Annotated in this window: 58 protein-coding genes, 1 tRNA gene and 1 pseudogene (1 of these 60 only partly in view); 36 read left to right on the forward strand and 24 right to left on the reverse strand. The window is 60.5% G+C overall.

What is annotated here, in order from left to right:
* Positions 1 to 150 carry the start of an exodeoxyribonuclease I gene (gene sbcB, locus BHC62_RS05635; protein ID WP_029295468.1) on the reverse strand. Its footprint begins 1,278 nt before the window's first position, so only the first 150 of its 1,428 coding nucleotides appear in the window; its start codon is at positions 148 to 150; its stop codon lies beyond the left edge, outside the window.
* A gap of 210 nt (positions 151 to 360) precedes the next feature.
* Here sbcB and BHC62_RS05640 point away from each other — a divergent pair, with 210 nt between their 5' ends.
* From BHC62_RS05640 to BHC62_RS05665, 6 genes are read left to right on the forward strand one after another with little or no spacing between them, the layout of a single operon-like run.
* Positions 361 to 1,053 (forward strand): RDD family protein, encoded by a 693-nt coding sequence (locus tag BHC62_RS05640; RefSeq protein ID WP_032866952.1) that lies wholly within the window; start codon positions 361 to 363, stop codon positions 1,051 to 1,053.
* Positions 1,050 to 2,030, forward strand: coding sequence for a stage II sporulation protein M (locus BHC62_RS05645; RefSeq protein WP_029295464.1), 981 nt, complete (start codon positions 1,050 to 1,052; stop codon positions 2,028 to 2,030). The genes BHC62_RS05640 and BHC62_RS05645 overlap by 4 nt, the downstream gene beginning before the upstream one ends.
* Positions 2,017 to 3,546, forward strand: coding sequence for a DUF4129 domain-containing protein (locus BHC62_RS05650; RefSeq protein WP_070994440.1), 1,530 nt, complete (start codon positions 2,017 to 2,019; stop codon positions 3,544 to 3,546). The genes BHC62_RS05645 and BHC62_RS05650 overlap by 14 nt, the downstream gene beginning before the upstream one ends.
* Positions 3,543 to 4,700 (forward strand): DUF4350 domain-containing protein, encoded by a 1,158-nt coding sequence (locus tag BHC62_RS05655; RefSeq protein WP_070994441.1) that lies wholly within the window; start codon positions 3,543 to 3,545, stop codon positions 4,698 to 4,700. Before BHC62_RS05650 ends, BHC62_RS05655 begins: the two co-directional genes overlap by 4 nt.
* Positions 4,697 to 5,689 carry a MoxR family ATPase gene (locus BHC62_RS05660; protein ID WP_070994442.1) on the forward strand — a complete coding sequence of 331 codons (993 nt, stop codon included), beginning with the start codon at positions 4,697 to 4,699 and terminating at the stop codon, positions 5,687 to 5,689. Before BHC62_RS05655 ends, BHC62_RS05660 begins: the two co-directional genes overlap by 4 nt.
* A 7-nt stretch (positions 5,690 to 5,696) precedes the next feature.
* Entirely contained in the window at positions 5,697 to 7,028 is a 1,332-nt protein-coding gene (locus BHC62_RS05665; protein ID WP_070994443.1) for a DUF58 domain-containing protein, read from the forward strand.
* Positions 7,029 to 7,089: 61 nt separating this feature from the next.
* Here the strand turns inward: BHC62_RS05665 and BHC62_RS05670 are convergent, their stop codons facing one another.
* Positions 7,090 to 7,449: a PilZ domain-containing protein gene (locus tag BHC62_RS05670; RefSeq protein WP_070994444.1), complete on the reverse strand. Its 360-nt coding sequence runs from the start codon at positions 7,447 to 7,449 to the stop codon at positions 7,090 to 7,092.
* Positions 7,450 to 7,675: 226 nt separating this feature from the next.
* Positions 7,676 to 8,050 carry a hypothetical protein gene (locus BHC62_RS05675; RefSeq protein WP_029295455.1) on the reverse strand — a complete coding sequence of 125 codons (375 nt, stop codon included), beginning with the start codon at positions 8,048 to 8,050 and terminating at the stop codon, positions 7,676 to 7,678.
* A gap of 176 nt (positions 8,051 to 8,226) precedes the next feature.
* On the opposite strand from BHC62_RS05675, the gene pyk reads away from it, so the two are divergent.
* On the forward strand, positions 8,227 to 9,678 hold the full coding sequence (gene pyk / locus BHC62_RS05680; RefSeq protein WP_029295454.1) for a pyruvate kinase: 1,452 nt from the start codon (positions 8,227 to 8,229) through the stop codon (positions 9,676 to 9,678).
* A gap of 95 nt (positions 9,679 to 9,773) precedes the next feature.
* On the opposite strand, the gene BHC62_RS05685 is transcribed toward pyk, so the two are convergent.
* Together BHC62_RS05685 and BHC62_RS05690 are read right to left on the reverse strand one after the other, a co-directional pair.
* On the reverse strand, positions 9,774 to 10,523 hold the full coding sequence (locus BHC62_RS05685; protein WP_029295453.1) for an enoyl-CoA hydratase: 750 nt from the start codon (positions 10,521 to 10,523) through the stop codon (positions 9,774 to 9,776).
* Between the two features lie 22 nt (positions 10,524 to 10,545).
* Positions 10,546 to 11,478 (reverse strand): iron-sulfur-binding ferredoxin reductase, encoded by a 933-nt coding sequence (locus BHC62_RS05690; RefSeq protein WP_029295450.1) that lies wholly within the window; start codon positions 11,476 to 11,478, stop codon positions 10,546 to 10,548.
* A gap of 300 nt (positions 11,479 to 11,778) precedes the next feature.
* Here BHC62_RS05690 and BHC62_RS05695 point away from each other — a divergent pair, with 300 nt between their 5' ends.
* Positions 11,779 to 13,302 (forward strand): fumarate hydratase, encoded by a 1,524-nt coding sequence (locus BHC62_RS05695; protein WP_070994445.1) that lies wholly within the window; start codon positions 11,779 to 11,781, stop codon positions 13,300 to 13,302.
* Positions 13,303 to 13,385: 83 nt separating this feature from the next.
* Here BHC62_RS05695 and BHC62_RS05700 read toward each other — a convergent pair whose 3' ends face one another.
* Positions 13,386 to 19,820 (reverse strand): hypothetical protein, encoded by a 6,435-nt coding sequence (locus BHC62_RS05700; RefSeq protein WP_070994446.1) that lies wholly within the window; start codon positions 19,818 to 19,820, stop codon positions 13,386 to 13,388.
* Between the two features lie 272 nt (positions 19,821 to 20,092).
* Between BHC62_RS05700 and BHC62_RS05705 the strand changes: the two genes are divergently transcribed.
* The 8 genes from BHC62_RS05705 (at position 20,093) to BHC62_RS05740 (ending at position 41,419) form a co-directional block, all read left to right on the forward strand.
* Positions 20,093 to 23,569 carry a Tc toxin subunit A gene (locus BHC62_RS05705; RefSeq protein ID WP_256324278.1) on the forward strand — a complete coding sequence of 1,159 codons (3,477 nt, stop codon included), beginning with the start codon at positions 20,093 to 20,095 and terminating at the stop codon, positions 23,567 to 23,569.
* Positions 23,570 to 23,578: 9 nt separating this feature from the next.
* Positions 23,579 to 28,441 (forward strand): neuraminidase-like domain-containing protein, encoded by a 4,863-nt coding sequence (locus tag BHC62_RS05710; RefSeq protein WP_070994448.1) that lies wholly within the window; start codon positions 23,579 to 23,581, stop codon positions 28,439 to 28,441.
* Positions 28,438 to 33,042, forward strand: a complete 4,605-nt coding sequence (locus tag BHC62_RS05715; RefSeq protein WP_070994449.1) for a SpvB/TcaC N-terminal domain-containing protein — start codon at positions 28,438 to 28,440, stop codon at positions 33,040 to 33,042. Before BHC62_RS05710 ends, BHC62_RS05715 begins: the two co-directional genes overlap by 4 nt.
* A gap of 495 nt (positions 33,043 to 33,537) precedes the next feature.
* Positions 33,538 to 35,832 (forward strand): RHS repeat-associated core domain-containing protein, encoded by a 2,295-nt coding sequence (locus BHC62_RS05720; RefSeq protein WP_176770966.1) that lies wholly within the window; start codon positions 33,538 to 33,540, stop codon positions 35,830 to 35,832.
* 82 nt (positions 35,833 to 35,914) lie between these two features.
* The gene (locus BHC62_RS05725; protein ID WP_070994451.1) at positions 35,915 to 37,681 is read left to right on the forward strand and encodes an ATP-binding protein; all 1,767 of its coding nucleotides are present in this window, start codon (positions 35,915 to 35,917) and stop codon (positions 37,679 to 37,681) included.
* Positions 37,675 to 39,009, forward strand: a complete 1,335-nt coding sequence (locus tag BHC62_RS05730) for a sigma-54 dependent transcriptional regulator (protein WP_070994452.1) — start codon at positions 37,675 to 37,677, stop codon at positions 39,007 to 39,009. Before BHC62_RS05725 ends, BHC62_RS05730 begins: the two co-directional genes overlap by 7 nt.
* Positions 39,010 to 39,283: 274 nt before the next feature.
* Positions 39,284 to 40,603, forward strand: a complete 1,320-nt coding sequence (locus BHC62_RS05735; RefSeq protein ID WP_029295432.1) for an MFS transporter — start codon at positions 39,284 to 39,286, stop codon at positions 40,601 to 40,603.
* A 183-nt stretch (positions 40,604 to 40,786) separates the two neighbouring features.
* Positions 40,787 to 41,419, forward strand: a complete 633-nt coding sequence (locus BHC62_RS05740; RefSeq protein WP_070994453.1) for a flavin reductase family protein — start codon at positions 40,787 to 40,789, stop codon at positions 41,417 to 41,419.
* A 143-nt stretch (positions 41,420 to 41,562) separates the two neighbouring features.
* Here BHC62_RS05740 and BHC62_RS05745 read toward each other — a convergent pair whose 3' ends face one another.
* Both BHC62_RS05745 and BHC62_RS05750 read right to left on the reverse strand, forming a co-directional pair.
* Positions 41,563 to 41,844, reverse strand: coding sequence for a hypothetical protein (locus BHC62_RS05745; protein ID WP_032866945.1), 282 nt, complete (start codon positions 41,842 to 41,844; stop codon positions 41,563 to 41,565).
* A gap of 8 nt (positions 41,845 to 41,852) precedes the next feature.
* On the reverse strand, positions 41,853 to 42,194 hold the full coding sequence (locus BHC62_RS05750) for an antibiotic biosynthesis monooxygenase family protein (protein ID WP_029295426.1): 342 nt from the start codon (positions 42,192 to 42,194) through the stop codon (positions 41,853 to 41,855).
* 327 nt (positions 42,195 to 42,521) lie between these two features.
* Here BHC62_RS05750 and BHC62_RS05755 point away from each other — a divergent pair, with 327 nt between their 5' ends.
* Positions 42,522 to 43,451, forward strand: coding sequence for an AraC family transcriptional regulator (locus tag BHC62_RS05755; RefSeq protein WP_029295424.1), 930 nt, complete (start codon positions 42,522 to 42,524; stop codon positions 43,449 to 43,451).
* 32 nt (positions 43,452 to 43,483) lie between these two features.
* Here the strand turns inward: BHC62_RS05755 and BHC62_RS05760 are convergent, their stop codons facing one another.
* From BHC62_RS05760 to edd, 4 genes are all read right to left on the reverse strand, one after another.
* Positions 43,484 to 44,911: an ATP-binding protein gene (locus tag BHC62_RS05760; RefSeq protein ID WP_166647890.1), complete on the reverse strand. Its 1,428-nt coding sequence runs from the start codon at positions 44,909 to 44,911 to the stop codon at positions 43,484 to 43,486.
* 16 nt (positions 44,912 to 44,927) lie between these two features.
* The gene (locus tag BHC62_RS05765; RefSeq protein ID WP_029295420.1) at positions 44,928 to 45,659 is read right to left on the reverse strand and encodes a response regulator; all 732 of its coding nucleotides are present in this window, start codon (positions 45,657 to 45,659) and stop codon (positions 44,928 to 44,930) included.
* Between the two features lie 119 nt (positions 45,660 to 45,778).
* Positions 45,779 to 46,735 (reverse strand): glucokinase, encoded by a 957-nt coding sequence (locus tag BHC62_RS05770; RefSeq protein ID WP_029295418.1) that lies wholly within the window; start codon positions 46,733 to 46,735, stop codon positions 45,779 to 45,781.
* The gene (edd, locus tag BHC62_RS05775) at positions 46,732 to 48,558 is read right to left on the reverse strand and encodes a phosphogluconate dehydratase (RefSeq protein WP_029295417.1); all 1,827 of its coding nucleotides are present in this window, start codon (positions 48,556 to 48,558) and stop codon (positions 46,732 to 46,734) included. Before edd ends, BHC62_RS05770 begins: the two co-directional genes overlap by 4 nt.
* Positions 48,559 to 48,779: 221 nt before the next feature.
* On the opposite strand from edd, the gene gap reads away from it, so the two are divergent.
* The 8 genes and pseudogenes from gap (at position 48,780) to BHC62_RS29275 (ending at position 57,853) form a co-directional block, all read left to right on the forward strand.
* Positions 48,780 to 49,781: a type I glyceraldehyde-3-phosphate dehydrogenase gene (gene gap / locus BHC62_RS05780; protein ID WP_029295415.1), complete on the forward strand. Its 1,002-nt coding sequence runs from the start codon at positions 48,780 to 48,782 to the stop codon at positions 49,779 to 49,781.
* A gap of 217 nt (positions 49,782 to 49,998) precedes the next feature.
* Complete coding sequence (locus BHC62_RS05785) at positions 49,999 to 50,517, forward strand: RNA polymerase sigma factor (RefSeq protein WP_029295413.1); 519 nt, start codon at positions 49,999 to 50,001, stop codon at positions 50,515 to 50,517.
* A gap of 82 nt (positions 50,518 to 50,599) precedes the next feature.
* Positions 50,600 to 51,568, forward strand: coding sequence for a FecR domain-containing protein (locus BHC62_RS05790; protein WP_070994454.1), 969 nt, complete (start codon positions 50,600 to 50,602; stop codon positions 51,566 to 51,568).
* A 115-nt stretch (positions 51,569 to 51,683) separates the two neighbouring features.
* Positions 51,684 to 54,251 carry a TonB-dependent receptor gene (locus BHC62_RS05795; RefSeq protein ID WP_070994455.1) on the forward strand — a complete coding sequence of 856 codons (2,568 nt, stop codon included), beginning with the start codon at positions 51,684 to 51,686 and terminating at the stop codon, positions 54,249 to 54,251.
* 127 nt (positions 54,252 to 54,378) lie between these two features.
* Entirely contained in the window at positions 54,379 to 54,987 is a 609-nt protein-coding gene (locus tag BHC62_RS05800; RefSeq protein WP_070994456.1) for a biliverdin-producing heme oxygenase, read from the forward strand.
* A gap of 198 nt (positions 54,988 to 55,185) precedes the next feature.
* Positions 55,186 to 55,590 (forward strand): YbaN family protein, encoded by a 405-nt coding sequence (locus BHC62_RS05805; protein WP_070994457.1) that lies wholly within the window; start codon positions 55,186 to 55,188, stop codon positions 55,588 to 55,590.
* A gap of 397 nt (positions 55,591 to 55,987) precedes the next feature.
* Positions 55,988 to 56,995: pseudogene (locus BHC62_RS29270) on the forward strand (HAMP domain-containing protein); the annotation flags it as partial.
* Between the two features lie 102 nt (positions 56,996 to 57,097).
* Positions 57,098 to 57,853 (forward strand): methyl-accepting chemotaxis protein, encoded by a 756-nt coding sequence (locus tag BHC62_RS29275; RefSeq protein WP_371128906.1) that lies wholly within the window; start codon positions 57,098 to 57,100, stop codon positions 57,851 to 57,853.
* 126 nt (positions 57,854 to 57,979) lie between these two features.
* On the opposite strand, the gene BHC62_RS05815 is transcribed toward BHC62_RS29275, so the two are convergent.
* On the reverse strand, positions 57,980 to 58,543 hold the full coding sequence (locus tag BHC62_RS05815) for a nitroreductase family protein (RefSeq protein WP_070994458.1): 564 nt from the start codon (positions 58,541 to 58,543) through the stop codon (positions 57,980 to 57,982).
* Positions 58,544 to 58,691: 148 nt separating this feature from the next.
* Here BHC62_RS05815 and BHC62_RS05820 point away from each other — a divergent pair, with 148 nt between their 5' ends.
* The 5 genes from BHC62_RS05820 (at position 58,692) to BHC62_RS05840 (ending at position 66,653) form a co-directional block, all read left to right on the forward strand.
* A complete protein-coding gene (locus BHC62_RS05820) occupies positions 58,692 to 60,122 on the forward strand; it encodes a di-heme oxidoredictase family protein (protein WP_070994459.1) in 1,431 nt (476 codons plus the stop codon).
* Between the two features lie 31 nt (positions 60,123 to 60,153).
* Positions 60,154 to 61,218, forward strand: a complete 1,065-nt coding sequence (locus BHC62_RS05825; RefSeq protein WP_029295394.1) for an imelysin family protein — start codon at positions 60,154 to 60,156, stop codon at positions 61,216 to 61,218.
* 2 nt (positions 61,219 to 61,220) lie between these two features.
* Positions 61,221 to 62,318, forward strand: a complete 1,098-nt coding sequence (locus BHC62_RS05830) for a DUF1513 domain-containing protein (RefSeq protein ID WP_070994460.1) — start codon at positions 61,221 to 61,223, stop codon at positions 62,316 to 62,318.
* Positions 62,319 to 62,453: 135 nt separating this feature from the next.
* Positions 62,454 to 63,617, forward strand: coding sequence for an efflux RND transporter periplasmic adaptor subunit (locus tag BHC62_RS05835; protein WP_070994461.1), 1,164 nt, complete (start codon positions 62,454 to 62,456; stop codon positions 63,615 to 63,617).
* A gap of 3 nt (positions 63,618 to 63,620) precedes the next feature.
* The gene (locus BHC62_RS05840) at positions 63,621 to 66,653 is read left to right on the forward strand and encodes a multidrug efflux RND transporter permease subunit (protein ID WP_029295388.1); all 3,033 of its coding nucleotides are present in this window, start codon (positions 63,621 to 63,623) and stop codon (positions 66,651 to 66,653) included.
* 121 nt (positions 66,654 to 66,774) lie between these two features.
* Here BHC62_RS05840 and BHC62_RS28860 read toward each other — a convergent pair whose 3' ends face one another.
* The 9 genes from BHC62_RS28860 to BHC62_RS05885 form a co-directional block, all read right to left on the reverse strand.
* Positions 66,775 to 67,002 carry a hypothetical protein gene (locus tag BHC62_RS28860; RefSeq protein ID WP_029295386.1) on the reverse strand — a complete coding sequence of 76 codons (228 nt, stop codon included), beginning with the start codon at positions 67,000 to 67,002 and terminating at the stop codon, positions 66,775 to 66,777.
* Positions 67,002 to 67,718, reverse strand: coding sequence for a lipopolysaccharide kinase InaA family protein (locus BHC62_RS05850; RefSeq protein WP_070994462.1), 717 nt, complete (start codon positions 67,716 to 67,718; stop codon positions 67,002 to 67,004). The genes BHC62_RS28860 and BHC62_RS05850 overlap by 1 nt, the downstream gene beginning before the upstream one ends.
* A 4-nt stretch (positions 67,719 to 67,722) precedes the next feature.
* On the reverse strand, positions 67,723 to 68,403 hold the full coding sequence (locus BHC62_RS05855; protein WP_070994463.1) for a class I SAM-dependent methyltransferase: 681 nt from the start codon (positions 68,401 to 68,403) through the stop codon (positions 67,723 to 67,725).
* A 179-nt stretch (positions 68,404 to 68,582) separates the two neighbouring features.
* Positions 68,583 to 69,863, reverse strand: a complete 1,281-nt coding sequence (locus tag BHC62_RS05860; RefSeq protein WP_029295380.1) for a HAMP domain-containing sensor histidine kinase — start codon at positions 69,861 to 69,863, stop codon at positions 68,583 to 68,585.
* On the reverse strand, positions 69,853 to 70,536 hold the full coding sequence (gene colR, locus BHC62_RS05865) for a two-component system response regulator ColR (protein ID WP_029295378.1): 684 nt from the start codon (positions 70,534 to 70,536) through the stop codon (positions 69,853 to 69,855). Before colR ends, BHC62_RS05860 begins: the two co-directional genes overlap by 11 nt.
* A gap of 266 nt (positions 70,537 to 70,802) precedes the next feature.
* Positions 70,803 to 72,452 carry a chaperonin GroEL gene (gene groL / locus BHC62_RS05870; protein ID WP_070994464.1) on the reverse strand — a complete coding sequence of 550 codons (1,650 nt, stop codon included), beginning with the start codon at positions 72,450 to 72,452 and terminating at the stop codon, positions 70,803 to 70,805.
* Positions 72,453 to 72,501: 49 nt separating this feature from the next.
* Positions 72,502 to 72,798 (reverse strand): co-chaperone GroES, encoded by a 297-nt coding sequence (gene groES, locus BHC62_RS05875; RefSeq protein ID WP_003175874.1) that lies wholly within the window; start codon positions 72,796 to 72,798, stop codon positions 72,502 to 72,504.
* A 229-nt stretch (positions 72,799 to 73,027) separates the two neighbouring features.
* On the reverse strand, positions 73,028 to 73,504 hold the full coding sequence (locus BHC62_RS05880) for an FxsA family protein (protein WP_029295363.1): 477 nt from the start codon (positions 73,502 to 73,504) through the stop codon (positions 73,028 to 73,030).
* Between the two features lie 66 nt (positions 73,505 to 73,570).
* Positions 73,571 to 74,302 (reverse strand): HugZ family protein, encoded by a 732-nt coding sequence (locus BHC62_RS05885; RefSeq protein WP_070994465.1) that lies wholly within the window; start codon positions 74,300 to 74,302, stop codon positions 73,571 to 73,573.
* Between the two features lie 75 nt (positions 74,303 to 74,377).
* Here BHC62_RS05885 and BHC62_RS05890 point away from each other — a divergent pair, with 75 nt between their 5' ends.
* Complete coding sequence (locus tag BHC62_RS05890) at positions 74,378 to 75,136, forward strand: SDR family oxidoreductase (RefSeq protein WP_029295359.1); 759 nt, start codon at positions 74,378 to 74,380, stop codon at positions 75,134 to 75,136.
* 106 nt (positions 75,137 to 75,242) lie between these two features.
* Here BHC62_RS05890 and BHC62_RS05895 read toward each other — a convergent pair whose 3' ends face one another.
* Positions 75,243 to 76,250, reverse strand: a complete 1,008-nt coding sequence (locus tag BHC62_RS05895) for a DUF481 domain-containing protein (RefSeq protein ID WP_029295357.1) — start codon at positions 76,248 to 76,250, stop codon at positions 75,243 to 75,245.
* Between the two features lie 165 nt (positions 76,251 to 76,415).
* Here BHC62_RS05895 and BHC62_RS05900 point away from each other — a divergent pair, with 165 nt between their 5' ends.
* The 4 genes from BHC62_RS05900 to BHC62_RS05915 all read left to right on the forward strand — a co-directional run bounded on the left by BHC62_RS05900 (position 76,416) and on the right by BHC62_RS05915 (position 81,255).
* Positions 76,416 to 76,769 carry an MGMT family protein gene (locus tag BHC62_RS05900; RefSeq protein WP_029295355.1) on the forward strand — a complete coding sequence of 118 codons (354 nt, stop codon included), beginning with the start codon at positions 76,416 to 76,418 and terminating at the stop codon, positions 76,767 to 76,769.
* A 43-nt stretch (positions 76,770 to 76,812) separates the two neighbouring features.
* The gene (locus tag BHC62_RS05905; RefSeq protein WP_029295353.1) at positions 76,813 to 78,345 is read left to right on the forward strand and encodes an AmpG family muropeptide MFS transporter; all 1,533 of its coding nucleotides are present in this window, start codon (positions 76,813 to 76,815) and stop codon (positions 78,343 to 78,345) included.
* A gap of 220 nt (positions 78,346 to 78,565) precedes the next feature.
* Complete coding sequence (locus BHC62_RS05910; protein WP_070994466.1) at positions 78,566 to 80,281, forward strand: proline--tRNA ligase; 1,716 nt, start codon at positions 78,566 to 78,568, stop codon at positions 80,279 to 80,281.
* Positions 80,282 to 80,301: 20 nt separating this feature from the next.
* The gene (locus BHC62_RS05915) at positions 80,302 to 81,255 is read left to right on the forward strand and encodes a hypothetical protein (protein ID WP_029295348.1); all 954 of its coding nucleotides are present in this window, start codon (positions 80,302 to 80,304) and stop codon (positions 81,253 to 81,255) included.
* A 28-nt stretch (positions 81,256 to 81,283) separates the two neighbouring features.
* On the opposite strand, the gene dinB is transcribed toward BHC62_RS05915, so the two are convergent.
* The gene (gene dinB / locus BHC62_RS05920; RefSeq protein ID WP_070994467.1) at positions 81,284 to 82,342 is read right to left on the reverse strand and encodes a DNA polymerase IV; all 1,059 of its coding nucleotides are present in this window, start codon (positions 82,340 to 82,342) and stop codon (positions 81,284 to 81,286) included.
* 291 nt (positions 82,343 to 82,633) lie between these two features.
* On the opposite strand from dinB, the gene BHC62_RS05925 reads away from it, so the two are divergent.
* Positions 82,634 to 82,710 (forward strand) — tRNA-Met (locus BHC62_RS05925).
* The last annotated feature ends 16 nt before the right edge of the window (positions 82,711 to 82,726 follow it).

Below are 82,726 nucleotides of genomic sequence, written 5' to 3' on the forward strand. Positions count from 1 at the left end.
GATATCGTCGCTGGGCTGGCAATAGAGGTTGACCGGCGGCCCTATCTCATTGAGGTCAAGGTCGGTGCGAATCCCGGCGACCTGCAGCGGGCGGTCGCTGCGTGGGTTGATGCCAGTGGTTTCATAGTCGTACCAGAAGATCGAGGTCACGGGCTATTCCTGTGCTGAAGACCGACAAAGTCTAGGCGCTGGACGCCGCCCGGGGCCAGCGCAACGTGCACTGGATAAACATTCAGTGAAACCTTGGCGCATTTTCAGGTGTTACTTCCATCGACGACACTGCTAGCATCGGCCTCTCAATTTGCCGGCCGCCCCAGAAGGTCGCCCATGCCCAGCCACACCGCACTGCCAGGGAACGCAATGCCCACCGCCCCATTGGACACTCGCTACCAGATCGAGACCCCGGAAGGTATAGACCTGCCCTTGCGCCCCGCCGGGCTGATGCCCAGGGCACTGGCATTCGGTTTCGACCTGGGACTGCGCGGCCTGATCCTCGGCATCCTGTTCATCGCCCTGGCGTTTCTCGGCAACCTGGGCATCGGCCTCGGCTCGATCCTGCTGTTTTTCGTCAGTTGGTGGTACATGGTGCTCTTCGAAGTGCTCAACCAAGGCTGTTCACCGGGCAAGCAGGTCATGGGGCTGCGCGTGGTGCAGGATGACGGCACGCCCATTGGCTGGTCCGCGTCCTTGATCCGCAACCTGCTGCGTTTTGTCGATATGTTGCCGTTCGGCTACTTCCTCGGTGCCATAAGTTGCCTGCAACATCCCCACTTCAAGCGCCTGGGTGATATCGCAGCCGGTACCCTGGTTGTTTACCGCGAACAGCCCCTGGCTCGCCCCCAGTTGCCCCAGGCCCCGGCCTTGCGCCTGCCCTTTGCCCTTGAGTTGAACGAGCAGCGCGCAATCCTGGGTTTTGCCGAACGCCAGGGCGAACTGTCCGCCGAGCGGACCCATGAGCTGGCGGCGATTCTGGCCACGCCCTTGCAGGTTTCCCCGGCACGCGCCGTGGAACAGCTCAATGGCGTGGCCCGCGGCCTGCTGGGGCCGACATGAAACAAAGCCTGTTCGAAACCCGTCACCAGCCGCACTGGCAAGCCTTTGCCGCGCAACTGGCACTGCTTGAACAAGGCAAGGCCAAGGCCCACGACCTGACGCGCTTCCCCCATGATTACCGACGCCTGTGCCAACACTTGGCGCTGGCGCAGGAGCGCGGCTACAGCAGCTACCTGGTAGACCCGCTGCAACAACTGGCTCTGCGCGGCCATCAACAGCTGTACCGCCATCGCAGCCAGCTCGGCGCCAAGACCTTGAGCTTCCTGCTGGCCGACTTTCCCCGGACGGTGCGCGAGCAATGGCGCTTCGTGCTGGTGGCCAGCCTGTTGTTCTTTGGCAGCCTGGTCGGCATTGGCCTGCTGGTCTATCTGTTCCCCGACTTGATCTACACCATCGTCAGTACCGAGCAAGTGACCGAGATGCAAGGCATGTACGACCCCGACGCCAGTCGCCTGGGGCGCGCGGCCGAGCGGGCATCGAGTGAGGACTGGATGATGTTCGGCTACTACGTCATGCACAACATCGGCATTGCATTCCAGACCTTCGCCGGCGGCTTGCTGTTCGGCCTGGGCAGCGTGTTTTTCCTGTTTTTCAATGGCCTGATGATCGGGGCCGTTGCCGGGCACCTGACACAAATCGGCTACGGGCAGACCTTCTGGTCCTTTGTCATCGGCCATGGTGCCTTCGAACTGACAGCCATTGCCCTGGCCGGCGCGGCAGGCCTGCAGCTGGGCTGGGCGTTGATCGCTCCGGGAGCGTTGCCCCGGGGTGAGTCATTGCGGCTGGCAGCCCGCAAGAGCGTGCAAATGATCTGCGGCGTGATGGTATTGCTGCTTATCGCAGCTTTTATAGAAGCCTATTGGTCCTCCACCACCGCCGTGCAGCCCTGGGGCAAATACCTGGTGGGCGCTTCACTCTGGGCGCTGGTGATCGCCTATCTGGTGTTCGCCGGCAGGAGTCGTCATGCGCCTGAGTGACGCCAGCGTGGTGATTCGTCCTCGCTCCTCGTGGGAAGCCATGGACCTGGGGGTATTACTGGCCCGTAAGCACCGCGTGCTGTTGATGAGCAGTTGGGCCCTGGTGAGCCTGCCAATATTTATCCTGATCAGCGTAGTGCTGTGGGATTACCCGTCTGTAGCCGTGCTGGTGTTCTGGTGGTTGAAACCGGCCTTTGAGCGCTTGCCGCTGTACATCCTGTCCAAGGCGCTGTTTGGCCAGACGCCCACGCTCAAACAGGCGCTGCGCCAATGGCCGCACCTGCTCAAGGGGCAACTGCTGGCCAGCCTGACCTGGAGGCGCTTTAGCCTCAGTCGCAGCTTTACCATGCCCGTGGTGCAACTCGAAGGCCTCGCAGGCCTGGCCCGCCAACAACGGTTGGGGATCCTGCAACAGCGCAACGCTGGCGCGGCGCGCTGGCTGACACTGATCGGCATTCACCTGGAAACGGCGCTATGGGTGGGCTTGATGGCGCTGTTCTACCTGTTCCTGCCACAACAGGTAGAACTGGACTGGGACTGGCAACAGTTGGCGCTGGCCAGCAGCCAGGATTGGCTATGGCTGGAGCACCTGAGCAATGCCTTCTACGCCCTGATCCTGGTGTTCTGGGAGCCCATCTACGTGGCGTGTGGATTCAGCCTCTACCTCAACCGGCGTACCGTGCTCGAAGCCTGGGACCTGGAGTTGGTGTTCCGCCGCCTGCGCCAGCGCCTGGAAGCAGCAGTGGCCGTCCTGCTGCTGGCGGTCGGCCTGCTCGTGATCGCGCCAACGCCCCAGGCCATGGCCAATCCACCGGTCGACTCGAAACCATTGAGCACGCCGCAAGCCAGCCAATCGATCAAGCACCTGCTGGAACAACCCCCGTTCAAGAATCCGGAAACCGTTACCCGCTACCGTTTCGGCGAGGACCAGGGCGCCAACAAAACCAAGCCCGGCGCCGATGCCAAGTTGCCTGCCTGGCTTGAATCCTTTCTGAACAACCTCAACAGCGACACATTCAAGTCCCTGGCCCTGGTGATGGAGGTACTGCTCTGGGGCCTGCTGATCGCCGGGATTACCCTGCTCGCCTGGCGTTATCGCGACTGGCTGCAGGCCTTTGTCAGCCGTCGCCGCGCCCCGCGGCCCAAGGCGGAGCAGCCCGAGCCGTCCCAGCTGTTCGGCTTGGACATGGGCGTGGCAACCCTGCCTGCAGACATTGCCGGTGCCGCCGAACAACTGTGGGCCACCAAGCCCCGCGAGGCCCTTGGCCTGCTGTATCGCGGCCTGCTCAGCCGGCTGCTGCATGACTTCAACCTGCCACTGAAAAACGCCGACACCGAAGGCCAGGTCCTGGAACGTGTGCGCCACTTGCAGCAGCCGCAATTGCTGGCATTCAGCGACGACCTGACCCGGCACTGGCAAAACCTCGCCTACGGCCATCGCGTGCCGCCTGCCCCGGCCCAGCAACAGCTCTGCGCAGATTGGCGCAGCTTGTTCGACAGCGAGGCCGCGCAATGAACCGGCCGCTGATCTGGTTCGGGCTGATCCTGGCTTGCCTGCTGACAGCCGGGGGCTTCTACGCCTGGCACAAGGCGATTCCCTACAACGAAGTGGTCGACCGCGGGCCGTCACCCGAAGCCCAGGCCAACCCCTACCTGGCTGCAGAGCACTTCCTGGGCCAGCAAGGCCTGGCCGTCGAACACGCCCTCAGCCTGGAGCGCCTGGCCACCCTGCCCGCCAAGGGCACAAGCCTGCTGTTGCTCAGCGAGCGCAGCAACATGACCCCGCACCAGGTCGACCAACTGCTGGAGTGGACTCAGGCCGGCGGCCATCTGCTGTTGGTGGCCGAAGCCATATGGGATGAAGAAACCCAGGACAGCGGCGACCTGCTGCTTGATCGCCTGCAGTTGCGCCAGGCCTTCAGCGATGACTTCGATCAGCCGCCCAGCGCCCGCAAGGGCAAGAAACCTGACCTGACACGCCTGTATGTCGATAACGAAACCGCACCGGCGTTTTTCAGTTTCGACACGGACTACACCCTGATCGACCCCAGGCACCTGGCCCAGTTTTCGGCCAACAGCGCCAAGTCCAGTCACCTGATGCAACTCAACCTCGGGCATGGCCGCGTGACCGTGATCACCGACAGCGAGCTGTGGAAGACCCCGGCCATCGGCTTGCACGACAACGCCTGGCTGCTCTGGTACCTGACCCAGGGCAGCGATGTAACCCTACTGTCCAACACCGACGTCGAAAACCTGTTCAGCCTGTTGCTGCGGTATTTCCCCCAGGCCCTGGTGGCACTTGCCGCCCTGATTCTGCTGGGGTTGTGGCGTGCCGGCATACGCCTGGGGCCGATCCGGGCGCCCGCCCCGAAAGCCCGCCGCCAATTACAGGAACACCTGAATGCCAGTGCCGATTTCCTGCTGCGCCGCAGCGGGCAAAACAGCCTGTTGCAAGCCTTGCAGCGTGACATCCTGCGCACCGCGCGTCGCCGCCACCCCGGATTCGAGCAACTGGATACCGACGGCCAACGGCAGGTACTTGAACGCCTGACCCGCCAACCGTCTTCAATTATCAGCCAGGCCCTCGGCCCTCTCCCGGCAAAGCGGCTCTCCAGCGCCGACTTCAGCCGCCAGGTGGCTTGCCTGCAAACCCTCAGGAATGCCCTATGAGCGACTCTCCAGTGGATGTATCCACCCCCCTCGACACCGGGCGAGCCACCCAACTGGCCCAGGCTTTGCGCACCGAGCTGCGCAAAGCGGTGATTGGCCAGGATGCGGTGATCGATGACGTACTGACTGCGCTGATCGCCGGCGGCCATGTGCTGCTCGAAGGGGTCCCGGGCCTGGGCAAGACCTTGCTGGTACGCGCCCTGGCCCGCTGCTTTGACGGCGACTTCGCGCGCATCCAGTTCACCCCGGACCTGATGCCCAGTGATGTTACAGGGCATGCCGTGTACGACTTGCACACCGAGCAGTTCAAGCTGCGCAAGGGCCCCTTGTTCACCCACCTGCTGCTGGCTGACGAGATCAATCGGGCCCCAGCGAAAACCCAGGCCGCCTTGCTCGAAGCCATGCAGGAACGCCAGGTCACTCTGGAGGGTGAAGCCCTGCCCATCGGCCAACCCTTCATGGTGCTGGCCACCCAGAACCCCATCGAACAGGAAGGCACTTACCCGCTACCGGAGGCTGAACTCGACCGTTTCATGCTCAAGGTACGCATGGACTACCCTGACGCCCAGCAAGAGTTGGAGATGGTGCGTGAAGTAACCCGCTCCTCCCGCGCCGACATGCTCGACGTACAGCCACTGCGCACCGTGCTCCAGGCCGAAGATGTGCTGATGCTGCAGCAGGTCGCCAGTGAATTGGCCCTGGATGAACAGGTGCTTGACTACGCCGTGCGCCTGGCACGCACCACCCGCACTTGGCCCGGCCTGGCCCTTGGCGCCGGTCCCCGCGCCTCCATAGCCCTGGTGCGAGGTGCCCGCGCCCGGGCGTTGCTGCGTGGTGGCGAGTTCGTGATCCCGGACGACATAAAGAGCTGCGCGCTGGCGGTGTTGCGCCATCGGGTACGCATCGCCCCGGAGCTGGATATCGAAGGGCTGGAAGTCGATCAGGTACTTGCCCAGTTGCTCGACCAAGTGCCGGCGCCGCGCCAGTGACTTGCCCATGAGACCCACTCGCCTGTTGCTGGCCTGGCTCGCGGTACTGTTGGGTCTGGGCATCGCCCTCGGAACAGCCATGGCCCTGCAACTCAAGGTGCCAGCCGCCCTGCACTCCGTGGCATGGGGCCTGCTCCTGGCGCTGCTTTTGCTCGCATTGCTCGATGCTGTCCGCCTCAAACGCCGCCCCTCGCCACGCCTGCGGCGGCAGATGCCGGGCAGCCTGGCGCTGGGGCGCTGGAGCGAAGTGCGGATTACCCTGGAGCATGACTATGCACACCCCCTGGCCCTGGAGGTGTTTGATCATGTGCCGGATGGGTTGAGCGTGCAAAACCTGCCGCAGTCCATCGCACTGCGTCCCAGCGAACACAGCGAGCTGGGCTATCGCCTGCGCCCCTTGAGCCGTGGGCACTTCAGCTTTGAGCGTTGTGAGGTGCACCTCCCCAGCCCTCTAGGATTATGGACCGCAAAACGCCTACTGCCACTGCAGGATGACACGCGGGTCTATCCGGATTTTGCCCGCCTGTACGGTGCGCAATTGTTGGCGGTAGACAACTGGCTCAGCCAACTGGGTGTACGTCAGCGCCAGCGGCGCGGCCTGGGCCTGGAGTTTCACCAACTGCGCGAATTTCGCGAGGGTGACAGCCTGCGCCAGATCGACTGGAAAGCCACGGCACGGCAACGCACGCCGATCGCCCGGGAATACCAGGATGAGCGCGACCAGCAGATTGTCTTCATGCTCGATTGCGGCCGGCGTATGCGCAGCCAGGACGGCGAACTGTCGCATTTCGACCACGCCCTCAACGCCTGTCTGCTGCTCAGCTACGTGGCCTTGCGCCAGGGCGATGCGGTGGGCCTGTGTACCTTCGCCTGTGACCAGCCGCGCTATCTGGCACCGGTCAAGGGCAGTGGCCAACTGAACCAGTTGCTCAACGCGGTCTACGACCTGGACAGCACCCGGCGCGCGGCCGATTACCAGGCCGCAGCCAATCAGTTACTGGCTCGTCAGAAACGTCGAGCGCTGGTGATCGTCGTGACCAACCTGCGTGATGAGGACGACGAGGATCTGCTGACTGCGGTCAAGCGCATCAGCCGCCAGCATCGGGTATTGGTGGCAAGCCTGCGCGAAGAAGTACTGGATCATCTGCGCCAGGCCCCTGTGCAAACCCTGCCGGAAGCGCTGGCCTACTGCGCCAGCGTCGACTATCTAAACGCCCGGGAAGAACTCCATGACCGTCTGAAGGCACAGGGCTTCGCCGTACTGGATGCTCACCCGTCGGATTTGGGTGCGGATCTGGTAACGCGTTATCTGGGCTGGAAAAAAGGCGGCGTGCTATGAAGGTGCACCTGGTACAGGTATCCGTTCAACGATCAGCACGGGGCCGACAACGTTCGTCGCGCTAGGCCGAGGCCTGCTGGGGAACAAAACTGAAGTACTGCGACAGTGCCAGGATCAATTGCCCGTACTCGGCAGGTGCCTGTAACAGCATGAAACCCGAATCATAATGCTGAGGGTTGATGTCTTCACGGCTCCACAGGCACCTGGCAGTGAAGTCAATTGCATGCACATCTCCCTCAAGCCCGGGGATCTTCAAGCACAGCTCGAAATCCACGTTGATCATCATCGGTAGCTGACTGGCCAACATCAGGCCTTCGCTGGAAATATTCCCCAGATAACCGATGGGTTTGTCCGTGAAGCGGTTGAACACCTGCAAGCAACAAGGCAACTGGTGCCGCTCAATCCGTCGATTGGTAAACATGATGCCATCCAATGGCCATGATTTTGGCCGTTCAGTGGTTCGGACCGGAGCGTTATCAACAACACCCCACTCTCCATGGTTCTCGGTGGGACAGCAACCTCCGCCCTGGCACTTTACCGCCGCCGAATCCGAGAATTGCATCTGTTTGGATTGAAAGTTGTACAAACAGACATCCAAAGGATAGCCCAACTCCGGCAAGAGACCAGCTATGAAATGATAGACACCATCACAATGCAGCTGGCCTTGCTCGTGCGGGGCTTGCACCTGGGTAATGCCCCAGTTGTTGCAGCGTATCCAGGCGTGCACGCGCGCGGAACGCGTATTCGCTCGACGGGTACTGGCTGATGATGAACTGATACGTCTGCACCGCGTCCACAAACAACTTCTGCCGCTCCAGGCACTGCCCACGCAGCATCGAGACCTCCGGCTGCACGTAGCGCCGTGAGCGGCTCTCGCGGTCCACCTGGGACAATTCCAGGGTGACCCGTTCGCAGTCGCCTACGTTGTAGGCACGGTAGGCATTGTTCAAATGATGGTCCATCGACCAACGGGTGCAGCCGACAACACTGACGGCCAGGGCAGCAATGATCAAAACTCGCATGGGGTGTTCTCCTGTCTTGAGCAGTGTATCGACCCTTGGGCGAAAATCTTCAGGGTTGTTCGTCCCGCTCCTTAGAGTGAAAACAAGCGAATCGATAATAAGTAGTGCAAACGAACAATGACTACAGCCAAAGAGCATAGTAGCCTTCCCCAGCGCTAGAACTCAGGAGTCCGTGCATGTCCGTCCGTCGTACCAAAATCGTCGCCACCCTTGGCCCGGCCAGTAACTCGCCGGAAGTCCTCGAACAGCTGATTCTGGCTGGCCTGGACGTTGCCCGTCTGAACTTCTCCCACGGCACCCCGGACGAGCACAAGGCTCGCGCCAAGCTGGTACGTGACCTCGCCGCCAAGCATGGCCGCTTCGTCGCGCTGCTGGGTGACCTGCAAGGTCCGAAGATCCGGATCGCCAAATTCGCCAACAAGCGCATCGAGCTGAAGATTGGTGACAAATTCACCTTCTCCACCAGCCATCCGCTGACCGAAGGCAACCAGCAGGTTGTGGGTATCGACTACCCGGACCTGGTGAAAGACTGCGGCGTCGGCGACGAACTGCTGTTGGACGATGGCCGAGTGGTCATGCGCGTCGACACCGCCACCGTCACCGAGCTGAACTGCACCGTGATCATCGGCGGCCCGCTGTCCGACCACAAAGGCATCAACCGTCGTGGTGGCGGCCTGACTGCACCGGCCCTGACCGAGAAAGACAAGGCTGACATCAAGCTCGCCGCCGAAATGGAAGTGGACTACCTCGCCGTTTCCTTCCCACGCGACGCTGCCGACATGGAATACGCCCGCCAACTGCGCGACGAAGCCGGCGGTACTGCCTGGCTGGTCGCGAAGATCGAGCGCGCTGAAGCCGTGGCCGACGACGAAACCCTCGACGGCCTGATCAAGGCGTCCGACGCAGTGATGGTTGCCCGTGGCGACCTCGGCGTAGAAATCGGTGACGCGGAACTGATCGGCATCCAGAAGAAAATCATCCTGCACGCACGCCGCCACAATAAAGCGGTGATCGTTGCGACCCAGATGATGGAGTCGATGATCCAGAACCCGATGCCAACCCGTGCCGAAGTGTCCGACGTGGCCAACGCCGTGCTCGACTACACCGACGCCGTAATGCTCTCGGCGGAAAGTGCCGCCGGCCCGTACCCGCTGGAAGCGGTCCAGGCCATGGCGCGGATCTGCGTCGGCGCTGAAAAGCACCCGACCAGCAAGACCTCCAGCCACCGCATCGGCAAGGTGTTCGAAAGCTGCGACCAGAGCATCGCCCTGGCCGCCATGTACACCGCCAACCACTTCCCGGGTGTGAAGGCGATCATCGCCCTGACCGAAAGTGGCTACACCCCGTTGATCATGTCGCGCATCCGCTCCTCGATCCCGATCTACGCGTTCTCCCCGCACCGCGAAACCCAGGCCCGCGCGGCCATGTTCCGTGGCGTGTACACCGTACCGTTCGACCCGGCGTCGTTGCCGCCTGAGCAAGTCAGCCAGGCTGCCATCGACGAACTGCTCAAGCGTGGCGTCGTGGAGAAAGGCGATTGGGTGATCCTGACCAAGGGTGACAGCTACCACACCATCGGCGGCACCAACGGCATGAAGATCCTGCACGTTGGCGACCCAATGGTCTGAGTGACCTGCTGAAAGCAAAGGCCCTGTCATGTGAGTGACAGGGCCTTTTGCATTTCTAATCAGGGTGAGGGGGTGGTTGCACTGGCGCTTCGATTTCAGCGCCGGGCAATAAACCCCGACAACGCCGCAATCGCCTCCGGCGACCTCAACCGCTGGGTAAACAGCGCGCCCTCCTCCTCAATCACCTGGCGCAACTGCTCGCGATCAACGCTCTTCATCAACTGCTTGCTGATTTGCACTGCACCCGGCGCCAGAGTCTCGAAGCGTTCGGCCACCTCCCGCGCCTTGGCCAAGGCTGCCTCACCACTGTCCAGCGCTTGCGTGGCGATGCCCCACTGTGCCGCTTGCTCGCCGCTAAACCCTTCGCCCAGCAGCAACAATTCGGCAGCCTTTGCATGCCCAAGCAAACGCGGCAGGATCAGACTGGAGCCGAACTCCGGGCACAGTCCCAGGTTGACAAACGGCATGCGCAACCGGGCATCACGGCTGACATACACCAGGTCGCAATGCAGCAACAGCGTGGTACCAATGCCCACTGCAGCGCCCGCCACACCGGCAATCACCGGTTTGCGGCAATTGAGCAGGCTCTTCATAAAGAGGAACGGTGGGCTGTCCAGGTCCGTGGGCGGTTGCTGCAGGAAGTCGCCGATATCATTGCCGGCGGTAAAACACTCGCTGCTGCCCTGGATCAGCACCGCATTGACCGTGTTGTCGGCATCGGCCTGCTCCAACGCCGCGGCCAACTGGTGGTACATCGCGCGGGTCAGGGCGTTTTTCTTGTCGGGGCGATTGAACTGCAGAATCAGCAGCCCACGGTCACGTTGCAGCACAATGGCATCGGTCATGGTGAGTCTCGCAGATAGGCGCTCAACCACGGGGCAGGAACACATCCGCCAGCAGTTGATTACGCGGCAAGCCCGCCAGGAACAGGCGCTTGGAAAAGGCCTCGACACTGCCGGGATGCCCGCAGAGTAAGGCCAGGGTTTGCCGGGAAACAAGCCGCAGTTGCGCCAAAGCACCGGCCAACTGCGCCGCTGTCCACAGCTCCACGATGAGGTTTTCATGGCTGGCGGCCAGTTGGGCCAGGGGCTCGGCCAGATAATGCGCGTGCGTATCATGGGCCAGGTGAATCACGCGGATGACGCCCTGGTGATCCTGGCGCAAGGCCTCACGCAACACGCCCCACAACGGGCCCAGGCCAGTGCCGGATGCCAGCAGCCACAGCGGCCGGGATTGCCAGTCCGGGTCATAGTGCAACGCCCCACCGCGCAATTCGCCCAGGCGCAGTTGATCACCGGCCTGTAACTGCCGGGCAAGATCGCTGAACTCGCCGGGCAGGCGGCAATCGAGATGGAACTCCAGGAACGGATCTTCCCCGGGCAAGCTGGCCAGGGAATAAGGCCGCGCCACCGTACCCGCCCATAGCACCAGGTGCTGCCCGGCTCGGTAACGCAGGCCTCGCTCCGGTTGCAGGCGCAGGCGCAGCACCGTCGGGTGCAGCCAGTCCGCGCTCAGTACCGTGGCCGCCGTGCCGTCGCGCAATGGGTCAAAGGCCTCAACCTGCACATCACCTGTAACCTGGCACTGGCAGGCCAGGCGCCAGCCATCCTGGCGCTGGGCCGGGCTCAGGGCGTCGGGTTGCTTGTCCTCGACCTCACCCCGGCAACGCACCAGGCAGGCATGGCAACTCCCCGCCCGGCAGCTGTAGGGCACAGCCACACCGGCCTGGTTCAAGGCATCCAGCAGATTGCTGCCGGTGGAGACCGACCAGTGGCGTGCGCCGACGTGCAGTTCAGGCATAAAACTCTTCAGCTGTAGGAGCGAGCTTGCTCGCGAATGTCGCTAACGATAACGCGGGCTGCCTGACGAAACCCACCAGATTCACGTTTTTCGCGAGCAAGCTCGCTCCTACAGCTAAATCGAGCCGGCCATTCATGACCATCGTCGGGTGTATCAGCCACCGCGCCGGGTTATACTGCCGCGCCTTTTTAGCGTCGCGCCAGCACTACCCGGCGTGCCTTGGAAAAGGTGGCTCCAGCGACCGATACACCCATCTGAAGCCACCTTTATTGAATGTTCCCTTATAGAGGAGCGCGACTCATGACCGTGATCAAGCAAGACGACCTGATTCAGAGCGTTGCCGACGCCCTGCAATTCATTTCCTACTACCACCCCGTTGACTTCATTCAGGCAATGCATGAGGCCTACCTGCGCGAAGAATCGCCGGCCGCCCGTGACTCCATGGCCCAGATCCTGATCAACTCGCGCATGTGTGCCACCGGCCACCGCCCGATCTGCCAGGACACCGGGATCGTTACCGTGTTCGTACGCGTCGGCATGGATGTACGTTGGGATGGCGCCACCATGGGCCTGGACGACATGATCAACGAAGGCGTGCGTCGCGCCTACAACCTGCCGGAAAACGTCCTGCGGGCCTCGATCCTCGCCGATCCGGCAGGTAGCAGGAAGAACACCAAGGACAACACCCCAGCGGTCATCCACTACTCCATCGTTCCGGGTAACACCGTGGAAGTGGACGTGGCCGCCAAGGGTGGTGGTTCCGAGAACAAGTCGAAAATGGCCATGCTCAACCCGTCCGACTCGATCGTCGACTGGGTCCTCAAGACCGTGCCGACCATGGGTGCCGGCTGGTGCCCACCGGGCATGCTCGGCATTGGTATCGGCGGCACCGCCGAGAAAGCCGCGGTGATGGCCAAGGAAGTGTTGATGGAATCCATCGACATCCACGAGCTGAAAAAGCGCGGCCCTTCCAACCGTATCGAAGAAATGCGCCTGGAGCTGTTCGAGAAGGTCAACCAACTGGGGATCGGCGCCCAGGGCCTGGGTGGCCTGACCACCGTGCTCGACGTGAAGATCATGGATTACCCGACCCACGCCGCCTCGTTGCCGGTGTGCATGATCCCCAACTGCGCCGCCACCCGTCACGCACACTTCGTGCTCGACGGTTCCGGCCCGGCCTCGCTGGAAGCGCCACCGCTGGACGCCTACCCGGAAATCGTCTGGGAAGCCGGCCCGTCGGCCCGCCGCGTCAACCTCGACACCCTGACCCCGGAAGACGTGCAGAGCTGGAAACCGGGCGAAACCGTGCTGCTCAACGGCAAGATGCTCACCGGGCGCGACGCGGCGCACAAGCGCATGGTCGAGATGCTGAACAAGGGTGAAACCTTGCCGGTAGACCTCAAGGGTCGCTTCATCTACTACGTCGGCCCGGTCGATCCGGTGCGCGAAGAAGTGGTTGGCCCGGCTGGCCCGACCACCGCCACGCGGATGGACAAGTTCACCCGCCAGATCCTCGAGCAGACTGGCCTGTTGGGCATGATCGGCAAATCCGAGCGCGGCCCGACCGCCATCGAAGCAATCAAGGACCACAAGGCCGTGTACCTGATGGCCGTGGGTGGCGCGGCTTACCTGGTGGCGCAAGCCATCAAGAAATCGCGTGTGGTGGCCTTCGCCGAACTGGGCATGGAAGCGATCTACGAGTTCGACGTCAAAGACATGCCGGTCACAGTGGCTGTCGACAGCAACGGCGAGTCGGTCCACATCACTGGCCCTGCCATCTGGCAGAAAAAGATCAGTGAGAGCCTGGCGGTAGAAGTGCAGTAAGCACCCTGCGCTGAAAAAAGCCACGCTACCTGAATCGGTAGCGTGGCTTTTTTACACCTGTTTCTGTGCCATTGGGTTCGGTTCTACTGCTGGTCGTAGGGACTATTCACACTTAACGACGCGCTCTGGCCCGAATAATAAGAGGTATAGACCCAACCATCGCGGGATGTTTTCTGGTGATACACCACCCCATCTTTGGTGAGGGTCACGGGAAAGCTGGGCAGGATTTCTCCGGTAAACGCCGAGGCAACACGCATACCCTTGTAATAGTACTCTGCAGTTCCACCCATTTGGACCGGCCCGTAGGTTTCCGAGACAGTGCCCTTGTTATGCGCCAGCCCAATCGGCAACACCCGGGAGGTGACATCCCAGGCGGCCACCTTCATTTCCAGCCCGGCATTCACATCGGCACTCGCCTCGGAGCAATCCACCGTCCAAGTCAGCCCGGCTTGCTCCATGACCCGCGCAGTATGACCGACCGGCTGCAGGATCATGCCGTGATCGGCAGCATCGGGTAACCAATCCAGCGTCACCTCCTTGCCGATAATTTCGGTATCAGCCTCAGGCACCACCAGGATCGTGTGCGTTGCCCCCCTACACAAAAGCAAGGGCTCGCCGAAGGATTTTCCACGGAACGCATCCAGTCTGACCTCTACCAGATCCCCCAGGTCGTCTGAAAGCAGTTTTCCCTGCAGGTACCAATCCGGCAGGCTGGGGCTCATCAATTTCAACCCGAAATGCCCTTCGTCACCCAACAACGAGGTGACGGACCAGGACACACTCTGCCCCTCAACGCTGCGTGGCTCTCCCAAGGGTGGAGAAAACACCAGGCCCAAGGCTTGTGCGCCGGCAAAGTCTTCCAACGTGACGGTCGAGCCCAACAGCGGACTGTCCTCGTTGACTTCCAGCTCCAATTCATACCGCCTGCCACGCCGCAGTTGCAGGCCGGCAAAGGCCAGATCAACAGTCTTGTGGTTTAGATAAAGTACGAAGTGCTGATCCCATGGGTTGTCCTCAAGCGCAGTAACGGTGAACCCGACCTGGGTGACAACGCCTTCGTTTTCGCCAGTCATATCAGCGATAACCTGATGCACACCTTCAGTCTGTGGCCGGTAGAGGTATTCAGCCCATCCGAATCTATCGGTGGTGGTGATCGACCATAAAGCCTCCTCCCCATCAACGACCCAACGCACTTGGAGCCCGGCCTGACCTTCTTCGGTTTCAGCGTTCAGCACCTGAAAACGTAGCAATGCTCCCTCATCTTTTCTGACAACGGGTTGAGCCGACACCGGGCTGATCTTATCAATCAGATACCGCGCATCTACCACCTCGAACTCGCGTACAGCCGACCATTCGGATGTGTCCCCATCTACAGCCTGTTGCACTTGAACCCCGTGCCGCCCTAACGCCCAATCAGCCGAAGCACTCCATCGCCAGGACCTGACACCCGGGATCGTCGCCAGCACGTTACTCAGATCATTGACATGGCGTAGCAACAATTGCCCCCCCGTCACCCCGGTGCCGGTGAATTGTGGTTTGCGCGATACGCGGCTGTTGTGTGTAGGCGTCCTGATTTCCGGCGTTTGTGGCCGAGGCATTACGTGAAAGGTATGCGGCTCGCTCCAGGGCGATTGCGGCCCAGTTCCTTTCTGCTGTTTGGCCTGAAGCGCCACGGGGCCTGGTTTGAACGGTTCTTCGATGACGAATTCGAGCGTCCCGTCCTCTTCGGTCACTTGTCCGTGCAGGACCAGCTCACCCTCACCCCGTAGGCTTACCAGCGCCCCAGGCAGGCCTTTTATGCGGATAAGCGGACGGGACGACGACTGCGACCCCGCTAGCGGCAGTTCGAAATACGGTGCGTCGGGTACCGGTTCTCGAATCACGATAAAGACACAGGGCTCGCTCACTACAGACGCAACGCCTTCCACCACCTGGTTCGCAGTCACCTTGTTTGCGTCGTACGGCCAGTCCTGATCAGGTGAGAACACTGCCTCCTTATCCCCGATCACGAACGTTCCGGAAACCTGATGCCCGTTTTCATCAACCAGATTCAAGGTCGCGCCTGCCGAATACACCCCCGTGATCAACAGCGTTTGCCGCAGGTTGTTTGTCTCAGCCAGCGGGACAATCGCCAACCGGGGTGGCCTGACTCGGAATGTCCGAAGGGCCTCCTCAGAGACCAAATCCTGTAAATACACCCGCACCACAATTTCATGGACTCCCGGGCCGTGAGGTAGTGCTTCATGCGCTGTCCAGTGCCCGTCAGGCAAGGGCACGGCGTGCGCCACTTCGACGCCGGTGAGCGGATCGCTTACCACGACAGACGCACCTATGCCCGGCCAGCCACGACTGCCGGAAAGAATGGCTCCGATATCAATGACCTGATCATGTTGGGGATACTCGATGATTGGCGCTTGGATCCGTACGTCGAAGCGACACATCTCACTGGGCTCGGACATGACGTCATTGACTGTCTGAACGGCATAAACCTGATTGACCTTCGCCCAGTTTTTAGACGCAATGAACTGCCGAATCGAACCCTCTTCGGAAAACACGCCAGGTACGGATTGATCGTTCTCATCAAACATCGCCAGCAGCACGTTGCCGCTACCTACATGACGAACCGTAAGGGCCTGGGCTGGCATGGCCGGGTTGGTTGGAGGAAGAATTTCAACGCGATCAGGACGCAGATAGAACCCACGCACCGGCCCTGGGCGGGACTCAATACCTTGTCGCACCTGCATGAGCTGCTTGTGTTTGAACCCGGGTGCCGACCAAGTGTGAATGCCATACCACTGACCGCCCTGCACCGGCCAAGATGCAATGCGCTCGCCATCGGTGTCGAGCAGTACCACCGTAGCGTCCGATACGCCCGTTCCGCTCAACTCAAATTTCAGCGGGTAGTACTCGCCCTCCGCCGGGGCAATGAGTTGCGGGACGGGCGGGCGAGCAATGAAATCGACCGGCGTACTGGGGTTGGAAACGATATCCCCCAATTGCTGGGTCACGGTGATCCGATTCTCATGAGGCCAGGGCTGTGCAGGCACAAACTGGCGAGAAGACCCGCTCCCTGTCATGTGCCCGGTCACTGCATGCCCCTTGTTGTAGACACGCACGGCCACCGCTTCGGAATAGAGCCCCGTAATCTCGAGCATTTGATCCGATTCGGCAGGATGGGCGGGTTTTCCAACTAGGGGAACAGCCAATGAAATATAAAAATGACGAACCGGCCCCGGAGCGGATTCAACGCCATTGACGACTTGCACAACACGCTTTTGCTTGAACCCCGGTATCCAGTGATAGATTCCTGTCCAGAGGGTACCGATGGCCCGCCAGCTCCCCACCACGCTGCCGTCCAGGTTCAACACCTTGACCAGAGCGTTCGGATGACACCGCCCTGTCATTTCGAAATCCTGCTCGTAGTAGCCTCCCTCTTGGGGCGTATCGAATTGAACTGTAAAGGGTCTGGCCGAGAACACGCACATCTCGCTGGGCAAGGACTCTGTGTCATTGACCACCTGTGTCGCCCAGACCTTGTTGGTTCCCGGCGCCCAGTCCAGGTCAGGCACAAAGGTGTAGGTCTCACCGTAGCGGGTAAAGATGCCAGGAACATGATGTCCATCGAGAAACACCTTCACATTCTCGACCGCCGGGTGAACACCGACCAGTGTCAGCGCCTGCGTGGCGTCTGCCGGGTTCGGCGGCTGAATGATCGTCAAAGGCAGCGGTTGCACACAAATCACTCGGGCCTCACTGGCGTCGGAGGCAACCGAATTAACGACCTGGAACACCTTTACCGTATGTTTACCGAATGACCAATCCTGGGCCGGCGTAAACACACGCTCACTGCCGGTTCCCGTAAAAATACCCGGAATTGGCGTGTCATCGTCCCTAAGCATCTGCAAGGTCGCGGCACTCGGATACACATGACTGATCTGCAGCGTCTGGGCTGGCGCTGCCGGGTTGGCCACCAGCGCAATCGAGGGCGGGTCAGGCTTGATAAAAAACGCACGGGCCGGGCTTCTCGCAGAGTCGACATCATTGACCACCTGCATGACCTGCACCCGTGCCTCTCCGGGCACCTGCCAGCGGTGCCGGGCTATCCAGCCATTCCCATCCACCTGCGCCTTGACCAGGATATTACCGTCGATGGCGAGTACATAAACAGTCGCCCCCACGCGACAAGTGCCGCTCAAATGCACCTCGAACGGCTGGTGCGACTTATCCACTGGCTCATTGATCACCGGCGCCAGCGGGCTGACGAAAAAGGTCACGTCATCGCTTCGATTAGACGTCACGCCTGCCACCTGCTGGGTCACCCATACCGATTGCTCTCCCAGCGTCCAGTCTTGAGCGGGCGTAAACAGATAGCGAGAGCCACTGATGACATTACCCGTCACCTGACCTGCGACGTTATAAACCTTCAGCGTAGCGCCAGCCAGGACCCCGCTGATTTGCAACGACTGCCGGGGACTAGGTATAACGGGTTCCAGCAGCACCGGTTTGGGCGGTCGACTGTAAAAGCGACGCTCCAGGAGGGTGGAGAGCAAGCCTCGCCATTGGACATACACACGAAGCGTATGCTCACCCGGCTGCAGCGATAACGCCGTTGAAGTCCAATTCCCATCGGCATCAGGGATGGCCGAGCCCACTTCGTGGTCAATATTGCCGGCGTACAGCACGACCCTGGATCCTGGCCCAACATAGCCTCGCTGCCCGGAAAACGAATCGCCTATATCGACAACCCCGTACTGTGCTGGATAAAGCACCGTCGGTGCTGCAAACACCACATTGAAGGTCACACTGTCGCTGGGATCCGATACAAAACCGTCGACGGTCTGCGTCGCGCTCACCGATTGAGCGCCAATCGGCCAGGCAAGTGTGGGCGTGAACTGACGCGTGCTCCCTGTCCCCGAGAAGGTGCCGGCAACCACGGTGGCGCCCCGGGAAACCGTCACATGGCCCGCCTTGGCATGCACTGCGCTGATCGTCAGCACCTGCGAGGGCAGCGCCGAATGGGGTGGTTGACTGAGTGTTGGCTTGCTCGGCCGGACGGTGAACTTTATGTCCCGCGCCCACCAGGACGCGTGCTGAGGGTTCTTACCCACCTGTCTTGCCGTAATTTCGTAGGCCTGCACGGCCCACGGGCTGTTTGCAGTGACTGACCATGTGCCCTGCGCTTGTACCGTCGCGCTCAACTGAACCCCGCCTCCACCACCGGTATGAAAAACCTCGATGGTTGCCCCCGAAAGACCTCTGCCACTCACCATGGGCCGACCATCGGCTAAAACCGTCACCTCAGTGATCACGGGCACCAGCAGCACGGTGAAGCTCACAGGTGCCGATACTGAAGTCATCCCGTTCACTGTTTGCCTTGCTTCGAGAATCAGGGGATCAGCCGACCAGAGGTCCCTCGTCAGTAGCACGCTCCAACTACTCTGCTGCACGACCGTCGTAGCAAACGGCACATTGAAGCCCCGCTGATAAATGCCGATCAGCGCGCCGCTCACACCGCTCCCGCTCAATATGGGCCGGGCAACCGTAACCAGGCCAGGATTGTTGAGGCCTGGCGGGGCGGGTGCCACGGTAACTATTTTTTCATCCGACCAGTCGGAATAAGCGCCGGTCAGCGGCTCGCGCTGTCGCGCGACGATACGGTACGAACCTGCGGCCCATGCACGGGTTGCCGTCGCCTCCCATGTGACCCCCGATTGCACGGTCGTCAGTTGGACACCACCACCCCCACCGACAAAAAAGATTTCGATAGTCGCGCCCACCAGGGCGCCTCCCCCTGCGACGGACGGTACGCCGCCGACACTCACGCTCACACCTGTGATCATAGGCTTGAGCAACAATACGAAACTGACCCAGTTGGAAGAACCAGACGTTTCGCCGCCCAGCGTTTGCCGCGCGAACACCTCATGAACTCCCTGGCCTATCCAAGGACCAATCGTAATACTCCACGTCCCATCCCGCACTTGACCGGTCCCTAAAGGCAGCCTGATTCCGGCTTGGAACCGCGGCAATAAATCGACCTGCGCGCCCGTTACCCCGGTACCGCGAAGGGTGGGATAAGGCGTCCACTGCGTGCCTGGGCGGGTTATGACCGGAGGCGTCAACACTTGCAATACCGGCGTTACATAAGCCCAGGGGCTATAGGTTGTCGCTTGGAACTCAACCCTTACCGAAATAATGGAAACTGCCTCCGCTGGAACTTCCACGGTGGCCCTCACCTCAGAACGCCAATGCGCCAATAAAAAATAAGAGGTGAAAGAGTTAGCGACTCTGCGCATATGCTGCTTGCCAGCGCTATCCCTATAAAAAAGCTCCACATTCCATTTATGTATCGGAGTGCTCAATGCCCACCCACTGGCCCTAATGACAAAACGCCGTCCCACACTTGCGTTGGCTCTGGGCTCGCTGATATCAGGGGTCGCCCAAAAAAACAGCGGGCCTATCCCTCTCTTACCGTCAGGCTGACGTGCTTGCACAGTGGTGTTGGCGCGATTGTCGCTCATGGCAGGGTACTCCGGTCGCTAACGCCTTCATCGATGTCGCCGGTATATACCGATGCGCGCCCCTTCAGCACCTGTGAAATCTACCAGTTACGACGAATGGCTAAACTCGCGACCTGTCAAGTTTCACAGGTTACAAGCGATTTTTTCTCCACTACCTTGGACCTCGACGTCTCAGTTCCCTTCTCCCGTTCGGATGAGAACCCATGGCCAGCACACGCAACGTTCTGCTCAAGCACCTAGTCGCTGCTGACGCCCAGCCGGTCAAAGGCCAAATGACGTTCGAGGCGGCCCTCAAAGTAATGGACGTGACGTCGGTCTTCGATATCGTTCGATTGTCCCGACCGGACTTCATCCGACAGTTGGCCCTGCACAGCAACGCCAATGGTGCGCAAGCCTACGACAACGCCATGGCCTACGCCTCTGTGCTCGCGCGCCTATACCGCGAACACCGGACGTCGTCGGGCGCATCCCACCCGCTGGCACAGCGCGACGGCGTCAGGGCACTGGTGCCCTATGGTCCGACCTACGCCAATCTATTCAAGGAAAACTGGAGTGAGTTCTGCAAAGTCGGAGCTCTGGCCGCTAACAACTCACCCGGCGCCTATCTGAGCGCACTTCGCGTGTTCATCAAGCAACTGGAAAACACCAGCAGCGATACCTCTCGCCTTTTGCTGGACCGGCGTAGGCCAGACCTCAAGGAGCTGTTGATCACCCACGAGAGCACCTTCACCCCACGCCCAATGCTGGAGATCGTCAACCAGGTGCTGGGCGCTAATCTGCGTCAATATCTGCAACGCGTACCGGCAGACCAAAACAAGACGGTGCACACGGTACTGACTGAACGCCAGTACCCCTTCGAGCTGCCCTACAACTACTACCACCAGCAATGCCTACTGGGCCTAGCGGGAAACAAACCTCGGCTGGGTGAGCTCAGTTACCAGATCAGCGACCGGCTGCCGATTGAACAGAACGCCTTCAACCATTACGGCGCCGTGCAACATACGTCGATGCGGGCCCAGCAATTATTAAATGGGCTGAGTCCACAACAGCAGGCACTGTTGATCGCAGCTTCGCCATTCAGTCATTTTTACCTGAACCGCACTCACCTCGTCGCAGGATGGAAAAGTCCGGCCAACTGTCATCTAAGCCCTCATGCTCCTTTCCCGATGGCTTATCTACTGCCGACGGGACAGCCGGATGTCGGCGTAATCACACCGGCATTGAACGTCCCTGTGTTAGCCGCCAGCGGTTCGAATAATGTCCCTCTGACCTTTCGAAAGCCCGGACAGACCTCAACACATACCGCGACGATTCAATTTGCCAACGCCACCCCTGATAACACCACGCTTTACCGATTCAACTCGCTACAACAGGCGTCACAGGCGAGCCTGTGCGTTAACTTCAAGGCCGTTGGCACGCTCCCCGTACCCACTGCAACAGGCTATACCGCCACATTCGATACACTCATGGCGACGGGTACGATAGCGGCCCCTGTCAATACCGCCAGGCGCCGCTTCACATTGAGCCTGGATGAGCAATACCAGGCGAATGCCCAAGAAAAAGCTTATTTCCTAAGCCTCTACGGCATTGAAATCTCAGGCGCCAATGCCGGCACGCTCACCGACCTCAACATCTTCATGCAACATACGCAGCTACACGCCGAGCAAGTGGAGATGCTGTTGTCGCGGCGCACCTACGCGGTACGCCTGTCGCCCAACTGCCTCAGCAAAAACCTTCAACACCTTGGCCTGCGCGGCGACAGGGACTGCCCTTTTCCCCATGCAAACCACTATGGGGCTTGCTACGTCAACGGCCAGGGTACGGATGGATCCGAGCCGGGCAGCACAGACCTCTCACGTAGGCGCAATCAGTTCGACAACGCCATGGATCTCGTACAGGAGGAAGTCGGTGACGGTAAGACCTGGCATCTGACCAAGACCTCCCTGGACCGTTTTGACCGCCTGCAACGCATGATTCGCCTGCAGCGCTGGACCGGCATCGCCTTCTGCAAACTCGACACATTGGTCGTCAGTGCCATGCGTGCCGAAGGTAAAGAAAACCTGGATTTGCAACTCAACGACAATACCCTGCGGGCACTCGGCGTCTACCGTCACCTGAATCAACGCCACGGCATCGACCCTCAGGAGTTTGCCGCGTTCATGCATTACCTCACCCCCTACACGACGGTCAGGGATGAGCTGGCGTTGTTTGACCAGGTGTTCAATGCGGTCCAGCTCTTCGACACGCCGCTGGTGCTGGACCATGGCGTATTCACCGTCACCGACACGGCATACGCCGCGCGTAAAACCGTGCTGCAACTGTGCGCGGGCCTGGGCTTGAAGCCGACCGATGATGAGTTCCTGCTGATCGCCGCCCACACGCGTAGCCTGTTGGGCAGTCTCAAGCGCGACCTGGCGACCGTGTCCTCGCTGTATCGCCAGGCACGTATCGCCAGGCTCTTTGGCTGTACGGTTGCCCAGTTACTGACGCTGGCCGGCCTACTTGGCGGCCAACCGTTCAGAACCGCGCTGGCCAGCGGTGTGCTGCGCGCCCCCGCCAACGTACACACGCCGGATATTCTGGACGTTTTGATGCAGTTGCAGTGGGCCTTCGACTGGCTCGCCGACAGCCATCAAACCATCGCCCAATTGCAGCAGCGCCTGGGAGCTCCCGTACCGTTGGTACACATTCACGGCGCTACACAGGACACCGCGCCAACCCCGAGCGCCGAGCCCGAACCTGTAACGGATGATATGCGTGCCCGCCTGAACACGCTGCAGGCCGATACCGTTCGCAGCGCGGTCACCGCTGCCGAGGTCAAGGCATTGAACCTGCCCGCGTACAACACTGACAATGCGCCAATGGACTGGCTTGCCTTACTGAACGGCGCACACATACTGGACGCCGCAGGCCTACTGCCAGGGCTTGACCGTGAGTTGACCCTGGTGGACGAACCCCAGGTTTGGTTAAGCCGTTCACTTGACACACTGCTGGCCGCGCAAAAACTCAGCGATGCCGCCAAGCAGTCCAGCAAGCAGCAACTCCTCGCCCTGCTGCTGAACGCCCATGACCGGCAAACCCAACTACTGGCGGATCTTTTCCAAGAAGTCGCCCAACTGCCGGCAGAACGTGCCGTGGCCGTGATCAACTGGGCGAAAACGTCGGTGTATGCCGTGCTGCTCGATGCCCAAGACAACGATAACGCGCTGATAGAGCAGGTCCAACGCATTACCCGGCACGCTGAAATCGTTGTGCAACTGCGCTTGAGCAACCGCGCGTTACGCCTGTTTGTCTGCAATCCCCAGTGGCTGGGCGACTACTCACTCACCAACAGCGAGCCCAGCCTGGCGGATCTGTACCTGTTCGAGCGCTTGAGTCATTGGTTGTATGCACAGGACAAACCCGAAGACACCCTGCTCAGCTACTTCAGCCTCGCCAACCCCGTGCTGAAGCGCCCGACAAAAAAAATCCGTCAACAACTCGCCACCGACGCCAATCTGGAGCTGGCTCGGCTACTGGGTTGGTCGACAGAAGAGGTCGCAGTACTCACCGCGCGCCTGCCCGATGCCATTGCCAAGTCGATGGCCCAGGTGGATTGGGTGCGCCGCTGTCAGGCAACCTGCAAAGCCAGTGGGCTATCGGCCAAAGCGCTGCTGCAAGCCACCGCGTTGCAGGTCGACAGCAGCCTGGATGACTGGAAAATGCTGGGCGACGCCGTGACGGCCGCCAATACCCAAATGCAAGCGTGAGGTGGGACGATGGCGACTTCCTTCGACGGCACACTCAACGAATCCCTGCGCGATGCCATGCTCGCGATGTATTTGCACGAAGCCGTGCCGAAGGATGCCTACATCATCGAACAAAACCTGGTCGATCGTATCAAGACGCCCAGCGACCTCTACGAATACTGGTTGCTGGATGTATTGGTCAGTCAAAACGTGCCCACCAGCCCGGTCGCATGCGCAATTGCCAGTCTGCAACAACTGGTCAACAGCATGATGTTGAACATGGAACCCGGTTATCGAGACAACAGCCTGAGCACCGAGCAGGTCGACACCTGGCAGACGGTGCTCAATCACTATCCGATCTGGGCAGGGTTGCAGCAATTGCAGGATTTTCCGGACATCTACCTGGACCCGACGCTGCGTAAAACCAAGACCGATAGCTTCAAGCAGTTTGAAGCCGACATCACTCAGGCCAAAATTCAGCCTGACACCATCATTTCAGCCCTCATGGCCTACCTCGCGCGGTTCGAGGAAATTGCCAACCTGAACATCTGCAATGGCTATATCGACGGTGACGATTTCGCCAACAGCACCTACTACTTCATCGCCCGATCGCCGGCCGAAAATGCTTATTACTGGCGATCACTGGATATGCGTCAACGTCCGGCAAAGGCCGCGGCGTCACGGGCCGGTGAGGCTCCCTTCAAGTATGACAAGCCGTCGCCCCATGCCTGGACAGATTGGCAGAGGGCCAATGTACCGATCTCCGATAAAGTCCTTGAACATACGATTCGCCCCTGCTGGTTCAACAATCGGCTGTTCGTGGTGTGGGCCCAGGTGGAGTACCCGGACACAGAATTTTTCAGTCCACAGGCGCGGGAAGGCACAGCTCAGGAAACCAGCAAGCCCTACCCGCTGTTCCGCCTGTACGCCAGCTACAAGAAATACGACGACAGTTGGAGCACCCCCCGTGTGTATGCCGAACACACCTGCAAGACACCTGGCCTGATCATCCAGACGCCCGAAGAGATTGCTGCAAACACCCATACGATCGCGGTCTACGACCACTCGACCTCTCCTGAGTCACTAGTACTGATGGTGTACAGCGGCTACCGACAAAACGCCGACCCTAGCGGAGACAAAGATCAATACGACTTTTTAAGGTCGGTGCGCGTCGACAAAAATTACAAAGTCACGCCATTGTTTCCCGCCGCTGGCAGCGTTCTGCCGCCTTTTTCCGAGGAAGCTCTGGAACAAGACTCGAACAGAGATCACGTGCTGTTGATCGGCCATACCTTCGCCAGTAATCAAAAAAATCAAGGCCGCTTTCAATACTGGCTCCCTTCCAGCGTCCCGGTTTTTGGCTCCCTCGTGCACGGCAATCCACCTGTCGATTCGACACTCTGGAATTTTGAGCAACTGCAATCGAATGTCAAAACGCTCGAGAAGGACGTTGATATTGCCTATGACCGGAAAAACTCAAACATCGAGTTGAACGTGCGCCTTCAAGGCAGCTTCGAGCATGTAAGAGAGGAGAATTTCATCCTTTTCGAAGACGATCAAAACACGCGCCCGGTTCTGGAAATAAAACTGACCTTCAACGAAACCAGCTTGCACAAGGGGTCGTATACGCTACTACCCGGTTCTGAATTGATACCTCTCGACAGTGATTTTTTTGACCGCCAAGGTGGGATCTACCTAATTTACGTTTACGCCTCTCGAATCGTGCACGCCATAATTCTCGCAAATGACGGGAAAGATAGGTTTGAGTTGCCCCGTACAGCTGCGGGGCAAACAGCCTCCCTGGCGGGTAAACGTTTGGCAAAAAAAGGCCTTGAGCTGGCGAAAAAAAACCAGGCGTCATTCGATGTAGCGCGCCTAAAACCCGATGAGTCCTATCTGGCCGTCAGCAAAAACAGGCATCACACAAACGCGGGGCCGTTTTTTTACCAGTGTTTTGTCGGCCATCCGCTGGATGTCCAAACCAGCACACTCCCTACGACCTTTGCGCAAATACGCCCGCTGTACGCGAGCGGCATCGAACCTGCCTTGCGCAAAGATTCCTGGCTTAGCTACAGCTTTTCCATCGACCAAGTCACCCATCAGGCCGGCGGCTGGCCAGTGATTTGGCCCGAGAAACAAGAAGACATCAAAATTCCGTTGATCTATGGAGTATTGATCTATGAAGAACGTGCAGCGTTTCCCCCCATGCATCTGGTGGGTGGTGCATTAAAAACTGCGGCCATTACCTGGGGCGCCGAACTCAATACCGAGCTTCAGATCGCTCCCAGCATCAACAGCCTGACGGACCCGACCCAAGGTGACAGTCCGTCCCTGGGCAGGGCGCAGTTCATTGACTTCACCGGCTCCGCCATTGCGTTCAGCGATGGCGAGTTGAGCCACAAAAAGCCCCTGCGGCGTGACCCCATCCGCATGAACACGACCTTCGTGCGCCATCTGATCGGCTTGGCCGAATCCAGTATGGAGTCCCTGCTCAACTGGAATACCCAGCATTTGCCCGAACCGCCGATCGGGGGCAGCCTCGGTGCCGAACCCATGGATTTTTCCGGCGGGTATTCCCTGTACTTCCTGGAGTTGTTCCTGTACTTGCCATGGCTGGTGGCCCACCGCTTGAATCAGGAACAACAGTACGACGACGCTAAACGCTGGCTGGCCTTTTTGTTCAACCCCGCGCGCCAAAGCAATGAGCAGGGACACCCGGGATACTGGCAGTCCGTACCACTTGAAGAGGCGGTATGGCCGACCCAGCCAGATCCCAGCCAGGCGGTGCTTTATCCCTACGACCCACACCGGATTGCCCTGAGTTTCCCGGTGCATCTGCGCAAGGCGTTGTATGGGCTCTACATCGATATCGAATGCAACCAGGCCGATGCCGCTTACCACGAGCTCACACCCGACGGGTTGGCGCAAGCCAAGCTGCGCTACACACATCTGCTCGATATGCTGGGACCACGCCCAGATGTAAGACAGGCAGACGACTGGGTGCCGGTGACGCTGGATCAACTGAGTACCAGCATCAATCCACACCTGCGCACGTTCGAGCAGCAGTTGATCAATGCTCAGCAATCGCTGCACAAGCATCCGCCGGTACATGTCGGCCCCGCCGCGGCCTCGCCTCAGGCACCACTGCTGTGTCTGCGAGCGTTTACGGCGACGCCCGAATTATCCGCCCTCGACAACCCTTACCTGCGTCGTCCATTCAACCCCGAACTTATCCGGCGCTGGGAGCGGATAGAAAGTCGCCTGTACAACCTGCGGCATAATCTGAACATAGACGGCACCCCCTTGAATCTGCCGCTGTTTGCCAGCCCGCTCGACCCTCGCACGCTCCTCAGCGCCCAGCAACAAGGGCTCATCGGCCCAGGGTTGAATCGCTCGCTGACGCCACAGATTCCCCATTACCGCTTCAGCGTCATGTTCGCCCTTGCCCAAAATGCAGTCGACGGCGTGATTCAATTCGGCACGACCCTGCTCTCGTTGATCGAGCGCAAGGAGCAGGCGCAATACCTTGAGTTGCAACAGCGACAGGCGTGGAATCTGGCACGCGTTGCCGTTGATATCCAACTGCAACTGGAAAAAGTAGATGAGGCCAACCGAGAGGCTATGCGAGCCTCCCTGCACATCGTCCAAGGACGCGTCAGCTATTACGACAAGTTGATCAACGATGATGTAAGTGTGGGGGAAAGGCTCGTCGGCGGCCTGCTGCTCAATGCCCGGGTGGCAGAGACCGGCCTGCCAGCGCTGGGTGCTGAGGCTGAATTCTCCAAGCTACCACCGAATATTTTTGGTTTTGCCGTTGGTGGCCAACGCATGGAAGGCGTCTCGCAAGTGCCCATGTATCTCTTGCAAGGGCTTTCGAGTGCCTTGCACGGCCAGGCCGAGGTCCTTGCTCAACATGAACAATTCCGGCGCCGTACCCAGGAGTGGAACCTGGCGCGCGACCAGGCAAAACTGGAGTCGAGGCATATCGAGATGCAACTCAAGGTCCTCGAAGAACAACACCGCGCGACACACTTACAACTGCTCCAGGCACAAACCGCGCTCAACCAGGCCCAAGCCACCCATGCGTTGCTGCTGGGCAACCAACGGTTCAGCCAGTCACAAACCTATGACTGGCTCAACAGCAAATTCAGCGGTTTCTATTACAGCGCCTTCAACGCAGCGCAATCCATCTGCCAGGCTGCCGAAGCCTGCTGGCAATACGAAACCTGCCAGTTCGACCAGACCTTTATCCTTCCTGGCGCGTGGAACAACAGCTACCGCGGCCTGGGTGCAGGTGAGGCGCTGAAAATGGGTTTGCAACAGATGTACCGCGAATACGTGCAGCACAACGTGCGGGATCTGGAAATCCGTAAAACCCTGTCGCTCAAAGACCTCAAGGCCAGGGACCCGGACTCCACGCTCAACAAAAGCTGGGAAGAGGTCAAAGCAGCACTGCTCAACACCGGCAGTTGCGAATTCGAAGTGACGCAAAAAATGCTCGACGATGACTACGATGGGCAAAACCATTACCTGCGCCGCATAAAAACCATCAGCGCGTCCTTCCCTGTCGTGCTCGGGCCTTATGAAGACATCAGGGCAATTCTGACGCAGTCCTACAGCAAGGTTGAACTGTTACCTTCCGTGGGCACAAACATCAGGGAAAACCTGAAGGCCAACCAACAGATCGCGCTTTCCCATGGGGTTAACGATGACGGTCAGTTCCAACTCAACTTTCAAGATGAGCGCTACCTGCCGTTCGAATACACCGGAGCCGTTTCCCGTTGGCGTTTGACCTTTCCAAACGCGCCGGAACAAAGAGGGGCCCTGAACTCGCTGACCGACATCATCTTTCACCTCAGCTATACGGCAAGATCCGGCGGGAGTATGCAATGACGGGGCAAACACCGCTGCAGATTGAATCGCCCGCCCTACCCAAAATGGGCGGCAGCGTCCAGAGCATCGGCAAAGGCTGGGGGGCCATCGGCACCGGGGGTGAGGCCGGCCTGAGCGTGGCATTGCCGATTTCCCAGGGACGAGGGTTTGCTCCGACACTGGAGTTAGGCTACAGCAACCAGGCCGGCAATAGCATGTTCGGCATGGGATGGACCGTGAACGTCAATGCCATCACCCTGCGTACCACCCAAGGGGTGCCGCACTATGACGGTACCGACCAGGTGGTCGGGCCCGATGGCGATGTATGGATGCCTGAGCGTGCCGATGACGGCAGCCTGATTGCCAGCACCATCTCGACCTACAACGGCGTCTACACCGGCGCGCCACACCAGGTGGTGCGCCACTGGCCCAGGGTAGAAGGCGAACATGCGCTGATCGAACATTGGTCCTGCGCCGAGGATCCGTCTGGGTTCTGGCTGGTGCACAGTGCAGACGGCGGCCTGCACCTTTACGGCAAGAACGCCGAGTCACGCCGCTTTGCCCCCCTAGCCCCGGAACATGTCGGTGCCTGGTTGATCTGCGAGAGCCTCAACCCCTTCGGCGAACATATCGTCTATGAATACAAACACGAACAGGAACCCCCTGCCCCGCCGGACATGCGCGATTATCGCGCCCAGCGTTACCTCAAGCGTGTCCACTATGGCAACGCAACAGCCTACGAGCATCTATACGGCTGGAACGAGGACAGTTGGAAGCAGCAACACTGGCACTTTCACTTGGTATTCGATTACGGCGAGCACAGCACCGACCCGCAGGCCGCCCCCACCTTTGACGAACAGCGTGCCTGGCCCGCGCGCGCCGACCCCATCTGGAACCAAGCCTATGGCTTTGAAATAGGTACCCGGCGCCTGTGCCGGAACATACTGATGTTCCACGCATTTGCCGGTGAACTGGGGCCGGTGCCGATGCTCGTGCAGCAACTGATGCTGGAACATCGACAGAGCCCGTGGGGCTACAGCCTGCTGGCCGCCACCCATGCGCTGGCATACGACAGCCTCGGACAGGCGGAGCGCCGGCCACCGACCGAGTATGACTACACTCCCTTCACCCTGTCCCCCAGCGCCCCAGGCTGGTCCCGGTTCGACGCGATGCCGGGGCTCGACGACGGCTATTCTTACCAACTGGTGGACTTGTACGGCGAAGGGCTGCCAGGAGTGCTGTCTTGCCAAGACAAGGCTTGGTATTACCGCGAACCTCTACGTGACGCCACCGGGGGCGACCAGCTGCGTTATGGCGAATGGGCGCGCCTGGAACATATCCCCGTCGCCAATACCGGCAAAGCAGTCCATCAATCACTGGCCGACCTGACCGGCGACGCCAGGCTCGACTGGATCGTGTCGGCGCCCGGCATGCATGGCTACTTCACGCTGGACCCCGATCGCGAATGGTCACACTTCGTGCCCTTCAACGCGTTTCCCAAGGAATTTTTTCATCCTGCCGCGCAGATGGCCGACCTGATCGGTAACGGCCTGAGCGACATGGTGCTGATCGGTAGCCGCAGCGTGCGCCTGTATGCCAACCGACGTGACGCGGGATTCGCGCCGGGGCTCGATGTACCTCATCCGCAGGACCAGTACGAGGGCGATGAGCTACCGCTTGCAGGTACCAGTCCCACGCAGTTGGTGGCATTCGCCGATGTGCTGGGAAGTGGCTCCGTGCAGTTGGTGCGCATACGCCACGATGAGGTCAAATGCTGGCCGAACCTGGGGCACGGGCGTTTCGGCAAAGGGTTTGTGCTATGTACGCTGCCCTTCAACTCTACCCAGTTCAATGCTGAACAGATACGGCTGACGGATCTTGACGGTTCCGGCGCGGCCGATCTGATTTGCCTGACACCCGATGCCGTCAAAGTATTCATGAACCACGCGGGCAGCGGCTATCTCAGCACCCCGGTGGAACTGCCTTGGCCCGACGGGGTGCGCTATGACCGTTTCTGTCAGGTCAGCACCGTGGACCTGCAAGGCATAGGATGCGCCAGCCTGGTGTTGACCGTACCCCATATGACACCGCGCCATTGGCGTTACGACTTTGTAGACTCCAAGCCCTATTTGCTGAGTACGACCTGCAACAACATGGGCGCCCGCACCCATGTGACCTACCGCAGCTCAGCCCAGGAATGGCTGGATGAAAAGCAGGAGAAACAGAGCGATGCCCTGTCCGCGCCGGTCGCCCACTTGCCGCTGACCCTCAATCTGGTTAAGCACATCGCACTGATCGACGAAATCAGCGGCACCCGTCTGACACAAAGTTACGCTTACCGAGCTGGCCATTACGACAGCGTAGAGCGCGAGTTTCGTGGCTTTGGCCTGTTGTTGCAAACCGATACCGAAGCGACGCCATCACAGCGTGTTCAAGCAGGCTTCAGCGCGCCGCTGCTGAGCAAGACCTGGTTCCACACGGGCATCGAGATAGACCCGCCCTGCGACGGCAGTAGCGTCCATGACCCGCAGGCCGTGCCCCTCAACCCAACGCTGGTGTGCACCGGCCATCCCGACGACAAAGCCACGCGATTACCCTGGGCACCGGACGAGCAGATGGCCCGCGAAATCGCGCGCAGCTTGAGTGGCCGGGTATTACGCAGCGAGCTGTTCAACGCTGACGACCCGCGCGCGCCCTATGCAGTCATTGAACACCGTGCGTGTGTTGGCATACTTCGGCCCAAGGGCCCGCACCAACCGTATGCGGTCGTCCAGCCCGATAATCTGGAAACCATCAGTTACCAATATGAACCACACATCCCCGATGATCCGCTCTGCCAGCACCTGCTCAATCTTGCGTGGGACGAATACGGCAACGTCACACATGCCGTCACCGTGTACTACGCCCGGCGCAAGACCGCCAACGACGAGCCGCCCTTCAGCGACGAACATCAACAGCAATGGTGGCGTGACGCTCATGATGACGCACAGCAAAAGTGGTACCTGACCCAGGAGAAGGCTCAGTACATTCACCACTTGGGCGAGGCGCAAGCCAACCTCCAGGCCTGGCGCCTGAACCTGCCTTACCTGGCGCGCAGCAACGCGCTGGTGCTGGAAAAATCGACCCTGAGTGCAGCCGACATCAACCATGAGAACCTGCGGGTCCGAACTTTGGACAACAGCGAATGGGCCAGGCAAGCGGTACTCACCAGCATGTCCCGTCAGTTCTACATGGACACGCTCAGCAACCAGCCGTTGGCCGAGGGCAAGGCTTCATTTCAGGCCCTGGTCGCCCACCGTGAAAGCGCAGAACTGGACGCCAACGCTTTGGGGGCTTATGACCGACTGCTCGAAGAACGCGCCAACCCGCCGTTCAACCTCAAACAGCTACTGGAATCACCGCAAGTCGGTTACCACATCATGCAACCTTGCCTTCCCACTGTGCCGAACCGGCCCTTTCAGCACAGCGACAATGCGAAGGATTATTTGTGGTGCATCCATCAGGGGTTCCCCGAGTACGAGGGGCCAAGCGGCTTCCATGCCCTGCGCAGCTACCGTCAAACCCGCAGCCATGGCGTCACCACGTTGACCCGTGACCGTTACAACTGCTTGATCACTGCCGTACAGCTGCCTGATGGCTGTACCACGCGTATCCTCGACATCGACTACCGGACGTTGCTGCCCGGCACCCTCGAAGATGCCAATCGCAACCTTCAACAAGCACGCTATACCGGTTTTGGTGAACCCTTCGTCACCACGGTCCACGGCACTGAAAAGGGCGTACCCAGCGGGTTTCATCCCTTGGACAGCGATACCCTGACAGGCGATCGTGACCCGCGTGTCGCACTCGAAAACAAGCAGAGCGCCTTGGGTAAATTCGCCAGCGCCGGTTTCTGGGACCTGTTCAGTTGGATGGGATGTATAGACCGTGCGGTGTTGCCTTTGCCCGCATGGATGAACTGGGCCACGCAAGAAGGTTTTATCTTGCCCAGCGGACACTTTTATGACCGTGCCCGGCGCCATCTGGGCACCCTGAAAAACCCCGATGCTAATGAACGACTTCTCAAAGAACTGATTGACGCGGCGCCCCGTGAGCCGGTGTACAGGGTCACGCTGATAGCCGACCAGTTTGCGGATCAAGCAGCACCTGTGCAGATACGCGCGAGCATTACCTGCCTGGACGGCTTTGGCCGAACCTTGCAAACCAAGCAGGAAGTCGAGCCCGGCATGGCCTGGTGCGTCGGTGACGACGGCGCACTGTTGCTCAACCCCGATGGCAGCCCGAAGGAAGCGCTGGCAGCCCGGCGCTGGCGGATCAGCCAACCGGTCGAATACAACAACAAGGGGCTGGCGGTGCGTGAGTACCGTCCCTATTTCGCGGATAAATGGCGCTACATCAATGACCGCTCAATGCGCCAACACGCCCTGCATGACCAGCAGTTTTACGATGGCCTTGGTCGCCCGACCCACACGGTGCTGGCCAGAACAATGCTCCAGGGCGACCCGGCCCAGGAACAGCCATTGCGCCGCGAGACCTGGTACTGGCTGTGGAACACAGTAGCGTTCGACGAAAATGACTTGTTTGTTCCACCTGCCGCCGCGCGACGGCATCAAGTGCCTTGAGAGCATGACACCATGAACCTCTGCACACCCACCCTCAACGTGATCGACAACCGCAGCCTCAATGTCAGGCAAGTACACTATTGTCAGTTGCCCAACGCCGCTCAAGCCCAGACGCGCGTGCACCGCCGACACTACGACGCCGCCGGACACCTCTTGAGCGAACACGACCCGCGCCTGAGCGCCGCAACCCCTAATCAGACCCACCTGCACAGCCTGAGCGGCGCGCGCCTGCTCAGCCAGAATGTCGACGCTGGCTGGCGCATTGAACTGCGTGGGCAAGCCGCACAAGTGGTACGCCAATGGGACCAACGCGGCGGTCAATGGCAGACCGACTACGACCCACTGCTTCGCCCCATCGCTCGGCACGAATGGTCTGGCCAGCTACCTCGTCGCACCTTGGAGCACTTGGTCTATGGCGATAATTCGCAAACGTCAGCCCAGCACAATCAGTGCGGTCGACTGATTCAGCATTTTGATACTGCCGGCTCAGTGGCCATGCCCGACTACGGGTTGTTATCGGCGCCCCTGACTCAAGTGCGTTGCTTTGTGCAAGGCCTGGAACCGGTGGACTGGCCGCTCAGCCAACTGGAACCGAACGACCACACCACGCATTGGCAGTACAACGCGCTCAATGAAGTGCTAATGCAAACCGACGCTAAAGGTCATCGCCAGCTATACGCCCTGGATATTGCAGGCCAACTCAAGAGCGCGTCTTTGCAGCTCAGGCATGCAGCCGTGGCGCAGACTGTCATCGACACCTTGCATTACAACGCGGCAGGCCAACCACTGGGGCACAGGGCTGGAAACGGGGTGTCGAGTCATCTGGCGTTCAACCCCAGCGATGGACGGCTGGTGCATATCAAGGCGGTGAAAAGCGCTCAGGTGTTCCAGGACATGAGCTATGAATACGACAGCGTCGGCAACATCGTCTCCTTGAACGACCATGTTCAGCCCACACGATACTTTTCCAATCAGCGTGTCGACGGTTCGCGGCAGTTCACCTACGACAGCCTCAATCAGTTGATCACGGCCACCGGTGCTGAAACTGTCGGCGCCACGACCCGGCCACAATTGCCCGACCTGATCACCCCAATCGATCTCACCCGACGCAGCCGCTACACCCAGCACTACACCTATGACGACGGCGGCAACCTGACCAAGCGGGAGCACATCAGCCCGATTCCCGGCCAGAGCCACACCTGTGTGATGGACATTGCTCCCCAAAGCAATCGCGCAGTGAGCTGGACACGCAGCGACTCGACAGCCCTTACGATGGATTACGACGTCAATGGCAATCTGCAAGCATTGCAACCCGGCGCACAACCCTTGCAGTGGAACCTGCTGGACCAATTGCAACGCGTGACGATGTTGCACCGAGAAGAAGCCGAAGACGATTTTGAACACTATCTCTACGCCAGTGACGGTCAGCGTATGTACAAATGGCGAAGCACTCGCGCCGCTTCGGTCACCCATATTCACAAGCAGTACTACCTGCCGGGGCTTGAAGTTCGCACTCAAGACGGACGCGAATCGCTGCATGTCATCAATCTGCAGGCGGGCATTGGCCAGGTGTGCTGCCTGCACTGGCCTGAAGGGGCACCCGACGGTATTGAGCAAGACGCCCTGCGTTACAGCCTGAGGGATCATCAGGACTCCAGCCTGATCGAGCTGGACGGTGAAGCTCAATTGATCAGCCAGGAAGCGTATTACCCCTTTGGCGGCACAGCGTGGTGGGCCGCTCGTTCACAAGTGCATGCCAGCTACAAGACACTGCGCTACAGCGGCAAGGAGCGTGACAGCAGTGGCCTCTATTACTATGGCGCGCGTTATTACGCCCCCTGGTTATCACGCTGGATCAATGCAGACCCCAGCGGAACCGCAGATGGTCTGAACCTGTACTGCATGGCTCATAACAACCCGATCAACAAGGTCGACGGCCGGGGGGAAAACGCCGAAATTGCCTACCTGATCGCAGGCACTGCCACCCTGGTCGCGATTGGCGCGGCGGCCCTGCTTAGCAAAAAAGCGTCACCGTCGCTGGGTGCTGAAACGGTGCTGCCACCGCTTGATTTTGAACTGCATCCGACCGAGCGGGAAAACCTGCAGGCGTTCAATAAACAATCTCCCACTGGCCAGTCCGTAGAGGTCAGAAAGCTGGGGGATGGATCTGTATGGGCCTATAGACCCAAGAACCTCACCCACGCCACAAACCTGTCGAATGCCAGTGACATCAACTTACAAAAGCAAATCAGCAAGCCGGGTTACCCCGCCATCAAACTGCGGGAGGCCCCACCACCACCGGCGAAGAAGGCCGCTGCACCCACCCCCTACACAGCATTTGAAGTCGCTACGACAACCAAAGCCAGTTCAAAAAAAGCCGAACGCATAGCGGCTGTCGAAGAGGTTGTGCAAGCCAGCGTGCAGTCGACTTCCACCGGGCCGGTTGGCGCCGAGGTCGACGAAACTCAATTTAGACTCAGCCGCCACTTTCAAAAATGGTCCCCAGAGCAACAAGCAAAAATAACAGGTGTGCTGGACGAAATCAGAATCTCTAGGTTTGCAGCCAACAATCACAGATACAGCCACGACAGAGAAGTGGATCAAAACATCCCAGTCGAGATGGGCAAGCCAAAGGTCATGCGCGATATCCACACCGTGGACGTCACCTTCTTTGATGGCGCGGCAGGCGGGCGAGGCGATTGGCGATTGGTCATGTACCTGATCGATGGGGTGTACTACCCGCAACGCATGGCTAGCCATAGGGATATCGTCAACCGGGCCAGGAGATAGACATGCCTTGAGTGACCAAACCTGCTGCAGGCCACTGCTCACATGCTATGGTGCGATCCCCGTTTCCATCGTTAGCCATAGCATGATGCTGACTTCCCGCCCGTTGCGCTTGACGCTGTACACTTTGCTGATCATCGCTGGCGCCATTGGCGCAGCCACACTGGCCATCCGCCATGCCGAACGCCAGGCTCTGGTGGATGATGCTGCCCGCGCCAATCAGCAATTGGCCTTGTATGCCAATTCCTTGCACACCCTGATCGAACGTTACCGCGCCCTGCCCGCCGTGCTGGCCCTGGACTCGGAAATGATCCGCGCCCTGAAAAGCCCGCTGGATCCGGCGACCCAGGAGGTGCTCAACCACAAACTGGAGCGCATCAACGGCGCTGCGCAGTCTTCGACCCTGGAATTGATGGACCGTACCGGCCTGGCCGTGGCTGCCAGTAACTGGCGCTTGCCCAGCAGTTATGTCGGCCACAACTATGCGTTTCGTCCCTACTTCAGCCAGACCCGCAGCCAGGGCACCGGGCGTTTTTATGCGGTGGGGGTGACCACCGGGATTCCGGGGTATTTCCTCTCCAGCGCCGTGGTGGATGAGCAGGAACAATTCCTCGGTGCCATGGTGGTCAAGCTGGAATTTCCGGAGCTGGAGCGCGAATGGGCCCAGGGCGACGACCTGCTGCTGGTCAGCGATGCCCGGGGCATCGTGTTTATCGCCAATAAACCCGGATGGCGTTATCGCAACCTGCGCCCGCTGTCGGCCAACGATCTGGCCGAACTCAAGGCCACGCGTCAATACGACAAGAAACAACTGCAGCCCCTGGACACCCAAACCTTGCAGCGCTTCGACGAAAACAGTCACCTGGTCCGCGTGGCCGGCCCTGAAGGCAACGCCAACTACATCTGGGAATCCCTGCCGCTCAAAGCCGAAGGCTGGACCCTGCACCTGCTGCGCAAACCCCAGGTGGCCTTTGAAGATCAGCGTAACGCCGGCCTCGCCGCCGCCGGCCTGTGGTTGGCGCTGGTGTTCCTGCTGTTGTTCCTGACCCAGCGTTGGCGCCTGGCCCGCTTGCGCCAGCGCAGCCGCGAAGAACTGGAGCGCCTGGTGCAAGAGCGTACCCAGGCCCTGCGCACCGCCCAGGATGGCCTGGTGCAATCGGCCAAGCTGGCGGCGCTGGGGCAGATGTCTGCGGCCCTGGCCCATGAAATCAACCAGCCGCTGACCACCCAGCGCATGCAACTGGCGACCTTGCGCCTGCTGCTTGATCACGGGCGCATCGACGACGCGTACCAGGCGCTGACGCCATTGGACGACATGCTCACCCGCATGGCCGCCCTGACCGGCCATCTGAAAACCTTCGCCCGCAAAAGCCCCAGCGGCCTGCGCGAACGCCTGGACCTGGCGACCGTGGTCGACCAGTCTCTGCACTTGCTCGACGCCCGCCTGCGCGACGAAGCCATCGGCACTGTGCTTGACCTGACCCGCCCGGCCTGGGTACGCGGCGACGCCATTCGTCTGGAACAGGTGCTGATCAACCTGCTGCGCAATGCCCTGGACGCCATGGCCAACAAACCGCGCAAGCGCCTGGAAATCCGCCTGCACGCCGATCAACAACTGTGGCACCTGAGCGTCAGCGACAGCGGCGGCGGCATCGCCGAGGAGCACCTGAACAACGTGTTCGACCCGTTCTTCACCACCAAGCCGGTGGGTGACGGGCTCGGTCTCGGGTTGGCGGTGTCCTACGCTATCGTGCATGAACTGGGGGGGCGCCTGAGTGTTGCCAATCAGGGCGACGGCGCCGTATTCACCCTGACCCTGCCCATCGCACTGGAGGCGCCAGACCTATGCTGAACGCGGTGATCGTGGTTGATGACGAAGCCAGCATCCGCACGGCCGTGGAACAGTGGCTGAACCTCTCCGGGTTCGAGGTGCAGTTGTTCAGCCGCGCCGAGGACTGCCTGGCGCAACTGCCCAGGGATTTCCCCGGGGTGATTCTCAGTGACGTGCGCATGCCGGGCCTCAGCGGCCTGGAGCTGCTGGCCGAGGTGCAACGACGCGATGCCGACTTGCCGGTGATCCTGCTGACGGGCCACGGTGACGTGCCAATGGCCGTCGAGGCGATGCGCGATGGCGCCTACGACTTCCTGGAAAAACCCTTCAGCCCCGACGCCCTGCTCGCCAGCCTGCGCCGGGCCCTGGACAAGCGCGGGCTGATCCTGGAAAACCGTCGCCTGCACCAGCAGGCCGATCATCGGGCCAAGCTGGAGTCGAGCCTGCTGGGGGTGTCCCGCAGCCTGCAGACACTGCGCCGCCAGGTCCTGGATTTGGCGGCCCTGCCGGTCAACGTGCTGATCCGTGGCGAGACCGGCAGCGGCAAGGAACTGGTCGCCCGCTGCCTGCACGACTTCGGGCCCCGGGCGAAGAAGCCGTTTGTCGCGCTCAACTGTGCGGCAATTCCCGAGCAACTGTTTGAAGCCGAACTGTTCGGCCATGAAAGCGGCGCCTTCACTGGCGCCCAGGGCAAGCGTATCGGCAAGCTGGAGTACGCCGACGGCGGCACGTTGTTTCTCGACGAGATCGAAAGCATGCCCCTGGCCCAGCAGGTGAAACTGCTGCGGGTGCTGCAAGAGCAGAAGCTCGAGCGCCTGGGCTCCAACCAGAGCATCAAGGTCGACCTGCGCATCATTGCCGCGACCAAGCCCGACTTGCTGGACGAAGCCCGCGCCGGGCGGTTCCGTGAGGACCTGGCCTACCGCCTGACCGTCGCACAATTGCGCCTGCCGCCGCTGCGCGAACGCCGCGAAGATATTCCGCTGCTGTTCGAACACTTTGCCCAGAGCGCCGCCGACCGCCTGGGCCGCGCGGCCGCCCCCCTCAGCGGGCCGCAGCTGGGGCGACTGCTCAGCCATGACTGGCCCGGCAACGTGCGCGAGTTGGCCAACGCTGCCGAACGCCAGGTACTGGGCCTCGGTGAGCCGGAGCCGGAGGGTATCGAGGCCGGGCAGTCCCTGGCAGCGCAGCAGGAAGCGTTCGAGGCGCACTGCTTGAAAGCCGCGCTGACCCGGCACAAGGGCGATATCAAGGCGGTGCTGGCCGAGCTGCAACTGCCACGGCGTACGTTCAATGAAAAGATGCAGCGCCATGGGCTGACCCGGGAAATGTTTCTGTCGATGGACTGAGGGGGGCTGCTGGAGGCCTCATCGCCGGCAAGCCAGCTCCTACCGAATGTATTCGCAAATCAAAATGTAGGAGCTGGCTTGCCAGCGATAAGCACAGCCGCAATAAGCGGATTTCCGCTCATCACCCAGAAATCATCAGCGACTTTCCGCTCAAAAAATCCCCCCCAACCCTTCTAAACCGGGCCTTCACCTGCTTGGCACAGCTCCTGCTATAGCTTGCGCCAGGCTGCGCTGACGCGCGCTCCACAAAAACAATGACATGAAGGATCCTTCAATGGATAACTCCAACTCCCTGCCTCTGGGGTCGGCCGCCGTGCCGGCAAAAGAACGCACTACCTCCAGCCGGATCAAGTCGATCTTCAGCGGATCGGTCGGCAACATGGTCGAGTGGTACGACTGGTACGTCTACGCCGCCTTCTCGCTGTACTTCGCAAAAACCTTCTTCCCGAAAGGCGACACCACTGCTCAACTGCTCAATACCGCCGCGATCTTCGCCGTAGGCTTCCTGATGCGCCCGATCGGCGGCTGGTTGATGGGGCTGTACGCTGACAAAGTCGGGCGTAAAAAGGCCTTGATGGCCTCGGTCTACCTGATGTGCTTCGGCTCATTGCTGATTGCCCTGAGCCCGGGCTATGAAATCATCGGTATCGGCGCGCCGATCCTGCTGGTATTTGCCCGTTTGCTGCAGGGCCTGTCGGTGGGCGGCGAATACGGCACCTCCGCCACTTACCTCAGCGAGATGGCGACCAAGGAACGTCGCGGTTTCTACTCCAGCTTCCAATACGTGACCCTGATCTCTGGCCAGCTCATCGCATTGGCGGTGCTGATCGTGCTGCAACAGCTCCTCACCACCGAAGAACTGTATGCCTGGGGCTGGCGTATCCCGTTCGCCATTGGTGCCCTGTGCGCGGTGGTGGCCCTGTACCTGCGACGCGGCATGGAAGAAACCGAATCGTTCACCAAGAAGGAAAAAGCCAAGGAAAGCGCCATGCGCACCTTGATGCGCCACCCCAAGGAACTGATGACCGTGGTCGGCCTGACCATGGGCGGCACCCTGGCCTTCTACACCTACACCACCTACATGCAGAAGTACCTGGTGAACACCGTCGGCATGAGCATCTCCGACTCCACCACCATTTCTGCGGCCACGCTGTTCCTGTTCATGTGCTTGCAACCGATTGTCGGCGGCCTGTCGGACAAGGTCGGTCGCCGACCGATCCTGATTGCCTTCGGTATCCTCGGGACGCTGTTCACCGTGCCGATCCTCACCACCCTGCACACCGTCCAGACCTGGTGGGGTGCATTCTTCCTGATCATGGCGGCGCTGATCATCGTCAGCGGCTACACCTCGATCAACGCGGTGGTGAAGGCCGAGCTGTTCCCTACCGAAATCCGTGCACTGGGTGTAGGCCTGCCTTACGCACTGACCGTGTCGATCTTCGGCGGCACCGCCGAATACATCGCGCTGTGGTTCAAGAGCATAGGCATGGAAACCGGCTACTACTGGTACGTGACCGCGTGTATTGCCGTGTCGTTGCTGGTCTACATCACCATGAAAGACACCCGCAAGCATTCGCGGATCACCACCGACTGACCAGCAAGATGCAGTAAACCCTGTGGGAGCGGGCTTGCCCGCGATAGCGGTGAATCAGTCAACGGATGTATCGACTGACACTCAGTTATCGCGGGCAAGCCCGCTCCCACATTTGGTTTCGCAGTTCACACAATTGCGTGCACTATCGTGTCCTTTCCGGAACCACCAGCAGGAACCCTGTCTATGCCCGACGATATCCATTTCTACGAACCCGCCAACGGCCACCGCCTGCCCCATGACCCGTTCAACGCCATCGTCGGCCCGCGGCCAATTGGCTGGATTTCCTCCCAGGACAACGAAGGCCGCCTGAACCTGGCGCCCTACAGTTTTTTCAACGCGTTCAACTACATTCCGCCGATCATTGGTTTTTCCAGCGTCGGGCGCAAAGACAGCCTGAACAACATCGAGCAGACCGGCGAATTTGTCTGGAACCTGGCCACGCGCCCACTGGCCGAGCAGATGAACCAGAGCTGCGCCGCCGTGTCACCCGAGGTCAACGAGTTTGAACTGGCCGGGCTGACGCCGGTGGCGTCCAAGGTGATTGCCGTGCCCCGAGTGGGCGAAAGCCCGGTGTCGTTCGAGTGCAAGGTTACGCAGATCATTCAGCTGCAGCGGGCTGACAAGGAACTGGTGCCCAGTTGGCTGGTGCTTGGCGAAGTGGTCGCGGTGCATATCGCCAAATGGCTGCTCAAGGATGGGGTATACGACACGGCGGCTGCCGAGCCGATTCTGCGAGGTGGTGGGCCGGCGGATTACTTCCAACTGGGCCCGGAAGCGCTGTTCAAGATGTACCGCCCGGGTGCCGGCAAACCCTGATTGGATCGAATGCAATTAAAAATGTGGGAGCGGGCTTGCCCGCGATAGCGGTGTATCAGTCAACTCATGTATCGACTGACACTCAGTCATCGCGGGCAAGCCCGCTCCCACACAGAACCCCACAGCTGGGTCGGTGGCGCTCTTTAGTTTGCTGCGGTCGCCCAGGCCAACTGACCCTCTTCATCGATATCGATCAAGCGCTCCAATTGCTGGGCCGCTGCATCGTCAGCGTCATCAGCAGTCTTGAACAATTGGCCATCGAGGATCTTGTGAAAGCGCGGGGCGCTCATGCCATCCAGTGCCTTGACGGCGATGGCGGCGCTATAGCCCCCCTGGTCTTCACGCACTAGGGCGGAAACAGCTTCGTGGTGGGCAAACTCTTTACGTGCCATGTTGCAGGTCCTGGCCAATGGAAAGTCGGCCATTCTAAACCCTAACCGGCCAATTGCAGGTACTCGCCGTAGGCATTGGCCGCGGATGCGTCGGTGAAGGTCTGGAAGTCCATGCTGCGCACGACCATGTCGTTCAACAGCTCGGTAAACAGCATCAAGGCCGGCGAGTTGAAGTAGGCACTCATCGCCTGTTCACTGCTCCAGAAACCTGAGACCAACCATACATCGGGGTCAACCTGAGAGTGCTGCAACGAGAACTGCAGGCAACCCTGAGCCTGGCGGCCCGGTTCGATCAAACTGCTCAAGCGCGCACCCAGTTCGGTGCTGCACCCGCTGCGGGCGCGGATAAAGGCCATATGGCTCGCGGGAATGGGGGTGGACATGTTCGACTCTCCCGTTGAGAAGTGATGCTCGGCAAGCACTGTGGGGGCGTGCTGCCACAGGATCAAAGATACGGGCGCCTGCCCCTGGCCGGTTAGTCGATTCCTGCCGGCTTATTGCACAATCCTGCCAGAAGCCTGGAAAGACGGTTTGGCGCCCGCCTTTATTCCACGCATAGGCGCCTTGTTTCAGGGAGATGACAGGCCATGGGCTTGCCTGATTCAAGACGCGCCGCAGGATCAGGCAAGGATTGTGCAGAATCGACCTAACACGACTGGAACAGGCACCGCTAAGCTGTGCCCATCAAAGAAGCATGCAGAGGACGCCCCATGTCGTCGCCCGAACAGCAGTCCATTCCCCTCGATGCCGAGATGGAAAAACAGCGCGCCGAACTGGCCGGTATCGTGCACAGGCATACCTGGGAGGACGGTTCCTACGGCACGGCGATCACTTCGTTGTACCTGAACCGCCACAACACGCCGCGCGACTTCATGCCGGTGCTGGTGGAACCCGCCCTGTGCATCCTCGCCAACGGCAGCAAGGAGGTGCGCCTGGCCGACGAAATCTTTGCCTACGACCCTCTCAACTACCTGGTGTTCTCGGTCGCAATGCCGGTGGCCGGGCGGGTCATCGACGCCACGCCCGAAGACCCCAACCTGTCGGTGCGGATCAATATCGACCCGGCGCAACTGACCGCCTTGATTGCCGAAGCCGGCCCGATGGGCGTGCCTACACGCCCGACATCGCGCGGGATGTATGTCGACCGGATCGACACCCAGTTGCTTGATGCCGTACTGCGCCTGGCACGCCTGCTGGATACGCCCAAAGACATCGCGATGTTGGCGCCGTTGATCAATCGCGAAATTCTCTACCGTCTGCTGCGTGGGCCACAGGGCTATCGCCTGTACGAAATTGCCGTGGCCAATAGCCAAAGCCATCGGGTCAGCCGTGCGATCACCTGGTTGAACGGTAACTACGAACAACCGCTGCGCATCGACGACCTGGCCAAGGAAGTGAATCTGAGCGTGTCGACCCTGCACCATCGCTTCAAGGCCATCACCGCCATGAGCCCGCTGCAGTATCAGAAACAGCTACGCCTGCAGGAAGCACGACGGCTGATGATCGCCGAAGGCCTGGAGGCCTCGGCGGCGGGGTATCGGGTGGGGTATGAAAGCCCGTCGCAGTTCAGCCGGGAATACAGCCGTTTGTTTGGCGCGCCGCCGTTACGCGACTTGGCCAGGCTACGCCAGAGCATCTGACCCAGCGCTCCTACAGGGTGACGCGGTGTTGTTTAGTCCAGGGTCCGGGGCAGTTGCAAGGTCACCCGTAGGCCACCTTCGCGCAAATTCTGCAGGCTGACTTCGCCGCCATGGCTGTGGGCGATATTGCGTGCAATCCCCAACCCCAAGCCATAGCCCTGCTGCTGACCGGCCAGGCGAAAGTGCGGTTCGAAGACCTGTTCCAAACGCTGTTCCGGCACACCCGGCCCCTCGTCATCCACATGCAGGATGAACTGCGCACCATCGTCCTCGATACGCAGGTGAGCGTTCTGCCCGTACTTCAAAGCATTGTCGATCAGGTTGCCAATGCAGCGCTTGAGCGCCAGCGGCTTGCCCGGGTAGGCCGTCAGCGCCCGACCGTGCTGCGTCACCCGCCCATTGCCATGGGGCGCCAGGTACGGCTCCACCAGACAGTCGAGCACATGGTTGAGGTCCACCGGCTCGATGTTCTCGTGGATATCGGTGTCCTTGACGCACTGCAACGCGCCCTTGACCAGCAGTTCCAGCTCATCCAGGTCACGGCCGAACTTGGCTTGCAGCTTTTCATCTTCCAGCAGCTCCACGCGCAGCCGCAGGCGTGTGATCGGCGTGCGCAGGTCGTGGGAAATCGCGCTGAACAACTGGCTGCGTTCGGTCAGGTAGCGGCTGATCCGCTCGCGCATGGCATTGAACGCACGCCCCACTTCCACCACTTCGCTACCGCCACCTTCGGCCACCGGTTCCACGTCGGCGCCCAGGGACAGGTCCCGCGCCGCCCGCGCCAGACGCTTGAGCGGCCGGCTCTGCCAATGCACCAGCAAACCGATAAACAGCAGCAGGAAGCCACTGGTCAGCACGATAAACCACACCTGTTGGGAGGGCAGGCCCTGTTCTTCGAGGCTGGTGTAGGGTTCGGGCAGCAACGAGGCGATATACAGCCACTCGCCGGCGCCCAACTCGATCTGCGTCACCAGCACCGGCGGGTTGACCGGTTCCAGGGTCAATGCGTAATGCGCCCAGGAACGGGGCAACTCATCGAGCTTGAGCCCGGCATTGAAAATGCGCAGGTCTTCGGCACTGACAAACTCCACCGAAAAATGCACGTCACTGCCCAGGGTCTGGCGCAGTACTTCATCCACGGCACCGAGCACCGCCTGTTTGCGCGGGGTTTGCGGCAGGATCTGCATATCCAGGGGCTTGTCGTTGAGCGTTACGACAAAGCGCGTACCGCCCATGCTGCGCAACTGATCAAGCACCAGCGGCCGATAAGCCACCGGCAGTGAGCGGAAATAGCTGACGCTGGCAGTCATCGAGTGGGCCAGGCTGCGGGCGCTGGTGACCAGGCCTTCGAGCTGGGTAGCGCGCAATTGCGACACCCAGATCACACTGGATAAAGCCTGGGCAAACAGCACTGCCAACAGGGTCAGCAGCAGCATGCGCCCCAGCAGTGAGCGCGGCACCGGAATACGCCGGCGCTCAGTGGGCATTGCTGGCAACCACACTGGCCGCCAGTTGGTAACCGCTGCCACGCACGGTGCGGATCAGCCGTGGAGGTTTCTCGGTATCGCGTAGGCGTTGTCGCAGGCGGCTGACCGCCATATCCACAATCCGATCAAGGGGCATCAGGTCGCGGCCGCGGGTGGCGTTGCCAATGGTGTCGCGATCGAGGATTTGCTGCGGATGATCAAGGAACAGTTTGAGCAGGGCAAAGTCGGCGCCGGACAGGATGACTTCCTCACCATCGAGGTGAAACAGCCGATGGCTGATCATATCCAGCCGCCACTCATCGAACACCAGCACATCGCCGCCGGTACGTTCCTGGCCAAACTGGCAGCGGCGCAGCAGGGCCTTGATGCGGGCCTGCAACTCTCGCGGGCTGAAAGGTTTGCCGATGTAATCGTCGGCGCCCAGTTCCAGGCCGATGACCCGGTCGGCTTCGTCGGAACTGGCGGTGAGCATGATGATCGGCACCTGGGCCTGGCGCGGGTGCTGGCGTACCCAGCGGCAGAGGCTGAAGCCGTCTTCGTCGGGCAGCATCACGTCGAGGATCACCAAGTCGCACGGAGCCTCGTCCATGGCCTGGCGAAACCCCGCGCCATTGGGCACGCCCCGCACCTGGAAGCCGGCGCGGCTGAGGTAGGTTTGCAGCAACTCGCGGATTTCCTCGTCGTCATCGACGAGGAGAATGGATTTACTGATTACGCTCACGGGGGCCTCCTTGTTGTTATGGGCCAAGCCTTGAAGCATGGGTTGTTCTCAGGGGCCTCATCGCGGGCAAGCCCGCTCCCACCTTTGGAATGCATTGCCCGCGATGAGGCCATCACTGCCTACGCAAATGCCTGTTCGAGCGCCACACCCGCGCCGGTCAACCCCGAATACGGCGCCGTCACCAACCACACCGGGATCCCCTTGAAGTAGTCACTCATGCAGCCTTTGTCAGCAAAGCTCTTGGCAAAGCCACTGTTGATAAAAAACTCGGCAAACCGCGGGATCACCCCACCCACGATATACACACCGCCCCGGGCACCCGTGGTCAGCACGTTATTGCCGGCGACGCGGCCCAGCCAGATGCTGAACTGGTCGAGGACCTCCAGCGCAACCGGATCGCCAGCCAGCCCCGCCGCTGTAATCGCCTCTGGGGTTTCCAATACCGCCGGATGACCGTCCACCGCACAGATCGCCCGGTACAAACGTGGCAATCCGCCGCCGCTCAGGGCCGTTTCGGCGCTGACATGCCCGATCTCGTTGTAGATGTGCTGCCACAACTGGGTTTCCCGGGGGCTGCTCAAGGGCAGGTCGACATGCCCGCCCTCCCCCGGCAACGCTGCCCAACGGCCGGCGCCCAGGTCGAGCAAGGTGCCCACGCCCAAGCCCGTTCCAGGGCCAATCACCACCGCCGGGCGCCATGGCTCCGGGGTGCCGGCGCACACCACGCGGTATTCGTCGGGTTGCAAGCGGGTCATGCCCAGGGCCATGGCCGAGAAGTCATTGACCAGCAGTAGTTCGTCCACTTGCAGGGCCTTGCAGAACGCGGTCTTGCTCAGGCGCCAGTGGTTGTTGGTGAACTTGAACTCATCACCGCTTACCGGCCCGGCGACCGACAGGCATACCGCGCCTATGGAGCCCGGCTCCAAGCCTTCCTCGGCGAGGTAGACCTTGATCGCTTCCTCGGGGCTGGCGTGATCCGCCGTGGCCAACACTCGGATCGAATGCAGTGCCTGGTCCCGCCACAACGCAAACCGGGCGTTGGTACCGCCAATATCACCTACCAGCGCAAGCTTCACTTAAGTGTCTCCAGGGCAGAGGTAAAGGCGCTGGCGCCCTGCTCTGCGGAGCTTGCGGCCAGACGCATAAATGCAAACAGCTCGCGACCGGCCCCCACGTTATTGCCCAACAGGCCCGTGGCAGGCGCGCGCGCTGCAAATTCTTCGGCGTCCACCTTAAGCTCCAGGGTGCCTTTGACGCCATCGACGCGAATGATATCGCCATCCCGGACCCGCGCCAGCGCCCCACCGCGCTGCGCTTCGGGGCTGACGTGAATTGCGGCGGGAATCTTACCCGAGGCGCCGGACATGCGCCCGTCTGTCACCAGTGCCACCTTGAAGCCACGGTCCTGGAGCACGCCGAGGAACGGCGTCATCTTGTGCAATTCCGGCATGCCATTGGAACGCGGGCCCTGGAAGCGCATCACGGCGACGAAATCCTTCTCCAACTGGCCGGCCTTGAACGCATCGGCCAGGTCCTGCTGGTCCTGGAACACCACGGCCGGCGCTTCGACGATTTGATGTTCGAGGGCCACCGCCGAGACTTTCATTACCCCACGGCCGAGGTTGCCTTGCATCACACGCAAGCCGCCCTCCGGGGAGAAGGCACGGGCGACGGGGCGCAGGATGGTTTCGTCGAGGCTTTCGATCGGGCCTTCGCGCCAGATCAGTTCGCCGTCCACCAGGAAGGGTTCGCGGGTGTAGCGGCTCAGGCCATGGCCGGCGACGGTGTTGACGTCTTCGTGGAGCAGCCCGGCTTCCAGCAGCTCGCGGATCAGGAACGACATGCCGCCCGCCGCCTGGAAGTGGTTGATGTCAGCCTTGCCGTTCGGATAGACGTGGGACAGGGTCGGCACCACTTCCGAGAGGTCGGCCATGTCCTGCCAGGTGAGGATGATCCCCGCCGCCATGGCGATGGCTGGCATATGCAGGGTGTGGTTGGTCGAGCCGCCGGTGGCGTTGAGGGCGACGATGGAGTTGACCAGGGATTTTTCATCGACGATCTCGCCAATCGGCGTGAAGTTGCCATTGGCCTTGGTCAAGCGCGTGACCTGGTGCGCGGCTTCACGGGTCAGCGCATCACGCAGCGGCGTGTACGGGTTGACGAACGAGGCGCCCGGCAGGTGCAGGCCCATGACTTCCATCAGCAACTGGTTGGTGTTGGCGGTGCCGTAGAAGGTGCAGGTGCCGGGGCTGTGGTAGGACTTCATCTCCGACTCCAGCAGCTCTTCACGGCTGGCCTTGCCTTCGGCGTAGCGCTGGCGCACGTCGGCCTTCTGCTTGTTGGAGATCCCCGACGGCATCGGCCCGCCGGGCACAAAGATCATCGGCAGGTGGCCATAACGCAGGGCGCCCATCATCAGGCCCGGGACGATCTTGTCGCAGATCCCCAGCATCAGCGCGGCGTCGAACATGTTGTGGGACAGCGCTACCGCCGTGGACATGGCAATCACTTCGCGGCTCAGCAGGCTCAGCTCCATACCGGGCTCGCCCTGGGTCACGCCGTCGCACATGGCCGGGGTGCCACCGGCGAACTGGCCGACCGAGCCAACCTCGCGCAGGGCTTTCTTGATCTGTTCCGGGAAATGTTCGTAGGGCTGGTGCGCCGAGAGCATGTCGTTATATGACGAAACAATTGCCACGTTGGCAGCGTTCATCATTCGCAGGCTGTTTTTGTCTTCGGTGCCGCATCCGGCCACGCCGTGGGCAAAGTTGGCGCATTGCAGCTTGCCGCGCATCGGCCCGTCGCTGGCCGCGCCGCGAATCAGCGCAAGGTACGCCTCACGGGTTGCCCGGCTGCGGGCGATAAGGCGTTCGGTGACCTCAAGTACGCGGGGATGCATGTGTAGAACTCCAGGCTAACGGATGTGGCGACCTGAGTGTCTATGCTGGTCAAAAGCCCGCCGCGAAGAGGTTGGCAGGGAGTTACTTGACCAATCGGACCAGTTGATTCAGGTCACTCGTTGTAGATTGAACAAAATATTGCCACTAAAAAGGCTTGTTTTCTATTTTTATGCGAATAATCTTGTAATTCTTACAACAAATCGACGACAGGCGCTTTCAAATGACTCTTCGAATTGCAATCAATGGTTTTGGCCGCATTGGCCGCAACGTCCTGCGCGCACTTTATACCCAAGGCTACCGCCAGGATTTGCAGATCGTCGCCATCAACGATCTGGGCGACAGTTCGATCAATGCCCATCTGCTCAAATACGACACCGTCCATGGCACTTTCGATGCAGAGGTCGCTCACGATCAGGAAAGCCTGACCGTCAATGGCGACCGGATTGCCGTCAGTGCCATTCGCAACCCCGCCGACCTGCCGTGGGCTGCACACAAGATCGACGTGGTGTTCGAATGCACCGGCCTGTTCACCGATCGTGACAAGGCTGCCGCCCATATTAGCGCCGGTGCGCGCAAGGTGATCATCTCTGCCCCGGCCAAGGGCGCGGATGCGACCGTGGTCTACGGGGTGAACCATGACATTTTGCGTCAATCGCACCAGATCATCTCCAATGCGTCCTGCACCACCAACTGCCTGGCGCCTGTCGCCCAGGTGCTGCACCGCGAGCTGGGCATTGAAAGCGGTCTGATGACCACCATCCACGCCTACACCAATGACCAGAACCTGACCGACGTCTACCACACCGACCCGTACCGCGCCCGTTCGGCCACGCAGAACATGATCCCAAGCAAGACCGGCGCCGCCGAAGCGGTGGGCCTGGTACTCCCGGAACTGGCAGGCAAGCTGACCGGCATGGCGGTGCGAGTGCCGGTGATCAACGTGTCGCTGGTGGACCTGACCGTGCAATTGAAAAAAGAAGCCACGGCCGATGAGGTCAACGCGCTGCTCAAGGAAGCCAGCCAACACTCGAAAATCCTCGGTTACAACACCTTGCCGCTGGTTTCCAGTGACTTCAACCATAACCCGCTGTCGTCGATCTTCGACGCCAACCACACCAAGTCCAGCGGCAAGCTGCTCAAGGTATTGGCCTGGTACGACAACGAATGGGGCTTCTCCAACCGCATGCTGGATAACTGCCTGGCGCTGTGTAACGCTGAATAACCCCACTGAAAACCTGATCGACCCGATCACTGTAGGAGCGAGCTTGCTCGCGAGAAACGCAAAGGCGCCACGCTCATTCAGGATGCCAGCGTTATCGTTGACGATCTTCGCGAGCAAGCTCGCTCCTACAGGGTTGAGCAGATTGCAGCAAAGTGATACTTGCCATTTGCGTTGATGATAAGCATTATCATTAACTGCCTATCGGTCTGGTACCCCCGTGAGCCTATCTCGCTTCAATCAAGTCTTCCTCAGCCAACGGCTGGTGCTGCTGCGAACCCTGCAGCGGATGGTGAACAACCCCAGCACCGCCGAGGACCTGTTGCAGGAAACCTACCTGCGCGTGACGCGGGCCCTCAGCGAACGACCGATTGATCACCTCGAACCTTTCGTGTTCCAGACCGCGCGCAACCTGGCTCTGGATCATCTGCGCTCGCGCAGGATCCAGTCCCGCACCTTGCAGGAAGATGTCCCGATGGACGTTCTGCAAAGCGTCGCCTCCCCAGTCACCACCCCTGAAGATGCCGCCCACGCCGAACAATTGCTGGAGCACCTGAGCGTCAGCCTCGGGCAGTTGAGCGCCCGTCAGCAGCAGATCTTTATCCTCAGCCGCCTGCACGGCTGCAGCTATCAAGAGATCGCCGACCAGTTGCAAGTGTCCTTGAGCACCGTGCAAAAGGAACTGAAGTTGATCATGGCCATCTGCATAGGTGTGGCCGAACGACTCGATCACCCTTAAGCTTTGTCGGGACAAGCCGACAGAAATGTCGCAAAAATACGCAAGACACTGAATAAAACGTGGCGAAGACCCGAGGAACACCGTGACGGACCCGAACAAACTGCATCCCCATGAGCTGGCTCATGAGGTGTTGCAACATGCGGCTATGGACCAAGCCCTCGACTGGCTGATCGCGTTGCAGTGCCCGCAGCCTGGGCAGCAAGCCGAGTTCCAGGCCTGGCTGGATGCCGACCCGAGTCACGCCCAAGCCTTCGCCAAGGCCCAGGCCGCCTGGGGCGGTGCGCCCGTGCACAGCGCCGCCGTGGCCCTCAATGCACCACGCAAGCCCAGCGCCTGGCGGCGGATCAAGCCGCACTGGAAGCCCTTGGCCACGGCGGCGGTGTTGCTGCTCGGGCTGTTCAGCTTCAGCAACCTGCCGGTACGCCTGCAAGCCGACCATTTGACCGTGGTCGGCGAGCGCCAGCGCTTGCAACTGGATGACGGCTCCAAGGTACTGCTCAATACCAATTCGGCGTTTTCCAGCACCATCGACGAGCATCAGCGCATTGCCCGCCTGTATCAGGGCGAGGCGTTTTTCGAAGTCGCCGCCAACCGCGGCCTGCCCCTGCAAATCGACGCCGGCCCGGTGCGCGCCAGCGTCAGCGATACGGCATTTGCCGTGCGCTACCTCAACGGTGAGGCGCAGGTCCAGGTGCAACGCGGGGATGTCGACCTGAGCACCACTTTCGGCAACAACCGGGTGCGCCTGAGTGCCGGCGAGAGCATCCGCGTCGGCCCCAAGGGCTTCGGCCAGCCAGCCAAGCTCGATGCCACCAAGGAACTGGCGTGGGTCCAGGGCCGGCTGATCTTTGAAAACTGCCCGATGAGCGAGGTGCTGGCTGAGCTGCGGCGCTATTACCCGGGCTGGATCGTCAATACCAACGAGCAACTGGCCAGCGTCGCCGTGACCGGCAATTACCGCCTGGACCAGCCGCTGGACGTGGTGCGCTCCCTGGCCCACATCACCTCCGCCAAGCTCTCGGAGTTCCCGGCGCTAGTAATTCTCAACTGAGAATAATTATTTTTACTCGATAGTCCCTGCTGGTACGTCTCGTCTTAGCCAATGCAACTGATTCCTATTTGATTCAGGCTCGCAACTATAAGACTCGTCCCTCGGAGCGCTCTCGATGTCCTCTCGTTTCAACCGCCGGTCCTCTTCGCCCACGCTGTGCCTGCTGACCGCCGCGATCCTGCTGGCCGGCAGCCCGGTGCTCACGGCCAATGCGGCCGAACCCGCTGCGCGCAGCCACGCCAATTACACTTTCAGCATCGAGCAGCAACCCCTGGTATCGGCACTCAACGCCTTTACCGCCGTCACCGGCTGGCAGATCGGCCTGCCCGCCGAACTGGGCCAAGGGGTTTCCTCCCCCGGCGCGCGCGGTTCGCTGACCCCGGAAAAGGCCCTGGACCGGCTGTTGGTGGGGACCAACCTGAACTACCGCAAACTGGGCAATAACAACATCGTCCTGGAAAAGCGCACGGCGGGGAGTGCCATCACCCTGCAACAAATGACCATCAGCGCCACCCGTACCGAACAGGCGGTCGATAGCGTGCCCAGCACCGTCAGCGTGCATGAGCGCGAGGAACTGGACCGCCAGAACGTCAACACCATCCGCGAACTGGTGCGCTACGAGCCCGGTGTCTCGGTGGGCGGTGCCGGCACCCGCTCCGGTAATTCGGGCTACAACATCCGTGGTATTGACGGTGACCGCATCCTCACCCAGGTGGACGGCGTAGAAGTCCCGGACAACTTCTTCAACGGCCCGTACGCCAAGACCCGTCGCAACTATGTCGACCCGGAAATCGTCAAGCGCGTGGAAATCATCCGCGGCCCGGCCTCGGCCCTGTACGGCAGCAGCGCCATCGGCGGCGCCGTCAGCTACTTCACCCTCGACCCGGACGACATCATCAAGCCCGGCCAGGACGTTGGCGCGCGCCTGAAGACCGGCTATAGCTCGGCCGACGAAAGCTGGCTGACCTCCGGCACCGTCGCCGGGCGTGTCCAGGACTTCGATGGTTTGCTGCACCTGAGCCAGCGTAATGGCCATGAGATGGAATCCTACAACGGCAACAACGCCACCGGCCTGGCCCGTACCGGCGCCAACCCGGAAGACGTACGCACCACCAACGCGCTGGCCAAGCTGGGCTGGAACTATGGCGAAGACAACCGCCTGGGCCTGACCTACGAGAAGTACAAGGACGACCGCGACATCAACCAGAAAAGCGCGGTGGGTGGGCTTTTCCTTCAAGGTCAAGGCATGAACTTCTATCGTGACCGTCGCGGTAACGACACCATCACCCGCGAGCGTTTTGGCCTGGAAAACAAGTTTGCACTCGACGCCCCGTTTGCCGATCACATCAAGACCAGCCTCAACTACCAGATCGCCAAGACCGACCAGTCCACCGCCGAGATCTATCAGGTGGGCCGTCGCGTGCTGCGTACCCGCGACACTCTCTACGAAGAAAAACAGTGGGTGTTCGACGCCCAACTGGACAAAGCCTTCGCCATCGGCGACACCGGTCATGTCGTGACCTATGGCACCACGATCAAGCAACAGAAAGTCACCGGTTCGCGCGAAGGCGCGGCGACCTGCCTGGCTGTCGGTGCCGGCTGTACGGCCATCGGTGCCCCAAGCCCATCGCCCAGCGACAGCGTGAAAAAAGCCAGCGACTTCCCTGACCCAACCATCAACAGCTACGCGCTGTTCGCCCAGGATCAGATCAGCTGGAACGACTGGACCTTCCTGCCCAGCCTGCGCTACGACTACATCCAGCTCAAACCCAAGCTGACCGAAGAGTTCCTCAACACCACCGACCCGGACCGTGAGTTTCCCCACGACGACTCGAATAAAACCTGGCACCGCTTCTCGCCGAAACTCGGCGTGACCTACGCGTTGACCGAGCAATACACCTGGTTCGGCCAGTACGCCGAAGGTTTCCGCACACCCTCGGCCAAAGCGTTGTACGGCCGCTTTGAAAACCTGGATGTAGGCTATGTCGTCGAGCCCAACTCCAACCTCAAGCCGGAAACCAGCAAGAGCTATGAAACCGGGATTCGTGGCAATTTCGACGCCGGTAATTTCGACGTCGCGGTGTTCTACAACAAGTACCGCGACTTCATCGACGAAGACAACGCCGCGCTGGGCCCGTCTGGCACCATCTTCCAGCCAGGCAACATCAAGCGCGCCACCATCAAGGGCATGGAAGTCAAAGGCCGCTTGAACCTGGACGCCTTCGGCGCACCGCAAGGCCTGTACACCAAAGGCGCGATTGCGTACGCCCACGGTCGCAATGACGAAACCGGCCAGCCGCTCAACAGCGTCAACCCGCTCAAGGGTGTGTTTGGCCTGGGCTACGACCAGGATAACTACGGTGCGCTGGTCAGTTGGACCCTGGTCAAGCAACAGAATCGAGTGGACAGCACCACCTTCTTTGCACCGGACGGCATCACCGCCAACGGCCCGTTCAAGACTCCGGGCTTTGGCATCGTCGACCTGACGGGTTTCTACAAAGTCACCAACGATCTGACCGTCAACGGCGGCCTGTACAACCTGACCGACAAGAAATACTGGAACTGGGATGACGTGCGCAGCTACGACGGTGTGGGTGAAGCCGGCGTGACCTCGCCGGCCAGCCTGGACCGGCTGACCCAGCCCGGTCGCAACTTCGCGATCAACCTGATCTGGGACATCTGATCCCTGCAACCCCACCCCGCCGGATTTATCGCCAGCGGGGTGAGGTTTTTTTACTGTGACGCGTCTTCTTGTTCGTCTAGTAATAACAGCCTGGCAATAAGGCGCTTTTCCTTCTCAAGGACATCCCATGACTGCTTCCACCACCGCAGAACGTGCAAGCCTGCGCTCCCAGCGCCTGAACCAGATCACCAACGAGCCACACACCAAGCTCGACGCACTGGTCAAGGCCCACGCCCCGTTCGAAACCCAGGCCAACTTCGCCCGTTTTGTCGTCGCCCAGTACCTGTTCCAGTCTGAACTGGTGGCGCTGTACAACGATCCCGAGCTGATCAAGCTGTTCCCGGACCTGGCCGAGCGCTGCCGCGCCGAAGCCGCCAAACTGGACCTGGCCGACCTGGAAACCGAAGTACCCGCCCCTGTGGCCGGTGCCGTGCGGAACCCGAGCAAGGCCCAAGCCCTGGGCTGGCTGTTCGTGTCCGAAGGTTCCAAGCTTGGCGCTGCGTTCCTGATCAAGCGCGCCGTCGGCCTGGGCCTGAGCGAAACCTTCGGTGCCCGCCACCTGGGCGAACCAGCCGGTGGCCGTGCCGAAGGCTGGAAGAGCTTCACCCGTACCCTCGACGGCCTGGAACTGAGCGCCGAAGAAGAAGCGGCAGCGGAAAAAGGTGCGGTGGATGCATTCGTACGCTTCACCGTGTTGCTGGAACAGGCGTACGCTAGCGCCCCAGAACTGGCCTGATCCCCTGCTGGTGTAGGCGCTGGCTTGTGTGGGAGCTGGCTTGCCTGCGATAGCATCGCCTCGGTTCAACTGATACACCGAGGCGGCTGCATCGCAGGCAAGCCAGCTCCCATAGAAGCCAGCTCCCACACAGGCCAGTTCCTACATATTGATCGCACTGCACTTTCAGATTTTTCGCACCCCATACAAATCGTACCTATGACCGGCACAACCCAATCCTCCTCCAAACTCGCCCGAATCCTGTTCGGCCTGCTGGCCTACGTCAGCCTGGGGATCGGCTTGATTGCGATTGTCGTGCCGGGCCTGCCCACCACCGAATTCATCCTGCTGGCTGCCTGGGCCGCCACCAAGAGTTCGCCACGCCTGAGCGCCTGGCTGGAAAACCACCGCCTGTTCGGGCCGATCCTGTTCAACTGGCGCAACGGCAAGATCATTGCGCGCCGGGCCAAGGTCAGCGCCACCGTGAGCATGCTGCTGTGTGCCGGCCTGATGTTGGTGATGCTCGATCACGGCTGGCCGATCTACCTGGCCATCGCCGGGATGAGCCTGGGCAACCTGTGGATCTGGTCACGCCCCGAACGTCTCGCGCAAACCGCGACCTGAGCGCTACCGCTGATCGCCTGCCCCTCATGAATTACCCGCCGGTGCCGATGTTGCGGGCATAGCGCCGAATGGACTTGGCCGTTGCCCTGCTTGCACACCAACAAGTCCAATCGCGAGTAAGCCCATGTTCGACACCCTCTCCATCCGCTTGAAAATCGTGCTGCTGTCTGGCCTCTGCCTGTTGGGGGTGATTGCATTGATCGTCAGCCTGAACATCTACCAGACCAACCAGAACGACCAACTGGTCAGCGCCTCCAGCTCGCGCATGCTCACCACCAGCGTGGAGAACCTGCTCCAGTCCAAGGCCGCCGAGCAAGCCGTGCAGTTACAGAAAGCCTTCGGCGAAAGCCTGTTGGTGGTCACCGCCCTCGCCGACCAGGTCAAGGACTTGCGCAACATGGCCGCCAAGCGCTCGCTGGAAGCCGGGGCCGTGCGCGAGGAGCTTAACCAGCGGATCAAGACCGCCTTCGAGCGCAATACCAAGGTGCTGGGGATCTGGTTGTCGTTTGAACCCAACGGCCTGGATGGCAGGGACAGCGAATTTGTCGACGACAAACTGCGCGCTTCCAACGAAGTCGGGCGCTTTTCCAGCTACTGGAGCCGCGCCGGCGGTGAAGGCCTGAACACGGTGATGGTGGAAGCGGACCTGACCAAGACCACCCTCAACCTCAGCGGTACGCCCTACAACATCTGGTACACCTGCCCACGGGATACCCGCAACGTTTGCCTGCTGGACCCGTACGCCGACGAAGTCGCCGGCAAGGCGATGCTGATGACCACTATCTCGCTGCCGCTGCTGGCAGATGGCAAGGTGATTGGTGTGATCGGCGTCGATATTGCGCTGGACGCCCTGCAAGCGGCGGCCAATACCGCGCAAAAAGAGCTGTTCGACGGCGCCGGCGTCATGGAAGTCCTCTCCAGCAGCGGCCTGATCGCCAGTTACAGCGGTGAGCCGGTCAAGGTCGGCAAAAGCATCGTTGATGTGCTGGGTGGCGAAGGCAAAGAGATCGTGCAACTGCTGGCCAGTGACACGCGCAAGGTGCGCGAGCAAGACGACACGATCCGCGCGGTGTACCCAGTCAAGCCGATTGCCGAGGCCAAGCCCTGGGGCGTGGTGATCAAGCTGCCCAAGGACGTGCTGCTGGCCGATTCGGTCAAGTTGCAAGGCGTGCTCGACGACGCCCAGGCCCGAGGCACACTGCAAGCGCTGCTGGTGGGCGCCGCAGCCTGCCTGCTGGGGCTGTTGCTGATATGGCTGACGGCCACAGGCGTGACTCGCCCGATCAACAGCGTGGCAGCGATGCTCAAGGACATTGCCAGCGGCGACGGCGACCTGACCCAACGCCTGGCCTACACGAAAAAAGATGAACTGGGGGAGCTGGTCAGTTGGTTCAACCGCTTCCTCGACAAACTGCAACCGACCATTGCCCAGATCAAACAGAGCATCACCGAAGCCCGAGGCACTGCCGATCAGTCCTCGGAAATCGCGCGCCAGACCAGTGAAGGCATGCAGGTGCAGTTCCGCGAGATCGACCAGGTGGCAACCGCCTCCAACGAGATGAGCGCCACCGCCCATGATGTGGCCAACAGCGCCTCTAACGCTGCCAGTGCAGCTCGCGGCGCCGATCAGTCAGCCCGCGAGGGCCTGGCGATCATCGAACGCAGCACCCGGGATATCACCACCCTTGCCGAGGAAGTCAGCAAGGCCGTGACCGAAGTTGAAGCCCTGGCGGTCAACAGCGAGCAGATCGGTTCGGTGCTGGAAGTGATCCGCAGCATTGCCGAGCAGACCAACCTGCTGGCCCTCAATGCCGCGATTGAAGCCGCGCGCGCCGGGGAAAGCGGGCGGGGTTTTGCGGTGGTCGCAGACGAAGTGCGCAACCTGGCGCGACGCACCCAGGATTCGGTGGAGGAAATCCGTCTGGTGATCGAACGCATCCAGAGCGCGACCCGTGGGGTGGTGACCACCATGCATTCGAGCCAGAGCCAGGCGCAGAGCAATGCCGGGCAGATCCAACAAGCCGTACAGGCCCTGGGCAAGATCAGTGATGCGGTGACGGTGATCAGCGACATGAACCTGCAAATCGCCAGCGCCGCCGAAGAACAGAGCGCCGTGGCCGAAGAGGTCAACCGCAACGTCTCGGCGATCCGTACCGTGACCGAGACCCTGACCGGCCAGGCGACAGAATCAGCGGCGATCAGCAGCCAGTTGAATGCATTGGCCAACCAGCAGATGAAACTGATGGATCAGTTCCGGGTGTAGACCCAAATACCCATGGGGGAGCTGGCTTATGTGGGAGCTGGCTTGCCTGCGATAGCATCACCTCTGTTTCACTGAAGCACCGAGGCATCTGTATCGCAGGCAAGCCAGCTCCCACACAGTGTGAGGTCAGAGCCCGGTCCAGGCACTGACAAACGCGGTGAGGTCTTCCTTTGCCGCCGTACGCGGTGGGTTCTGCGCGGTACCCAGATACAGGAAGCCAATCACCTCCTCACCCGCGCCCAGCCCCAACCCCTTGGCCACATGCGCCGAATACGACAACTCCCCGGTGCGCCACACTGCGCCAATCCCCTGGGCATAGGCCGCCAGCAGAATACCGTGGGCCGCACAGGCCGCCGCCAGCAGTTGCTCGGACTTGGGCACTTTGAAGTGTTCTTGCAGACGGGCAATCACCACCACCACCAACGGTGCACGCAACGGGCCGTTCTGTGCCTTGTCGATCACCGCTTGCAGTGCCGCGGGGTCTTGCAGGCGGGCCGCTTCGGCCAGCAGGGTGCCCATCTGCTCGCGGGCCGGGCCTTCCACGGTGAGAAAACGCCAAGGCCGCAACTGGCCGTGATCCGGCGCACGCATGGCTGCCGCGAACAGCACTTCGCGCTGTTCGGCAGTAGGCGCCGGCTCCAGCAGGCGCGGCACGGAAACACGGTTGAGCAAAGCGTCGAGAGCCTGCATTGGCCACCTCCAGGAAAAATGTGCGGCCATTCTAGCGGGAATGCATCAGATTGGAGCAAACGATAATTGCTCTTATTCAATCCGCCCCGCCCTGTTAGACTTTGCCCCCTGAATTTCATCCACCGTCGCCCGTCTTCCAGGATTATCGATGCCCCGTTTGCTTCTTCGCCTGTCTGCACTCTTGGTGGCCGTGAGCCTGAGTGCCTGCGATGACGCCGCGCCGCCGACGTTTACCCAGGCCGAGCCGGGTGAGGCGCGTTCGGGAGGCAGCACGACGGTAAGGAAGACAGACCAGAATGCCTTTTCGCTGCCTTCAGCGAACCTGGCGCCGACCCGTCGCCTGGACTTCAGCGTCGGCAACAGCTTTTTCCGCAATCCGTGGGTGATCGCCCCGGCCACTACCACCGCCCGCGATGGGCTGGGGCCGCTGTTCAACACCAATGCCTGCCAGAACTGCCACATCAAGGACGGGCGCGGCCATCCGCCCTTGCCCGAGGCCAGCAATGCGGTGTCGATGTTGGTGCGTCTGTCGATCCCGGATTCGCCGCCCTATGCCAAGGTCATCGAGCAACTGGGTATCGTCCCCGAGCCGGTGTACGGCGGGCAGTTGCAGGACATGGCCGTGCCCGGCGTAGTCCCGGAAGGCAAGGTGCGGGTCGACTACACGCCGGTCAACGTCACATTCAAGGACGGCACAGTGGTCGAGTTGCGCAAGCCGAGCCTGCAGATTACCCAGCTCGGCTACGGGGCGATGCACCCCGATACGCGGTTTTCCGCTCGCGTGGCTCCGCCGATGATCGGCCTGGGTTTGCTCGAAGCCATCAGCGACGCAGACATCCTGCAAAACGCCAGCAAACGCCCGGACAAAAACGGCGTGTTCGGGCGCCCGAACTGGGTCTGGGATGATGCCCGACAAAAAACCGTGCTCGGCCGTTTCGGCTGGAAAGCCGGGCAGCCGAACCTCAATCAACAAAATGTTCACGCGTTTTCGGGTGATATGGGCCTGACGACCAGCCTGCGCCCCTTCGATGACTGCACCGACGCACAGGTTGCCTGTAAGCAGGCGCCCAACGGCAACGGCGAAAATGGCGAGCAGGAAGTCAGCGATAACATCCTGCGCCTGGTGCTGTTCTATACCCGCAACCTGGCCGTACCAGCGCGCCGTGATGTCAACGAACAACAAGTGCTGGCCGGCAAGAACCTGTTCTTCCAGGCTGGCTGCCAGTCGTGCCATACGCCGAAATTCACCACCGCAGCCAACGCCGCTGAACCTGAGCTGGCCAACCAGGTGATCCGCCCCTACACCGACCTGTTGCTGCACGATATGGGCGAGGGCCTGGCCGATAACCGTACCGAATTCAAGGCCGGTGGCCGCGACTGGCGCACGCCGCCGTTGTGGGGCATCGGCCTGACGCAAAACGTCAGTGGCCACACCCAGTTCCTGCATGACGGCCGCGCCCGCAACCTGCTTGAAGCCGTGCTGTGGCACGGCGGTGAAGCCCAGGCGGCGCAGCAGCATGTGTTGTCATTTAGCGCCGAGCAGCGCGCCGCGTTGCTCGCGTTCCTGAATTCTCTATAAGCTTTGCCCCAATTAATGAAGGGAGCTCGACATGTTCCGTCCCAAGTTGTTGTTCACCAGCCTTGCCGCCCTCGCCCTGGGCGCTTGCTCGCCACAGGATCCGCAAGCGGTTACTTCGGCCGCCATCGCCAAGCAAGTGATCCTGCCGACCTACAGCCGTTGGGTCGAAGCTGACCGGCAATTGGCCGTCAGCGCCCTGGCGTATTGCCAAGGCAAGGAATCCCTGGAGACCGCCCGCGCCGACTTCCTCCACGCGCAAAAAGCCTGGGCCGAGTTGCAACCGCTGCTGATCGGCCCACTGGCCGAGGGCAATCGTGCCTGGCAGGTGCAGTTCTGGCCCGACAAGAAAAACCTCGTCGGCCGCCAGGTCGAGCAACTGGCCACCGCCCAGCCGCAGATCGATGCCGCCGCCCTGGCCAAGTCCAGCGTCGTGGTGCAAGGCCTGTCGGCCTACGAATACATCCTGTATGACGCCAAGACCGACATCGCCAACGACGCCCAGAAAGCCCGCTACTGCCCGCTGCTGATCGCCATCGGCGAGCGTCAGAAACAACTCGCCGAGGAAATCCTCGCCAGTTGGAACAGCACCGACGGCATGCTCGCGCAGATGACCAAGTTCCCCAACCAGCGCTACGCCGATTCCCACGAAGCCATCGCCGAACTGCTGCGCGTGCAGGTCACGGCCCTCGACACCCTGAAGAAAAAGCTCGGCACGCCCATGGGTCGCCTGTCCAAGGGCATCCCCCAGCCGTTCCAGGCCGATGCGTGGCGCAGCCAGTCGTCCCTGCAAGGCTTGCGAGCCAGCCTCGCGGCGGCCCAGACCGTATGGGTCGGGGTCGACAACAAAGGCCTGCGCGGTCTGCTGCCCGCCGACCAGAAGCCGTTGGCCGAGAAGGTCGATGCGGCCTACGCTGCTTCCCTGAAACTGTTCGACAGCAACCAGCGCTCGCTCAACGACCTGCTGGCCGACGACGCCGGGCGCCAGCAACTCAACGATATCTACGACAGCCTCAACGTCGTACACCGCTTGCACGAAGGCGAATTGGCCAAGGCGCTGGGCATCCAACTGGGCTTCAACGCCAACGACGGTGACTGATGATGCTCAGGCGACAGGCTTTGGCCATCGGCAGCGTGCTGCTCAGTGCAATTACTCTGGGCGGCTGGACGCTGTTCAAGCGCAAGGGCGACAGCCCACTGCTGCTGTCGGCCCGGGATGATGGCGACGGCAAGCACTACGCCGTGGGCTATCGCCTGGATGGCACCCAGGTGTTCGCCACCCAGGTCGGCCAGCGCTGCCACGACATCATCAACCACCCGACCCTGCCCATCGCCCTGTTCGTGGCCCGCCGCCCAGGCACCGAGAGCTACCTGGTGGACCTGCGCGACGGCACGCTCCTGCAAACCGTGACATCCCAGGCCAACCGGCACTTCTACGGCCATGCGGTGATCCACAAGAGCGGCGACTGGCTGTACGCCACCGAAAACGACACCACTGACCCGGGTCGCGGCCTGTTGGGCGTGTACAAGTTCGAAGGTGAGCGCCTGGTGCACACGGGTGAGATTTCAACCCACGGCATCGGCCCGCACCAGGTGTCGTGGATGCCCGACGGTGAAACCCTGATCGTGGCCAATGGCGGTATTCGCACCGAGGCCGAGAGCCGGGTCGAGATGAACCTCTACGCCATGGAGCCCAGCCTGGTGCTGATGCAGCGCGACGGTACGCTGTTGAGCAAGGAAACCCTCGGTCAGCAGATGAACAGCGTGCGCCATATGGGGATCGCCAGCGATGGCACGATCCTCACCGGGCAACAGTTCATGGGCCCGTCCCAGGAGCGTTCCGAGCTGTTGGCGATCAAGCGTCCGGGCCAGCCGTTCGTGGCGTTCCCGGTGGCCGACGAGCAATTGCAGGCCATGGGGCACTACACCGCCAGCGTAGCCGTGCACAGTGAGTTGCGCCTGGTGGCACTGACCGCACCACGGGGCAATCGCCTTTTTATCTGGGACATGGACAGCGGCGAACTGCGCCTGGACGGGCCGTTGCCCGACTGCGCCGGCGTGGGTGCAGTGGCGGATGGGTTTGTCGTGACTTCAGGCCAGGGCCGCTGCCGCTTCTACGATTGCCGGCAGCCACAACTGGTGGCCAAGCCCCTGGAATTGCCGGCAGGGCTCTGGGACAACCATCTGCATCTGATCTGATCGCAGGCGCCGGCTTGCCGGCGCCTACAGGGGGGCTGACGGCAAAAAATGCCAGTTGGAATCCCCCAGGCACTCGGAGTAATGTGCCAAATCGTTCGTCTTCGTCTGCCTCAGTTTTTTCCAAGGAACCGGAATATGCTGCGTCGTCGCATGCTGATCATGTTGGCAGTTGCCCTGCTAATCGTCCTGCTGTTGGCGGGCTATAAGGCCTTTTCCATCTATCAGCAGATCCAGGTCTTTTCCGCGCCCAAACCACCGATCAGCGTGGCGGTGGCCACGGCGGTCGAACAGCCCTGGCAACAGCGCCTGCCGGCGGTGGGTACACTCAAGGCGTTGCAAGGGGTGAACCTCGCCCTGGAGATTGCCGGCACCGTCAAGAACGTGCAGTTCGAGTCCGGGCAAAAGGTCAAGGCCGGGCAACCGCTGGTGCAACTGGACAGCGCAGTGGAAGACGCCCTGCTGCAAACCGCCCAGGCCGACCTCGGCCTGGCCCAGCTCGACTACGGGCGCGGCAGCCAACTGGTGGGCAGCCAGGCGATCTCCAAGGGTGAGTTCGACCGACTCTCGGCGCAACTGCAAAAAAACAAGGCCACGGTCAACCAGCTCAAGGCGTCCCTGGCCAAGAAACACATCGTCGCGCCATTCAGCGGCACCATCGGCATTCGCCAGGTGGACGTCGGCGACTATCTGGCCAGCGGCACGGTGATCGCCACCTTGCAGGACCTGAGCAGCCTCTACGTGGACTTCTATGTGCCCGAGCAATCGGTGCCCAAGCTGGCGGTCGGCCAGGAGGTACAGGTGCATGTCTCGGCCTACCCGACACTGACGTTCCCCGGCACCCTCAGCGCCATCAACCCCAAAGTCGAAAGCAGCACCCGTAACGTACTGGTGCGGGCAACCCTGGCCAACCCGGATAACAAACTGCTGCCGGGCATGTTCAGCAGCCTGCAAGTGCTGTTGCCCGATCCGCAGGCACAGGTGGTGATACCGGAAAGTGCGATCACCTACACCCTCTACGGCAACTCGGCCTATGTGGTGGCGCAGAAGAAGAGCGAAGACGGCAGCCTCGAAAAGGATGCCAACGGTCAACCGATATTGATCGCCGAACGGCGCTTTATCGAGACCGGCGAACGACGCGATGGCCTGGTGCTGGTGACCAAGGGCCTGAGCAGTGGCGAGCAAGTGGTCAGCGCCGGCCAACTCAAGCTCGACACCGGCGCGCATATTGCTATCACCGCAGACAAAAACCTGCCGGCCACTCCTGGCCAACCTCCGCGCAACGACGGTTCAAGGAACTGAGCCATGGCGTTTACCGACACGTTTATCCGCCGTCCGGTGCTGGCCATGGTGGTCAGCCTGCTGATCGTGCTGTTGGGTTTCCAGGCCTACAGCAAACTACCGTTGCGCCAATACCCGTCCATGGAAAATGCGCTGATCACGGTGACCACCGCTTACCCGGGGGCCAATGCCGAGACCATCCAGGGCTACATCACACAGCCGTTGCAGCAAAGCCTGGCGAGCGCCGAAGGCATCGACTACATGACCTCGGTCAGTCGCCAGAACTTCTCGGTGATTTCCATCTATGCGCGGATCGGCGCCAACAGCGACCGCCTGTTCACCGAACTGTTGGCCAAGGCCAACGAGGTGAAGAACAAGCTGCCGCAAGACGCTGAAGATCCGGTATTGAGCAAAGAGGCCGCAGATGCGTCGGCCCTGATGTACATCAGCTTCTCCAGCCAACAACTGAGCAACCCGCAGATCACCGACTACCTGTCGCGGGTGATCCAGCCCAAGTTGGCGACCCTGCCTGGCATGGCCGAAGCCGAGATCCTCGGTAACCAGGTATTTGCCATGCGCCTGTGGCTGGACCCGGTCAAGCTCGCGGGGTTCGGCCTGAGCGCCGGCGACGTCACCAATGCCGTGCGCAACTACAACTTTCTCTCTGCCGCCGGTGAAGTGAAAGGCGAGTATGTGGTCACCAGCATCAATGCCAACACCGACCTCAAGACCGCCGAAGCCTTCGCTGCCATCACCGTGAAGACCGATGGCGACAGCCGGGTGCTGCTCGGCGACGTGGCCCGGGTGGAAATGGGCGCGGAAAACTACAACGCCATCAGCTCCTTTGGCGGCACGCCCTCGGTGTATATCGGCATCAAGGCCACGCCCAGCGCCAACCCGCTGGATGTGATCAAAGAGGTGCGCAAGATCATGCCGGAGCTGGAATCCCAGCTGCCGCCCAACCTCAAGGCAGAAATTGCCTACGACGCCACGCTGTTTATCCAGGCGTCCATCAACGAGGTGGTCAAGACCCTGTTTGAAGCGGTGCTGATCGTGATCGTCGTGGTGTTCCTGTTTCTCGGGGCGCTGCGCTCGGTGGTGATCCCGGTGGTTACCATTCCGCTGTCGATGATTGGCGTGCTGTTTTTCATGCAACTGATGGGCTACTCCATCAACCTGCTGACGCTGCTGGCTATGGTCCTGGCCATCGGCCTGGTAGTGGACGATGCGATTGTGGTGGTGGAGAACATCCACCGCCACATCGAAGACGGCAAGAAACCACTGGACGCCGCGCTGGAAGGCGCGCGGGAGATTGCGGTGCCGGTGGTGTCGATGACCATCACCCTGGCGGCGGTGTATGCGCCCATCGGCTTCCTGGAGGGGCTGACCGGGGCCCTGTTCAAGGAATTCGCCCTGACCCTGGCCGGAGCGGTGGTGATTTCCGGTATCGTCGCCCTGACCCTGTCGCCGATGATGTGCGCCCTGCTGTTGCGCCACGACGAAAACCCCAGCGGCCTGGCCCATCGCCTGGACCGGATCTTCGAGGGCCTCAAGCGCCGCTACCAGAGCCTGTTGCACGGCACCTTGAACACCCGGCCGGTGGTGATCGTGTTTGCCCTGATCGTGCTGTGCCTGATCCCGGTGTTCCTCAAGTTCACCCAGTCGCAACTGGCCCCGGACGAAGACCAGGGCATTATCTTCATGATGGCCAGCGCGCCGCAGCCGACCAACCTGGACTACCTGAACACCTACACCGACGAGTTCATCGCGATCTTCAAGGACTTCCCGGAGTATTACTCCTCGTTCCAGATCAATGGCTTCAATGGCGTGCAATCGGGTATCGGCGGCTTCCTGCTCAAGCCGTGGAACGAGCGCGAGCGCACCCAGATGCAAATCCTGCCGGAGGTGCAAAAGCGCCTGGAGCAGATTCCGGGCTTGCAGGTATTTGGCTTCAACCTGCCATCGCTGCCGGGCACTGGCGAGGGCCTGCCCTTTGGTTTTGTGATCAACACGCCCAATGACTATGAGTCATTGCTGCAAGTGGCCGATCGTGTGAAAAAACGCGCCATGGAGTCGGGCAAGTTCGCCTTCGTGGACATCGACCTGGCGTTCGACAAACCCGAGGTGGTGGTGGATATCGACCGAGCCAAGGCGGCGCAGATGGGCGTCTCGATGCAGGACCTGGGCAGCACCCTGGCGACTTTGCTGGCGGAAGCGGAAATCAACCGGTTCACCATTGATGGCCGCAGCTACAAGGTCATCGCCCAGGTCGAGCGGGCCTACCGGGACAACCCCGAATGGCTGAACAATTACTACGTGAAAAACACCCAGGGCGAACTGCTGCCGCTGTCGACCCTGATCAGCGTCAGCGACCGCGCACGGCCGCGCCAACTGAACCAGTTCCAGCAACTCAACTCGGCGCTGATCTCGGGTTTCCCGATTGTCAGCATGGGCGAAGCTATCGACACCGTGCGCCAGATCGCCCTCGAGGAAACCCCGGCCGGCTACGCCTTCGACTACAGCGGCGCCTCGCGCCAGTTCATCCAGGAAGGCAGCGCACTGTGGGTCACCTTTGGCCTGGCACTGGCGATCATCTTCCTGGTGCTGGCGGCGCAGTTCGAGAGCTTCCGTGACCCGCTGGTGATACTGGTGACAGTGCCGCTATCGATCTGTGGGGCGTTGATCCCGTTGTTCCTTGGTTGGTCGAGCATGAACATCTACACCCAGGTGGGGTTGGTGACGTTGATCGGGCTGATCAGCAAGCACGGCATTCTGATCGTCGAGTTTGCCAACCAGTTGCGCAAGGACAAGGGGCTGACAGCCCGCGAAGCAGTGGAAGAAGCGGCAGCGATTCGCCTGCGCCCGGTATTGATGACCACGGCAGCGATGGTATTTGGCATGGTGCCGTTGATCTTTGCCACGGGAGCGGGGGCGGTCAGTCGGTTTGATATCGGGATGGTGATTGCCACGGGGATGTCGGTGGGCACCTTGTTTACTTTGTTTGTATTGCCGTGTGTGTATACGTTGCTGGCCAAGCGTGATCCCTTGGCGGATTGAGTACCTATCCATTTGTGCGGCAACGGCACTGACTTGTGGGGGGGGGCTAGTCCCTCCCCACAAGTACGCACAAAACAAAAGGCCTCGCTATGCGAGGCCTTTTATCGGGGGGTCAATCTCTTCAACTCGCAGGCCTCATCCCTTGGGACATCCCGAACATAAACAGCAAAAGCTGATGATCAGGCTGCGTAACCCCCGTGGTTTTGGCGATCCGTGGTAGCGGGCATTGCCCGCCACTGTGCACCGCGCTGAGGACTTCTGTGCGGGGCTGCTCCCAGGCAGCCAGGGCCAGGGAGGCGATGCCCAAGGCCCCCAACAGAAACAAACCTCGTGCTATTTCTAGCTTCATTAGGTTAAACCCTTGATAGCGCTGCCAAACGCCGCTTCGTAAAAGTAGCTGAGTTTTTGCCAGTCAGCGGCATTCCACGACGAATGGCGACGCAATTGCTGCATGTCATGGGCTGCGGCCCGTCGGGCGGTCAAACGCTGGCGGCACTTTTCCAGGTCCAGCAGCGCCACTTCGACCGTCGCGCCCTCTCCCGCACCGCTGACCCGCACAAAGATATGCTTGCTGTACAAGCAGCCATGCTGCCAACGCCCTTTGTGCATGCGCGCCAGGGTTTGCGCCAGTTCATCAAGCAGCCGCTCATGCACCAGTTCCCCGCATTGCTTGCGGCCACCGGCGGCGTACCAGTTGTCGATTTCCTCGAAACCATCCAATGACGCCGTCACCAACAAGGCCTTCCATTGATGTTCAGGGTCACGTCGGGCGCCACAGAACACCAGCTCCGGAACGCCGACATCGAGCAAACGCAGGCCCCTGAGCGCATCACGCTCACGCAGCACCGTAGGCCGCCCGAAGGGGTGCAGCCAGCTGCGATAGGTATGGCCGGTCTGACGCTTGCTGTAGAGCAGCCGCCCATTGGTCCCGATCACCCGCTGCACGCCGCTTTCGCCACCTCGACGACGATTGGGTGCCTCGACCCACTCGCCCTGCTGCCGCCAGAAATATTCGAACCGCTCTTCGGGAGCTACGTGACTGCCTGCTACGTACTCAACCACCATCCTGCTACCTCTTGCGCAATACATACACTCGCCACATGGCATACAGCGGTATGAAGTCCAAATACTCCTGGACGCGAAAACCAGCTTGCTCAAACTCAGCCTCAACAGTAGCAGCCGGTAACACAAATCGATTTCGGTAACTCTCCTGCTCACTTTTGTTGCGGCGCTGCACTTCCAGGCGCTTGCGTTTCCAGGCCTTGAAGTTGCCATCCACCCACAATGAAATGATCACGCTGTCGCGGGTAACTCGTTGAAATTCCTTCAATATCGCCATTCGGTGGGCCGGCTCGCCGATGTGGTGCAACAGGCGCATGCAAAAAATGCTGTCCACGGCGCTGTCTGGCAAATCGATATCAAAGGCAGATGTCTGCAAGGGTCGTACCTGCTTGACCACATCCGCCGGTTGCGCCCCCATGGCGATGTTCAGCATGGACTCGGAATTGTCCGCACCGATAACGATCCGGTTGGGCTTTTCTGTGAGTAACGGCCAGAAACGCCCGGCGCCGCACGGCAAGTCCAATACCAGGCCAGGCTCACCGGCCATCGCCAGCGCACCACGGGCCAATTGTTCGTCGCGTTTGTGGGACAGCCGGCGCGCCAACGTGCCCTGGTGTTTGAGCAAATATTGCTGAGCGTGGCGGTCGTCGTACTTTGCGGAAAATTCAAGCTTGATCGGAGTAGCCATCAACGAGTCTCCTGGACTGATGCCTACGACTTTAAGCAGCCGCACGTCATCCACAGGTCAACCCTTTGTGAAAAAAACGTCCCGTCTAACCCTAAAGAATTACAAAGTTTTACAGGGAAAAAAGCATGGCAGGAAGCCATCTTCGTCGAACAGCAGGGAATCTGCCCCAACGCAAGGGATCAGGGTTTGACGTGGCTCAATTCAACATGGAAACGGCAGCCGCTAGGCTCCATGGTGCTGAGGCTGACCACCCAGCCCTGGTTATCGCAGATCCGCTGCACCAGCGACAAACCCAGGCCCAGGCCATCGCCGCGTTTTTCATTGCCGCGCACAAAGGGCTCGAACATCGCTTCGCGCTTGTCCTCGGGGATGCCCACGCCGGTGTCTTCCACCACAAACCCCGTGGGTTCCAGGGTCAGGCGGATAAAGCCCTGCTCCGTGTAATGCAGGGCGTTGCGCAACAGGTTCCCCATCACCGCATGCAAAAAGGTGGCGTTGTAGCGGATATCGAGGGGGTTGCCCGGCTGGTAGAACAGCTCGATGCCCTTGCGCTCGATGGGTTCACGCCAAATCCCCAGCAAGTCCTCGGCGACCTGGGCCAGGGTGACTTGGGGTGACATGGTGGTGTCGTCATGCTGGGCGCGGGCGAGCATCAGGAAGGTCTGCACCAGTTCGCGCATTTCCTCGCAGGCCCGGGCGATGCGCTCGACCTGTTTGCGCCCCCGCGAATCGATGGCCGGGTTTTCCAGCAGCAGTTCGCAGGAGCTGGCCAGCACCATCAGTGGCGTCCGCAGTTCATGGCTGACATCACTGGTAAACAGGCGCTCACGGGTCAGCGCCTGGCGTAGGCGGCCCAGGGTGGCGTCGAAGGCCACTGCCAGCTCGCCCACTTCGTCGGCGGCATAGTCCGGGGCCAACGGCGGGGCCAGGCCCAGCAGTTGGTCACGATGACGCACCTGGCGCGCCAGGCGCACCACTGGGGCCATTACCTTGCGGGCCAGGACCCAGCCGAGGAATACCGCCAGCGCCAGGCTGAGGACAAACCCCACCAGCACCACCGCAAACAGCACACGCTCACGCTCTTCGAAATCGCTCTGGTCTTGCAGTAGGACATAACGCCGGCCGTCGACGATCTCAACCATGGCATGGTAGGACAGCGCTTCGCGAAACACTTCGTGAAAGCCCGCATCCAGATGCCGCAAGTCCTTGGGCAGCTCAAAATCGCCGCGCCCGCCGCTGAAGTAGAACAACTGGTCCGGCTCGGGCCGGTGGCGCCAGTCTTCGACACTGTCCATCAGCAGCAAGCGTTGCAAGTCGCCGCCCAGGCCCGCCGAAATCAGTTTTTCTTCCACCAGGTGCACCGTGGCGACGATGCCCATGGCAAAGGCCCCCGCCACCAGCGCGCTCATCAGCGCAAAGGCGATGATGATCCGCTGGGCAAGGCTTTGCTTAAACTCCATCACGGCCCTCGGCCAAGCGATAACCCACGCCATGCACGGTTTGCAGCAATGGTTTGGCAAATGGCTTGTCGATCACCTGGCGCAGTTGGTGGACATGGCTGCGCAGGCTGTCGCTGTCCGGGCAGTCATCGCCCCACAGGGCTTCTTCCAACACTTCGCGACGCAGGACGTGAGGGCTTTTCTGCATCAGCACGGCGAGCAATTTCAGGCCGACCGGGTTGAGCTTGAGCAAACGCCCTTCGCGGGTCACTTCCAGGGTATCGAGGTCGTAGGACAGATCGCCGACTTGCAGCTCACGCCGCCCGCCGCCCTGGGCCCGGCGCAGCACCGCTTCGATGCGTGCGGCCAACTCCGATAGGGCAAACGGCTTGAGCAGATAGTCGTCGGCACCCGACTTGAAACCTTGCAGGCGGTCGTCCAATTGATCGCGGGCGGTGAGCATGATCACCGGCGTATCGCGGCGCGCATCTTCACGCAGGCGTTTGCACAAGGTGTAGCCATCAATGCCGGGCAGCATGATATCGAGCACGATCAGGTCGTAATGCTCGGTGGCGGCCAGATGCAGGCCCGACAAACCGTCCTGCGCACAGTCCACGGTATAACCCTTGAGCCCCAGGTAATCCGCCAGGTTGGCCAGAATATCGCGGTTGTCTTCAACCAATAAAATTCGCATGGGCAGTGTCTCCGTACGCGGTAACGGCCGTGTTGGCTCGCGCAGCTTAAGGCCAAGTGTGCTCCACGACTAGGGCGCCGTAGCGAGTCTATAAGTTTTTTCAACCTATTGATGGGCTTCACGAGTTTTTCACTATCACTTCACCCGCCGCGCACAGAAAGACCATCACACTGATGCAGGGTTACTACACCCAGGCAAAAACCAGGCATTAAAAAACCCCGCCTGCATCGCTGCAGGCGGGGTTTCAGTACAGGGGTAAGGCTGGCTTACATCATGCCGCCCATGCCGCCCATACCACCCATGCCGCCCATGTCTGGCATGCCGCCGCTACCTTCAGCCTTCGGCTTTTCAGCAATGCCGACTTCGGTAGTCAGCAGCAGACCAGCGATCGAAGCTGCAGCTTGCAGAGCCGAACGGGTGACTTTGGTTGGGTCCAGAATACCCATTTCAACCATGTCGCCGTATTCGCTGGTTGCAGCGTTGTAACCGTAGTTACCTTTACCGTTCTTCACTTCGTTGACCACAACACTTGGCTCGTCGCCGCTGTTGGAAGCGATCTGGCGCAGTGGGGATTCAACGGCGCGACGCAGAACAGCGATACCGACGTTCTGGTCAGCGTTATCGCCTTTGAGGTCAACCAAGGCTTCCAGAGCACGGATCAGCGCAACGCCACCGCCAGGTACCACGCCTTCTTCAACGGCTGCACGGGTCGCGTGCAGGGCGTCTTCAACGCGGGCTTTCTTCTCTTTCATTTCAACTTCGGAACCAGCGCCAACCTTGATCACTGCAACGCCGCCGGACAGCTTGGCCAGACGCTCTTGCAGTTTTTCACGGTCGTAGTCCGAGGAGGTTTCAGCAACCTGGGCACGGATCTGGGTGATACGCGCCTGGATGTCCTGCTCAACGCCAGCACCGTCAACGATGATGGTGTTTTCCTTGGAGATGGTCACGCGCTTGGCGCTACCCAGGTTTTCCAGGGTGGCGCTTTCCAGGCTCAGGCCGATCTCTTCGGAGATTACGGTACCGCCAGTCAGGACTGCGATGTCCTGCAGCATGGCCTTGCGACGGTCGCCGAAGCCTGGAGCCTTGACGGCTGCGACTTTAACGATGCCACGCATGTTGTTCACAACCAGAGTCGCCAGGGCTTCGCCTTCAACGTCTTCGGAAACGATCAGCAGTGGGCGGCCGGCTTTGGCAACGGCTTCCAGCACTGGCAGCATTTCGCGGATGTTGGAGATCTTTTTGTCGACCAGCAGGATCAGCGGGCTTTCCAGCTCGGCAACCATGGTTTCTGGCTTGTTGACGAAGTACGGGGACAGGTAGCCACGGTCGAACTGCATGCCTTCTACAACCGACAGTTCGTTTTCCAGGCCAGTGCCTTCTTCAACGGTGATCACGCCTTCTTTACCGACTTTTTCCATGGCTTCGGCAATGATGTCGCCGATGGAGCTGTCGGAGTTGGCGGAGATGGTGCCTACCTGAGCGATAGCCTTGGTGTCAGCGCATGGCTTGGACAGGTTTTTCAGCTCGGCAACAACGGCGATGGTCGCCTTGTCGATACCGCGCTTGAGGTCCATCGGGTTCATGCCGGCAGCGACGGCTTTCAGGCCTTCGTTGACGATCGACTGAGCCAGAACGGTGGCGGTGGTAGTACCGTCGCCTGCGTCATCGTTGGCACGGGAGGCAACGTCTTTGACCAGCTGCGCGCCCATGTTTTCGAAACGGTCTTCCAGTTCGATTTCTTTTGCTACGGAAACGCCGTCCTTGGTGATGGTCGGAGCGCCGAAGCTCTTCTCGATGATCACGTTACGGCCTTTCGGGCCCAGGGTCGCTTTTACTGCGTCAGCCAGGATGTTGACACCGGTGAGCATTTTCTTACGGGCGGAATCGCCGAATTTAACTTCTTTAGCAGCCATGATCGATATTCCTTAAATACTTTGTAGTAACGGGAAAATGAGCGGGGAATCAGTCTTCCAGAACAGCGAGAATCTCGTTCTCAGCCATAACCAGCAGGTCTTCGCCGTCAACTTTCACAGTGTTGCTGCCGGAGTAAGGACCGAATACAACCTTGTCACCGACTTTAACGGCCAGCGCACGCACGTCACCATTTTCCAGAGTCTTGCCTGGGCCTGCAGCGACGATCACACCGTGGTTGGCTTTTTCAGCAGCCGAACCTGGCAGAACGATACCGCCAGCGGTTTTCTTTTCTTCTTCGCTGCGACGGATAACGACGCGGTCGTGCAGAGGACGAAGCTTGCTCATTGTCGATCTCTCCTAATTGTAAGTTTCATCGGCCGGTATCAGTACCGGCTGGTGGTATTCCGGCGGGGCCGGTCGCGGTTCGCCAGGCGAAACGCGGAAGTCTGTCTGGTGTCGCCACCAGAAACCTTGCGGTGACCGTTACATAAGGGCGTATATGCTTATTACAAGGGCCACAGGTGAAAATTTTTGTGTCAGCAGGGCACCCGAAGGCACCCTGCCTGACATGGCGTTACTTGGAGTCGCGGTGCTCGAACTCGCCTTCGATCACATCACCTTCACGCCCCAGCGGCTGGCGAGGTGCCGGGCCGCCACGTGGCTGCAGGTCGTCGGCAAAGGCGCGCTGGCGCACCGCCGCTTCTTCGGCACGCTGGCGCAACTTGCCTGCCAGCAACCGACGAGTGAATGGCAGCAGCAGAATCAAACCCAGCACATCGCTGACAAAACCCGGCACGATCAGCAGGCCACCGGCCAAGGCCATCATCAGGCCTTCAAGCATGGTCTGGGCCGGCAGTTCGCCGCGATTCAGGCTTTCACGGGCACGCAGTGCGGTGGCCAGGCCGGCGATGCGCAGCACGAACACGCCGAGCATCGAGCCGAGAATGATCAGCAGCAGCGCCGGGAAAAACCCGATAGCCCCGCTGACCTTGACGAATACGAACAGCTCCAGCACCGGAAACAGCAGAAAGAGCAATAAAAAAGGGCGCATCAAATGGTTCCTCAACGCAAGAATGCCTTGCTACTAGACCTTAGATGACGTCGCCCTTTCGTGAATTCAAGCTTGGGTGGTGGATTTTTTCGGCCATTGCTCGGCGTGAGCCAGGAAAACCAAGGCTTCGCGCACTTGTGTCGGCGTATTGCAAGTAGCCGCAAACGGCAACCAGTGCAAGCACTGGCCGATGCGCAGGTGCATGCCTTCACTATCGATACCCGCCAACTGCGCGGGCTCGGAGGTCGGCAGGCCGGCCAACTCGACATAGTGGGCAATGGCTTTGGTGTGATCGCTGTTCATGTGCTCGATCATGCTCAACTCGGCCTTGCCGGCAAACGGGTTGGCCAGGGTCAGTTGGTCGACCCAATGGATCGCGCCGAAACCGCCGATATAGCGATGACGCACCGGCTTGAGCACCCAGAAATCAAAGTCATGGGCTTTATGGTAGTTAGCCGAGTCGGGGAAATACCGGTAGTAACGCTCGGCGGCGGCGGCGATGGCCACCTCGTCCTCGAGTTTTTCGGCTTCAGCCAGGTAAGTCAGGCGGCCCACGGCCTGCACATCATCAGCCTCACGCTCGCCTACCAGCAACGAGCATTTCGGATCTTTTTGCAGGTTATGGGTGTGCTGGGCGATACGGCTGATCAGGATCAACGGCCGGCCCTCTGCGTCCAGGCAATAAGGCACTACCGAACCAAAGGGAAAACCGGGCATGGCCTTGGAGTGCGTGGCGAGCGCCCCACGGTATTCCTTGAGCAGTAGTTCTCGGGCATTCTTGGCAACGTGGACGCTCAACTTATGACTCCTTCGATAAGATCCGTCACAAAACGGACTTGGACAACCGCTTAAATCTGCTCACAGGACATGCGAATGCATCTCAACGACAAAGTAATCATTATCACCGGCGGTTGCCAGGGTTTGGGCCGCTCCATGGCCGAGTATTTTGCAAGCAAAGGTGCCCACCTGGCGCTGGTGGACCTCAATCAGGAAAAGCTCGATGCCGCAGTGGCTGCATGCCAGTCCCATGGCGTCACCGCACGCAGCTATCTATGCAACGTGGCGGATGAAGAACAGGTGACCCATACCGTGGCACGGATCGCCGATGACTTTGGCGCGATCCATGGTTTGATCAACAACGCCGGGATCCTGCGCGATGGCTTGCTGCTCAAGGTCAAGGACGGCGAGATGACCAAGATGAGCCTGGCCCAGTGGCAGGCGGTGATCGACGTCAATCTGACCGGCGTGTTCCTCTGCACCCGTGAAGTGGCGGCGAAGATGGTGGAGCTGAAAAACCAGGGCGCCATTATCAACATCTCGTCCATCTCCCGCGCGGGCAATGTGGGCCAGACCAACTATTCGGCGGCCAAGGCCGGCGTGGCCGCAGCAACGGTGACCTGGGCCAGGGAGCTGGCGCGTTATGGCATACGTGTGGCGGGGATTGCGCCGGGCTTTATCGAGACCGAAATGACCCTGGGCATGAAGCCCGAAGCATTGGAGAAGATGACGTCGGGGATTCCGCTCAAGCGCATGGGCCGGCCGCAAGAGATCGCCCACTCGGCGGCCTATATCTTCGAGAACGACTACTACACCGGGCGCATCCTGGAGCTGGATGGCGGGTTGCGCCTGTAACACCACTGAAAAACAAATCAGGGGGGGCGCTACGCGCCCCAACGCGGGCGATGCGGCGTTCCGACAAGCCGGCTCGCCACAAAAGCACGATCACACCCAGGCAGGCTTACCAGGTCACGCCAAACCCTGCGGTGTAGCGGGTCTTGCTCAGGTCGCTGTCCGAACCGCCGCTGATGATGTCGCGCTCGGCCTTGAGGTTGAGCGAGGCCCATTCGGTGACTTTGTAGCGCAGGCCCATTTCGGCATCGAGCGCGTAGTCGGCGGGGCCGGCCAGGGGCTTGCCCACTTCACCGTTGGTGAAGAACTCCACGGTCTTGCCGATCAGATAGCGGTTGTAGTCCCACTTCATCGCCAGGGAATAGAAGTTGTCCTTGCCGCCATCCTGGTACTCGTAGTCAGTACGGTTGAGCAATGACCCCAGGGAGAAAGCCCCCAGTTCATCATCCCAGAACTGATAACCCGGACCGGTACCGACGGTGCGCTGGCGACGCAGGTCTTCGACCTTGTCGTGCTTGTAGGTCAGGCGCCCCTGCCAGAACCACTGGTCGGTGATAAAGCGGTCCAGCGCGTACTCGGCGCTCCAGTTATCGGTGGTGACCACATCGTTCTGGAATTCGCGGTTGTATTCGCCTTCTGCAATATGGCGCCACTTGCCGTGACGGGCAGTGGTCTTGAAGTCGATGTCATAGTCGTCGGTGTCTTTTTCCGCACGCTTGTAGTCCAGCGCCACGTCGACATTGCCCTTCCACACCAGGTCCTCGATCACAGGCTTGGGCTTGATGATCTGCTGGATACTGGCCAACTCCACCGTCTTCGGTGTTTCGCCGTTGGCCAGGACCACCTTGCCGTCCTCGGCCGGATGCAGGGACTTGGCCTTCTCGCCGATATAGGCATCCTGCTTGACCAGCAACTCCTGGTCGCTTTCCAGGGTTTTCACCTGTTTCCAGTCCACCGGGATCGCGCCCGCGTATTCGGTCTGGATCAGCAGCTTGCCGCCATCGAAAACCTTGATCTTGCCGGTCAGGCGATCACCGTTTTTCAACCAGACCGTATCGGCCAGCACAGGGGTAGAAGCAGTAAAGACAGCGAGGCACAGCAGGGTTCTGGACAACATAAGCGGTTACGGGGCTCAAGTTTGGCGAAAAAGGAGGCATTATCGGCGTAGCTGAAGTCTTAGCAAGGACTGACTCAAGGTTTTGTATTGAGTTCAATTCTCAACGGCATCTTTACAGACGTTTCTTACATATCCACGACTATTTTCAACTGAGCCGCCAGAACAGTGAACGAGCCCGCTGACACCCCGCAAAACCCGGCCGAAATGCGCCGAACTGCGCTGTACCTGACCTTGGCCCAAGTGCCCGAAGGCTGCGTGGTCAGCTACGGCGAACTGGCCCACCTGGCTGGCCTGGGGCGGGCCGCACGCTTCGTGGGCCGTACGTTGAGCCAACTTCCCGAGGGTTCGAAGTTGCCCTGGCACCGGGTGGTCGCCGCCGGCGGTCGGATAAGTCTGCCGGTGGGCAGCGTCTCGGGCGATGAACAACGTGCGCGTTTACGCAGTGAAGGTGTCAGTATCCTGAACAATCGCGTTGATATTCAGCGTCATGGCTGGCGCCCGGTAGAGCACAGCGGTTAGAGTGCGCGCTTTGTTTCCGTAAATCTGAGGCAGACTCCAGCCCATGCCCCGTAAAACCTGGCGCGCCGCGCTCGCTGCCTATGCCAGCCCCTCGACATTAGTGCTGTTACTGCTCGGCTTTGCCGCCGGCCTGCCTTACATGTTGGTGTTCTCGACGCTCTCGGTCTGGTTGCGCGAAGCCGGTGTGGCACGCGAGACCATCGGCTATGCGAGCCTGATCGGCCTGGCGTATGCGTTCAAGTGGGTCTGGTCACCGCTGCTGGACCAATGGCGCCTGCCGCTGTTGGGTAAGCTGGGACGTCGTCGTTCCTGGCTGGTGCTGTCCCAATCCCTGGTGATTCTCGGCTTGATCGGCATGGGCTTCTGCGACCCGCAGAAACACCTGTCCTGGCTGATCGCCATTGCCGTTATCGTCGCATTTGCCTCCGCAACCCAAGACATCGCGGTGGACGCCTATCGCCTGGAAATCGCCGACGACAGCCGCCAGGCCGCCCTGGCCGCCAGCTATATGTCCGGCTATCGCATCGCCGCCCTGCTGGCCACGGCGGGCGCGCTGTTCTTTGCCGAAGGCTTTGGCTCCACGGGGTTCAACTACAAGCATTCGGCGTGGACCGGCACCTACGTGCTGTTCGGCGTGCTGATGATCCCGGCCCTGCTCACCAGCTTTTTCATGCGTGAACCCGATGTGCCCCTGCGCACCCAGTTGCAGGCCGGGCGCTATACGTTTGCCCACCAATTGATGTCGGTATTTGTGCTGATCATCTTGTTGGTGTCGGTACCGGCGATGTTCACCCAGTTGTACAACACCGACTTCGCCAGCGTGCTGTTCGAAGGCGTGAGCCTGCTCGACCTGTTGCTGGAAGACCGCGCCTTCCTGCGCGCCATCCTCTATATCACCCTCACCGCCCTGTGCCTCTCGGCCATGGGCCGCCGGGGTCTGGCGCCTGTGCTGACGCCGGTCAACGACTTTATCCTGCGCTACCGCTGGCAGGCCTTGCTGCTGTTGGGGCTGATCGCCACCTACCGGATGTCGGACACGGTGATGGGCGTGATGGCCAACGTGTTCTATATCGACCAGGGGTTCACCAAGGACCAGATCGCCAGCGTCAGCAAGATCTTCGGCCTGATCATGACCCTGGTCGGCGCCGGCATGGGCGGCCTGTTGATCGTGCGGTTCGGCATCCTGCCGATCCTGTTTATCGGCGGCATCACCTCGGCCGGCACCAACCTGCTGTTCCTGATGCTCGCCGACATGGGCGCCGACCTGCAGATGCTGATCTTCACCATCTCCCTGGACAACTTCAGCTCAGGCCTGGCGACCTCGGCATTCGTCGCCTATCTGTCGAGCCTGACCAACCTGAAGTTCTCCGCCACCCAGTACGCCCTGCTCAGCTCGATCATGTTGCTGTTGCCACGGCTGATCGGCGGCTACTCGGGGGTCATGGTGGAAAAGTTCGGCTATCACAACTTCTTCCTGATCACCGCACTGCTCGGCGTGCCAACGCTGCTGCTGATTGCCTTGCACTGGTACCAGGAAAGCCGGCGGATCCGCTTGAATCCCCCCGAAGAAGGCTGACACCTGCAGGGCCGGGCTTGTGTGGGAACGGGCTTGCCCGCGATAGCATCACTGCGGTTTGCCTGACACACCGAGGCGCCTGCATCGCGGGCAAGCCCGCTCCCACATTGACGCCGGCGCCCCACAGAAATCCCGTCACCACCTGATGCCTGTACTCTGGCGGCGACCGCCCGTACAATCCCAGGTCACTTCAAGTCCAAGCAACCGACAACGGCCTACCATGCGCACCAGTCAATATTTGCTCGCCACACAGAAAGAAACGCCTTCCGACGCGGTCGTGATCAGCCACCAGCTGATGCTGCGCGCCGGCATGATCCGCAAACTGGCCTCCGGCCTGTACACCTGGCTGCCCATGGGCTTGAAGGTGATGCGCAAGGTCGAAGCGATCGTTCGCGAAGAAATGAACGCCGCCGGCTCTCTGGAAGTATTGATGCCGAGCACTCAGCCGGCTGAACTGTGGCAGGAATCCGGGCGCTGGGAAGAGTACGGTCCGGAATTGCTGCGCTTCAAGGATCGTCATGGCCGCGACTTCTGCGCAGGCCCGACCCATGAAGAAGTGATCACCGACCTGATGCGCAACGAGTTGAGCAGCTACAAACAACTGCCCCTCAACCTGTATCAGATCCAGACCAAGTTCCGTGACGAAATCCGCCCACGCTTCGGCTTGATGCGTGGCCGCGAATTCATCATGAAGGACGCCTATTCGTTCCACGCCGACCAGCCTTCGCTGCAAGTCACCTATGACCGCATGCACCAGGCCTATTGCAACGTGTTCACCCGCCTGGGCCTGAAGTTCCGCCCAGTGGAGGCAGATAACGGCTCGATCGGCGGCGCGGGCTCCCACGAGTTCCACGTACTGGCAGAATCGGGCGAAGACGACATCGTCTTCAGCGACGGCTCCGACTACGCAGCCAACATCGAGAAAGCCGAAGCCGTGCCACGGGAAACGTCCCGTCCGGCGCCGGCTGAAGAGCTGCGCCTGGTCGATACCCCAGACACCAAGACCATCGCGGCCCTGGTCGAGAAATTCAATCTGCCGATTGAAAAGACCATCAAGACCCTGATCGTGCATGCCGAAGAAGAAGGCAAGCTGATCGCCCTGGTTATCCGTGGCGACCACGAACTCAACGAAATCAAGGCGGCCCAGCAACCTGGCGTGGCCAGCCCGCTGGTCATGGCCTCGGACGCCGAACTGCGTGACGCCATTGGCGCCGGCGCTGGTTCCCTGGGCCCGCTGAACCTGCCACTGCCGATCATCATCGACCGTTCGGTCGAGCTGATGAGCGACTTCGGCATCGGTGCCAATATCGACGACAAGCACTACTTTGGCGTCAACTGGGAACGTGACCTGCCGGTGCCTACCGTGGCCGACCTGCGCAACGTGGTTGCCGGTGATCCAAGCCCGGATGGCAAGGGCACCCTGGAAATCAAGCGCGGTATCGAAGTGGGGCACATCTTCCAGCTGGGCAACAAGTACAGCAAGGCGATGAAGTGCGAAGTACTGGGCGAAAACGGCAAGCCGGTAACCCTGGAAATGGGTTGCTACGGCATTGGTGTTTCCCGCGTGGTGGCGGCTGCCATCGAGCAGAGCCACGACGACAAAGGCATCATCTGGAGCGACACTTTGGCGCCGTTCCAGATCGCCCTGGTACCCCTGCGCTACGAAACCGAGCAAGTTCGCGAAGCCACCGACAAGCTGTATGCCGAACTGACGGCCGCTGGCTTCGATGTACTGCTGGACGATCGCGACAAGAAGACCAGCCCGGGCATCAAGTTTGCCGACATGGAACTGATTGGCATCCCTCACCGGATCGTGGTCAGTGACCGCGGCCTGGCCGATGGCAATCTGGAATACAAGAGCCGGACCGAAGCCCAAGCCCAACCGTTGCCGGTGGCTGACGTGCTGCCCTTCCTTCAGGCGCGTATTCGTCGCTGAAAACCAGATCAAGAGAAGTCATGTTCAAGCGAAACACCAAAGCCCTGGGGGGCGCCGCCTTGTGCGGCGCCCTGCTGGTCAGCGGCTGTGCCAATCAGATGTCGCAGCGTAGCGAGCACGAGGAACGGATCGAGCGCAAATTGCTCGACCACAGCCTGCAGATTGATGTGGGCGAACCCAAAGTACTCGAGTTGCCGCAACGCCGCGTGCGCATTCATGAGCAGCGGACTTTCGAAGTCACTGAATTTGAAGTCACGCGTCACTATGATCGCTACACGCCCTACCAGCCCTGGCGCGAACTCTACGAGATCCCGCTGGGTGCCGTGGCAGTGGTGGCGGGCGCCGGGGCCAATGTGGCGAACATCTTTGCCCTGGGCAACCTGCCAGACAGCATGACCCATGACTGGATCAGCTACGGCGTGGCCGGGCTCAACCCGTTCATGAACGTGCAGTCCCATGGCCGGGCGCAACAGAACCTGGCGGGCATCGATGAAGTCCAGCGTGACCGACGCCTGGAATACACCAGCCTGCCGTGGAGCGAGCGACCGGTGCAGGTAAAAGCCGGCAAGCAGACCCACGAGATGACCACCGACCGCAACGGCGTCCTGCGCCTGAACCTGTTGGACAGCCCGTTTGCCGAGCAGGACCTGAGCAAGGTCCGCACCTTGCGGATCAGCATTGAAGATGCCCAGGACGATGTGCATTCGGACTCATCCCTGGCCATCAGCACCACCCTGCGTGGCAAGCTGCTGGAAGCACACGCCTTGATCTACGACGACCTGGAGGATGACGAAGTCAACCAATGGGTCCATCGGGTCAAGCGCTTGTCGGAACTGGGCCTGGAAGAAGAAGCCAGCGAACTGGAACAGAGCCTGATTGAACTGACACGCAATGATCCTGAATTGCAGCAGGAATTTCTCAAGGCCCTGACCAAGGACGGCGGCCGACTGGTGGCCGACCCCGGCACCCGCTGACCCCCTGTAGGAGCCGGCTTGCCGGCTCCTACAGGGACAGCTCTAGCTGTTCATTTCCTACGCTCAAATCGAGCAGCCGCACACCAATCCCCAGCAAGCGCACCGGTTTTGCGCCGCGATTGAACGCCTGGGTCAGCAACTGCCGATAGCTCTCCAGATCCCGCCCCGCCCCCGCCTGCTCCAGGGTGGTTTGGGTAAAGTCATGGAACTTCACTTTGACAAAGGGTTTGCCCGGCCGATAACTGCTGTCGATACGCTGTATGCGCCCGGCCAGGGTTTCCATCAGTTCCGGTAGCTTTTCCAGGCAACTGGGCAGGTCCGGCAGGTCGACATCGTAGGTGTTCTCCACGCTGATCGATTGCCGGCGACTGTCGTTATGCACCGCGCGATCATCAATCCCACGCGCCAAACTCCATAACCGCTCACCAAAGCTGCCGAATTCGCGCACCAGCGCCAGCTTGTTCCACTCGCGCAATTGCAGGCAATCCTCGATCCCCAGGCGTGCCAGCTTGTCGGCGGTGACCTTGCCGACGCCATGCAACTTGCTCACCGGCAGCTGCGATACGAAGTCTTCCACCTGGTCCGGGGTGATCACAAACAGCCCATTGGGCTTTTTCCAGTCGCTGGCGATCTTGGCCAGAAACTTGTTGGGAGCCACTCCCGCAGAAACCGTGATGTGCAACTGATTGGAAACGCGCCGACGGATATCCTGGGCGATGCGCGTGGCGCTGCCGCCAAAGTGCGCGCAATCGGAAACATCCAGGTAAGCCTCGTCCAGGGACAACGGCTCGATCATGTCGGTGTAGTCACGGAAAATCGTGTGGATTTCCTTGGACGCTTCTTTATAGGCGTCCATGCGCGGCTTGACGATGGTCAGGTCAGGGCAGAGCTTCAACGCATGGCGCGACGACATCGCCGAACGCACGCCGTAGGCCCGGGCCTCGTAGTTGCAGGTAGCGATCACCCCGCGCCGATCAGCCGAGCCCCCTACCGCCAGCGGCTTTTGCGCCAGGCTCGGGTTATCCCGCATTTCGATGGCAGCGTAGAAACAATCACAGTCGACATGGATGATTTTGCGCTGCGTCATATAAAGGGAGGCGTGATCGGGACATAAAGTAGACGGATCGCCAGTATCGCATTCACACCTGTATATAGCACCAGTACTTTGAATCATCTGACAAAGCAGTCGGAAAAAACCTTGATGAATTCATTTTCTCAATCGAAAGGCTCCCCTCAATAGAGCTGGAAGCCACGGCCAGACTGGCCCCAAACCCTTCCAGCGGCCCTCTTGGAGAGCTAAGCGATTGAAGCACAAGCGCTTTTCTTTAAATCAGCGGTTGACACACCGTCATTCCTCTGTAGAATGCCGACACACAGACGCGGGATGGAGCAGTCTGGTAGCTCGTCGGGCTCATAACCCGAAGGTCGTCGGTTCAAATCCGGCTCCCGCAACCAAACATCAAAAAAGGCT

Source organism: Pseudomonas sp. 06C 126, from assembly GCF_001855215.1.
In the GTDB taxonomy this organism is placed as follows: domain Bacteria; phylum Pseudomonadota; class Gammaproteobacteria; order Pseudomonadales; family Pseudomonadaceae; genus Aquipseudomonas; species Aquipseudomonas proteolytica.

Bases quoted from the DNA above. Each gene is read 5' to 3' on its own strand.
- BHC62_RS05640 (WP_032866952.1), top strand. From the start codon at position 361: ATGCCCACCGCCCCATTGGACACTCGCTACCAGATCGAGACCCCGGAA.
- BHC62_RS05645 (WP_029295464.1), top strand. From the start codon at position 1,050: ATGAAACAAAGCCTGTTCGAAACCCGTCACCAGCCGCACTGGCAAGCC.
- BHC62_RS05650 (WP_070994440.1), top strand. From the start codon at position 2,017: ATGCGCCTGAGTGACGCCAGCGTGGTGATTCGTCCTCGCTCCTCGTGG.
- BHC62_RS05655 (WP_070994441.1), top strand. From the start codon at position 3,543: ATGAACCGGCCGCTGATCTGGTTCGGGCTGATCCTGGCTTGCCTGCTG.
- BHC62_RS05660 (WP_070994442.1), top strand. From the start codon at position 4,697: ATGAGCGACTCTCCAGTGGATGTATCCACCCCCCTCGACACCGGGCGA.
- BHC62_RS05665 (WP_070994443.1), top strand. From the start codon at position 5,697: ATGAGACCCACTCGCCTGTTGCTGGCCTGGCTCGCGGTACTGTTGGGT.
- BHC62_RS05670 (WP_070994444.1), bottom strand. From the start codon at position 7,449: ATGTTTACCAATCGACGGATTGAGCGGCACCAGTTGCCTTGTTGCTTG.
- BHC62_RS05675 (WP_029295455.1), bottom strand. From the start codon at position 8,050: ATGCGAGTTTTGATCATTGCTGCCCTGGCCGTCAGTGTTGTCGGCTGC.
- pyk (WP_029295454.1), top strand. From the start codon at position 8,227: ATGTCCGTCCGTCGTACCAAAATCGTCGCCACCCTTGGCCCGGCCAGT.
- BHC62_RS05685 (WP_029295453.1), bottom strand. From the start codon at position 10,523: ATGACCGATGCCATTGTGCTGCAACGTGACCGTGGGCTGCTGATTCTG.
- BHC62_RS05690 (WP_029295450.1), bottom strand. From the start codon at position 11,478: ATGCCTGAACTGCACGTCGGCGCACGCCACTGGTCGGTCTCCACCGGC.
- BHC62_RS05695 (WP_070994445.1), top strand. From the start codon at position 11,779: ATGACCGTGATCAAGCAAGACGACCTGATTCAGAGCGTTGCCGACGCC.
- BHC62_RS05700 (WP_070994446.1), bottom strand. From the start codon at position 19,820: ATGAGCGACAATCGCGCCAACACCACTGTGCAAGCACGTCAGCCTGAC.
- BHC62_RS05705 (WP_256324278.1), top strand. From the start codon at position 20,093: ATGACGTTCGAGGCGGCCCTCAAAGTAATGGACGTGACGTCGGTCTTC.
- BHC62_RS05710 (WP_070994448.1), top strand. From the start codon at position 23,579: ATGGCGACTTCCTTCGACGGCACACTCAACGAATCCCTGCGCGATGCC.
- BHC62_RS05715 (WP_070994449.1), top strand. From the start codon at position 28,438: ATGACGGGGCAAACACCGCTGCAGATTGAATCGCCCGCCCTACCCAAA.
- BHC62_RS05720 (WP_176770966.1), top strand. From the start codon at position 33,538: ATGCCCGACTACGGGTTGTTATCGGCGCCCCTGACTCAAGTGCGTTGC.
- BHC62_RS05725 (WP_070994451.1), top strand. From the start codon at position 35,915: ATGATGCTGACTTCCCGCCCGTTGCGCTTGACGCTGTACACTTTGCTG.
- BHC62_RS05730 (WP_070994452.1), top strand. From the start codon at position 37,675: ATGCTGAACGCGGTGATCGTGGTTGATGACGAAGCCAGCATCCGCACG.
- BHC62_RS05735 (WP_029295432.1), top strand. From the start codon at position 39,284: ATGGATAACTCCAACTCCCTGCCTCTGGGGTCGGCCGCCGTGCCGGCA.
- BHC62_RS05740 (WP_070994453.1), top strand. From the start codon at position 40,787: ATGCCCGACGATATCCATTTCTACGAACCCGCCAACGGCCACCGCCTG.
- BHC62_RS05745 (WP_032866945.1), bottom strand. From the start codon at position 41,844: ATGGCCGACTTTCCATTGGCCAGGACCTGCAACATGGCACGTAAAGAG.
- BHC62_RS05750 (WP_029295426.1), bottom strand. From the start codon at position 42,194: ATGTCCACCCCCATTCCCGCGAGCCATATGGCCTTTATCCGCGCCCGC.
- BHC62_RS05755 (WP_029295424.1), top strand. From the start codon at position 42,522: ATGTCGTCGCCCGAACAGCAGTCCATTCCCCTCGATGCCGAGATGGAA.
- edd (WP_029295417.1), bottom strand. From the start codon at position 48,558: ATGCATCCCCGCGTACTTGAGGTCACCGAACGCCTTATCGCCCGCAGC.
- gap (WP_029295415.1), top strand. From the start codon at position 48,780: ATGACTCTTCGAATTGCAATCAATGGTTTTGGCCGCATTGGCCGCAAC.
- BHC62_RS05795 (WP_070994455.1), top strand. From the start codon at position 51,684: ATGTCCTCTCGTTTCAACCGCCGGTCCTCTTCGCCCACGCTGTGCCTG.
- BHC62_RS05800 (WP_070994456.1), top strand. From the start codon at position 54,379: ATGACTGCTTCCACCACCGCAGAACGTGCAAGCCTGCGCTCCCAGCGC.
- BHC62_RS05805 (WP_070994457.1), top strand. From the start codon at position 55,186: ATGACCGGCACAACCCAATCCTCCTCCAAACTCGCCCGAATCCTGTTC.
- BHC62_RS29275 (WP_371128906.1), top strand. From the start codon at position 57,098: ATGCAGGTGCAGTTCCGCGAGATCGACCAGGTGGCAACCGCCTCCAAC.
- BHC62_RS05815 (WP_070994458.1), bottom strand. From the start codon at position 58,543: ATGCAGGCTCTCGACGCTTTGCTCAACCGTGTTTCCGTGCCGCGCCTG.
- BHC62_RS05820 (WP_070994459.1), top strand. From the start codon at position 58,692: ATGCCCCGTTTGCTTCTTCGCCTGTCTGCACTCTTGGTGGCCGTGAGC.
- BHC62_RS05825 (WP_029295394.1), top strand. From the start codon at position 60,154: ATGTTCCGTCCCAAGTTGTTGTTCACCAGCCTTGCCGCCCTCGCCCTG.
- BHC62_RS05830 (WP_070994460.1), top strand. From the start codon at position 61,221: ATGCTCAGGCGACAGGCTTTGGCCATCGGCAGCGTGCTGCTCAGTGCA.
- BHC62_RS05835 (WP_070994461.1), top strand. From the start codon at position 62,454: ATGCTGCGTCGTCGCATGCTGATCATGTTGGCAGTTGCCCTGCTAATC.
- BHC62_RS05840 (WP_029295388.1), top strand. From the start codon at position 63,621: ATGGCGTTTACCGACACGTTTATCCGCCGTCCGGTGCTGGCCATGGTG.
- BHC62_RS28860 (WP_029295386.1), bottom strand. From the start codon at position 67,002: ATGAAGCTAGAAATAGCACGAGGTTTGTTTCTGTTGGGGGCCTTGGGC.
- BHC62_RS05850 (WP_070994462.1), bottom strand. From the start codon at position 67,718: ATGGTGGTTGAGTACGTAGCAGGCAGTCACGTAGCTCCCGAAGAGCGG.
- BHC62_RS05855 (WP_070994463.1), bottom strand. From the start codon at position 68,403: ATGGCTACTCCGATCAAGCTTGAATTTTCCGCAAAGTACGACGACCGC.
- BHC62_RS05860 (WP_029295380.1), bottom strand. From the start codon at position 69,863: ATGGAGTTTAAGCAAAGCCTTGCCCAGCGGATCATCATCGCCTTTGCG.
- colR (WP_029295378.1), bottom strand. From the start codon at position 70,536: ATGCGAATTTTATTGGTTGAAGACAACCGCGATATTCTGGCCAACCTG.
- groL (WP_070994464.1), bottom strand. From the start codon at position 72,452: ATGGCTGCTAAAGAAGTTAAATTCGGCGATTCCGCCCGTAAGAAAATG.
- groES (WP_003175874.1), bottom strand. From the start codon at position 72,798: ATGAGCAAGCTTCGTCCTCTGCACGACCGCGTCGTTATCCGTCGCAGC.
- BHC62_RS05880 (WP_029295363.1), bottom strand. From the start codon at position 73,504: ATGCGCCCTTTTTTATTGCTCTTTCTGCTGTTTCCGGTGCTGGAGCTG.
- BHC62_RS05890 (WP_029295359.1), top strand. From the start codon at position 74,378: ATGCATCTCAACGACAAAGTAATCATTATCACCGGCGGTTGCCAGGGT.
- BHC62_RS05895 (WP_029295357.1), bottom strand. From the start codon at position 76,250: ATGTTGTCCAGAACCCTGCTGTGCCTCGCTGTCTTTACTGCTTCTACC.
- BHC62_RS05905 (WP_029295353.1), top strand. From the start codon at position 76,813: ATGCCCCGTAAAACCTGGCGCGCCGCGCTCGCTGCCTATGCCAGCCCC.
- BHC62_RS05910 (WP_070994466.1), top strand. From the start codon at position 78,566: ATGCGCACCAGTCAATATTTGCTCGCCACACAGAAAGAAACGCCTTCC.
- BHC62_RS05915 (WP_029295348.1), top strand. From the start codon at position 80,302: ATGTTCAAGCGAAACACCAAAGCCCTGGGGGGCGCCGCCTTGTGCGGC.
- dinB (WP_070994467.1), bottom strand. From the start codon at position 82,342: ATGACGCAGCGCAAAATCATCCATGTCGACTGTGATTGTTTCTACGCT.